We start from the raw sequence: 111,259 nt of genomic DNA, 5'->3' as shown, positions 1-111,259 counted from the left end.
AGGCTGACGTCGCCCCAGTCCAGGTCCAGGTAGGGCACGGGGCGGGTTTCGTAGCGGCTGCCCGTCGGGTCATGGGGCTGGTAGCTGAGGCCGGCGCCCACGTCGCCGCTGATGCCTTGCGCGCAGGCGGCACTGGAGAGGCCACACAGCCCGAGAAACCCTGCGCATACGACAGACGTGAAGGTGGACATGGCACGCTTTCCTGATGAGTTCATGCGCGCATGAACGCGCAGACCCTGCCTCGCGCGCAAGCACTCATCTTGTTTGTAGCAAGCTACAAAAATTGTAGCTTGCAGAACCCACATCCTCTGCAAACCCTGAGAAAACCCCAGCCCCGCTGGGCCCTGGCCTGTTGGCACGCTCCCTGCTCTACCGGTTATGCAAGCGCATACAGCGCGCCTCTTTCCAAAGGTAGACGCAATGATCCAATGGCATATCGTGTGTGACTTCGACGGGACCATCACCCCCACCGATGTCATCGACAACGTCCTCCAACGCTTCGCCGGCCCCGAGTGGGAAACCATCGAACAGCAATGGCTGGATGGACATATCGGTTCACGCGAATGCCTGAGCCGCCAGCTGGCGCTGATCAAGGCCACCCCCAGCGAACTGCTGGCGTATTTCGACAGCGTCGAGATTGACCCGGACTTCCCGGATTTCGTCGATCACGTCATGGGCCTGGGCGCGACCATCGAAGTGGTCAGCGACGGCATCGAGCAGGGCATCGCACGTATTCTGTCGCGCAACTACGTGACTCTGCTGCCGATCCTCGCCAACCGGCTGCGCCAGATCGACCAGAACAGCTGGCGCATCGACTTTCCGTACGCCAGCGATGCCTGCCGCGCCGCTTCCGGCAACTGCAAGTGCAAGTCCACGCCGGGCAACAAGCGCGTGCTGGTGATCGGCGACGGCAAATCCGACATGTGCGTGGCCTCCACCGCCGACTTCGTGTTCGCCAAGGGCAGCCTCGCCGAGTATTGCGTCGCCCACCAGATTCCTCATGCGCGTTTTGACACCTTTGCCGAGGTGCCTGCCCTGCTGGCGCAACTGCCGCAAGGCATCGCCGCCAACGCCGCGACTTTCAACACCTCTTCCGACACTCAGGACCTCTTCCATCATGTCTGATATCCGCATCGCCACCGCCGAAGACCAGATCCTTCTGGATAAAGAAGCCAAGTACTGTTCCTACGGCGACACCGTTCACTACATCGAGCCGCCGCGTATTTTCAGTCGCTGCGAAGGCTCCTACGTGTGGGACACCGAAGACCAGGCCTACCTCGACCTGCAGATGTGGTACTCGGCCGTCAACTTCGGTTATGCCAACCCGCGCCTGAACAATGCGTTGAAACAGCAGATCGACACGCTGCCGCAGATCGCCAGCCAGTACCTGCACAAAGGCAAGATCGAGCTGTCGGAAATGATCGCGGTCGACGCCAAGAAAAAATTCGGCCTCGACGGTCGCGTGCACTTCAACGTCGGCGGTTCGCAATCGATCGAAGACTCGTTGAAAGTGGTGCGCAACGCCAGCAACGGCAAGAGCCTGATGTTCGCCTTCGAAGGCGGCTACCACGGCCGTACGCTCGGTGCCTCGTCGATCACGTCGAGCTTCCGCTACCGTCGTCGCTACGGCCACTTTGGCGAGCGCGCCAACTTCATTCCGTTCCCGTATCACTTCCGCGGCCCCAAAGGCATGACCAAGGAAGAGTACGGCAGCCAGTGCGTGCAGCAATTCGCGCGTTTGTTCGAGACCGAATACAACGGCGTCTGGGACCCGAAAACCAACCAGTGCGAATACGCGGCGTTCTATGTGGAGCCGATCCAGGGCACCGGCGGCTACGTGATCCCGCCGATGAACTTCTATCGCGAACTCAAGCACGTCCTGGATCAGCACGGCATCCTGATGGTCTCGGATGAAATCCAGATGGGCTTCTACCGCACCGGCAAACTCTGGTCGATCGAGCACTTCGACGTGCAGCCTGACGTGATCGTGTTCGGCAAGGCGCTGACCAACGGCCTCAACCCGCTGGGCGGCATCTGGGCCCGAGAAGAGCTGATTAACCCGAAGATCTTCCCGCCAGGCTCGACCCACTCCACCTTCGCCTCCAACCCGTTGGGCACGGCGGTGGGCCTGGAAATGTTCAAGATGACCAGCGAAATCGACTACGGCGCAATGGTCATGGCCAAGGGCAAATACTTCCTCGAAGGCCTGCAGGACTTGCAGAAACGTTTTCCGATCATCGGTGACGTCGACGGCCTGGGCCTGGCGCTGCGCTGCGAAATCTGCGGGCCGGATGGCTTCGCCCCGGACAAGGCGACCCTGGACTACATGGTCGAGGAAGGCATGAAAGGCGACATGGTGGTCGATGGCCAGAAACTCGGCCTGATCCTCGACGTGGGCGGTTACTACAAGAACGTGATCACCCTGGCACCGTCCCTGGAAATCAGCTACCCGGAAATCGACCTGGGCCTGAAGCTGCTCGAGCAACTGCTGGTGCGAGCGACCAACCGGTGAGTACCGGCGAGATCGACCTCGGTGAAGGCGGTGCCGGCTTCGTTCTCGGTGAGGGTCCGGTCGGGATTCTGTTGATTCACGGCCTGACCGGCACTCCAACGGAATTGCGCCAGGTCGCCAGGGGGCTGGTCAAGGCGGGCAATTGCACGGTGTACGTGCCCACCCTGGCCGGGCACTGCGGCGATAACAGCGACCTGCAGGCCACCGGCTGGCGCGATTGGTACGAAGGGGTGCGCAAGACCTTCGTACAGGTCAAGCGGCGTCACGCGCAGGTGTTCGTCGGCGGCTTGTCCATGGGCGCGGTGATGTCGATGTACGTGGCGGCCGAGCACCCGGGGCAGGTCGCGGGGCTGCTGATGTATTCCACCACGTTGAAGTACGACGGCTGGAGCATCAACAAGCTGGCCTTTCTCACGCCGTTGCTGATGAAGATTCCATTCGGCGTGCACGTCTGCAGCTTCGAGGAGAAGCCGCCCTATGGCATCAAGAACGAACGCCTGCGGGCCGTCGTCGAGCGGCAGATGAAGGAGGGCGAGAGCAGCGAGGCGGGGTTGTTGACCATGGAAGGCGTCACCGTGCGCGAGTTGCATCGCCTCAACGCCGTGGTCAAGAAGCGCATGCCGGCGATCAAGGCACCGGCGCTGGTGTTGCACTCCATCGAGGACGACATCACCAGCCGTTGGAACGCCGATTACGTGGAGCGCCACCTCGGTGGCCCGGTGACCAAGATTCTGCTGGATAACTGCTATCACATGATTACCGTCGACCTGCAATACCGCCGTGTGATCGAGTTGAGCGCCGAGTTTGTCGAGCGGCATTCGATGCATCTCAATCTTGTGGCCTGATTCGCTGACCTGTAGGAGCGAGCTTGCTCGCGAAGGTCGTTCACGATAACGCGTAATGCCAGGCTGAACGCGGTCTCTGCGCGATTTTCGCGAGCACGCTCGCTCCTGCAGCAGGGGCGGTGTTGATAAGGAAAAACTGTGATAACCACCCAAGCCTACCCGTCTATCCGGGCTATCCAGCGCGATGCCTGGAATGACTGTTTCCCCGGTGCCCTGGAGGACTGGGACTATTACCTCGCCGTGGAAAACGCCGCGATCGATGACTTCCAGTGGCGTTACCTGGCCGTCTACGAAGATCAAACGCTGGTGGCCGTGGCGGTCGCGTTCATGACCCATTATCGCCTCGACACCACGGTGTCCGGGGTCGGCAAACGCTTGACCGAGCGCTTGCAACGCCTGTGGCCGGGGGCCTTGCAGTTGGCCCTGTACGCGATCGGCTCGCCGGTGGCCGAACGGTGTGACGCGGGTGTCGCCAGCCACGTGCCCGAGGGGCGCAGGCCCCTGTTGCTCGAGCAATTGCTCATCGCGGCGCGGCGCGATGCCGACGGGTTCGGCATCGGCCTGCTGGCGGTCAAGGACGCACCGACCCACGATGCGCACTGGGCCCAGAGTTGTCGCGCCGCAGGCTTTCAAAGCATGCCGAGCCTGCCCACCGGCGTGTTGCCGCTACCCTATGGTTCGGTGGATGCCTACCTGGGCTCGCTGGGCAAATCCACCCGCAAGGACCTGCGGCGCAAACTGCGCGCGCCGGGGCCACGGGTGGAGTGGCGGCACAACATCGATGACGTGCTGCCCGAGGTGATGCGCCTCTATGAAGCGACACTCACACGCGCGGACTTGCAGTTCGAACGCCTGCCCGCCGGTTACTTCACGGGGATTCTCGAGCAACTGCAAGAGCGTGCGGTGTGTGTTCTTTACTGGGTGGACGAGCACCTGGTGGCGTTCAACCTGATGCTGCTTGACGAGCATCGGCTGATCGACAAGTTTTTCGGGCATGACATCACGTTCAGCCGTGAGTACAACCTGTACTTTCGCAGCTGGCTGACCAATGTCGACTACTGTATTCAACACAATATTGCGCTGTACGAATGCGGCCAGGCCGGTTATGCCAGTAAACTGCGCCTGGGTTGCCAGTTCCAGGGCAACAGCCTGTTTTTCCGCCACCGCAATCGGCTGGTCAACGGCCTGCTCGCGCTTGTAAAACTGTTTATCCGACCGGACCGTTCCGACCCTGCCATGGCTGCTGCGATAAGCGAAACCTGATGATTACCAAGACCCGCCAGAAAGCCCGCCCCTTTGCCATTTCACGCTGGAGCGTGCAGCGCAAGCTGGTGCTGGCCTTCTGGCTGGTCAGCGTGATCCCGACCATGATCGCGGCGGAACTGGCCGCCACCACGCTGTCGCAGATTTTCGACAGTAACGTGCGCATCTGGCTGCAGGAGTCGACCAAGATCGTCAAGGACGAGATCGGCGATATCCTTCACGATAACGCGCGCATGGCCAAGCTGTTCCTGCGCTACGCCAGCCCACCTTCATCCAGGCAGGCTGAACGGCATGACCAGCTCACCGCCGACATCGCCAGCGCCACCGACATCGATGTGGTGGCACTGATTCGTACCAGCGACCGCAAGGTGCTGTTCAGCACCGCCGCCGACGATATCGTCAAGCAGATCAGCCTGACCAGCAATGCGGTGTTGCAGACCATACAGGTGGCCGGTGTGAGCACAGGCCTGGTGGTGTCGACCTTCGAGACCACCCGCGATGGGGTCGATTATGTGCTGCTGGTGGCGACTTACCTGGACAGCAGTTTCCTTACCAGCGTGGCCGACGTGCATTCCCTCGACCTGCGCTTGTACCTGGCCAACCCGTCGGGGTTTTCCGAGATATTCTCGACTCAGCGTTTCGAAAATCACCCGTCGCGCATTCCCAAAGACGTCGAAGCCGAGCTGCGCAGCACCCGGCAGCCGAGCGAGCAGTTCACCACTCAGTACAGCGGCTTGTACTGGCCGATCTTCAACGACGACGGCGAGCTGCAAGGTGTGATCTTCAGCGGCCTGCTGCGCCACACGAGCCTGGTGGGGCTGGTGAACCAGAGCAATTTGTTCCTGCTGATTTTCCTGGTCAGCTCGGCGCTGTCGCTGGCCGCAGGCATGTGGGTGTCACGACGCCTGACCCAGCCGCTGCGCGACTTGTCCCAGGGCGTGAACGCGGTGATCTCCGGCAACTACACGCACCGCGTCGTGGTCAGCGGCGGCGACGAACTGGCGCAACTGAGCAGCACGTTCAACCACATGACTGCACGGCTGGGCGAATTGCATCATCTGGAAGCCCAGCTACGCCGGCGTGACCGTCTGCATGCCCTGGGTGAAGTCGCCATGGGCCTGGCCCATGAAATCCGCAACCCGCTGGGCATCATCAAGACCGCCACCCAACTGCTGCATCGTCGCGCCGACCTGCCGGACACCGACAAGCGCCACCTGGAGTACGTCATCAGCGAGGTCAGCCGGATCAACGAACTGATCACCGAATTCCTCGATTTCGCCAAGCCCAATCCGCCGATGCGCGTCCTGCAACCGGCACGCTCGCTGGTGGAGGAAATCCTCGGTTTCTGCGCCCCGGAATTGAGTACCCACAACATCGACGCCCAGATTGACGACCAGGCGCCCGACGCCACGATCTACGCGGACGCCAAGCAGCTCAAGCAGGCCTGTCTCAACCTGATTCTCAACGCCATCGACGCGATGCCCGAAGGCGGGCGCCTCACCCTGGGTATCCGCAGCGCAGGCGACAATACCGTGATCAGCATCGCCGATACCGGCGAGGGCATCCCGGCGGATATGGTCGAGCGCATCTTCACGCCCTTTGTCACCACCAAGGCCTCGGGCACAGGCCTGGGCCTGGCCAAGGTCTATTCGATCATGGAAAGTCACGACGGCAGCATCGAGTGCGTCACCGAGAAAGATGCCGGCGCCACCTTCAACCTGTACATTCCGGCTAACGGTGAAGACAACGGCGAGGATGAGGACGGGCATGACGCATAACGTATTGGTGGTCGATGACGAGCCCAAGCTCTGTGAACTGCTGTCGTCCGCACTGAGCCAGAACGGCATCCAGGTGTTTACCGCCGGCAATGGCCTGCACGCGCTCAAAGTGCTGGAGCAGGAGGACATCGACCTGGTCATCAGCGACTGGCGCATGCCGGGCATGGACGGGCCGGCATTGCTGGCCGAGATCAAGCAGCGCTATCCAAACGTGCCGGTGATCGTGATGACGGCCTACAGCACGGTGAAAAATGCCGTGCAATCGATGCGCAATGGCGCCTACGACTACATTGCCAAGCCGTTCGATATCGACGAGCTCGATATCACCGTGGCCAAGGCCCTGCAATTTCGCGACATCATGCGCGATAACGCACGGCTGCGCGCCGAGCTGGATGAGCACGCCCAGTTCGACAGCCTGGTGGGCGACAGCCCGGCGTTTCGCAAAGTGCTGCAAGCGGTGGACTCGGTGCGCGACAGCAGCGCAACCATCCTGCTGACCGGCGAAAGCGGCACCGGCAAGGAAATGGTCGCCCGCGCCATTCACAAGCACGGCAGCCGTGCCGACCAGCCGTTCGTGGCGGTCAATTGCGCGGCGATTCCTGAAGGTTTGCTGGAAAGCGAGATGTTCGGTCATCGCAAAGGCGCGTTCACCGGCGCGGTGGCTGATCGGGTAGGGCGCTTCATGCAGGCCGACAAGGGCACGCTGTTCCTCGATGAGGTCGGTGATATGCCGTTGGCCTTGCAGGCCAAGATCCTGCGCGCCTTGCAGGAACGGGTTATCGAACCGGTGGGCGACCCCCGCGAGCGCAAGGTGGACGTGCGGGTGATCGCCGCCACCAACAAGAACCTGCTGGACGCCGTGGCCAACAAGGAGTTTCGCGAAGACCTGTATTACCGCCTGAATGTCTTCCCGATTCCGCTGCCGGCCCTGCGCGAGCGTGTGGAAGATATCACGCCCCTGGCCCGGCACTTCGCCCGCACCCTCAGCGCGACCACCGGCAAACGCATCAGCGGGTTCAGCCCCGAAGCCTTGCAGGCCATGGCGGCGTACCACTGGCCGGGCAATATCCGCGAGCTGCAAAACTGCGTGGAGCGGGCGACCATCGTGGCGGCGTCGCCGGTGATCGAAGATATCGATTTGCCGGGTTACCTGTTCGCCTCCAGGCCCGCCGAGGCCGGCGCGGCGACAATCCTGGCTGATGGGCCGGGTGTACCGCATGACCTGGATGCGGCGCTGGCGGAGGTGGAGAAGTCGTACATCCTGGCGGCCTTGCAGGAGAGCAACGGGGTACAGGCCGCCGCGGCGCAGCGCATCGGGATTTCAGAGCGCAGTTTCTGGTACCGCCTGAAGAAGCTTGGCATCCAGGTCGACAAAATAGTCCGCTGACCGAATGTGATTGAAACTGTGGGAGGGGGCTTGCCCCCGATTGCGGTGTGTCAGTCACCTTATCTTCAACTGACCCACCGCTATCGGGGGCAAGCCCCCTCCCACAGTTGGACTGTGGTGTGTCAGGTGTGGACGCGTACCCAGATGCTGACCAGTATCGTCGCGGCCATCAACCAAGCGACTGCGGCGACTGCCAGCGACGCCTCCAGCCGCATCCGATCCACCACCACATACAACGTGGCCAGGTACACAAAGTACGGAATGATCGACCACATCCCGAACAGTATCGTGGTCTTCAGGTCCTCCACGGAGCGGCCCTTGCCGACGATGTAGTGGGCGATCAGCGCAAAGGTGGGAAACAGCGGCACCAAGCCTGCGATGTAATAATTTTTGGTCTTGGCCAGTGCCGCCAATATCAGCACTACCGCAGCGCCAAGCGCGGCTTTCAGAAATAGATCCATCAGTGACTCAACCCGTATTTCTTGACCTTGTCGAACAGCGTGGTCTTGGCCATCCCCAGTTCCTGGCTGGCCTGGGTCAGGTTGCCGCCGCTGCGTTGCAGGGCATCGTTGAGCAAGTTGCGCTCGAAGGCTTCCACCGCCTCGGTAAAGGCCAGGCCCTGGGTGCTGCCGCCCGAGCCGCTTTTCTTGAACGCGGGCAGGCCCAGGGCGAAGCGTTCGGCGACGTTGCGCAGTTCGCGTACGTTGCCCGGCCAATCGTGGCTCATCAGGCTCGACAGCGTCTGGTTGTCCAGTTCCGGCGCGGTGCGATCAAAGCGCAGCGAGGATTGCTGCAGGAAGTGTTCGAACAACTGCAGGATGTCTTCACGGCGCTCGCGCAGGGGCGGCAGTTCCAGGGTGACCACATTGAGCCGGTAGTACAGGTCGCTGCGGAATTGGCTGGCGCGGCTCAGTTCGTCGAGGTCGGACTTGGTGGCGGCGATCACCCGGCAGTCCACGGCCACGCTCTGGTTCGAACCCAGGCGTTCGAGGGTGCGTTCCTGCAGCACCCGCAACAGTTTGATCTGCAGGTTGATCGGCATGCTTTCCACTTCATCGAGAAACAGCGTGCCCTCATGGGCGTGCTCGATCTTGCCGATGCGGCGCTTGCCGGCGCCTGTGAAGGCGTTGGCTTCGTGGCCGAATATCTCGCTTTCGAACAGATTCTCCGGCAGCCCACCGCAGTTCAGTGCGACGAACGGGTGGGAATGGCGCCGGCTGAAGTCATGCAGGCAACGCGCGACCAGCTCCTTGCCGGTGCCGGTTTCGCCTTCGATCAGCACGTTGGCCGAGGTGTCGGCGACGTTGGCGATCAGTTCGCGCAGGGCCTGCATGGCCGGCGAGTGCCCGATGATGCGACCCTCCAGTGAGTCGCGTTCGGCCAGCTGGCGGCGCAGCGACCAGACTTCCCGCGCCAGCCCGCGCTGCTCCAGGGCGCGCCGGGCAACGTCCACCAGGCGCTCGGGGGAGAAGGGCTTTTCCATGAAATCGTAGGCGCCGTTGCGCATGGCACCGACCGCCATGGAGATGTCGCCATGCCCGGTGATCAGCACCACCGGCAGGCTTTTATCCAGCGCCTTGAGGCGGGTCAGCAACTCCAGCCCATCGATGCCCGGCAGGCGGATATCGCTGATGACAATCCCGGCGAAGTTCTCGCCGATGTGCGTCAAGGCTTCTTCAGCGCTGCCCACGCCAACGCTGGGAATGTCTTCCAGCGCCAGGGCTTGCTGGCAACCGAGCAGCACATGGGGGTCATCTTCGACGATCAGAACAGTGAGGGCTTGGGCTTGCATATTCATGTCGACTCAACTTTTTCGGCGCCCGCCAACGGCAGGTTCAGGACAAACGCGGTACCACCACTGGCCGGATGTTCCACCGCCAGGCTGCCGCCGGTGGCCGCCGCGAGGCTTGCAGACAAGGTCAGGCCCAGGCCCAGGCCTTGCTCGCCGGGTTTGGTGGTAAAGAACGGCTCGAACAGATGCTTGCGCGCCTCGGGGTCAATGCCGTGGCCATTATCGCGCACCCGCAGGCGATACTTGCCCTCGGCACTGTGGCCTTCGAGCCACAACTGCGGCGCCGGTTGCGCCTGCATCGCGTCGAGGGCGTTGCCGATCAGGTTGACCAGGATCTGCTCCAGGCGCGTCTGGTCGATCTGCAACTGGACATTGGCGAACTCACGGTGCACGGCCAGCGGCACGCTGTCCAGGCGCGCGCCGAGCACCTGGAACGCGGCGTCCACGGCCTTGGCCAGGCTCGCCTCGCCCTGGTCGTCACCGCGCCGGGCAAACGAGCGCAGGCTGGCGGTGATGCGGCCCATGCGGTCGATCAGTTCGTTGATGGTCTTGAGGTTGGCGCTCGCGGTGTCCAGGGCCCCGCGTTCGAGGAAACGCACGGTGTTGCCGGACAGGGTGCGCAGCGCGGCCAGGGGTTGGTTCAATTCGTGGGCGATGCTGGTGGACATCTGGCCGATTGCCGCAAGTTTGCCGGCCTGCACCAGCTCGTCCTGGGCGTGGCGCAAAGTCTCTTCGGCCTGGCGCCGTTCGCGGATCTGGCCCTTGAGGCGATCGTTGCTGGCGCGCAGGTCGGCGGTGCGTTCGGCAATCCGTCGCTCCAACTGGCTGTTGGCTTCCTGCAGGGCTTCGCGCGCGGCGAGGCGGGTGGCGATGACCTTGCGCCGCTCGTTCCAGGCAATCAGCAAAAACGCGACCAGGCCGAACGCGACGGCGACCAGGATGCCCTGGTTGATCGCGGCGCGGCGCAGGTCATTGAGCGGGGTAAGCAGGGTGAAATTCCACGGCGTGTCATTCAGCGGGCGGGTTTGCGCCAGGTAGCTGACTTCGTGCTTGTCGCTGACCACTTCGCTGTTGGCCGGGAAGGTCAGCTTTTCGCTGCCTTCGTTCAAGCGCTCGCGGGCCAGGGGCTCCAGCGCACTCAGGGTCGCCCAGTAATATTGCAGGCTGTGCGCCAGTCGGTCCCTGGTGTCATCGCTCAGGGGGCGCACCGCCTTGAGACGGCGGGCCGGGTCACTGGACAGGATAATGATGCCGTTTTCGTCACTGACGAAGGCTTCGAGGCGCGCGCGCTGCCAGCGTTCCTCAAGCGCTTCCAGGCGCACCTTGACCACGGCGACGCCGATGATCTTGCCGTGCTCTTCCAGGCCGTGGGCCAGGTAATAGCCGGGTTCGCCATTGGTGCTGCCAATGCCGTAGAAACGACCGGGCTGGCCGCGTACGGCGTTCTGGAAATAGGCGCGAAAGGACAGGTCTTCACCCTGATAACTGTCGGCGTCGCGCCAGTTACTGGTGGCCAGTACCCGACCGGTGGTGTCCATGACGTAGATGGCCCGGCTGCGGCTGCGGCGGTTCAGGCCTTCGAGGTAATCGTTGACGGTCTTGCGGGTTTCCTGGTTGGGATCGGCCAGGAGCAGCGAAACGCTGGATTCGAGCTCGAGCAGGCTGGGCAGGTAGGTGTATTTGCTCAGTTCGCTTTCGACGGTGCGGGCATGTAGCTCCAGCTGGCGTCCGCTATTGTCGCTGAGGGTGCGGATGCCGTAGTACTCACTGACCCAGAAGCCGATAAAACCCAGGCCGATCATCAGGGCGATGATCAACGGTGGCAGGAACAGTTGGCGTATCAGACGAGGCTTCACGGCAAGTGATGGCGGCGCGGCGCGATATTGAGTGGGGTCGCATTTCATCACAGATGCCTTGGGTCAGCTACTTCTCGCCTGCCAACTGTAGGAGCGAGCTTGCTCGCGAAAAACTCAAAGGCACCGCGTTAATTCTGGATACACGCGTTAACGTTGTCGTCTTTCGCGAGCAAGCTCGCTCCTACAGGGGAGAAGCGAGTTGCTTTTAGTGCTGCAGGATTTTCTCAAGGAAGTGCTGCGCACGTTCGGAGCGGGCGCTGATGTCGCCGAAGAATTCTTCTTTCGGGCAGTCTTCGATGATCTTGCCGGCGTCCATGAAGATCACGCGGTCGGCCACTTTGCGCGCAAAGCCCATTTCGTGGGTCACGCACATCATGGTCATGCCTTCGTGGGCCAGTTGCACCATCACGTCGAGCACTTCGTTGACCATTTCCGGGTCCAGCGCCGAGGTCGGTTCGTCGAACAGCATGACGATCGGGTCCATGGCCAGGGCGCGGGCAATCGCGACACGTTGCTGCTGGCCACCGGACAGTTGCCCCGGGTGCTTGTGGGCATGGGCCGACAGGCCTACGCGCTCAAGCAGTTGCAGGCCCTTCTGGGTGGCTTCTTCCTTGCTGCGACCAAGCACCTTGATCTGCGCGATGGTCAGGTTTTCGGTGATGGTCAGGTGCGGGAACAACTCGAAGTGCTGGAACACCATGCCCACGCGCGAGCGCAGTTTCGGCAGGTTGGTCTTCGGGTCGGCAATCGAGGTGCCGTCCACGACGACGTCGCCCTTCTGGAACGGTTCCAGCGCGTTGACGCACTTGATCAGCGTGGATTTGCCCGAGCCGGACGGCCCGCACACCACGATCACTTCGCCTTTTTTAACCTCGGTGCTGCAGTCGGTCAGCACCTGGAAGTCGCCATACCACTTGTTGATGTTCTTGATAGAGATCATACGGCAAACCTTTTTTGCAGACGCTTGACCAGCAGCGAGGCGGAAAAGCTGATGATGAAGTAGACGACACCGGCGAAGATCAGGAACTCATTGGAGCGGCCGATGATGTCGCCGTTGGAGCGGGCGGAGTTGAGGAAGTCCACCAGGCCCACGGTGTAGACCAGCGAGGTGTCCTGGAACAGGATGATCGACTGCTGCAGCAGCAACGGCGTCATCTTGCGGAACGCCTGGGGCAGGATGATCAGGCGCATGGTCTGGCCGTACGTCATGCCCATCGCCTGAGCGGCAGCCATCTGTCCCTTGGGGATCGACTGCACGCCGGCCCGCACGATTTCACAGAAGTACGCCGCTTCGAACATCATGAACGCCACGACGCACGAAGTGAACGCGCCGATCGGCGTATCTTCGCCGGTGATCCAGCGCAGCACGAAGGGCACCGCCAGGTAGAACCAGGTGATGACCAGCAGCAGCGGGATCGAACGGAAGTAGTTCACATAGGCGCCGGCCACGCGGGACAGCAGCTTGCTGGACGACAGGCGCATCAGCGCCAGGATCGTGCCCAGGATGATGCCGCCGACCACGCCCATGACCATCAGTTGCAGGGTCATGACCATGCCGTTCCACAGGCCCGGGATCGCGGGGATGATCCCGCTGAAATCGAAGTCCATTATTTACCCCCCACGGAGATCAGGCCGGGCACTGCGACTTTCTTCTCGACCACGCGCATCAGCAGCATCAGGCTCATGTTCAGGGTGAAGTAGATCAGCGTGGCCAGGGTGAAGGCTTCAAACAGGTTGGCCGAAAACTCGGCGGTCTGCTTGGTTTGTGCCAGCAGTTCCATCAAGCCGATCAGGGACGCCACGGAGGAGTTCTTGAACACGTTGAGGAATTCGGAGGTAAGCGGCGGAATGATGATGCGGTAGGCTTGGGGCAGCAGCACGTTCCAGTAGATCTGCGGCAGCTTGAAACCCATGGCGCGAGCTGCGGCTTCCTGGCCACGGGGCAGCGCCTGGATGCCGGTGCGCACTTGCTCACACACACGGGCGGCGGTGAACAGGCCCAGGCACACGACGACGCTCAGGTAGGCCGAGGTGGTCGGGTTGAGGTCTTGCTTGTACCAGTCCTGCAGGTTCTGCGGCAGCAGGTCGGGTACCAGGAAGTACCAGATAAACAGCTGAACCAGCAGCGGCACGTTTCGAAACAGTTCCACGTAGCAGGTCGCGATGCCCGCGACGAGGCGGTTTGGCACGGTGCGCATGACTCCCAGAATGGAGCCCAGCAGCAAGGCGACAATCCATGCCACGACAGCGATGGCGATGGTCCAGCCCAGGCCGGCGATGTACCAGTCGAGATAAGTCTCGCTGCCAACGCCAGTGGACTTGAAGAACACGCTCCAGTCCCAGTTGTAATTCATTAGGGTCTCCCCCGAAATCGATCGATGTACAAGCACCCGCTTGGGGAATGCCATTTCCCACCTGACGTTGAACGCCAGGCACACACGATCGGCTCGAAAACCGCCAGGTCGAGTGTTCCAAGTTAAAGCCAGCAGGTAGTAACAGACGCCTGAGGGAGGGGTGGCTCCCTCAGGGGATTAGCTTAGTCAGGTATCAGATTTTTACTTCTGGCGCTGGTTTGTCGCTTGGGTTGGCAATCAGCTCCTTGACCTTGTCGCTCATCGGGAAGTTGAGGTTCAGGCCTTTCGGTGGGATCGGGCTTTCGAACCATTTGGCGTAGATCTTGTTGATTTCGCCGGACTTGTACAGGCTGACAATGGCGTCATCCACGGCCTTCTTGAAGTCCGGGTCGCCTTTGCGAACCATGCAGGCATAGGCTTCGAAGGACTGCGGAGTACCGGTGATGACCCAGTCGTCCGGCTTCTTGGCCTTGGCTTCTTCACCGGCCAGCAGGGCGTCGTCCATCATGAACGCTACGGCGCGGCCGCTTTCGAGCATCTGGAAGGATTCGCCATGGTCTTTGGCGGAGATGACGTTCATGCCCATCTGCTTGTCGGCGTTCATCGCCTTGATGATGCGCTCGGACGTGGTGCCGGCGGTGGTCACGACGTTCTTGCCTTTCAGGTCGGCAAAGTCGGCGTAGGACGGCTTACCTTCCTTGTCTTTCTTGACCAGCAGGCGGGTGCCGATTTCGAAGATGTTGGTGGTGAAGTCAACTTGCTGGGCGCGTTCGGCGTTGTTGGTGGTCGAGCCGCACTCAAGGTCCGCAGTGCCGTTCTGGATCAGCGGGATGCGCGTTTGCGAGGTCACCAGGTTGTACTTGACCTTCAGGTCTGGCTTGTTCAGGTCCTTCTTCAGGGCTTCAACGACGGCCAGCTGAATGTCGTGGGAGTAGCCGACAGGCTTGCCCGAACCATCGGCAATGTAGGAAAACGGGATGGAGCTGTCGCGGTGAGCGAGAGTAATAGTGCCGGAGTCGTTGATTTTCTTCAGCGTGCCGGTGAGTTCGGCGGCGAAAACTGGAGTGCTGATCAGAGCAGCAGCGATAGCTGCGCCCAGGATATGGGGAACGATGCGCATCAATACTTCCTCGACATTTGTTTTTTTTATGAAGCCAGCTAAACGGCTCTCTTGTACAGCGAATGCCTTGACGGCTCCTGAGGCGTCTCGGGCAATCGTCAGGAAGTGTAGAGCATGAGTCGTGCCATACCGAAAACAAAAGCTTAACGTATTGAATTACATGGAAATTAACTTTGTGTGACAGTCGCTGTCTGCATCGCAGGTACGGCTAACCGAATAGAGAGGAGGTATAACGTTCGGAAAACCGAATGTCACATCCGCTGACGGTAGGCGCGAGCTTGCTCGCGAAAAACGCAAAAGCGCCGCGGTTATTCTGCATAAACGCGGCGCTCTCGGGTTTTTCGCGAGCAAGCTCGCTCCTACAGTGTTGGGAGGGGGTCAGGCCGCTTCGATCTTGCTGCGGTTCTGTTCAACCCGGGACAGGTAGCGTTGCAGGTTGTCCTGTTCCGCCGCCGTGGTGAACAGGCCCAGCTTGGTACGGCGCCACAGCACGTCCTGAGGCTGCGTCACCCATTCTTCAGCACACAGGTAATCGACTTCGCGGGTGTAGAGCCCGCCTCCCAGGTGCTCACCCAGGTCGGCCTGGGTCTGCACACCTTCCAGCAGGCGCCAGGTGCGGCTGCCGTAGGTGGTCGACCAGCGACGGGCGATTTCGCCTGGCAGCCAGTCGAACTTGCTGCGAATGGCCTCGGCCAGGGCTTCTGGCGTGGTCATGTCTTCGCCGCCGGGCAGGCTGGCCTTGGCGGTCCAGCTTGGGCGCATTTGCGTGAAGTACGGCGCCAGTTGCGCCATGGCCGATTCAGCCAGCTTGCGATACGTGGTCAGCTTGCCGCCGAACACCGACAGGATCGGTGCCTCGCCGGCAGCGCCGGACAGCGACAGGGTGTAGTCGCGGGTAATGGCCGACGGGTTATCCGATTCGTCGTTGCACAACGGACGTACGCCCGAATAGGTGTGCACGATGTCGTCACGGCTCAGCTGTTTCTTGAAGTGTGCGTTGACCACCTTGAGCATGTAGTCGGTTTCACCTTCGGTGATAGCCACTTTCGCCGGATCGCCGGTGTATTCACGGTCGGTGGTGCCGATGATGGTCAGGTGATTCAGGTACGGAATCGTGAAGACGATGCGCTGGTCCTCGTTCTGCAGGATGTGCGCATGCGCCCCTTCGTAGAGTTTCGGCACGATCAGGTGGCTGCCCTGGATCAGGCGGATACCGTAAGGCGAATCCAGCTTCAGATCCTCCTTGATGAACTTGGCGACCCACGGGCCTGCGGCGTTTACCAGTGCACGGGCGCGGATCGAGAACAGGCTGCCATCGGCGCGCTCCATGTTCATTTCCCACAGGCCGTTGCTGCGGTGTGCACTGATGCAGCGAGTCTGGGTGTGGATATGGGCGCCTTTCTCGCGTGCGGCCATGGCATTGAGCACCACCAGGCGGGCGTCGTCGACCCAGCAGTCGGAGTATTCGAAGCCTTTGGTGATTTCGCTTTTCAGCGGGCTGTCGGCGCCGAACTTGAGGCTTTTGGAACCGGCCAGTTTCTCGCGCTTGCCCAAGTGGTCATACAGGAACAGGCCGGCACGAATCATCCAGGCCGGGCGCAGGTGCGGACGGTGCGGCAGCACGAAGCGCATCTGCTTGACGATGTGCGGCGCCTTCGCCAGCAGTACTTCGCGCTCGGCCAGGGCCTCGCGTACCAGACGGAACTCGTAGTGTTCCAGGTAGCGCAAGCCACCGTGGATCAGTTTGCTGCTGGCTGACGAGGTGTGGCTGGCCAGGTCGTCCTTTTCGCAAAGGAATACCGACAAACCGCGACCGGCTGCGTCTGCTGCAATGCCGACGCCATTGATCCCGCCGCCGATAACGGCGACATCATAGACTTCGGCAAGCGGTGGGGCAGGCAAGGTAGAAGGGTTCATCGGCTTGGCCTCGCGATCTTTTCGTATTGGAATTCGAACATTAATGTTCATTTGCGAAAATGGTAGCTGATAAATGCGGGCACAGCCAGCCGACTTCGATTGAAAAAACTCATCGAAGGGCGGGGAAAGGAAAATTTGTGAACCGATAGTTCCCACGCTCCGCGTGGGAATTCAGCCTATGACGCTCTGCGTCACAGCGGACGCAGAGCGTGGGAACGAGAAGTCAGACGACTTCCAGACGAACCTTATGCTCATTCAACACCTGCACCAGCGCCGGCACCGGCTGCAGGTCGGTCACCAGGCAGTCCACCAGGCTGATCGGTCCCAAGCGAATCATGGCGTTGCGCCCGAATTTGCTGGAGTCCGCCGCCAGGATCACTTGCCGCGCATTGGCGATAATCGCCTGGGAGACCCGCACTTCCTGATAGTCGAAGTCGAGCAGGCTGCCGTCTTCATCGATGCCGCTGATACCCACCAGCGCAAAGTCGACCTTGAACTGGTTGATGAAATCGACGCTGGCCTGGCCAACCACACCGCCGTCACGCCGCACATTGCCGCCGGTCAGCAACACGTCGAAGTCGTCCTTAGCACTGAGCATGGTGGCGACGTTGAGGTTGTTGGTGATGATTTTCAGGTGATGGTGATTGAGCAACGCGCGGGCGATGGATTCGGTGGTGGTACCGATATTGATGAACAACGAGGCGTGATCGGGAATCTGCGCCGCGATGGCTTCGCCGATACGCTGCTTTTCATCGCGCATCTGGTCGGCACGCATGGCGTACGCGGTGTTCTCGACGCTGGAGTCATAGGCCGCGCCGCCGTGGTAGCGGCGCAGCAGATTGGCGTCCGCCAGCTGGTTAATATCGCGGCGGATGGTTTGCGGGGTGACAACGAACAACTGCGCCATTTCCTCGATACTGACGTAGCCGCGTTCGCGGACCAGTTCGAGGATTTGTTGTTGGCGGGGAGGCAGATTCATGGGGCGTCCTTTGGGCTGCCATACAAAAGTGGCCCATGATGACGCAGGAATCCGCTCCCTGCCAGTTACAACCTGCGGTTGGCTTATTCAGCGCCTTCGTGCGGCTCCCAGTCACGGGTGCGGCTGACCGCTTTTTGCCAGCCGGCGTAGAGCTTTTCCTTGGCGCCCTCGTCCAGTTGCGGTTCGAACTCGCGCTCGATGACCGCCTTGCCGCGCAACTCATCCAGGCTGCTCCAGAAGCCGCACGCCAGGCCGGCCAGGTAGGCCGCGCCGAGTGCGGTGGTCTCGCGCATCTGCGGGCGCTCGACCTGGGTGCCGAGGATGTCGGCCTGGAACTGCATGAGGAAGTTGTTGGCCACCGCACCGCCGTCCACGCGCAGGGCCTTGAGGCGTTCGCCGGAGTCCTGCTGCATGGCGTCGAGCACGTCGCGGGTCTGGTAGGCAATCGACTCCAGGGCAGCACGAATGATGTGATCCACGCGTACGCCACGGGTCAGGCCGAACAGTGCGCCACGGGCGTACGGGTCCCAGTACGGCGCGCCCAGGCCGGTGAACGCGGGCACCAGGTACACGCCGTTGCTGTCCTTGACCTTGCCGGCGAAGTATTCGGTGTCGGTGGCATCGGCGATGATCTTCAGCTCGTCACGCAACCACTGTACGGTGGAGCCGCCGTTGAATACCGCGCCTTCCAGGGCATAAGCCACTTCGCCACGGGGGCCGCAGGCGATGGTGGTGAGCATGCCGTGCTTGGATTTCACCGCTTTGTCGCCGGTGTTCATCAGCAGGAAGCAACCGGTGCCGTAGGTGTTCTTGGCCTGGCCGGCTTCGACGCACATCTGGCCGAACAGGGCAGCCTGTTGGTCACCCGCGATGCCGCCGATGGCGATGCCGCTTTTGGTACGGCCGTAGATTTCCGACGACGACTTCACTTGCGGCAGCATTTCGCGCGGTACGTCGAGGATCTCCAGCATCTTCGCATCCCACTCCAGCGTGTGGATGTTGAAGAGCATGGTGCGCGAGGCGTTGGTGTAGTCGGTGACGTGGGTCTTGCCGCCGGTAAATTTCCAGATCAGCCAGCTGTCGATGGTGCCGAACAGCAGTTCGCCGTTACGCGCACGCTCGCGGCTGCCTTCGACGTTGTCGAGGATCCACTTGAGCTTGGTGCCGGAGAAATACGGGTCGGTGACCAGGCCGGTGGTGTCATTGATGTATTGCTCGTGGCCGTCACGTTTGAGCTGCTGGCAGATCTCGGTGCTACGGCGGCATTGCCAGACGATTGCGTTGTAGATCGGGCGGCCGGTGACTTTGTCCCACACGACGGTGGTTTCACGCTGGTTGGTGATGCCGATGGCGGCGACCTGGTCATGGTGCAGGCCGGCCTGCGCCAGCGCTTCGACCATCACCGCGCTCTGGGTCGCGAAAATTTCCATCGGGTCATGCTCGACCCAGCCCGCTTGCGGGTAATGCTGCGTGAATTCACGCTGGGCGGTGCAGACCACGTTGGCGTCGCGATCGAAGATGATCGCGCGGGAACTGGTGGTGCCCTGATCAAGGGCAATGATGTAGTTCTTATTCTGAAGGTCGGTCATGTCAATTGCCTTGGACGAAATAAGGAAGTCAGAAATCAGCCGGGGTCACGAAGGGCAGGGACCCTGGCTGGCGCTTTCAGGAAATACGGGTCTTGCCGTTGACAGCCGTGTCATTTGTTTCAGCTATAGCAGGTGCGGCGCTCGGCAGATGACGGGCAATCAGCCCGCGATACGCGGCAGCGCCGAGGCATGCGCCGACAATCGGCGCGAAAATCGGTACCAGGAAGTAGGGAATATCGCGGCCGCCAGTGAAGGCCATTTCACCCCAGCCGGCGAAAAAGGTCATCAGCTTGGGCCCGAAATCCCGCGCCGGGTTCATCGCAAAGCCGGTCAGCGGGCCCATGGCGCTGCCAATCACCGCGATCAGCAGGCCGATCAGCAGCGGAGCCAACGGGCCACGTGGCAGGCCATTGTTATCGTCCGTCAGGGCCATGATCACGCCCATCAGGATCGCGGTGATGACCATTTCCACCAGGAACGCCTGGGCCGTGCTCAGCAGCGCATGGGGATAAGTGGAGAACACCGAGGCCAATTCCAGGCTGGCCTGGGACCCACGCACCATGTGGTGAGTTTGTTCGTAATCGAAAAAAAGATTGCTGTAGAGCGTGTACACCAATGCGGCGGAACAGAAGGCCCCGGCGATCTGGGCGAGGATATAGAAGGGCAGTTTGCGCTTTTCGAAATCGGCGAAAATGCACAGGGCGATACTCACCGCCGGATTGAGGTGAGCCCCGGAAATACCGGCACTCAGGTAGATCGCCATGCTGACGCCGACGCCCCAGATAATGCTGATTTCCCACAAGCCAAAGCTGGCGCCCGCGACCTTGAGCGCAGCGACGCATCCGGTACCGAAGAAGATCAGCAGCGCAGTGCCGAGGAATTCGGCCATGCATTGGCTCGAAAGTGAGGGCTGTTGAAGAGCAGTTGTCATGGAAAACCTCAGTTGTTGTTCTTGTCTGGCGCACTGCCTCAACGGGCGGTTGCGCGATTTTCACCGTGGCAAGGATCCCCATCCTGGTCACGGCTTACTGCTCGAGTACTGGGGAGTTATTCCTACAGCATTCGGAAACGAAAAAATATAGACAAGAATGACCGCTGTCAAAGGTCGAAAGTGAACGGTTGGTCATTTCCTAACTATTGGTGTGGTGAATGATCATCGAAGGAGTCAGCTGTGTATGCGCTTGAGCGACTGTACTAGAGCGTTTTGCGCAGGCTTGGCCTAGAATTGACGGTCAGTTTGATCTTTCGGAGCCCACATGACGCCTGCCTTGGACCTGTTGAAAAAAGTTCGCGCCGAACATCGTACCCACAGTTATGAACATGATCCCAAGGCGGCGTCGTATGGCCTGGAGGCCGCGGAAAAATTGGGCCTCGACCCGGCGCAGGTGTTCAAGACGTTGCTGGCCAGCAGTGAGAAGGGTGAATTGCTGGTGGCGGTGGTGCCGGTCGTCGGAAGTCTTGATCTCAAAGCCCTGGCGAATGCGGCAGGCGTCAAGAAAGTCGAAATGGCTGACCCGGCGGCCGCGCAGCGTTCCACCGGGTATCTATTGGGCGGTATCAGCCCCTTGGGGCAAAAGAAGCGTTTGCGCACGTTCATCGATGTGAGCGCGCAGCCGTTTGCAACGATTTTTGTCAGTGCTGGCCGGCGCGGGCTGGAAGTTGAGCTGCCGGCCGAGGTGTTGGCTGAACATACCCAAGCCAGGTTCGCGCCGATTGGCCGGGCCTGATGGGCTCGCCCTAATGCCAGTAGGAGCGAGCTTGCTCGCGAAAAACGTCAACGATAACGCGTACTTCCTGAATGAACGCGGTGCCTGTGAGTTTTTCGCGAGCAAGCTCGCTCCTACAGGTTTAAACCAGTTTTTTCAGGTAGCTGCTTACGCCTGGAACAGCACCAGATGCTCGGCAGCCACTCGAATGCCCACATCCGCCCCGACCTGCTGATCGACATGGCTGGGAAAAATCGACTCCAACTGCGCGCCCGTCGCAAGTTGCAGGCGGTATAGCGTTGACGCGCCGAGGAAGGTCTTGCCGACAATCCGCGCTTTCAGCGCACTGTCCGGCGCGTAGACGATGTCATCCGGTCGCAGCAATACATCCACCGCGCCACCGGTCGGCCAGGTATAGGCACGGTTGCCACGCAGCTCGCCCAGCTCGGTGCTGACGGACTCGGGCGAGCTCAATTGCCCGCGAATGAAATAGCCCTGGCCGATAAAGCTCGCCACATACGGCGTCTGCGGCTCGTGATAGAGGTTGTAGGGCGTATCCCATTGCTCAAGACGACCCTCCTTGAAAACGCCCACATGGTCGCTGACGGCGAAGGCTTCCTCTTGATCATGGGTGACCAGGATCGCACTGGTGCCGCGCGCCTTGAGAATGTCGCGCACTTCATGGCTGAGCTTGCGCCGCAGTTCGCCATCCAGGTTGGAAAACGGCTCGTCCAGCAGCAGCAATTGCGGTTCCGGCGCCAGGGCGCGGGCGAGGGCGACGCGTTGTTGCTGGCCACCGGAAAGCTCGTGGGGGAAGCGTTTGCCCAAGTCTTTGAGGTTGACCAGTTCCAGCAACTCGGCGACCACACGCTCTTTGTGCGGGTGCTTGCGGATGCCGAAGGCGATGTTGTCGGCCACGCTCAGATGAGGAAACAACGCGTAATCCTGGAACACCATGCCGATACGACGTTTCTCCGGCGCCAGCGTGAAACCGGCACTGGAGATCACTTCGCCCGCCAGGCTGATTTCGCCTTCGTGCACCGGCTCGAACCCGGCAATGGCGCGCAGGGTGGTGGTCTTGCCGCAGCCCGAGGAGCCGAGCAGGCAGCCGATGTCGCCCGCGTTGAGGTGCAGGTTGAGGTTCTGCACCACCCGTTGATCTTGATAGCCGCATGCCAGGTTGCGCAGGCTCAGCAGTAATGGCTGGCTCATGCGTGGTGATACGACGGCGGCACGAGGAATTCGAGCAGGGCCTTTTGCGCATGCAGGCGGTTTTCGGCCTGGTCCCAGGCGACCGAGCGCGGGTCGTCGAGCAGGTCCAGGCTGATTTCCTCGCCACGGTGGGCGGGCAGGCAGTGCATGAACAACACGTCCGGCGCGGCCAGGTCGAGCAGGGCGCGGGTCACCTGGAATGGCGCGAACAGGGCCAGGCGCCTGGCGGTTTCGTCTTCCTGGCCCATGGAGGTCCAAACGTCGGTGCTGACCAGATGGGCGCCGACCACCGCGTCTTTCGGATCGCGCAGCAGTTGCACACGGCCATCGGCCTTGGCCATGAACTCGGCGCTGGGTTCGTAACCCTCGGGGCAGGCGATGCGCAGGTGGAAGTCGAACTGGATGGCCGCTTCTATATAGCTGTTGCACATATTGTTGCCGTCGCCGACCCAGGCCACGGTCTTGCCCTGGATCGAGCCGCGGTGTTCGAGGAAGGTTTGCATGTCGGCCAGCAACTGGCACGGGTGCAGGTCATCGGACAGGCCGTTGATCACCGGCACGCGCGAGTTGGCGGCAAATTCGGTCAGGGTGCTGTGGGCGAAGGTACGGATCATCACGGCGTCGAGCATGCGCGACATCACGATGGCGCAATCGCTGATCGGCTCGCCACGGCCCAATTGGGTATCGCGTGGCGACAGGAAGATAGCCTGGCCACCCAGCTGAATCATGCCGGCTTCGAAAGACAGGCGGGTGCGGGTCGAGGACTTCTCGAAAATCATCCCGAGCACGCGATTTTTCAAAGGCTCAAACAGTACGCCGCGGTTACGCAGGTCTTTAAGCTCAATGCCTCGACGGATCACGCTGACCAGCTCTTCGGGCGTGCAATCCATCAGGGAGAGAAAGTGCCTTGCGCTCATCATTAACTACCTTTTTGCAACAGACCGCAGATACTCAAAGCCTTGTTTATTGTGACAACGGGCGAGACCTGCGGCGAAAGCCGCACGGGGCGACGAAATAGGGGGAGGCGCGATATTGACATTAAATGTCGCGTCTTACCAATAGGGCTACGATTTTTAGAGGTGTTCAAGCAGGGCGCCGAAGCGCGTTTGAAGACGGTTTCCTGACAGCAGCGGCCCATTTGTACACTGGCCCCGAGACCTTTGGCAATGCGCAGGGGCGCCTGTGGCGCGTGTTGCGTCGGTTTACGGCGCTTGCAGGAGGTTTCTGAAACATTTGCTCACGTTTAGCCATGCCCTGGCCTATAGCCGCCGATTCACCGCGCGAACGTTGCTGGCGCACCGCGTAGGTGCGGCCCATAGTTGAACAAAGCCCTTATAAAAGAGACTGGCCATGACCAAGACTCTCCATCACCGTGCCTGCCACCTGTGCGAAGCCATCTGCGGCCTGACCCTGGAAACCACCCGAGACGACGACGGCGGCCTGTCGATCACCTCAATCAAGGGTGACCCGCTGGACACGTTCAGTCGCGGGCACATCTGTCCCAAAGCCGTGGCATTGCAGGATATCCAGAATGATCCGGACCGCCTGCACCAGCCCATGTTGCGCGTGGGCAGCGAGTGGCAACCGATCCCGTGGGAAGACGCGTTTGCGCTGGTCGCCGAACGCCTTGCGGGCATCCAGGCCAGGCATGGGCAGAATGCGGTGGCGGTGTATCAAGGCAACCCCAGCGTGCACAACTACGGGTTGATGACCCACAGCAACTACTTTCTTGGCCTGCTGAAGACCCGTAACCGCTACTCCGCAACCTCGGTGGACCAACTGCCCCATCACCTCTCCAGTCACCTGATGTACGGCCATGGCCTGTTGCTGCCCATTCCGGACATCGACCACACCGACTTCATGTTGATCCTGGGTGGTAACCCGCTCGCCTCCAATGGCAGCATCATGACCGTGCCCGATGTTGAGAAGCGCCTCAAGGCGATTCAGGCCCGGGGTGGAAAAGTGGTGGTCGTCGACCCGCGCCGCAGTGAAACGGCGGCGATTGCCGATCAGCATCTGTTCGTGCGCCCCGGCGGCGATGCGGCCTTGTTGTTCGGGCTGCTCAACACGCTGTTTGCAGAAGGGTTGACCCGCGACAGCCATTTGCCGGTTGAGGGGCTGCAAAGTGTGCGCCAGGCGATCGCCGGGTTCACCGCCGAGGCCATGAGCCGTCAGTGCGCGGTGCCTGCCGAACAGATCCGCCAGTTGGCGCGTGACTTCGCCGCAGCGGACAAGGCGGTGTGTTACGGGCGCATGGGCGTCTCGACCCAGGCATTCGGCACGCTGTGTCATTGGCTGGTGCAGTTGATCAATCTGGTCACCGGCAATCTGGACCGCGTGGGCGGCGCCTTGTGTACCACGCCGGCGGTGGACCTGGTGGCGTCGACCGGAGGCGGGCATTTCAACCGCTGGCAAAGCCGCGTATCCGGGCGGCCTGAATACGGCGGCGAGCTGCCGGTGTCTGCCTTGGCCGAGGAAATGCTCACCGAAGGTGAGGGGCAAATCCGCGCCCTGGTGACGGTGGCCGGCAACCCGGTACTGTCGACGCCCAACGGCCGTCAGCTGGAGCAGGCGCTGGAGGGGTTGGAGTTCATGGTCAGTGTCGACCTCTACATCAACGAGACCACGCGCTATGCCGACCTGATCCTGCCGTCCACATCGGCATTGGAGAATGATCACTACGACACCACCTTCAATATGTTCGCGGTGCGCAATGTCACGCGCTTCAACCGCGCGATCCTGCCCAAGCCTGACGGTGCGCTGCACGACTGGGAAATTTTCGTCGGCCTGGCCAAGGCGTTTGCGGCGCATACCGGCGTGGTGCTCAAACCGACGATGCCGCCCGCGCAGATGATCGACTTTGGACTGCGCGCCGGGACTTACGGCGATGCCTCTGCGCACAAGCTGTCAGTGGCGATGCTGGCCGATCATCCCCATGGTGTTGACCTGGGGCCGCTCAAGCCCAACCTGGCCGAGCGGCTGAAAACCGTCGACGGCAAGGTGCAGGCGGCGCCGGCGGTGATCCTGGCTGACCTGGCGCGCTTTGCCGCGCAACCGCAACCGGCGGCTGACGAACTGCTGCTGATTGGCCGTCGCCATGTGCGCAGTAATAATTCCTGGATGCATAACTATCACCGACTGGTGAAGGGCAAGCCGCGCCACCAACTGCTGATGCACCCCGACGACCTTGCCAGTCGGCAATTGAGCGACGGTCAGCGGGTGCGGGTCAGTTCGCGCATCGGCATGGTCGAAATCGAGGTGGTGGCCAGCACCGACATGATGCCAGGCGTGGTCAGCCTGCCCCACGGCTGGGGGCACGGGCGCCCGGGTGTGCAGATGAGCATCGCCAGCGGCCAGCCAGGGGCGAGTGCCAACGACTTGACCGACGAGCGGCAATTGGACGAGCTGTCGGGCAATGCGGCGCTCAACGGCGTACCGGTGAACGTTTCGGCAGCTTGAGGTTGGCTGTCGGCGCGCCCGAGCATCCAGCAGGTTTTTTGCGTTACAATGCGGCACCGTGCCGACCCGTGAGTCGCAAAGTTCCTGCAGAGGTGTTCCATGGATATCATCGAAACGATCAAAGAGCAGATTGCCAACAACACCATTCTGCTTTACATGAAAGGCGCGCCAAACGCTCCCCAGTGCGGTTTTTCCGCGAAGGCTTCCCAGGCTGTGATGCAGTGTGGCGAGAAGTTCGCTTACGTGGATATTCTGCAAAACCCTGAAATCCGCGCGAACCTGCCAAAGTACGCCAACTGGCCGACGTTCCCGCAGCTGTGGGTAGCCGGTGAACTGGTCGGCGGTAGCGACATCATCACTGAAATGGCAGCTGATGGCTCGTTGCAGGCGCTGATCAAAGACGCAGCAGCAAACGCGGCGGCCAAGACCGACGCTTGATTGGCCTGCAATAAAAAGCCCCGCTTCTCATCAGAGAGCGGGGCTTTTTTGTACCTGAACGCTTGGGGTTATTCGCCCATCTGCGATTGCAGGTAGTTTTCCAGGCTGACTTTGTCGATCAGGCCCAGTTGGGTTTCCAGCCAGTCGATGTGTTCTTCCTGATCTTCAAGGATATCTTCCAGCAATTCGCGGCTGCCATAGTCGCCCGTGGCTTCGCAGTGAGCGATGGCGGCCTTGAGGTCGCTGTGGCTCTTGCGTTCAAAGCCCAGGTCGCTGCTGATCATTTCCTGGGTGTGCTCGCCGATATTCAGCTTGCCCAGGTCCTGCACATTCGGCAGGCCTTCCAGGAACAGGATGCGTTTGATCAGCGCATCGGCGTCTTTCATGGCCTTGATCGATTCTTTGTATTCGCGCTTGCCCAGCTTTTCCAGGCCCCAATCGTCGTACATGCGTGCATGCAGAAAGTACTGATTGATCGCGACCAGTTCATTGGCAAGGATTTTGTTGAGTTGCTGGATGACTGAGATGTCGCCTTTCATGACTGGGGTCCTGCCCTGTAATAGCTGTGTATGGGCGGAGTTTGAGCGGCGACAATCCCGGTGTCAAACCTAAGTTATTGAATAATAAATGAAAATTAATCGGAATAAGAATGTTTGTGTTCCGCGTCTTGACGCTAACTAATTGAATTTCAGGCATAAAAAAACCGGACACAGGGTCCGGTTCTTTAAAACACGCCTATTTAAGCGTGTGTAAATTCTACTGAATACGGTGCCGCAGCCTGGGCTGTCTGCAACTGCGTAAGGGTTTCCCGTACCACTTGCTTGGCGAGGCATGCACATTTTCCACACTGGCTGGCAACGCCGGTGGTTTCACGCACTTCCTTGTAGCTGCAGCAACCTTCATAGATTGCTTCGCGGATTTGTCCGTCGGTGACGCCAGTACAGAGGCACACATACATAATGAGAACCGTCGCGGGTTTAGGGCTTAAGTGCGATGGATCTTAATGTTAACGAGAATGATTGTCAAAATAGTTTCGTCGACTGTCCCTTGGGTATTGCCTGCGCGCTGACGAACGGTTTTTTCGGTGTATGATGGTCGGTCTTCACGAAGCGTGACCGCGTCACAGGTCTGTCGCCACTACACGGCAGACTCGACGCTGGTCCTGTTACTTCAATCGTCACCCCTTCATCAGGAGATATCCAATGAGCGTACTCGTCGGCAAACAAGCCCCGGATTTCGACGTACCTGCCGTCCTCGGCAATGGCGAAATCGTAGACAGCTTCAAACTGTCTGAAGCCATCAAAGGCAAATACGGCCTGGTGTTCTTCTACCCGCTGGACTTCACCTTTGTCTGCCCATCCGAGCTGATCGCTCTGGATCACCGCATGGACGATTTCAAGGCACGCAACGTTGAAGTGGTCGCCGTTTCCATCGACTCCCACTTCACCCACAATGCCTGGCGCAACACAGCCATCAACGATGGCGGCATCGGTAAAGTCAAATACACCATGGCTGCCGATATGAAGCACGATATCGCCAAGGCCTACGACGTAGAGTCCGAAGGCGGTGTGGCTTTCCGTGGCGCGTTCCTGATCGACGACAAGGGCGTTGTGCGCTCGCAGATCATCAACGACCTGCCGCTGGGCCGTAACATGGAAGAGCTGATTCGTCTGGTCGACGCGCTGCAATTCCACGAAGAGCACGGCGAAGTCTGCCCTGCCAACTGGAAAAAAGGCGACAAAGGCATGACCGCTTCCACCGAAGGTGTGGCGGCTTACCTGACCGAGAACGCCGGCAAGCTGTAAGCCGGATTCAAGGTAGAAAAAAACCGGCCTGTGAGGGCCGGTTTTTTTATGGGCGGTGCGGTGCGACGATTCGACTTGCGCGTGATTGCGCAGTATCAGCCCATAAATACGTCACTGACACGCCGCAAGCCCCAATGCCATGTAGGAGCGAGCTTGCTCGCGAAAAACTCACAGGCACCGCGTTCATTCAGCAAGCACGCGTTATCGTTGACGTTTTTCGCGAGCAAGCTCGCTCCTACAGACCTGGCGGGACGAGTCTCAGTCGCTGAAGTCTTCCCAGCCACCCATCTGTTTCCAGCGATTGACGATGCCGCAGAACAGCTCGGCGGTCTTTTCGGTGTCGTAGCGCGCCGAATGAGCTTCGCGGCCGTCAAAGTCGATACCGGCGGCCTGGCAGGCTTTCGCCAGCACGGTCTGGCCATAGGCCAGGCCGGCGAGCGTGGCGGTGTCGAAACTGGAGAACGGATGAAACGGGTTGCGTTTCATGTCCAGCCGCGCCACGGCGGCGTTCAGGAAGCCCAGGTCGAAACTGCTGTTGTGCCCCACCAGGATCGCGCGCTTGCAGCCGTTGGCCTTCAGCGCCTTGCGCACGCCACGGAAGATGTCGGTCAGCGCCGCTTCTTCACTCACCGCCATGCGCAGCGGGTGATCGAGCTTGATGCCGGTGAACTCCAGGGCCGCTGCTTCGATGTTGGCCCCTTCAAACGGCTCGACGCGGAAGAAGTGGGTGTGATCCGGGTACACGAAGCCCTGCTCGTCCATGCCGATGGTGGTCGCGGCAATTTCCAGCAACGCGTCGGTGGCGCAATTGAAACCGCCGGTTTCTACATCGATGACGACAGGCAGGTAGCCGCGGAAACGCTCGGCCATCGGGTGGCGCGAACCGCCGCCACCGCCATGTTCCTGGTCTTCATCGTAATGGTCTTCACTCACTTGCTTTCCTCCAGCAGGCGCCAGCGCAGTGTTTCACCGGCGCGCAGCGGGATAACGGTCAGCTCGCCAAACGGCAGGCTGGCGGGGGCGGTCCAGTCTTCACGAACCAGGGTGATGCGGTCGGTATTGGCCGGCAGGCCATAGAAGCGGGGGCCGTTGAGGCTGGCGAAACCTTCAAGCTTGTCCAGGGCGTTGCGTTGTTCGAACGCTTCAGCGTACAGCTCGATGGCGGCAAACGCGGTGTAGCATCCCGCGCAACCGCAGGCGGCTTCCTTGGCGTGCTGGGCGTGGGGCGCGGAATCGGTGCCGAGGAAGAACTTCGGGTTGCCGCTGGTCGCGGCATCCAGCAACGCCACCTGGTGGGTGTTGCGCTTGAGGATCGGCAGGCAATAGAAGTGCGGCCGAATACCGCCCACCAACATGTGATTGCGGTTGTACAACAGGTGGTGTGCGGTGATGGTCGCGCCGACGTTGGCCGAAGCCTCGGTGACGAACTGCACGGCGTCTGCGGTGGTGATGTGTTCGAACACCACCTTGAGGGTCGGGAACAGCTCGACCACGCGGCGCATATGTTCGTCGATGAAGATCTTTTCGCGATCGAACACGTCGACATCGCCACGGGTGACTTCACCGTGGATCAACAGCGGCATGCCCACGTCGGCCATGGCTTCGATGGCCGGCAGTATCTTGTCGATGCTGGTCACGCCGGAGTCGGAGTTGGTGGTCGCGCCGGCCGGGTACAGCTTGGCGGCGTGCACGAAACCGCTGGCCTTGGCCTCGCGAATCTCCGAAGGCTGGGTGCGGTCGGTGAGGTAGAGCACCATCAGCGGTTCGAAGCGGCTGCCGGCCGGTCGTGCAGCGAGGATACGCTGGCGATAGGCATCGGCTTGCTCGGCGTTACGCACCGGAGGTACCAGGTTAGGCATGATGATGGCGCGTCCAAAGGTGCGCGCGACATCGGCCACGGTGTGGGGTAACACAGCACCATCACGAAGATGTATATGCCAGTCGTCGGGACGCAGCAGGGTCAGGCGGTCGGACATTGGGGATTCCAGGCGGGTCAATCTGGTGGGAATGCTACCGGAAAAGACTCGTGCAGGCACTCGCTATCAAGTTTTGCAGGATGCAACCGATAGCACTGGGTATGCCTTAACGATGTATGACGCCTTGAAGTGTTGTAGAAACCAGTGGAGCCTCCCGTGCGCCAGCATTATCTAGCCCTGCTCAGTGTGTTCGCCAGCCTGCCCGCGATGGCCCTCACGTTCCAGACACGCCTGGAGAATATTGAGTGGAAAGTGGAGGGCGATCAGTTCGAGTGCCGCCTGACCCAGCCGATCACTGATTTCGGCTCGGGTGAGTTTGTGCGCCGGGCGGGCGAGCAGGCGACCTTTCGCCTGAAAGCCTACAGTGGTTCGCTCGGTGCCGGCTCCGCCACGTTGCTGGCCGCCGCCGCGCCCTGGCAACCGGGTCGCGGTGACATCAACCTCGGTGCGGTACGCGTCGGCAGTGGTGATGTACTGTTCAACAGCTCCCAGGCCCAGGCCGGGCGTCTGTTCACCGGTTTGCTCGAAGGCCGCAGCCCGACCGTGCGGCACTACGGACGCGAAGGCGGTTATTCGGAAATTCGCCTGCTGCCGGTGAAATTCTCCAAGGCCTACAACGACTATCAGTTGTGTACTACCAAGCTGTTGCCGATGAACTACGATCAGGTTAAACAGACGGAAGTCGGTTTCCCCGGTGGTGGCATCGAACTGGATGCAGCGGCCCGGAAGAAACTGTCGGTCATTGTCGCGTTCATGAAAGCCGACCCTACGGTCAACCACATCGAGCTGAACGGCCATTCGGATAACAGCGGCAACCGCCTGACCAACCGTGATGTTTCACGACGCCGTGCCTTGGCGGTAGTGGACTACTTCAAGGCCAACGGCATCCCGGAATCCCAGATCACGATGCGTTTCCATGGTGAAAGCTACCCCTTGGCGCCCAACACCAACGCCGCCAATCGAGCGCGCAACCGTCGGGTCAACGTGCAGCTCGAACGCGTGGCGGCGCCCGAGAAACCGGCACCCCAGGCCGCAACTCCGAGCAACCCTGCTGCGACCTCGTAAGGCGCGGTCATCGGTCGCTCGTTCGACACAATCTGTCGCTTTATCTTCATTTGCTGTCGCGCCCCTGTAAATTCGCGGTTTTGATCGGTAGAATCGTTGCCTTTCCGTACAACCCCGTGGAGTGATGGCATGGCCGACGTAAACAAGGTCGTTCTCGCGTATTCCGGCGGCCTGGACACTTCGGTGATCCTCAAGTGGCTGCAGGATACTTATAACTGTGAAGTGGTGACATTCACCGCTGACCTGGGTCAGGGCGAAGAGGTCGAACCTGCACGTGCCAAGGCGCAAGCCATGGGCGTGAAAGAGATCTACATTGACGACCTGCGCGAAGAGTTCGTCCGCGATTTCGTTTATCCGATGTTTCGCGCCAACACCGTCTATGAAGGCGAGTACCTGCTCGGCACCTCCATTGCACGTCCGCTGATCGCCAAGCGCCTGATCGAAATCGCCAACGAAACCGGCGCCGATGCCATTTCCCATGGCGCCACCGGCAAGGGCAACGACCAGGTGCGTTTCGAACTGGGCGCCTACGCCCTCAAGCCCGGCGTGAAAGTGATTGCGCCTTGGCGTGAATGGGACCTGCTGTCCCGTGAAAAGCTGATGGATTACGCTGAAAAGCACGCGATCCCGATCGAGCGTCACGGCAAGAAGAAGTCTCCGTACTCGATGGATGCCAACTTGCTGCACATTTCCTATGAAGGCGGCGTGCTGGAAGACACCTGGACCGAACACGAAGAAGACATGTGGAAATGGACCGTCTCCCCGGAGAATGCTCCAGACAAGCCGCAGTATCTGGAACTGACCTACCGCAACGGTGACATCGTCGCGCTGGATGGTGTCGAGATGACACCCGCCACCGTGCTGGCGACCCTGAACCGTATCGGGGGCGAACACGGCATCGGTCGTCTCGACATCGTCGAGAACCGTTACGTCGGCATGAAGTCCCGTGGCTGCTACGAAACACCGGGCGGCACCATCATGTTGCGTGCTCACCGCGCCATCGAGTCCATTACCCTGGACCGTGAAGTGGCCCACCTCAAAGATGAGCTGATGCCCAAGTATGCCAGCCTGATTTATACCGGCTATTGGTGGAGCCCTGAGCGCCTGATGCTGCAGCAGATGATCGACGCCTCCCAGGCCCACGTGAACGGCGTGGTGCGCCTGAAGCTGTACAAGGGCAATGTGATCGTGACCGGTCGCAAGTCCGATGAGTCACTGTTTGACGCCAACATCGCGACCTTCGAGGAAGATGGCGGTGCCTACAACCAGGCGGACGCGGCCGGCTTCATCAAGTTGAACGCCTTGCGCATGCGCATCGCGGCCAACAAGGGACGCAAGTTGTTCTGAGTGTTTGCTTGTTGTGAAAAAGGCCCCTTATGCAAGGGGCTTTTTTTTGCTCTGAATATACCCATACAAACATTAATCAGGTGTGAGCAACGTTTAAAAATGTTTGGTATGTGTTTAAGCGTTTTATTCAAGTCTTTCGAGATTTTTTCAGTTTCAGAAATCTACTCTCCTACGGAAAGGTTTTTTACATCTAGACAGGAACCATGTCTTACAGAAAATTCACTCATATAGGCGCAAAGGATCTGTAATTTGTGGAATTTTCTGTAGGAAAATTGGATGTATATAAATATGTTAAATGGAACTGAAGCTGACGGGGTTTTTTCAGCCCTTTGTATAAGCCGCAACGGTAAGCAAGGGGTATTTCCTGAGAGCGCTGTGCGCAACGTTTACGGCATAGGCCTCGGGATGAGGATATTTCACTCAAAATATGTACGAGCAGGGAAAGGTCTGAAGGGTTCCATAAAGCCCAATACACTAAAGTTGGCGAATTTTTGTAGGCTAATTCCTTTCTTGTTGTGGGTTGGGTCTCTGCCTGCTGTTGCTCGGGGGGGCACGCTATGCCAACTAGCAGGCGACTAGGCTATTGTGCTTTCTCTAAATAATTCGAACAGCGAAATTGGACTTTCTCATGAATAAAGTGCTGATCGTGGATGATCATCCCGTCATTCGGCTAGCTGTGCGCATGCTAATGGAGCGTCATGGTTATGAGGTTGTTGCCGAGACTGATAACGGTGTCGATGCGCTGCAACTTGCGCGGGAACATATGCCGGATATTGTCATATTGGATATTGGAATCCCCAAACTCGATGGCCTTGAAGTTATTTGCCGGCTGGCCTCGACCAAGCAAGCCGTGTCGTTCAAGGTGCTGGTGCTGACGTCCCAGGCACCTGGTCATTTTTCCATGCGTTGCATGCAGGCCGGTGCCGCCGGCTACGTGTGCAAGCAACAGGACCTGACCGAGTTGTTGAGCGCCATCAAGGCGGTGCTTTCCGGCTACAGCTACTTCCCGAACCAGGCGCTCAACTCGGTGCGGTCCACCATGGGCAACGCCAGTGAGGCTGACATGGTCGAACGTTTATCGGGGCGGGAGATGATGGTGCTGCAACAGCTGGCCCGTGGCAAAACCAACAAGGAGATTGCCGACGGTATGTTCCTGAGCAACAAGACCGTCAGCACCTATAAGACGCGCCTGCTGCTGAAGCTCAATGCCCGGTCACTGGTCGACCTGATAGAGCTGGCCCAGCGCAATGGCTTGGTGTGAGGAGGAGGGGGCGTTCACCCTTCTGACACCGCTGTAAAATCCGGCACAAAAAAGCCTCCGTCAGGGAGGCTTCCGGCTGGCTGCCGGATGGTCAGAGGTCGAAGTCGTAATCGGCCAATTGTTTTTGCAAGCGTCGCTCTTCCAGAAGGTTGTCGATAATCAGGCGTTTGCTCAAATTGGTCTTGGCCACCTCCGGGACAGGCGCTGGCGCCTCATCGTCTTCCAGCTCCACCGGTTCGTCATCTACTTCCAGTTGTTCTTTGCCAGTGCTCATAAGGTTCACTCCAGGCTAAGACTGCCATTGGCGCTCCTTATAGCGATAAACCACGGACGCGTAAAAAAGATTTTTTCAATCGATTCATAGGCAAAACCCGACAACCCTCAATCGTCGGAGGTCTTGTCCTTGTATTCACATAGATCTTCGATCCGACAACTGCCGCACCGAGGCTTGCGCGCCTGGCAAACATAGCGCCCGTGAAGAATCAGCCAGTGATGGGAATCGAGCAGATAGGGCTTGGGCACGAACTTCATCAGCTGTTTCTCGACCTCCACCACATTTTTTCCGCGAGCGATGCCGGTGCGGTTGCTGACGCGAAAAATATGCGTATCCACCGCCATGGTGAGCTGCCGGAACGCCGTATTGAGTACAACATTGGCGGTCTTGCGGCCCACGCCGGGTAATGCTTCGAGGGCTTCGCGGGTTTGCGGTACTTCGCTGGCGTGCAGTTCCATGAGCAGGCGGCACGTCTCGATCACGTTCTTGGCCTTGCTGTTGTACAAGCCGATAGTCTTGATGTACGCCGATAACCCTTCCACACCCAGGGCATAAATCGTCTCCGGCGTATTGGCCACCGGAAACAGCTTGGCTGTGGCCTTATTGACGCCGACATCTGTGGATTGGGCCGACAGGATCACTGCGATCAGCAGCTCGAACGGCGAGGAGTAGGCCAGTTCGGTCTTGGGTTCCGGATTGTCTTCGTGAAACCTGCGGAAAATTTCCAGGCGTTTTGCAGCGTTCATAGGGAGGGACGTTTCCTTGCAGGCTGTCGACGTAATTGTAGCAATACACAACGCAGCGTCGGTTGTGGGTCAGGCGTTACCGTTGGCGCTGGCGTCGCAAGTGGCCTGGGCGTCATGCAGCGTCTGCTCGGCGGCGTCCAGCGCGGCACTCAAGTGTGCCAGTTGCTGTTCGTCAGCCTGTTGATCCTGGGCCTTTTTCAATGCTGCCCGGCGCATTGCCAGTTGGATCTTCGCGCGCTTGAGTTCAGCGCTTTTGCTTGTAGGCAGCGGTGGCGGGACGTTGACCTCCAGCGCGGCAAGCGCCTGCTCCGAGGCTTCGAACTGCCTTTGCAGGGCAATCAATTGCGACTGTTGCTCAAAGGTCGGGGGGTGACCAAACGCCTTCAGGGATTTGTGCAACTGCGCACGGCTCATGGCGACACTGATTTTGGCTTGCTTGATTGCTGCATCCTGAGCGGCCTGATGGCTATCGGCTGATGCCGCTGCCACGGGCGCAATGCGCTTGGCCCGGGCCACGCGTTCGGCGTGTTTGCAGGCTTGCTCACGTTGCAGGCGTGCGTTGCGCTGTTCGAAACGCCGACGTGCCCGGTCGCGTTTAAGGCCACGTTCGCGCCGCTCGTCATCGCTGCGCGCCAGGTCGCCCGCAATCGGCAGGACTTCAGCAAGTGGGCGCATCTCGATGCAGTCGACAGGGCAGGGCGCGACGCACAGGTCGCAACCGGTGCACTCGTCGATGATGACCGTGTGCATCAACTTGGCGGCGCCAATGATGGCGTCCACCGGGCAAGCCTGGATGCATTTGGTGCAACCGATGCATTCAGCCTCACGGATGTAGGCGATCTGGGCCGGCGCGTCGCCGCGGCTCGTATCCAGGGCCAGCACCGGCACGCGCAGCAATTGCGCAAGCCCGGCGATGGTTTCCTGGCCTCCGGGCGGGCACTTGTTGATCGCCTCGCCGTCAGCGATGCCTTCGGCGTAAGGCTTGCAGCCCGGGTGCCCGCACTTGCCGCATTGAGTCTGCGGTAGCAGCGCGTCGATACGTTGAATCAGGTTCATGCTTTGATCATTGCGTTGACGCCCGGCCCGCCGATGCAGGCGGGCTGAAAAGCCCCAACGTCGAAACGCCGGGGCATCCTGCAGGGGTTACTTGATGCGTTGACCTGGCTTGGCGCCGCTGTCCGGGCTGAGCAGATAGATTTCTGCGCCGCCAGGACCGGCCGCCATCACCATGCCTTCAGAGATACCGAATTTCATTTTTCGTGGCTTGAGGTTGGCGATCATCATGGTCAGGCGACCATCGAGCTTGGACGGGTCCGGGTAAGCGCTCTTGATGCCGGAGAACACATTGCGTTGCTCGCCGCCCAGATCCAGGGTCAGGCGCAACAGCTTGTCGGCGCCTTCCACGGCTTCGGCCTTGACGATCAGTGCAACCCGCAGGTCCACGGCGGCGAAAGCGTCGAACTCGATTTCCTCGGAAATAGGGTCTTTGGCCAACTCGCTGTTATCGGCTGGCGCGGTCGAGCCGGTATCGGTCTGGCTGGCGACCAAGTCTTCTTTCGAGGCGTCGGTCATGGCCTGGACTTTCACCGGGTCGATGCGGGTCATCAATGGCTTGAACGCGTTCAACTGATGGTTGCCGAGCAGCGTGGCGTGGTCGTTCCAGGTCAGCGGCGCGACGTTGAGGAACGCCTCTGCATCGGCGGCCAGCAGCGGCAGCACCGGCTTGAGGAAGATCACCAATTGACGGAACAGATTGACGCCGGTGGCGCAGATCGCCTGGACCTCAGCTTCCTTGCCTTCCTGCTTGTTCAGCGACCATGGCGCCTTGTCGGCAATCCAGGCGTTGGCGCGGTCGGCCAGGCCCATGATTTCGCGCATGGCGCGGGCAAAGTCGCGGGCTTCATAGGCGTCGGCGATACTCGGCGCGGCGGCCAGGAAGGCATCGGTCAGTTCCGGCGCGGCGTTTTCAGCGACCAGCACACCCGCATTGCCCTTGTGGATAAAACCGGCACAACGGCTGGCGATATTGACCACTTTGCCGACCAGGTCCGAGTTGACCTTCTGAATGAAGTCTTCCAGGTTCAGGTCGAGGTCGTCGACGCCACGGCCCAGCTTGGACGCATAGTAGTAACGCAAATATTCCGGCGACAGATGGTCCAGGTAGGTGCGCGCCTTGATGAAGGTGCCGCGGGACTTGGACATCTTCTGCCCGTTCACCGTCAGGTAGCCGTGCACGGCAATGCCGGTCGGCTTGCGGTAGCCCGAACCTTCGAGCATCGCCGGCCAGAACAGCGCGTGGAAGTTGACGATGTCCTTGCCGATGAAGTGGTACAGCTCGGCAGTGGAATCCTTGCCCCAGAACGCATCGAAGTCCAGCGCCGGTGTGCGGTCGCAAAGGTTCTTGAAGCTGGCCATGTAGCCGATCGGCGCGTCCAGCCAGACATAGAAGTACTTGCCCGGCTCGCCCGGAATTTCAAAGCCGAAGTACGGCGCATCGCGGGAAATATCCCACTGTTGCAGGCCGGCATCCAGCCATTCGGCGATCTTGTTGGCCACGGCATCCTGCAAGGTGCCGCTGCGGGTCCAGGTCTGCAGCATCTGCTGGAAATCCGGGAGTTTGAAGAAGAAGTGCTGGGAATCCTTGAGTACCGGGGTAGCGCCGGAGATGGCCGACTTCGGATTCTTCAGGTCGGTGGGTGCATAGGTGGCACCGCATTTCTCACAGTTGTCGCCGTACTGGTCGTCGGTGCCGCATTTCGGGCAGGTGCCCTTGATGAAGCGATCGGCCAGGAACATTTTCTTTTCCGGGTCGAAATACTGGGTGATCGAACGCGTGGCAATGTGCCCGGCGTCTTTCAACCGCAGGTAGATCTGGCTCGAAAGCTCACGATTTTCATCGGAGTGGGTCGAATGGAAGTTGTCGAACTCCACCAGGAACTCGGCAAAGTCGGCGCTGTGTTCAGCCTGCACATTGGCGATCAGTTGTTCCGGGGTGATGCCTTCCTTTTCGGCGCGCAACATGATGGCCGAACCGTGGGCGTCGTCCGCGCAGACATAGATGCATTGATTGCCGCGATGCTTCTGGAAGCGCACCCACATATCGGTCTGGATGTACTCAAGCATATGGCCAAGATGGATGGAACCATTGGCATAGGGCAGGGCGCTGGTGACGAGGATCTTGCGTGGCTCGGACATGGGGCTCGGCTACTTGATGAAACGGAGGTCGGCCACTATAAAGCGCCGGGAAATTTATTTCACCCCGTGGTGCTGTTTCAGCATCTTCCGATCCTGCGAAAGCATGCCGCTGGTGGCCTGGAACGGTTAGGATAGCCGCCTGTTTCAGTCAGTCTTTTTCGGGAGTTGCCCATGAGCGCCGTCAATCGCGCAGCGGTGGAAGCCGTCCTTCGCCAGTACACCGACCCCTATTTGAACCAGGACCCGGTCAGTGCCGGCTGTGTGCGGGCCATCGAGGTACAGGCTGACCAGGTATCGGTCCAGCTGGAGCTGGGCTACGCCGCCGGCCTGTTCAAAAACGGCTGGGCGCAGATGCTGCAAATGGCCATCGAAGGCCTCGACGGCGTGCGCTCGGCCAAGGTCGACATCCGATGTGTGATCGCCTCGCACAAGGCCCAGGCACAGATCCCTGGCCTGGCCAACGTCAAGAACGTGATCGCCGTGGCATCGGGCAAGGGCGGGGTGGGTAAATCCACCACCGCCGCCAACCTGGCCCTGGCCCTGGCCCGTGAAGGTGCCCGCGTGGGCATCCTCGACGCCGATATCTATGGCCCGAGCCAGGGTGTGATGTTCGGCATTGCCGAAGGCACACGACCCAAGGTCAAGGACCAGAAGTGGTTTGTGCCGATCGAGTCCCTGGGCGTGGAAGTGATGTCCATGGCGTTCCTGACCGATGACAACACGCCCATGGTCTGGCGCGGGCCGATGGTTTCCGGGGCGCTGCTGCAATTGGTTACCCAGACGGCCTGGGGCGACCTGGACTACCTGGTGATCGACATGCCACCCGGTACCGGCGATATCCAGTTGACCCTGGCGCAGAAAGTCCCGGTGGCCGGCTCGGTGATCGTCACCACGCCCCAGGACCTGGCATTGCTGGACGCGAAGAAAGGCGTGGAGATGTTCCGTAAGGTCAACATTCCGGTGCTGGGCGTGGTGGAAAACATGGCGGTGCACATCTGCTCAAACTGTGGTCATGCCGAACATCTCTTCGGCGAGGGCGGTGGCGAGAAGCTGGCGACTCAATACGGCGTCGAACTGCTGGCCTCGTTGCCGCTGTCGATGTCCATCCGCGAACAGGCCGATGGCGGCAAGCCCACCGTGGCTGCCGAGCCCGATGGCCAGATTGCCATGGTGTATCAGGAACTGGCCCGCCATGTGGGCGCGCGGATAGTCCTGCAGGAGGCGAGCAGTCCCGCGATGCCGACGATCACCGTCAGCGACGACTGAATCGCGATGTAGGAACAGTACCGCACAGGCTTGTGACGCTCTTTTCCCAATAAGTCGTGTAAGCATTCGCTTACCGTCATGTAGGTATTCGGTTTTTTTACCGGGAATGAGCGTCTCGAATCTGCGAGCGATATTTCTAACTGTTTGAAATAAAACAATTATTTAATGTCACTCGAGCATCGCCGATTGGTCTCCATCCGTTTGGATCCCGTTGAACTTATCTTGGGAGGCTCTAACATCAGCCCTGTGTCCACGGATTGGCACAGCCATCAAGGAACGGTGGTTTGAAGGAATGTCGCAGGATGCGATTCATCAGGACGATGAAAAGGATTAAAGGGACTAGGGAAAAAATGTGGGCGGGTCATACCGCCCCTTTTTTCGCCTGTAGAAAAGTGAAAGCGGCTACACGAAAACGCAAAAAAGGCCCGCAAGGGGCCTTTTTTTTGGCAACGACGCTGCTATCAGCGTTCGAGGTCTGCAATCTTGCCGGGTTTGCCATCCCATTCTCCCGCATCGGGCAGAGCATCCTTTCTTTCCGTGATGTTCGGCCAGATATCCGCCAGCTCGGCATTCAACTCAATGAAGTTTTCCATACCCGCAGGTACTTCATCCTCAGAGAAGATGGCGTTAGCCGGGCATTCTGGTTCACACAGGGCGCAGTCAATGCACTCGTCCGGGTGGATGACCAGGAAGTTCGGGCCTTCGTAGAAGCAGTCCACCGGACACACTTCTACGCAGTCGGTGTACTTGCACTTGATGCAGTTGTCGGTGACGACGAAGGTCATTTCTAATTTTCTCCTCAGGCGGCGGCAGCGAAACCCTGTGTGGCAGGGCTCGCGAGGTTCGGGAGCGATAGTCTGCGGGCCAGGCTAAAAGCCCGCAGCATCCCAAACCGCGCGAGAGTCTACCAGCTTGCACGCGTGTGCGTTATATCCGAGTCTTCAGTGCATATAACATTTCGAGCGCTTTACGCGGCGTCACGTCGTCCAGGTCAAGCTTGGCCAGCTCATCGAGTACCGGATGGGGTAGGCTGGCGAACAGGTCGCTCTGGTGCGGCGCGGCGGGTTTCCTGCTGGCCTTGGCAGGGCTGGCGACCACGGTTTCATGGGGCAGGGCCGTGGTTTCCAGGCGGCTCAGGTGCTCGCGGGCGCGAGTGATGACATCATTGGGCACGCCGGCCAACTGCGCGACCGCCAAGCCATAACTCTGGCTGGCCGGGCCCGGCAGCACGTGGTGCAGGAACACGATGCGCTCGTTGTGCTCGGTGGCATTGAGGTGCACGTTGGCTACCAGCGGCTCGCTTTCCGGTAACACCGTCAGTTCGAAGTAGTGGGTGGCAAACAACGTATAGGCGCGCAAATGTGCCAGACGCTCGGCCGCCGCCCATGCCAGCGACAGGCCGTCAAACGTACTGGTGCCGCGACCCACTTCGTCCATCAACACCAGGCTGCGGTCGGTGGCGTTATGCAGGATGTTCGCGGTTTCGCTCATTTCCACCATAAACGTCGAGCGCCCACCGGCAAGGTCGTCGCTGGAACCGATCCGGGTGAAAATCCGGTCCACCAGGGACAGCTCGCAACTGGCCGCCGGCACGAAGCTGCCAATGTGTGCCAGCAGCACGATCAGCGCGGTCTGGCGCATATAGGTGGATTTACCACCCATGTTCGGGCCGGTAATCACCAGCATGCGAGTGTCTTCGTCCAGCGACAGGTCGTTGGCGACGAACGGTGTGGTCAACACCTGCTCCACCACCGGGTGGCGCCCTTGCACGATGCGCATGCACGGCTCGCTGACAAAGCGCGGGCAGTTGAGGTCCAGGTTCAGCGCACGTTCGGCCAGGTTGCTCAGCACGTCCAGTTCCGCCAGGGCGGCGGCGGTGTCCTGCAGCGGCGCCAGGCGGCTGATCAAGTCCTCGAGCAAGGCTTCGTAGAGCATTTTTTCCCGCGCCAGGGCGCGGCTTTTGGCCGACAATGCCTTGTCTTCGAACGCTTTGAGCTCCGGGGTGATAAAGCGCTCGGCGCCCTTGAGCGTCTGGCGACGTTGATAGTCGATAGGCGCCGACTCCGCCTGCTTGCTCGGCAGCTCAATAAAATAGCCATGCACGCGGTTGTAGCCGACCTTCAGGTTGGCCAGCCCGGTGCGGGCTTTTTCGCGGGCCTCCAGGTCGATCAGGAACTGGCCGGCGTTTTCGCTCAGCGATTGCAGCTCATCCAGCTCGCTGTCATAGCCGGTTTTCAACACACCGCCATCACGGATGATCGCTGGCGGGTTGTCGATGATGGCCTTTTCCAGCAGCGCCGCGAGGTCCGGGTAAGTGCCGGCGGTGACTGCAAGCTGTTGCAGGTGCGGCGTGTCCAGTTCGGTCATCGCCACTTGCAGTTGCGGCAGGGCGCTCAACGCGTCCCGCAGGCGCGCCAAGTCACGGGGCCGCGCATTACGCAGGCCGATCCGCGCGAGGATGCGCTCGATATCGCCGATTTCCTTCAGTTGCGGCTGCAGCTTTTCAAAGCGATAGCCGTCGAGCAGACAGGTAATGGAAGTCTGACGTGCTCGAAGGACGGTCAAATCCCGCAGCGGACGATTCAGCCAACGAGTCAACAAGCGGCTGCCCATGGCCGTCTGGCAGCGGTCGACCACCGATTGCAGCGTGTTGTCACGCCCGCCCGCCAGGTTGGTATCCAGTTCCAGGTTGCGACGGCTGGCGCCATCCAGTACCACGGTATCGTCCAGCCGCTCATGCCGCAGGCTGCGCAAGTGCGGCAGGGCCGTGCGCTGGGTTTCCTTGGCGTAGCTGAGCAGGCAGCCGGCAGCGCCGATGGCCAGGGTCAGGGTTTCGCAACCGAAGCCTTTAAGGTCCTGCACCGAGAACTGCTGGCACAGACTTTTCAGCGCCGAATCACGCTCAAAATCCCACGGCGCACGACGTTTAGTCCCACGGCGCTTCTCTGCCGGCAAGTCCTTGGGCCAATCATCCGGAATCAACAACTCCACCGGATTGATACGCTCCAGCTCCGCCAGCAGGTTCTCCCAGCCCTTGATCTCCAGCACGCTGAAATTGCCGCTGGTGATATCCAGCACCGACAGGCCGAACAGACGCTCATCGCCCAACACCGCAGCGATCAGGTTATCGCGCCGCTCATCCAGCAGCGCCTCATCACTCACCGTGCCCGGCGTAATAATGCGCACCACCTGCCGTTCCACCGGCCCCTTACTGGTGGCCGGGTCGCCGATCTGCTCACAGATCACCACCGACTCGCCCAGCTTCACCAACTTGACCAGATAACCTTCCAATGAATGGTAAGGAATCCCACACATCGGAATCGACTGCCCCGCCGACTGCCCGCGCGCGGTCAGGGTGATGTCCAGCAGCTTGGCGGCCTTCTTCGCGTCTTCGTAGAAGATCTCGTAGAAGTCGCCCATGCGGTAGAACATCAACTGATCAGGGTGCTGGTTTTTCAGGCGCCAATACTGCTGCATCATTGGCGTGTGGGAGGACAGATCGGAGGTGTTTTTACTCATTGGGTAGTAGGCAAATTCGTTGAAAGTGATGGGGCAAAGGGGGCGCTTGGCCCAGCATTTGTTGCAATGGGCGCAAGGTTAACACGCGAGGTCGGGGGTTCGCAGGTTGCAAACGGCCAGGTAGAAATAGAAGAAGGGCGCAGCGCGTCCATTCAAATACACCGCCCCCTTCTTTTTATCGGCCCTTACTGAATGTTGTTGGGGGAATCCAACACCTTCACCACATCATCAATCACCGCCTTGACCATCTCCTGCAAGTAATGCGACGCCCATGCGTAACGGTCCGTCTCCTTGGTCATCGCCGCATCTTCTGCGAGCAGCTTGGCGACATGGAGAAGATCGGAGGCGTGATGCAAGGCTTCCTGCAGGGAAACACCGCTGTTGACGCGGAATAGAGGCTGGTCGGAGTGAAAGGAGAAGGGGGTGACGCCGAGGGTGGTTAACGCAGGCGGATTTGTAGCAGTCATCGGTAAAACTCCCATATCAAGTGAGAGCTACCACGTTCGTTCTCAGGCGAATGGGTGGCAGCTGTGCGCAGGCTGAGAAACCGGAGATACAGGAACCCGGCAGACCCGAAGGTCTCCCACGCACAGCCGCCATTGCACGAAATGATGGGCGAAAAAAAACGCCTGCAGATCGGGTTTGGGGGCGCTTTGCGCCTGCATCTTGCCGGGTTCTCAGGCCCGATCGCTGAATTGGCAGCGACGAATGGAAGGGTAGCGTGGTGATAGGGAGGGTGCAACTGGGAAAATTGTGTCCTGGAAATAGATGCGTCCACTTTTCTCCAGTAGGCACCATTGGCAAATCACGCCTCCTAGAACGATGTGGCAGGTAATGTCATGATTCGACTAGTTTGAATTTCGCAACCCGGAAACTTATGACGAGTACCCTGAAGTATCAGATTCTTGCTGGGCTACCAGGCGAAGGACCTCTTCCTTTACAGTTCAGCGCTACCGGCCAAGGGCACCATAGTGAAGGAGTCGTCATCAGGTTCTCGCCGGAGGCGATGCCTTCTTGGGTGGGGAATTTTCAACCGGGTTTTTGCCGCTTCAGTTGCGTTCTGGAGCTGGGTTCAACTTTCCATGTGATGATAGTTGCCGGTGGTCAGGGTTATATCGTGGACATTCGTAGCGGCGTTCTCTTGAAGCATTTCGGTGGGGATATCGAGTATTTGGTCAGCATTCCAGAATTAGACAGTGTTCTTGTTTCAAATGGGTTGTGGCTCAGGCTTGTTAAAGGCGAGGCTGAGGTCTGGTGCTCTGAGCGCCTGTCTTTGGACGGGATTAGAAATATCCAAGTCTCGCTCGCGGATGGGATTATTACAGGGGAGGGATGGTATGTAGACGATTGCTGGTATCCGTTCAAAGTCTGCATCTCCTCGGGTGAGGCTACGGGAGGAGTTTTCGAGTCGCTTGACTTCAGCTAAGTCTATTTCTGCGTTTCTGAATGATTAGCTACCGGGCGCCCTGAAAGCAGTACGCGCCAAATCACCAAGCAGTAACACCGCCATAAACTCAGCGATTTATCGCTCTGATCACTCATTCTCTCCAGCGCCATTTTTACAACCCGTCACGGTGGGATAAGGCAGGCAGACCAGAATCATTTTATTCTTCGGTTCAAAACCATGATCAATCATGCAGCGTTGTGCCTTGGCTGTGCGCCCGATGCTGGCGACGGCCAGGTTCGACCCCAGCGGTTTTGGGTATCCGCAGGCGTACATGACCGGTAGCGCTTCTTTATCGTTGACCAGTTGCACGGAGTGGTGCGTCGATGCGCCTACTTTACGCCAGGTGACCTGCATGTCTTCAAACCGGCCAGAATCGGGTTTTATCGGGTAGAAACCGTCATCATCTTTAAACGGCAAAGCCTCAAGCTCGGACACGCTTAGTGGACGACCTTTTTTTGCTTCAACGCAGGCCGGAGTGTCTTTCATGACATCACAGAACTCAAAACCGTCTTTACGCTTAAAACCCAGAAGTTGCATGCATTGAAACTGGAGTACCTGTTCATTTATGGGTAATTGAGTCAATGAGCCGCCTACAGGGTCACCACATTCCGCCATCGCAGCCTTAACATCATCGACGTTCGTGGAGGTACGCCGCCACTGTGTGAATTCAGCAGGTGGCGGACAGCCTGTGAGTAAAAGTACCGATGCGATCAATGCCGGGAGAGTGATGATCTGGCTTTTTCGCAGCATATTAATCCTTCAAAGTTGGAATTACCGCGCGGTTCAACAGGCTATCTGGATCTACGCCCACTTGCCGGAAACAACCCTCTGATCACCCCAAGAAACGCCGCAAACAAATTGATTGAAGTCGCCGTGGTGATGGCAATCAGCACGTTATCCGAGAACGGCGCCTTACCCGAGTAATACGTCGACCACCCATTCCACACCAGCAGCACCGCCCAGAAGATCACTCCGCAGGCAGCAAACCAGAACGCACGCCCCGCATATTTCTTGCGCAGTTGCCGTTCGGCCTTCTGGTCTTTGAGGTTCTGGTTTCTTTCATCATCGGTGCCTATGGCTTGCTCGCCACCGGCTTGTGAGTCCTGGTCAGGTCCTGCCTCGGGGGGTAGGGTGAGTTCCAGACTGTCGAGTTCTTCACTCACGGATGCGACTCTTGGGATGAATGAGTGCTGCCATGTCTTGCCAGTCGATGGCGGAACCGTCGGCGCCCTTGAGCGCCCAGGCTGTGCCGTTCTCGTGGGAAAGGTTGGACAGTTGGGTGCCTGACCATTTGCCGTATTTGCTGATGATCCGATCAATCAGGCGGTGGGCATAGGTGTCACTGTCGGGAATCCTCGGTGTTACGAAGATGATGTCTTCGTCGTCCGGCTTCAAATTGCTGAGCAGCGAGGTGACCGGACGGCTGCCGTAGGATTTCAACTCATGGTACAGCGACGGGATGACCGGGCCATATTGCCAGCGGGCGAAGTGGTCATCCATGAGCGGCTGATCCCGTTCACGCAGATGCCAGGACTGCGTGTAGAACAGCAGTTTTTGCAGCTTCATGGGCGTCAGGCCCGAAAGCTTGCCTTCCTTCGCGCGTTCAATGAAGGCGTTAGCGACAGCTAGCGCTGAATAAGCCATGAGCACCTCCGTCGTTGCTGGCCATGTTGTTCCAGAGTCTTATACATAGGCCCTGAATTGTCGATAAGCAAGGGCGTCTGTCCATCAGTTCGGTGTGGCATCAGGCTACCCTGCGGCGATATCAAGCGGTTCTGAATGATAGAAAGCAATTAACTGTTTGCATATACAGTATTTTGTTTCAATCTAAACAAAATTGTGTGTTTAATGCATAAATATGCAAATTAGCATTTGCCAACCTTCAAGACTCCCGTCAATATCCGCGTTATGCAAAAACGCAACGTTTCTATCGTCTTGAAAGAGCTGCTGGATCGCGATCGGATCTCCCCCACGGAGCTTCACCGACGCACCGGTGTGCCTCAATCCACACTGTCCCGGATCCTCAGCGGCAAGATCGTTGACCCGTCGGACAAACACATCTCTCGCATCGCCGAGTATTTCCGCGTCAGCACCGATCACCTGCGTGGGCGCGCCGGTGCCGGTATGGGTGCTTTGCGAGATGATGGGCGCGACCCGATGCATTCGGAGCTCAAGGACATAAGCCTGTGGGACGACGACACGCCCGTTAATGATGACGAGGTGTCGATCCCCTTTCTGCGCGAGGTTGAATTGGCTGCTGGATCAGGAAGATTCGTCATCGAGGAAAGTGAGAAAGCCAGCCTGCGCTTTGGAAAGCGCAGCCTTCGGCATAACGGCGTGCAGTTCGATCAGGCCAAATGCGTGACGGTGCGCGGCAACAGTATGTTGCCGGTGCTGCGCGATGGCGCGACGGTGGGGGTCAATGCCGGCAAGAGCGGGATTGGCGACATCGTCGATGGTGACCTGTATGCCATCAATCATAATGGCCAGCTCCGGGTGAAACAGCTCTACCGTCTGCCTTCCGGGATTCGCCTGCGCAGCTTCAACCGAGATGAGCATCCGGACGAAGACTATAGCTTCCAGGATATTCAGGATGAGCAGATCAGCATCCTCGGTCATGTTTTCTGGTGGGGGATGTACGCCCGCTAACCTCATCGCGTAAGACGAAACCCGCCCATGAGCGGGTTTTTTTTCGCCTGCAGAACACCTCCAAACCCCGAGCACATAGGGCTTTGAATGCGCCAATGCATATTCGCAGGAAAAATAAATGCATTGATGCATTGACTGTATATGCATACATGCATATTATTCATCTCAAGCCAGCCAACAAGGCTTGGTGGAGGCGGCAAGGATGCCGCCAAGGAAGACAAGGAAGGCACGCAACATCGGCAAGGACGCCATCGAAGCGGTGGCAGGGATGCCAGGCAACACCGGCAAGGATGCCGACGCTCTTTAGTTTCACCCAGCTTCAAAAACAGGCAGCGATGAACCGGCCTTAACGGTTCAGAGGGTTGGCAACTGACCCGGGTGTGCAGCGTAAAGCACCAGAAGCAGTTATCCGGCAGACAGGGATCGTGGTCGGAAAAACATTCAGGAAAGGACCGTACCGCGCCAGTAGCGCTGAAAGTCCGAGGACATCATTACTGAAAAGCCCGGGCTACCGGGCTTTTTGGAATGCCTACCTATCAAAGTGTGTGTAATTGAAAAACGGACTATTCAGTGCTCAGCCAGGAGGCGTGACATGACAAACGAACAACAAGCGTTAGCGGAAATGCCTATCTGGCTGGTGATCATATTGGCCTTGGTCGGCGGCGTTTCCGGAGAGATGTGGCGCGCCGACAAGGAGGGCGCCCGCGGCTGGTCGTTGATCCGCCGTCTGGCGCTCAGGTCCGGCGCGTGCATGGTCTGCGGGGTTTCGGCCCTGATGCTGTGTTATGCCGCCGGTATGTCTATCTGGACTGCCGGCGCCATTGGCTGCCTGACCGCCATGGCCGGCGCCGACGTGGCCATCGGCCTGTATGAGCGCTGGGCGGCCAAGCGCATCGGGATCAATGAAGGGTCTCGTCAGGACCCGCAGTAACCGCAAGGATGCTACCCAAATGACCCTAATCGAAAAGCCATCCCAACTACCCCAGGCTATCGGCGCGGCGCTGCATGCGGCCTACCCGGACCTCAAGGTCGGCAGCCACCGGGACTTCCAGAGTGACCTGGAGAATACCGGCGTCATGATCACGGTTGAAGGCAACGGTCCGGGCATTCGCTCTCGCGAAGGGCGCAAAGCCCATGTCCTGGCCATTTCGCTCAGAGCCATGGTTGCCCCCGGCGCCTTGCCGTTCGATGCCTGTGACCTGGCCAGCCAACTGATGGACCTGGTGCTGGACAACCGTTGGAACTTGCCTCAGTCCCAGTGCGATTTGCCGACGAATATGGTCGCCGCTCCTTCTAGGGTTTCCACCGTAGCGACGGACTACGACACCTGGACTGTTTCCTTCACTCAAACCCTCTATCTCGGGCCCGAGTTACTCAACGATCCTACGGGCCAACCGCTATTTGCCTGCACCTGGGACGTCTTGAACATCGATGACCCCGATCAATACAGACCACTGGCGGAGTAGCCCATGTTCGACGCGCTGTTACGCATGCAACTGGGGCCAATCGTCGAGCGGCTGGCGGAGATGGAGGCTCAGATGGAGGACTTGTACCGCCGCGCTGAAAGCTTCTGCCGGATTGGCGTTTGCCAGCAGGTCGACGCCGCCAGCAATACCTGCCGGGTCAGCCACGGTGAGTTGCTCACGCCGGCCATCCGCTTTTTCAACCCCAGCGCCGGTGCGCAAACCGAAACCCGTATTCCGTCCGTGGGCGAGCAATGTCTGTTGCTCAACTACGGCGGTGGGGAAGGGGGCGCGCAGTCCGTGGCTCTGTTCGGCCTCAACAGTAGTCTCTTTCCGCCAGTCTCGACGGTTCCCTCGGTGACCCGACGGCGCCATCAAGACGGTACCCAAAGCGATTACGACGACGCCAGCCACACCTTCAACTGGGCCAACGGTCCGACGATGGTCACCGGTTCTCGCGAACAGGTCGACCTCAAGGTCGGCGCCGCCAGCCTGACCCTCAACCCGCAGGGCATCACCCTGCAAATCGGCGGCACCGCACTGTTGCTGGATGCCGGCGGTGCTCACTTCAGCGGCCCGGTGATAGACCACCAAGGTCGGGTCATCAGCCCCTGACAAGGACACTCCATGATTGGCATCGATCGCAACACCGGGGCGGCCGTCGATGACTGGCTGCAATTCGTCCAGCGCGCCACCCGAGCGCTGACCACGCCCATTGGCACACGGCAGAAGCGTCCGCTGTATGGCTCGCTGATCCCGCAGTTGCTCGGACAGAACCTGGGCGACGACCTGCTGCTGCTCGCCCAGAGCCATGCCGCCCAGGCGTTCTACAACGCCCAGAACGGCATCGGCGACTTTCAGCCCCAGGTCATCGTCGCCACCCGCCAGGGCGCCGGCCTGCTGCTGCGCTTTGCCGGCACCTGGAAAAACCGCCAACAAACCTTTGAGGTCGTGACATGAGCATGCTGATCCCTGGCCAGAACCAACTGGCCGAGCCGGCGATTATCGCGGTTGACGAGTTCGAACCCTTGTTGGCCGAGTTCAAGGCCTTCGTGGTCGACTACGTTGCAGCGAGTGCGCCGCAGAGCGCGGCCAAACTCAAGGTCAGCCTCGACAACGAAAGCGAGCTGCTGACCCTGGCGCTGGAAGCTTTCTGCGTGCGCCTGCAAACCCATGAGCGCAAATACAATGCACGCATCAAGCAGATGCTGGCGTGGTGGGCCACCGGCAGTAACCTGGATGCACGGCTGGCGGATATGGGCCTGGAACGCCAGGTACTCGACCCCGGTGACCCTGCGGCTTTCCCGCCAGTGCCGCCGATCCTTGAAAGCGACGACGATGCCCGCCTGCGCTACTACCTGGCACCCCACGCCCCGGCGGCAGGTTCGCGGATGCAGTACCGCCGCGAAGTGTTCACCCTCGGCGAGCGGCCGGTGGTCAAGGTGCAGAGCGCATCGCCGGGCGTGGTGACCGTTAACTACACCTTCGATCCGGACGGCTATGCGGCCCAGGTCAAGGACGGTAACGGCCGACGCATCGCGCCCGGCGAAGTGATGGTCACCGTGCTGTCGCGTGACGGCGACGGTACCCCATCCGCCGATTTGCTTGACGGTGTGCGTCGACATTTCGCACGGCCTGATGTACGCCCGGAAACCGATCTCGTCACCGTCCAGGGCGCACAGATTCAACCCTACAAGATTCGCGTCATCGCCAGGATCAACGCCGGGCCAGACTCGGGTTTGACCCAAATGGCGGCGCAGCAACTGCTGCAGACTTACGCTGATTCCTGCCATCGCCTGGAAGGGCGCGTCGACCCGAGTTGGATCGACTACGCCATTCACAGTGCAGGGGCGGCGCAGCTGCAAATCCTGGAACCGTTGGCGCCGATTGTCAGCAGCGCGTTCCAGGCCCCGTATTGCACGGGCGTCGAGGTGGAGGTGCGTACGCTATGAGTGAACCCAAAGCGAGTTTATTGCCGGCCAACAGTTCACCGCTGGAAAAGGCGCTGGATGCAGGGTTCGGCAAGCTGCTTGACCGGGTCGCACCGCCGTTTCCAGCGTTGATGAACCCGCTGCAAACCCCCAGCGAATTTCTGCCTTACCTGGCCGCCGACCGAGGTGTCAGCGAATGGGATGCCCAAGCCAGCGAATCGGAAAAGCGCCTGACCGTGGCCTTGTCCTGGCAGATCCAGCGCCAGGCCGGCACACCCAAGGCCTTGAGCCATGCGGTGGAGTCACTGGGGTTTACTCCCAACATCAGCGCCTGGTATCAGCAGCGGCCAACCGGTATGCCTTACACCTTTGACGTGCAGGCGATCATTGGGCGCAGTTGGTCCAGTGGCGACCACAACCGGCTGATCCGCCGTGTCAACGCGGCCAAGAGCGAGCGGGATCAGGCCACGATTACCATCGTGCATGAAACCTCCCAGGGTGTGCGACTGGCTGGCGCGGCTGATCCTGGTTTGAGCATCGGCGAAGACAGCCCGCCCGGCGCCTTGCCCGAAATGAAAGTACACGGTGCGTTCTCCCTCAGCAGCGCCACTCACGCCCCGTTCAACGATGGCGAGTTGCTGCTTGAAGGCGTGCTGCCGGAACTCGGGCTTGGCGCCCGGCTGAACAGTGCCGGGGTTGCCCGGCACTACACCATTAACGACTACGACCTCAGGGCGCAGCCATGACAGATGAAATCACGCGCCTGGTGCGCTTCACTTCCAAGGGTTTGGATGAAGTGCTGCAGGCCAGGAACCAGGGCCTCAAAGGCGAAATCACCCACATCGGCGCCGGTACCGGCCGCTACAACCCCGATGGCACGGAAGTGGCCTTGCGCGATGAGCGCCAACGGGTCGCCATTGTGGATTACGAAGACCTGGGCGAGCGCCAACTCAGGATGGCCGCGCTGTTTGACGGCGACGATGAGTATGAAATTGGCGAGTTCGGCTTTTACCTCGCCAGTGGGACCTTGCTGGCGGTGTATTCCGTAGCGGGGAAGTTGCTGACGTATAAAGCAGCGGCGGCTCGGGTACTGCAGAAGTTCACGCTGGATATTTCGCCGTTGCCGGCGGATAGCGTGACGATTGTGGTAGGAAGTGACAATCTGAATATTTTGCTGGGAAACGATATTGCCGTACTCGCTACTGCGAATATCGACAATATGGCACGGCACACCGAGTTGTTGTTTCGTGTAATAACGCTGGAAGCGGGCCGTTAAGGTATCGACAAATTAAGGAGTTACAACGTGAGTCTAGAAACGACTATCACGTCGCTGGTGACAGCGGCGAATAATTTGACTGCTGCGGTCAATGGTAAAATTGGGAGTATCAATGCGACGATGGCCGGTGCGCTATCTCAGTTCAATGAATGGCGCAGTCTAAAGGATGTCGAAGGTGATCCAAATTATCCAGGCACCATACGTAGTAGCATTCTCCAAGGCCATGTCTACGGCACTGGCGGCGTTTATGAGTCTATGGCTATAGGTGATTTCAAGGCGACCGACTTGGGGGCAAGTCTCAATGTTTATATTCACTTCCAAATCCCTCTGAATATTAATGTCAACTCCGAGATGTTCTGGTTCAACATCAAGGGTTACAGTTATGGCACGGCAAAAATCATCGATGAAACGGTCGTTGGTTATTGCTACCAGCCGAACCGTACTCTCCACAATGTGTCAACATTCGGAAATATGACGCCGGCTGTCTACGTAGATGCAAACGGCAATATTGTCATGCGGATTTTGATTCCAAATATTTATTATACAACTATCCGTATCGACACCATGCGTGTCGGCAATGGGCGTCTGTTTAATCTCGGCGATCTCAAAACCAAAGTGTCCTTGGCTGACACCGTAATTTTTAGTTAAGGAAACGGTAAATGTCTAATGTCGAAAATCCAACATTGAAGGTTGCTACGCCGACACCTGAAATTGAATGGGCTGCCATTCGCGCGCGTCGGGATCAGTTACTAAGGGCAACTGACTTCACTCAACTGCCCGATTATCCCGCCTCTGATGCGCAGCGAGCTGAAGTTGCATCTTATCGTAAAGCGTTGCGCGATATTCCAGAGCAGGCAGCTGAACCATCGGCACTGCGGTGGCCCGTACTGCCTACCTTCCTGAAATAACCCACCGCGAAAGCGGTTTTTTTTCGCCTCCCCAAAGCCCCTCCCGCAGGGGCTTTGGCATTTCTCACCCGGAGAATCCTACCCATGCCCACGCGCCAAACCTACACCGTCCTCATCCCTTTCCCCATCGGTAACGGCCATTGGTCCACCGCTGGCGAGGAGCTTGAATTGCTGGACGTCGAAGCATCCGCCCTGCGCACCGCCGGCCGCCTGGAACTCACCAGCGTCCTCAATTCCACCCCCAAGAAGGCTGAATAATCATGGCTGAGGTTTTGAACTTCGAGCACAACGGCATTACCGTCAATGCCACCGAATCGCCCGAGGCCATGGGTGGCCTGGGCGATAACGTCATCGGCCTGGTGGGCACTGCCCCCAACGCCCATGCATCGATCCCGAAAAACGCGCCGTTTCGTATCAACAGCTTCACCACCCAGGCGCTGCTCGACCCGACCGGTACCGAGTCGGGCACCTTGTTCCAGGCGGTGTACCAGATCCTCAAAGTGGTCAAGGTGCCGGTCTACGTGGTGATTGTCGAAGAAGGCGCCACCCCGGCCGACACGCTCAACAATGTGATCGGCGGCAACGACCCGGTCACCGGTCGCAAACTCGGCCTGGCTGCCCTGAGCAGCGTGCCTGAAGACCTGACCATCATCGGTGCCCCGGGCTTCACCGGCACCAAGGCCGTGGCCGGCGAGTTCGCCTCCTTCGGCAAGCGCATCAAGGCCCGTGTGGTACTCGATGGCAAGGACGCTTCGGTCGCCGACCAAGTGACCTACAGCGGCGAACTGGGCGGTGCAGACCTGGGCTTCGACCGTTGCCTGCTGGTGCACAACATGCCGTCGGTGTATTCCAAGGCTGCAAAGAAGAACGTGTTCCTCTCGCCATCCTCGCTGGCCATCGCTGCGCTGGCCAAGGTCAAGCAATGGGAAAGCCCGGGCAACCAGGTGACCTTCGCCGAAGACGTTTCCCGCGTCGTCGAGTACAACATCCTCGACACCTCCACCGAAGGCGACCTGCTCAACCGTTATGGCGTGAGCTACTACGCCCGCACGGTGCTCGGCGGTTTCTCGCTGCTGGGCAACCGTTCCATCACCGGCAAGTTCATCAGCTATGTCGGCCTGGAAGACGCCATCAGCCGCAAGCTGGTCAAGGCCGGTCAGAAGGCCATGGCCAAGAACCTCACCAAATCCTTCATGGACCAGGAGGTCAAGCGCATCAACGACTGGCTGCAAACCCTGGTGGCCGACGAAACCATCCCTGGCGGCAGCGTCTACCTGCACCCGGAGTTGAACAGCGTCGAGAAGTACAAGAACGGCACCTGGTTCATCGTCATCGACTACGGCCGCTACGCGCCGAACGAACACATGGTTTATCAACTCAACGCCCGCGATGAAATCATCGAGCAGTTCCTGGAGGACGTTCTCTAATGTTTACCAACCGAGTCAGACAGGCCATTGCGGCCACCCTCCAAGGCCTGCCGTTGTCGGCCACGGTCGATTCCTTTACGCCGCCGAAGATCGAGTTCGAAATGGACCCGATGACCGGCGGGCGCTTCATCGCCGAGGAGGTGGCCAAAAGCGCCAAGGTGATGGGCGCAACCCTGGTACTGCAAGGGGTGGGTGCAGAAGTGTTGCTGGCGCTTGGCGTCACGCGAGGCGATGACATCCTGTTGAACGTGCGCGAAGCCGGGCAGGATCAGGATGGCAAGACCTACTTCACCTACCACACCGTGGGCGGCAAGTTGAAGTCGCTGACCGAAACCGCGCTGACGATGAATGCCAAGCCTGTCACCACCCTGGAACTGTCCTGCCGTACCTATAACCGTCTGGAAAACGGCATTTCGGTGATCGATATCGACGTGCGCACCCAGAAGTTCGTGCTCAACGGCGTCGACATTCTCGGCGACGCCCGTCGCGCCGTGCTGATGCCGTAACCCCCCGGGGGCGGGTTCGCTCGCCCCCATACCTGATCAAGGAATCACCCCATGGCCTGGATGCCTGCGCTACACGTCCTGCTGTCCCCGATCACCGCTGACACCGGTGCCGTGATCGAGCAGATTCAACTCAAACCCTTGTTCTACGCGCCACAGAAAGAAGCCCTGGCGCGCGCTGGCGACGATGAGGATGAGCAGTTTTTCGAACTGGCCAAGCTCGCCACCGGCCTGTCGGAAAAAGAACTCGACCAACTCAAGCGCCCGGACTACGTCAGCATTGCGCAATACGTACACGAGATGTCGACCCAGCCTGCATCGTTTTTTCTCGATCAGGCCGATGTGCCGCGCCAATCGCTGACCAGCGAGCAGGTCGCGCTGCTGCTTCCCCTTCAGGCAAGCGGTCGCACGCTCACCCACGTCACCCTGGAAATGCCCGCCCTGCGCGCCACCAAAGTGATGAAAAAACTGCCCACCAACAAAGAACGTGCCGAGTTCATCACCGCTCATTGCGCCGGGCTGATGATTCCCGATCTCGCCGGCTTGACCGTGCCCGACTGGACCGAACTGCAGGGGCGCATCGACGATTTTTTAAACAAACCGGCGGACTTCTTTCGGAACGCGACATCGAAGTGATCCTCGATGTAGTACCGCTGGTTTACTCAGTAACCGAAGCGGAAATCCTCGACTGGGACGCCGGCAAGGCATTGCGCCGCTACGACATCGCGATCAATCGCCTTGGCGTTAAACAGGAGTAGAGCGGGATGGCAGACAGTAATAAAAGCGCTGAGTCAGCCATCGCCAGGGACGGCGTGATGATTCAGCGCTCACCCGAAATGGCCGGCGCACAGGCCAGCCTCAACCCCATCGCGCAAACCCTGGCGAGTCCGGCTGAGGCGGTGCCGGGAGGTGCCGCGAACCTGGTGTTGGCATTGGCCGATGCCAGCCTGCAGATCAACCATTTGGCCGAAGGCCAGGCGCGGCTTGTGGACACGCTTGAGCTGTTCAACGCCTCATTGCTCAAGATGATGGACGCCCGGCAAGCCGACGCCATCGAGGCGGCGGGCACGGGCGATACGAGCACCCGCACGGCGGCCCCCGCGGGTACGCCATCGCAGGCACTGGATGCCGCGATGACCGACCTGGACCAACTGCTGCACTTCGTCGGGCGTGAGCGCAAGTCAATGCGCGAAGCCAACCTCGCCATGGCGACCGAGCCCATGGTGGCGGCCAGCGGCGCGAGCGCGGTGGACCTGGCGAAGGTCGAGTACGTTGCGGCCAAGTCGGGTATCGGCAGCGAGCGAGTTGACGCGTCAGGCAATATCGACCAAGCCGGGCGCCAGGCAGACTTGCAGCAATTCGCCCGCGACGCCGCGATCATGGCGACGGCGTTCAAAATCGATGTGAAGCATGCCAGCGAACTCATCGGCGGATGGCGTGAGTCTATGCACCTTGACCGCGCCCAAGCCCTGGATTTGGCTGACGCGACAAATGTGCTGGGCAACGATGTCTCGCTCAAGGCCGAGTCAGCGGACATTGCAGCGATCGTGCAACGTCGCGGCGCCGCCGCAACGACTGCGGGCATGCTTCCCGAGCAGGCGGCAGCGCTTTCGGCGGTGTTGTTGAGTGCCGGTAACAGCAAAGGTGCTGCGGAGCTCGGGCTGGAAAAAATCAGTCTCGCCCTGGCCAAAGGCGACAGCGCTTCTCCCGCGCAGCGCAGTGCCTGGGCAGCGCTCAAGCTTGATCCCAAAGAGCTGGCCGGTGGCATGAAACAGGATGCCCCGCAGACCCTGGTTACCGTGCTGGAGGCCCTCAAGTCACAACCGGCTGAAAAGCAGGCGGCGCTGGCGGCGCAACTGTTCGACGGTAACCAGTCGATTCTGAGCCTGGTGCCGATTATTGACAGCGTTAAACACGCCTTTTCGCAGGTGGCCGAAACGTCCACCTACGCCACCTCGGCGTTAGGCGATCAAGGCTCTGTTCAGCGCGTTGCAGCGATTCGCGCCGATTCCTCCCAGGCTCGACGGCAGGCCTATGAGGCCAGTACCACGCGCTTGCAAACTGCCTCCGATGTGGCCCTGGCGCCCGCCGTGGATACCTCGCTGACAGCGATGACCGGTTTGGTCAACGGCGTGAGTGGCTTGGCTGAAGCGCTGCCTCACACCACCGCCGCCGTCACGGTGGCAGGGGCTGCACTGGGGGCTGTGCTTTCCGGCGTGTTCGATGCCGTGAAGGACAAGGTGTTTGAAAAGGTCGCGGGGAAAATTCTCCGCGAAGGGCCTGCCGCTGACCCTTCCGCCCGCCCGCAGCACACTCGCAGTGACGACACCCCTACAGATAAACCCACGCCGGGTTCGGCGTCCGGTCCTGACCGGCCAAGCAAAACGGAGAAGGCCGGCAAAGTCGCCAGACAGGCTTCGTTGGGGTTGGTGCTGGCACAGGCCGGAGTTGATGTCACACAGGGCGCGCTGACGGGGAATCCGGGTCAAGCGCTGGGCTCCAGCGTGGGTTCGGTAGGCGGCGCCGTCGCCGGTGGCGTTGCCGGTGAGTTCGCCGGCATGGCGATTGGCCGAGCGGTCGGCACGCTTGCCGGAGCGGTGATCGGTTCGGTGGTGCCGGGTGCCGGTACGGTGCTGGGCGGGGTCATGGGCGGCGTTGCCGGTGGCGCGATCGGCAACGTGGTGGGCGGCGCCGTCGGTACGTTTGTCGGCAGTGACGTGGGGGCATGGCTTGCCGAGAAAGTAATGGGTTCCGGGGATCGCTTGCCGTCTCCCACGGATGTCAGCCACAACCTCAACAACCCCCAAGCCGATAACCGTCAAATCAATTTTGCCCCGCAAATCACTATCAACGCGCCGGAACAAGCCAGCTATCAGCAATTGGCGACACTCGTGGTGCAACAGATCGAAGCGCAATTTACGCCGCTGTCGATGGACAACCTGCTGGCGACGCGACGTGGCGCAGCACTGACCGATGGAGCTGTGTGATGCGACAACAGATGGTGTTGGGCACGTTTATTTTCGGGCTGTCCCGCGGGTTCGCCTACGACAGCCTCGATCGTGGGAGCAGTGGTGGGTGGGTCAGCCTGGACATCATCGCCGGCAAACCCAAATCCAGCCAGGTGGGGCAGGGTCTCGAAACATTGGCAGTGGGCGGCAAGGCCGCGCGGGCCAATGGCATGCAACGCCTGGATGAACTGCGGGCCCTGCAGGACCTGCGCGTGCCGTTGCCTCTGGTGGACGGCCTGGGGCGCAACTGGGGGTTGTGGACCATCAAGTCGATCAGCGAAAAACAAACCAGCGTCATCGACGACGGCACCGCCATGGCGATTACCTGGTTGCTGGTATTGGAGGAGTTCGTCAATGCGTAGAGTGCGAAGTATTGCGGGCGATTCGGTAAACCTGCTGCTCTACCGAGAGCTCGGCCGCTGTGATGATGCTGCGGAGGAGGCGCTGTGGCGCTTGAATCCGGAGCTGGCGGAGAAGGGCGCAATATTGCCGGCCGGCGTCAGTGTGCTGGTGCCCGAACTGGATGCAAAACCTGTCGCGAGTCGGCCGGTTTCAGCCTGGGATTAAGGAGCGATCATGGCACTTGGATTCACACCGGTGGTGGAGCTTTACGGCGCCAATGCCGCCTTGTTCAACGAGCGGCTATTGGAGTGGGAGCATATTGACACGGCGGGATTTGTGTCCGACCAACTCAAGTTGACTCTCGACATCGAGGGCCTTGAAGGCCTGCCCGATCTGGGCGGGAAAGTCGGCTTGCGCGTCGGTTATCTGGAGTCCGGCCTGCTGGATAAGGGCATGTTCAAGATCACTCAGCGTAAGCCGTCGCTGTTCCCGATGCGCCTGGTGCTGGTGGCCACGGCGGCGCCGTTCGATGAGCATGGGTTCAAACAGCGCCGCACCGTCAGCCATGGGCCGACAACCCTGGGTGCACTGTTTCGTCAATTGACCAGTCGCTACGGGTTTTCCCCGCGTGTGGCGCCTGAGCTTGATGGCGAGCGGATCGCGCATATCGACCAGACCCACGAAAGTGACATGGCATTTCTGACCCGGCTGGCCAAACGCTTCGATGCAGTGGCCAAGCCTGTGGACGCGCTCTATGTGCTCGGGCGCAAAGGTCAGATCAAGTCCTTGTCGGGTAAGGCGCTGCCGGATGTGCGCTTGTCCGTCACCCGTGACAATCACCCGGGCGACCACGCCTTCATCAGCGCCACCCTTACCGAAACCAGTCGCGCCAAATATAAAGGCGTGCAGACGTCCTGGTGGGATGCGGCGGGCGGCAAAAAGCAGGTGGTAGAGCTGGGGATCGCACCGTTCAAGGTGGTGGCGCAGCGTTATCCAAGCGAGGACGAAGCGCGCTCGGCGGCGCAGGGCGAGATGCGCCGTGTGGGCCGAGAAGTACTGCAGATCGATGTGGTGTGCCCCGGTAACCCGTCGCTGGCCGCTGAGGGCTTGCTGCTGCTGGACGAGTCGTGGCCGGGCTTCATGCAGGGACGCTGGTCGATCAAGACGGTGACGGCCAGCGGTAAACGCACCGGCGGCTACCGAAGCACGATCCAGGCCAGTGGTTTGTCGGTGTAGACATTTTTTCAGAGTAGATCCCATGCAGATTACCCTTACCCAGCTTCTTGATGTGATGCCGGGAGCCCGCCTTCGAGCGGGCATTTTTTTGTCCCCGTTAAATGCAGCCTTCGTGCGGTACGAGCTCAACAGTGCCAGGCGCATTGCCGCCTTCCTCGCCCAAATCGGTCACGAATCCGCCGAACTGCGCTACGTACGCGAACTGGGCAGCGATCAATACCTCAGCAAGTACGACACCGGCACCCTGGCCACCCGCCTGGGCAATACCCCCGAGGCGGATGGCGATGGCCAGAAATACCGGGGCAGGGGGCTGATTCAGGTCACGGGGCGGCGCAACTACCTGGCATGCAGCCAGGCACTGTTTGGCGATGAGCGCCTGTTGCAACAACCGCAATTGCTGGAACAACCGCAGTGGGCGTGTGAGTCCGCCGCCTGGTTCTGGCACAGCAACGACCTCAACGAGTTGGCGGATAAAGATCAATTCACCACCATTACCCGGCGTATCAACGGCGGCCTTAATGGCCTGCAGGCGCGCGTGCAATTGTGGGAGAGGGCGAAGGCGGTGCTATGCGTTGGCTAGGCACGTTGCGTTGGGTCGGCGTTTGCCTGCTGCTTGCATTGGTGTGGCAAGTACAGGCCTGGCGCTATGGCGCGCAGCTGGAGCGTCAGGCGGCCGGGCAGGCGCTGGCGCTCAGCCAGCAACAGCAGGCCGCGTTCGAACAGCAACAGGCAGAACAGCAAAAGCGCCTGGCCCTGGAGCGCCAACTCGCTGCCAGCGACCAACAACACACTCAGGAGTTGAGCGATGCCCAACGTCACCAAGCTGCTCTGCGCGACCGCCTGGCCACTGCTGATGTGCGGCTGTCAGTCCTTCTCGACGCCACCGATACCGCCGGCTGCACGCCAGTGCCAGCCGCCACCACCCCCGGCGGCGTGGTTCATGCAGCCCTACGCGCCCGACTTGACCCGGCGCATGCTCAACGAATTATCCGCATCACCGACGACGGCGATAACGCCCTGATCGCCTTGGGTGCCTGTCAGGCCTATGTGCGAGCCGTCGCGCGTTAGTCTTTTGATGCACTCTGCAACTTGCATGGCCGATGGGCTGCTGTAGGGTAGGCGAACCCCCGCCCAATCCTGGAGACGACCGTGAAGGAAATCACTCAACTGGCTGCTGAACTGGGGCGCCGTTTGCAGGTGCTCAATGCCCATGTCACCACCGCCGAGTCCTGCACCGGCGGCGGTATTGCCGAAGCCATTACGCGGATTCCGGGCAGTTCGGCATGGTTCGAGGCGGGCTATGTCACCTATTCCAACCGACAGAAGACCCGGCAGCTGAATGTGCCGGAAAAGCTGTTTGCCAAAGTCGGCGCCGTCAGCCAGGAAGTGGTGGAAGCCATGGCGCGAGGGGCGCAGGAAAAAAGCCTGGCGCGCTTTGCCGTGGCGGTCAGCGGCGTGGCGGGCCCGGACGGCGGTTCGCCGGACAAGCCGGTGGGCACGGTATGGCTGGCGTTTGGCGTGGGCGATGAGGTCACGGCCGAACGTGCGCACTTTCCCGGCAACCGCGACGAGGTCCGTCGACAAACGGTAAAGGCCGCGCTCGAAGGCTTGTTGCGACGAGCTGCAGCAGAAATAGACAATCAGGGGTAGGCGATCTTCGATCTTTGTGGAACAATACTGTCTACTTATACAGGTGTTGGCCGTCAGGCCTTATTGATTACGTGAGGACTTTAATGGACGACAACAAGAAGAAAGCCTTGGCTGCGGCCCTGGGTCAGATCGAACGTCAATTCGGCAAGGGTGCCGTAATGCGTATGGGCGATCACGACCGTCAGGCGATCCCGGCTATTTCCACTGGCTCTCTGGGTCTGGATATCGCGCTCGGCATTGGCGGCCTGCCAAAAGGCCGTATCGTTGAGATCTACGGTCCTGAATCTTCCGGTAAAACCACCCTGACCCTGTCGGTGATTGCCCAGGCTCAGAAAATGGGCGCCACGTGCGCGTTCGTCGACGCCGAGCACGCCCTGGATCCTGAATACGCCGGCAAACTGGGCGTCAACGTTGACGACCTGCTGGTTTCGCAGCCGGACACCGGTGAGCAAGCCCTGGAAATCACCGACATGCTGGTGCGTTCCAACGCCATCGACGTGATCGTGGTCGACTCCGTGGCTGCCCTGGTACCGAAGGCAGAAATCGAAGGCGAAATGGGCGACATGCACGTCGGCCTGCAAGCCCGTCTGATGTCCCAGGCGCTGCGTAAAATCACCGGCAACATCAAGAACGCCAACTGCCTGGTGATCTTCATCAACCAGATCCGTATGAAAATCGGTGTGATGTTCGGCAGCCCGGAAACCACCACTGGTGGTAACGCGCTGAAGTTCTACGCTTCGGTCCGTCTGGATATCCGTCGTACCGGCGCGGTGAAGGAAGGTGACGAGGTTGTCGGTAGCGAAACCCGCGTTAAAGTCGTGAAGAACAAGGTGGCCCCGCCTTTCCGTCAGGCAGAGTTCCAGATTCTTTATGGCAAAGGCATCTACCTGAATGGCGAGATGATCGACCTGGGCGTGCTGCACGGTTTTGTCGAGAAGTCCGGTGCCTGGTATGCCTACAACGGCAGCAAGATCGGTCAGGGTAAGGCCAACTCGGCCAAGTTCCTGGCAGACAACCCGGATATCGCTGCCACGCTTGAGAAGCAGATTCGCGACAAGCTGCTGACCCCAGCACCGGACGTCAAGGCCGCCGCCAACCGCGAGCCGGTTGACGAGATGGAAGAAGCCGACACTGACATCTGAAGCAAACGATGACTGTTGTACTGGATACACTCGTCGCCGTTCGGCGCACTGCAATGGACCTGCTTGCTCGCCGCGAGCATGGTCGAGTCGAGCTGACGCGTAAATTGCGTCAGCGCGGCGCAGAGTCTGAAATGATCGAAACAGCCCTTGACCGGTTGACGGAAGAGGGGCTGTTGTCGGAGTCCCGATACCTCGAAAGCTTTGTGTCCTACCGCGCGCGGTCCGGTTATGGCCCGGTGCGGATTCGCGAAGAGTTGAGCCAGCGCGGCCTCCAACGTGCCGATATCGACCTTGCACTGCGTGAGTGCGGTATCAGTTGGCAGTCACAGTTGGAAGAGACTTGGCGGCGCAAGTTTGCTGGGCATCTGCCGATTGATGCCAGGGAGCGTGCGAAACAGGGGCGCTTCCTGAGTTATCGCGGGTTTTCGATGGACATGATCAGTCGCTTGCTAAGCGGCCGTGATATGGACGACTGAACGCAAAACAAAAGCCTGACTGATCGTTCCCACGCTCCGCGTGGAAATGCATCCCGTGACGCTCCGCGTCACCATTGCGCAGGTGCCTGATTTTTTCGCTGAAAGCAGGACGCAGAGCGTCCCGAATGGCATTCCCACGCAGAGCGTGGGAACGATCAAACAAAAGGCCCACTATGAAAATAGTGGGCCTTTTTTTTCGCCTGCAAAAAATCACGCAGGCTGTGGCATCCCTCGCTGTTGCACCTCACCCTGAGGCTGCACCCAATTTTCCGGCAAGTTGATGTAGTCCACCAACTCGCGCAAACGCCCCTGGTCTCGGCCATTGAAGTTGAAGACCAGCCGCGTCAAATGACTGAACCTGGGGTCGTCGTGCTCTTGGCCTGTGTAGGCAAGCTGCTGGAATTCTCCGCTCAGTCGAAGGCTGGCAAACTCATCCTGCAAATGGGCCAGGGCTTGATCACTGAGCGGATGGTTCATACGCACCACGAATTCACGCTTGAGCCAGCGGGTTGAATGGAAGTTGGCATAAAACCGGTTGATCTCGTCCACGGCTTCTTCTGCGCTGTAGACCAGGCGTATGAGCTTGAGGTCGGTCGGCAGGATGTAGCGGTTAGCCTCCAACTGGCTGCGGATAAAGTCCAGGGCGCCTTGCCAGAACCCGCCGCCTGGAGCGTCCAGCAGCACCACGGGTACCAGCGGGCTTTTACCGGTCTGGATCAGGGTCAGCACTTCCAGGGCTTCGTCCAGGGTGCCAAAACCACCCGGGCACAGAATCAGTGCGTCGGCTTCCTTGACGAAGAACAGTTTGCGGGTAAAGAAAAAGTGGAAGGACAGCAGGTTGTCGGTGCCGTCGATGGTCGGGTTGGCATGCTGTTCAAACGGCAGGGTGATGTTGAACCCCAGGCTGTGCTCCAGGCCCGCGCCTTCATGCGCCGCAGCCATGATGCCGCCACCGCCGCCGGTGATGACCATCAGGTCGGAACGTGCCAATGCCGCGCCGACCTCTCGAGCCAATGCATACAGGGGACTTTCTATCGGCGTGCGTGCGGAACCGAACACCGTCACCTTGCGTCGTCCCTTGAATTGTTCGAGCACGCGGAAAGCATGGTCCAGCTCACGGATCGCACGCAGGGTGATCTTGGCATTCCAGCGGTCACGGTCGTCCTGCGCCATGCGCAGGACCGTGAGAATCATATCGCGATAAAGGGGAATGTTCGGGCTGTTTGGCGCGACCAGCTGGAGCTGCGCGTCAACCTGCTGCGTGAGGTCGGTACCGTTGTGTTCAAAAAGATCGAGCAGGGAGGCATTCGATTCATAAGGCATTCAACTTTCTCCTTCTTCACAGGGCCTGGCCAGCCGACGCGTGTCGTCAGGGGGGCACGACACTGCATGTGTCGTTGCTTGCCGCAGGAGGGCAGGCCTCTTTTGCCCTGAAAGTATTACAGAACAGCAGGGAAGACTGCTCTGGCGGGCGCATGGGATGAGCTGATCATGGGCTGGAAAACCCTTGGCTGGCAACCGCTTATTGGTGATTGATCACGGCGTTCAGCTGCAGGCGGGCGCTGGAGCGGGGGAGTGGCGCGTCACCGGGCAGCAACGCGCAAGATGCAAGGCAGGGTTACTTTTTCTTCTTGGACGGAGCCGGGCAGTCGGCTTCGGCGAACTTGACCGATGCGACAGGACGGTTGGTCTTGTTCTCGGTGATTTCGTAGCGCATGACCGCGCCCTTCGCCATCAGCTCGCGGTAGCCTGGGTTGGTGCAGACACTGCGGCCCAATTGGAAATACACGGCCTTGGGGTTGGCGCGCATCTGCTCGGCGCGGTCAGGCTGCACGCTGAGATGATCGATCAGTTGCATACCTTCAACGGTGTAGGCCACTTCCAGGGTTTTCTCATCGATTTCCCGGGGCAGGTCCTTGTTGCTTTCGGTCGCGACGCTTTGCAGCTTACGGTTCATTTGAGCCTCCAGCAGCGAGGCCGCGTGGGCGCCCATGGGCAAGGCCAGCGCAATAGCGACGGATGGGGCAACGAGGCGCAGCATGGAACGCAGCATCAAATTCTCCTGATTCGGTTACTGGTGCATAGACCAGCCACTGCGCTGTGCGTTCAGTGGCGCGCAATTATAGGTGAGCGCCGGCCACTACAGCCAGGCGTATCGCTGGTAAACTGCGCCCACTCCAATTGCTTTCGAGTTATCCCGTGTCGATTGACCCGTTTCTGTGGCGTATCCAATGAGCCACGCTGTCTCCCGCTTGCGCACCCAGCGCCTGGCCCGGGCCGTCAGGCCGTTCCTGAATCGGGGATCGCGCGCCGAGCGGTGCACCGGCTGCCGAGTGATTCCCGAATACTGCCTGTGCGCGTGGCGACCAACGGTTCAGGCCAAATCGGCGATGTGCCTGTTGATGCACGACGTCGAACCGATGAAACCCAGCAACACCGGCTGGCTGATCGCCGATGTCATTGACGACACCAGCGCGTTTGCCTGGTCGCGGACCGAGGTCGACCCGGCTCTGCTCACCCTGCTCGCCGACCCGCAATGGCAACCGTACATCGTGTTTCCCGGGGAATTCGTGGCGCCTGAACGGGTGGTCAGCGTGGTGGATGCAGAGGAGGGCAAGCGCCCGCTGTTCATCTTGCTGGACGGCACGTGGAGCGAAGCGCGCAAGATGTTTCGCAAGAGCCCGTACCTGGAACATCTGCCGGTGCTGAGCCTGGCGCCGGAGCAGTTGTCACGTTACAAGTTGCGCCGTTCCAAGCGTGATGATCATTTCTGCACCGCCGAGGTGGCCGCGTTGTGCCTGGAGTTAGCCGGTGATCAGGCCGCCAGCGAAGTGCTGGACGCCTACCTCGATGTTTTCAGCACGCACTACCTGGCCGCCAAGTTTCAGTTGCCTGTGGATGAGACGGACATTGTCCACACACGTTTGGCGCCCTATATCCCGGCGGTATGACCCATCGACGTCTGCATGATGGCACCTTAATCACGCAACCCGCTAAAATCCCCATGGGCGTAGTGCTTGACCCCCCAGGCTGCGCTGGGCATGCTGGGCGCCGATTGGGGCGCTACCTTGGTTTTTCGACGTTGTTTTGCGTGTTTTTGACGTTGAGCGTGCCCCGTGGCGATGGCTGCCTGGCCGTTGCCTTGTGTACTGGTGAACCCTGAACCCATCAGGGCTCCCGTAAAAACAGGATCATTTAATCAATGGCCACATACGACATCCTGATAGCCGATGACCACCCGCTGTTTCGCAGTGCGTTGCATCAGGCCGTAACCCTGGGCCTTGGCCCGGATGTGCGACTGGTCGAAGTCGCCAGCATTGCCGAGTTGGAAGCCCGCTTGACCGAAAAATCCGACTGGGACCTGGTGCTGCTCGACCTGAACATGCCCGGTGCCTACGGTTTTTCGGGGCTGGTGCTGCTGCGCGGGCAATATCCGCAGATACCCGTGGTGATGGTCTCGGCGCAGGAAGAGGCTGACGTGGTGGTGCGTTCCAAGGAGTTCGGCGCCAGCGGCTTCATTCCCAAGTCCAGTGCGATGGAAGATATCCAGAAGGCTGTGCGCACGGTATTGGACGGTGATGTGTCCTGGCCACCGCAAGCATTTGAAGAAATCAACGTGTCCGAGGAAGCCAAGGCGGCCCGTGATGGCCTGGCCAGCTTGACGCCTCAGCAGTTTCGCGTGTTGACCATGGTCTGCGAAGGCCTGTTGAACAAGCAGATTGCCTACGAGCTGAGCGTGTCGGAAGCGACGATCAAGGCCCATGTCACCGCTATTTTCCGCAAGTTGGGCGTACGCACGCGCACCCAGGCGGCGTTACTCCTGCAACAACTTGAGTCAATTTCGCAGCATTAAGCTGTCACCGATTCACGCTTTTTTGACTTTGCGTGCTCTAGTTTCCCCACTCCTTTGGTTCAGTTGCCTACATCTATGTCGCCTTTCAAGGGTCAAACCGGTATCAAACGTATCTTCAACGCAGGGGGCTACTCCCTGGATGGCCTGCGCGCAGCTTTCACCGGCGAGGCGGCGTTCCGTCAGTTGGTGCTGCTGAACGTCATCCTGATTCCGTTGAGTTTTTTCCTGCAGGTCAGCCGCGTCGAACGCGCATTGCTGATTGCCGTGTGCCTGTTGGCCCTGATCGTCGAATTGCTCAATTCAGCAGTGGAGGCGGCCATCGACCGCATTTCCCTGGACCGCCACCCACTGTCGAAAAACGCCAAGGACATGGGCAGCGCCGCGCAATTTGTGGCCTTGACCATGATCACGCTGGTGTGGGCGGTGATTCTGATCTGACGATCAGGCGATGCTCGGCAGTACGATTTCGTCGCTGCGCTGAACCCCGGCGGTAAACGCGCGGCACAGCTCCAGGAACTCGCGCATCGCCGAGGTCTGGTATTTCTGCTTATGCCAGATGAAGTAGAACTGCCGGGCCAGGTCCAAGTCCGGGGTTTCTACCGGCACCAGGCTGCCACGCCGGAACGCATCGCGCAGTGCCAGCCGCGAAATGCAGCCAATCCCCAGACCTGACTCCACTGCCCGTTTGATCGCCTCGGTGTGTTCCAGCTCCAGGCGGATATTCAATGCGCTGCGATGATGGCGCATGGCCTGATCAAACGTCAGGCGCGTGCCCGAGCCTTGTTCGCGCAGGATCCACGCTTCATGGGTCAGCTCATCCATGCTGGCCACGCCACGTTTGGCCAAATGATGCTGGGGTGCGCAAAACACCACCAGCTCATCCTCCACCCAGGTTTGCACCTCGATGTCCGGGTGGCTGCAGTCGCCTTCGATTAGACCCAGGTCAATTTCGTAATGCGCCACCTGATGCACGATATGGGCAGTGTTTTGCACATGCAGCTTCACCTGGCTCTCGGGATGCTGCTGCATGAAGCTGCCGATCAACAGGGTCGCCAGGTAATTGCCGATGGTCAGGGTGGCGCCCACCGCCAGTGAGCCGAAGCCGGACTTGCCATTGAGCAGGTCTTCGATCTCCTTGGCCTGGTCCAGCAGCGCCACCGCCTGGGGCAACAGTTGATGACCGAGGGCGTTGAGGCTCAGGCGTTTGCCGGCGCGGTCGAATAATTGGCAGCTGGATTGACGCTCCAGCTCGGTGATCGAGGTGCTGGCGGCGGATTGAGATAAGGCCAGCAGGCCAGCAGCGCGGGACACGCTTTCCTGCTGGGCGACGGCGACGAAGACTTGCAGTTGACGGAGAGTAAATCGCATATCGATATAACCGATAACCCTTATCTTAATAATCCAGTTAACAGATATTGTCGCCGCCATTAGAATGCTGTGCAATTGCGCACTTCACATTTGGCGCAGACCCATTTCCAGGAGTCCCCCGTACATGAGCAACATGAACCACGAGCGTGTCCTCAGTGTTCATCACTGGAACGACACTCTGTTCAGCTTCAAGTGCACCCGCGATCCGGGTTTGCGCTTCGAGAACGGTCAGTTCGTGATGATCGGCCTGCAACAGCCCAATGGCCGCCCGCTCATGCGCGCTTACTCCATTGCCAGCCCGAACTGGGAAGAGCATCTGGAGTTCTTCAGCATCAAGGTGCCGGATGGCCCGCTGACTTCCCAGTTGCAGCACTTGAAGGAAGGCGACGAGATCATCATCAGCAAAAAACCGACAGGCACCCTGGTGCTTGACGATTTGAAACCGGGCAAGCACCTGTACCTGCTCAGCACCGGTACGGGGCTGGCGCCGTTCATGAGCGTGATCCAGGACCCGGAGACCTACGAGCGCTTCGAAAAAGTGATCCTGTGCCACGGCGTGCGTTACGTCAACGAAGTCGCCTACCGCGAGTTCATCACCGAGCACCTGCCGCAGAACGAATTCTTCGGCGAGGCGTTGCGTGACAAGTTGATCTACTACCCGACCGTGACCCGCGAGCCGTTCGAAAACGAAGGTCGCCTGACCGACCTGATGCGCAGCGGCAAGCTGTTCAGCGACATCGGCCTGCCACCGATCAATCCCGAGGACGACCGCGCCATGCTGTGCGGCAGCCCGAGCATGTTGGACGAAACCAGCGAAGTGCTGAACAGCTTCGGCCTGAAGGTTTCACCACGTATGCGTGAGCCGGGTGATTACCTGATTGAGCGTGCGTTCGTCGAAAAATAAACGCGATCAAAAAAATGTGGGAGGGGGCTTGCCCCCGATTGCGGTGGATCAGTCACAGATGAGTTGACTGACACACTGCTATCGGGGGCAAGCCCCCTCCCACATTTGGGTTCCGGTTTATCCAGCAGGCACCACTTCCAATACGCAAATCATCCCTGCCTCGGGATAGTGCCAACGTACATCCACATCCCAGAACTGCACACCGTATTCGCGCTCCGGCCCGGGTGTCTGGTACGCCGGCCGTGGATCTTGCGCCAGGCACTGGTCAATCAACTCCACCAACGGCTCACCCAGACGCTGGGCATGGCCCTGCGCCTGTTGCAGCGCGGTCTTGAGCCACTGCACGCCAATCAGCGGCGGCGCACCGCTGGCGATGCTGTTGGTGGCCGTGTCGACGATATCGGCGTACGGCACATACGGCTTGATATCCAGCACCGGCGTGCCATCGAGCAAATCGATCCCGGAAATCCACAGCCGGCCCGCTTCCACCTTGTCCAGCTTGACCACTGACTGGCCAATCCCGTTGGGGCGATGAGTCGCGCGGGTCGCAAACACGCCCATGGACGTATTGCCGCCCAGGCGCGGCGGTCGCACTTTAAGGCGTGGCGTGTCTTCGAGCGCCTGGTGAAACAGAAACAGCAGCCACACATGGCTGACCTGCTCCAGTCCCTGCACCGCCTCGCCGCCATCGAACGGCGCCACCAGCTCCAGCACACCGCGGGCGGCCGGGGCCAGTTGCGGTTGACGCGGGATGGCGAACTTCTCCTTGAAGCAGGAGCGTACGAAGCCGATGGGCGAGACCTGATAACTCATGGCTTACGCACGGACCCGCAGCGTCAGACCCTTGAGGAAGTTGCGCAACAACTGATCGCCACAGGTGCGGTAGTTGGTGTGGCCGAACTTGCGGAACAGCGCGCTCAGCTCGGGCTTGGACACCGGGAACTCGGCAGCCTTGAGGATGGCGTGCATGTCGTCTTCCTTCAATTCGAAGGCCACGCGCAGTTTTTTCAGGATGATATTGTTGGTCACCGGGGTTTCGATCGGCTGCGGCGGACGGCTTTCATCCTTGCCGCGCTTGAAAATCACCAAGCCGTCGAGGAAATGCGCCATCACCTCATCCGGGCAGAACACAAAGCCTTCTTCCTCATCTTTCTTGAGGTAGGTGAGCAGGTCTTCCTTGGTCACGTCCATGCCGCCGAGCTTGATGATTTCGACCATCTTGTTATCGCTGATGTCGAGCATGTAGCGCACGCTGCGCAGTACGTCGTTGTGAATCATGGTGGGCAATCCTGGTTTTCAGCGGGTAGACACCGCCCAATCAGGCGGTGTCGGGAAAAGGGTAACGGCCTAAAACTTCTCTTTGCCGGACAGGTAACGCCATTGGCCCACCGGCACCTTGCCAATGGACACGCCGCCAATACGGATGCGGCGGATGGCGACGACTTTCAGGCCAACGGCTTCGCAGAACAGCGCGATAACGCCTGGCTGCGGATTTTTCAGCGCAAAGCGCAGGCGGTTTTCATTCTGCCAGCTGGCTTTCACGGCCGGCAGCTCCTTGCCTTTGTAGGTCAGGCCGTGGTTCAGGCGGTTGAGGCCGTGGGCGACCATGTCGCCTTCGACTTCCACCACGTATTCCTGCTCGATCTTGGCCGCATCGGCGGTCAACTTGCGCAGGATTTTCCAGTCCTGGGTGAACACCAGCAGGCCGCTGGCCTTGGCTTGCAGGTCGGCGCTGGCGGTCAGGCGCAGGAAGTGGCCTTTTAGCGGGCGCTTGCTGAAGCGGTGTTCTTCCGACAAGGTTTCGGCGTTGATCGACGCCATGGCCGTCTCGGCATCCATCCCCGCCGGGGCGTGCAGCAGGATGGTCACCGGTTCCGGCACGGAGGCCTTGGCGTCGGGGTCCAGCTCGACCTTCTGGGTGGTGACCTTGAACTGCGGTTCGTCGATCACTTCACCGTCCACCGAGACCCAGCCGCCTTCGATAAACAGCTCAGCCTCCCGACGGGAGCAACCGACCAGTTCGATAAGGCGTTTGGAGAGGCGTATGGGGTCAGTCATGACAAGGGCCGTAACAAAAGGGGGCGGCTATTGTACCTGCCTGGCGCCGGTTAATCCCGGCCCCATTTCAGCCACTGCGTATTTGCTGCTGGCGCAGGCGCAGATGCAGCAACGGATAGGGCTGGCCCAGACCATCGTGCTCCGTGCGTCCGATCACCTCAAAGCCTTGCTTGAGGTAAAAACCCAGCGCCTGCGGATTCTGCTCATTCACATCCAGCTCATCGGCATTCATGCAGTTGATCGCGTAGCGCAGCAATTGCTGCCCCAGGCCCTGGCCACGGTGCAGCGGATCGATAAACAGCATTTCCACCTTGCCCGCCGCTACGCCGGCAAACCCAGTGATGCGCTCGCTCGAATCCTTGGTACACACGAGCATCACTGAATCCAGATAGCGCGTCAGCACCAGCTCTTTGAGCAACACAATGTAACTTTCCGGCAAAAAGTCATGAGTGGCGCGCACCGAGGCCTCCCAGATCCTCGCCAGCTCGGGGTAATCGCTATTGTTGGGGGTGTGGATAACCGAATGCTCACGCATGCCTGCGGTCTCTTTTTTAATCAGGTAACAATGGGCAAAACGATAGACCTAAAAAAGCCCCGCATCTTGTCCAGAAGCAGGGCTTTTTCAATTTTTTACAGCTTTAGTCGCGCTTTTGCGCCCACAGGTCGTATTCGTCGGCATCGGTCACGGTGCACCAGACCTTGTCGCCCGGCTTCAAACCGCTGGCATCGTCGATAAACACGTTACCGTCGATTTCCGGCGCATCGAAGAAGCAACGGCCGACCGCGCCTTGCTCGTCGACTTCGTCGATCAGCACTTCGATTTCCTTGCCGATGCGCAGTTGCAGGCGCGCCGAGCTGATCGCTTGCTGGTGCGCCATAAAACGCTCCCAACGGTCCTGCTTGACGTCGTCCGGCACCACGGCCAGGTCCAGCAGGTTGGCCGGCGCGCCTTCGACCGGCGAGTACTGGAAGCAGCCGACGCGGTCCAGCTGGGCTTCGGTCAGCCAGTCCAGCAGGTACTGGAAGTCTTCTTCGGTTTCACCGGGGAAGCCGACGATAAAGGTCGAACGGATGATCAGTTCCGGGCAGATCTCGCGCCAGTTCTTGATCCGCGCCAGGGTCTTGTCTTCGAAGGCCGGGCGTTTCATGGCCTTGAGCACTTTGGGGCTGGCGTGCTGGAACGGGATGTCCAGGTACGGCAGGATCTTGCCGGCGGCCATCAAGGGAATCAGCTCGTCCACGTGCGGGTACGGGTAAACGTAGTGCAGGCGCACCCACACGCCCAGGCTGCTGAGCGCTTCGCAGAGTTCGGTCATGCGGGTTTTCACCGGCGCGCCATTCCAGAAACCGGTGCGGTACTTCACGTCGACGCCGTAGGCGCTGGTGTCCTGGGAGATCACCAGCAGCTCTTTCACGCCGGATTTGACCAGGCGCTGGGCCTCGTCCAGCACATCGCCCACCGGGCGGCTGACCAGCTTGCCGCGCATCGACGGGATGATGCAGAAGCTGCAGCTGTGATTGCAGCCTTCGGAAATCTTCAGGTAGGCGTAGTGACGCGGCGTCAGCTTGATGCCTTGCGGCGGCACCAGGTCGATCAACGGGTTGTGGTCCTGGCGCGGTGGCACCACGGCGTGCACGGCGTTGACCACCTGTTCGTACTGCTGCGGGCCGGTCACGGCGAGCACGCTTGGGTGGACGTTGCGGATATTGCCTTCTTCCACGCCCATGCAGCCGGTCACGATGACCTTGCCGTTTTCCTTGATGGCTTCGCCGATCACTTCCAGGGACTCCGCCTTGGCCGAGTCGATGAAACCACAGGTATTGACCACCACCACGTCCGCGTCCTGGTAAGTGGAGACGACGTCATAACCTTCCATGCGCAGTTGCGTGAGAATGCGCTCGGAGTCGACCAGAGCCTTCGGGCAACCCAGGGAAACAAAGCCAACCTTGGGGTTGGCTTTTGCGATGGTGGTGGACATGTCTAACCTCGGTATCGAATGACGCCGCCACCGTGAAGGGCAGGCAGCGGACGGGCGCTTGGTGCGCCTCTGATCAAAAAGTGCGCAATTCTAGCGGCGGGCAGCGCACTTGACCAGCTTTATACGGGGAAATGCGACGAGCGCTAGATCGGCAATTATCCGTACATGCGTCGGATATTAGAGCTGCGCCCTAACTCGCCGGATATCGCCGAGTCTACGCGCATGTCTCCTGCTATGGGCGGGTAACGACGCCTTTCTTGAGGTGTAAGCGGCACGCCCTTGCACCGCATCTGTGTGACCAGCATATGCACATAAAGCTCTCGCTTAAACGTTGCCTGACTCCTTCAAGACGCTTTATTCACCGCATAAGTCAAAGCACTGCTGGCGAGCTCTTTTGCGCAAAGGCGCTCTAAGTCAAAGCTTGGTAGATGGCTTGGGAGAAGGAAGACCACGGTTTACGTGGTCTATCGCCAAATGTTCCAGGTTCACCGGTTTGCACAAATGTGCACATTGCTGGCCTGTGGATGACCAGGTACGAGCTATGCCTGCGGCAAGTTACTTTCTAACGTCTGGATGAAGGTTGCGGTAGAAAGTACCAAGCGAAGGGGGTTATTCGTGGATGGCACAAACCCTAACTTACGCTGGTAGTAATCCGCAGCATCTTGGTCTTTTGCATCGACGATCACAAACGCTACACCAGACTGCTTGGAAACCGTGTACACGCGACGGAAGAAGTCAGACATCAATCTCTGGCCGAGTCCCTTGCTTTGAGTGCCCTTGTCGATCGCCAGACGACTCAAAAGCACTGCCGGCATAGGATACCGAGGCATTTTCTTTTTTTGGTCATCGCTTAACTCTTGCAGGGCTACAGAGGCATTCGCTAGGGTGTAATAGCCCAGCAGTGCCCCATCTTCGACGTACATGAATGTGCGGGAGACGTTTCGCTTTTGGTCTTGCCCTGCGTGCTGGGCAATGTACGTGTTCAAGGCTGGGTGCGGCCCGCAATCAAATGCAGAGCGGTCAATCGACCTGTCGAAGTCGACGGTGATGAAATCCATTGAAAGCCCTTAGCGCAAGGCCAGCAGGTTGCGGAGTGTGTCAGTGGGCTCAGGGGGATTATCTAACAGTTGGTACGCTGTGTTGGCGTCAAGCACGGTTATGCCCTCGACATCAAAATCAGCGGCCTTCTCTTCATGCGCGACAGAGCGCACGGCCAGTGCTGCAACAACCTTCTTCAACTCTTCCAGATCGCGTTCAAGGCCCGACAGGTGGGGCGCACGCATTGGACGATGCGTTGAGTCTTTTTGATTCAACACGCTGCTCGAGAGGCTTTTCGTGACATGCCGTTCAACCACATCGTCCGCGCTTGAAAGGAGAGCCTTGAAGCTTCCGTTCCGGCCACGAATGGTCACTGACACCATTTTGCCGTGCGTAATTCGGGTATGTTTTTTTTGCTGAGCTGCTTTGTTCACTCTGTATTCCTCCGTCAGCCTTCATTCTATCCCATTTTTGCTAACCGCCTATGGCCTTGCCTTTAAGGGGGTGTTACTAAAGATCAAGAAAATGAAAGTGTAGAGTAAAGATCTTAGGGGCAACCCAGGAAAACAAAGCCAACCTTGGGGTTGGCTTTTTCGATGGTGGTGGACATGTCTAACCTCGGTATCGAATGACGCCGCCACCGTGAAGGGCGGGCAGCGCGCTTGACCAGCTTTATGCGGGGAAATGCGACGAGCGCTGTGCTCTTCAATACCCCAATGCCTAAGCAAATAATTCAGCGTGGCTCCCCAAGTCTACAAAGGTGATCAGGTCAGCCCGTGAATGTTCGTAAATCAGCAGGAAATCACCACCAATATGGCATTCTCTGAACCCGTCCCAGTTTCCGGTGAGCGCATGGTCTCGATACTCGGCGGGTAGTTGTTCGCCCAAAAAAAGCGAAACCATCACTACCCTGACCTCACTCATGTCTCGACGCCCGGCGCGTTTATAGCGCTCCCAGGATTTTTTAAACTCAGGTGTCTGTGCGCATTGCTTGGGTATGTCAGCGCGTTTTTGCTTCTTCTCCTGCTTCGCCATCGGCGTCCCTTAGCATGTCATCGATCGAGTCGAACTGGCGACGGATAGCATGCGCTTGCTTCATGGCGCGAGCGGTTTTCTCCGAAGGGATGCGTACCTCGAAAGGCAGCCCTTGCGTCGTCACTACCTGACGGAGGAAAAGACGCATGGCGTCACTGAGGCTAAGCCCACAGGCATTGAGCACAGCAGTGGCACGCTCCTTCAAATCCTCGTCTATGCGACAACGCACATCAGTGGTTTTCAGTAATGCAGACATATCGTGACTCCCTATCAAAAATGTAGCTACGTTGTGGCTACGTCTTGAGTATGGATCAACCCGTCAAAACCGAGCAAACGCTTTTTGCTCCAAGCGTGACGCCCGGCCCCCCATACGTCGGAATCACGGTGCCTTTAACACGCGAAAACGTAGCGTTGGTACTCAGTGACGTCAATGCAGGCAAAAAGACGCCTGTTTTAATGCAGAGAAATGCGACCAGCGCTGCGCTATGCTTCGCGCCGTTGCGCGTAGGTAAAATCCGAAGGTCAACAAAACGTCTGTTACGAGAAGTAAAACAGCGCATGCTACGGTCAGTTTGAGCACGTTGTTTATAAGCGACCTCAGGTCAAAGGGCAGGAGTGGTTGATGGGTCAGGCAAGTAGTCAGGCAGCGGGTGCCGAGCATTCGAACGCCAAGCCGATTGGCATGCTGGTAGCAGCGGTCGGGGTGGTGTATGGCGATATCGGGACCAGCCCGCTCTACACCCTTAAAGAGGTGTTCAATGGCGGTTATGGGGTGCAGGTCAACCATGACGGGGTGTTGGGGATCCTGGCGCTGATCTTCTGGTCGCTGATCTGGGTCGTGTCGATCAAATACATGCTGTTCGTGCTGCGCGCCGACAACCAGGGCGAAGGCGGCATCATGGCGCTGACCGCCCTGGCACGTCGTGCGGCGGGGGAGCGCAGGAAATTGCGCAGTTTCCTGGTGGTGTGCGGCTTGTGCGGCGCGGCGCTGTTCTACGGCGACAGCATGATCACCCCGGCGATTTCGGTGTTGTCGGCCGTGGAGGGCCTTGAGCTGGCGTTCGACGGCCTGGAACGATGGGTCGTGCCCATCGCGCTGGTGGTTCTGGTGGCGCTGTTCCTTATCCAGAAACACGGCACTGACCGCATCGGCAAACTGTTCGGGCCGGTGATGGTGACCTGGTTCCTGGTGCTGGGCGGCCTTGGCGTGTATGGCATCACCCTGCACCCTGAGGTGCTCAGCGCCATGAACCCGATGTGGGCCGTGCGCTTCTTCGAGGCTCATCCCGGCATCGGCGTGGCCATCCTCGGCGCGGTGGTGCTGGCACTGACCGGCGCCGAAGCGTTGTATGCCGACATGGGCCACTTCGGCCGCAAACCCATCGCCCGTGCCTGGTTCATTTTGGTGCTGCCGGCGCTGGTGCTCAACTATTTCGGCCAGGGCGCCATGTTGCTGGGCGATCCGGAAGCGGCCCGCAACCCGTTCTACCTGCTGGCACCGAGCTGGGCGCTGATCCCGCTGGTGGTGCTGTCGACCCTGGCTACCGTGATTGCCTCCCAGGCGGTGATTTCCGGTGCGTTCTCGCTGACGCGCCAGGCCATCCAGCTGGGTTATATCCCGCGCATGCATATTCAACATACCTCCAGCGCCGAACAGGGCCAGATCTATATTGGCGCGGTGAACTGGTCGCTGATGGTGGGCGTGATCCTGCTGGTGCTGGGTTTTGAATCCTCCGGTGCGTTGGCGTCCGCCTATGGCGTGGCGGTGACCGGCACCATGCTGATGACCACGATTCTGGTGTCTGCGGTGATGCTGCTGCTGTGGAAATGGCCGCCGGTGCTGGCGGTGCCGGTGTTGCTCTGCTGTCTGTTGGTGGACGGGCTGTACTTTGCCGCCAACGTGCCGAAGATCATCCAGGGCGGCGCCTTTCCGGTGTTGGCGGGGATCGTGCTGTTCGTGCTGATGACCACCTGGAAGCGCGGCAAACAATTGCTCGTCGAGCGCCTCGACGAGGGCGGCCTGCCGCTGCCGATATTTATCGGCAGTATCCGCGTGCAGCCGCCCCATCGCGTGCAGGGCACAGCGGTATTTCTTACGGCGCGCCCCGACGCCGTACCCCATGCGCTGCTGCACAACCTGTTGCATAACCAGGTGTTGCACGAGCAGGTGGTGCTGCTGACCGTGGTCTACGAAGACATCCCGCGTGTGCCCGCGACGCGGCGTTTCGAAGTGGACGCCTATGGCGAGGGGTTCTTCCGGGTGATCCTGCACTTTGGTTTTACCGATGAGCCGGACGTGCCCGAGGCGCTGAAACTGTGCCATCTGGACGAACTGGATTTCAGCCCGATGCGCACCACCTACTTCCTCAGCCGCGAAACCGTGATCGCCTCGCGCATCAAAGGCATGGCGCGCTGGCGCGAAGCGTTGTTCGCGTTCATGTTGAAGAATGCCAACGGCAACCTGCGCTTCTTCAAACTCCCGGTCAATCGGGTGATCGAGCTGGGCACTCAGGTCGAGATGTAAGGCGCTGCAGCACGGGGGCCGGCAATCGGCTCCCGGTTTACCTCTGGAGCCCTTTACCTCTGGAACCCTGTGCGATCGGTCGTTGTCGACTAGGCTCTAAGCACCATGAAGAGAGCCTTGGAGCTTGCCCACAGAACCCGAAGAGGTGCGCCATGAGTCAGCTGCTCGAACCCTATACCCTGCGTCAACTCACCCTGCTGAACCGCATCGCGGTATCACCGATGTGCCAATACTCAAGCGATGATGGCCTGGCCAACGACTGGCACCTGGTGCATCTGGGCAGCCGTGCCGTGGGCGGCGCCGGGCTGATCTTCACCGAAGCCACCGCCGTGACCGCCGATGGCCGCATCACCGCCCAGGACCTGGGGTTGTGGAAAGACGAACAGATCGAACCGTTGCAACGCATTACACGCTTTATTGCGGCGCAAGGCGCGGTGGCCGGTATTCAACTGGCGCACGCCGGGCGCAAGGCCAGCACTTATCGGCCGTGGATCGGCAAGCATGGCAGCGTCAAGCCAGAGGACGGTGGCTGGGTTCCGGTAGGCCCGTCGCCTATCGCATTCGACCCTCAGCACACGCAACCCAAGCCGCTGGATGAAGCACAGATCCGCCAAGTGATCGCCGATTTTGTCGCCGCCGCCAAGCGTGCCCTGGCCGCCGGTTTCGAAGTGGTGGAGATCCATGCCGCCCACGGTTACCTACTGCATCAGTTTCTGTCGCCCATCAGTAACCAGCGCCAGGACCAATACGGCGGCTCCTTCGAAAACCGCATTCGCCTGGTGCTGGAGGTGACCCGCGCGGTGCGCGAAGTCTGGCCCCAGAACCTACCGCTGTTTGTGCGCGTGTCAGCCACCGACTGGGTGGAAGACGGCTGGAACCCCGATGAAACCGTGGAACTGGCGCGCCGCCTGAAAGACCTGGGCGTGGACTTGATCGACGTGTCCTCCGGCGGCACCGCCGCCAACGCCGAAATCCCCACCGGCCCCGGTTACCAGACGCGCTTTGCCGAGCGGGTACGCAAGGAGTCGGGCATCGCCACCGGCACGGTCGGCATGATCACCGAACCGGCCCAGGCCGAACATATCCTGCGCACCTGCCAGGCCGACATCATCTTCCTGGCCCGCGAATTGTTGCGCGACCCGTACTGGCCGCTGCATGCCGACGATGACCTGGGCGGGCGCAAGGCGATCTGGCCGGCGCAATATCAACGGGCGACGCACCGCGACCAGCCGATTCATGAATCGGATCTCAGGGATTGACCCTTAGCGTATACCCACACAACCCACCCTGACACGGTGGGTTTTTTTTGCTCGTGGTTATGATGCGGATTGATCTGAGTGGTCGGTGAAGGCGTGAGAAAGGGTTGTAGGTATTTATTACCGAAGCAATTATTTAAGTGAATACTCTAAAAAAATCCCACACGTAACCAGATTGTTTCTACGCTTAAGGTAAGCCTGATTTTCGGCCCAGGAAGTCAGTCCGCTTCACGTCACGGGGATAATGGGCAGCAGGAGTATTGGATCGATATCAGGAGAAGCAGTCCATGGCCAAGTCCTATGGTGTAGCGGGTGTGATGGCGTCTTTTCTGATCCGCAGGATGTCCTTGCGTGGCCGCAGGTTGAGTTCGGATGAAGTCGAACTGCTGGCGCATTATCGCACCCTGACCGAGAGCGATCAGGTTGCGATGCGGTATTTGATTGGGGCGATGAAAACCGTGTCGCGGTTTTGAAGGGTGGGCGGACACCGTGTGGGAGCGCATTGCTCCCACAGCGTGGGCCGCCGTCTCAGGTGTATTTACGCTTCGCCGGCTCAGGCGGGAAATACTGATACAGCCAAGTCTCACTCAGAGTACGGTCCTGGGTGCGGATAAACAGACGCAGCTCTACCGGCTCCACGCTGTCACTGGTGGGGTACCAGTCGAACAGAATGCGATAGCCCTTGATATTGTCGAGCACTAGCACGCTGAAGTCTTTCACCTCGCCGTGCGAGCAGGTGACCACCGGCTCGATGCCCGTGCCGGCTGGCAAACGGTCCAGACCACCGCCCTTGAAGTCCACCGCAAAGCGGCGTGCCCACACCTCAGGGTAATGCTCGCCTGGGGCCCAGCCTTCGGTAAATCCGCCCATGCCCGAACGGGTCGCGTCGACCTGGGCCAGCGGCGTGCTCACCGGCGGCAGGGCGCTCCAGTAGAGCTTGTAGCCGTAGTTGAGCGAATCACCGGCCATCACCGGTTTTTTCGGGGTCCAGAAGGCCACGATATTATCCAGGGTCTCCCCGGTGGTCGGGATTTCCAGCAGGTCAATCGAGCCTTCGCCCCAGGCGGTGGTGGGTTCTACCCAGAGGCTGGGGCGCTTGCTGTACCAGTCCACAGTGTCTTGATAGCTGGCGAACTCGTGGTCGGTCTGCACCAGGCCGAAGCCTTTCGGGTTGGTGTCGGCGAAGGCGTTGAACTGCAGCTTGGCCGGGTTGTTCAGCGGACGGCAAATCCACTCACCGTTGCCGCGCCACATGGCCAGGCGGTCCGAGTCGTGGATTTGCGGGTGGATGGTGTCGCACATCCGGCGTTCGTGGGTTCCGCAACTGAACATGCTGGTCATGGCCGCAATGCCCAATTGTTCGATGGCGGTGCGCGCATTGATATGGGCATCGATCGCCATCACCACTTGATTGGCCTGGCAGTCGATATCGAAGCGATAGGCGCCGGTGGCGCTGGGGGAATCGAGCAGGGCGTAGACCACGAAGCGGGTGGCGTCCTTGTCCGGGGTTTCGAACCAGAACTGGGTGAAGTCGGGGAATTCCTCGCGTTTTTTCGCGTAGGTGTCGATCGCCAGGCCGCGCGCCGACAGGCCGTACTGGCCGGTGGAGTCGACGGCGCGAAAGTAGCTGGCACCCAGGAACGACAGCACATCATGGCGGTCAAGCTCCGGCGCCTTGAACAGTTTGAACCCGGAGAAGCCCAGGTCGCCGGTCAGCTGTTTGGTGTCAACCGTGGTTTTTTCATAGTTGAACAGCGAAGGGCGAAAATGCACTTCGCGGGCCTCGCGGGTCTTGGGGTCGACACTGTGCATGCGCACCGGCGTCTTGAAGCCCATGCCGACGTGAAAAAACTGCACGTCCAGTTGCCCGTTCAGTTCCTTCCACAGCGAATGGTTGCCGTCGTAGCCAATGGCGTTGAAGTTCTGCGGGGTCATGGTTGCCAGCGTGGGCGGCAGCACTTGCCGGGTGTCTTTGTAGGCGGCGCCGGCGAGCTGTTTGGCCTGGGCCTTGAGCGTGTCGAAATCGAATGCCACGGCCTTGCCGTCGGCGGCACGGTTCCCGGCCCAGGCCTGCGCGGCCAGCAGGCCACTGGCCGACAAACCGGTGTAGGCCGCAATGGCCATGGACGCTTTGAGCAAATTCCTGCGGTGCATAGAGACAACCTGTCGTGAGCGAATCCCGCGCCGTTCCTGGCACGTAACGGATCAGAAATAACGGTTCGGACATGCCTTCGGCCAAACGCAACGGACAATAAACAGACGCCGGATAGCTTAAGCGGTTCGATGGTGAAGGAAAAATCATTGATGGCAGCATGATGGCGCCGCTGTGCAACAAGACATTTCCGACGCCAGGGCAGGGCGTTACATCTGGAAGCACTCTAGATAGAGCGTTTTTGGCACTTAGTTTTACGCTGAGGGCCTATTGGTCCTACGAACCCAAGTGTCTGGAGGCTACGAATGAATACCCGTGGATTGCTCGATCAGTTGCTCAAGTCTGGCCAGGATATGTTGCAGAACAAGGCCGGCGGCCAGCGTCAATCAACTGACAAAGGCGCCCTTGGCGGGCTGCTTGGCAGTGGCGGGCTCGGCAGTCTGCTCGGTGGCGCAGGCGGCGGTGCCTTGGCGGCCGGAGCCATGGGCTTGCTGATGGGCAATAAGAAGGCGCGCAAGTTCGGCGGCAAGGCCCTGACCTACGGAGGCCTGGCCGCGTTGGGAGTCATTGCCTACAAAGCCTACGGCAACTGGCAGGCACAACAGGCCAGCGCGCCCCAGGGCGAGCCGCAAACCATTGATCGTCTGCCGCCGGCCCAGGTCGAGCAACACAGCCAGGGCATTCTCAAGGCGCTGGTCGCTGCCGCCAAGGCCGACGGGCATGTGGATGAGCGTGAGCGGGCGTTGATCGAAGGCGAGTTCACCAAGCTCGACAATGACCGCGAACTGCAAGCCTGGCTGCACGCCGAGTTGAACAAACCCCTCGACCCGGCCGATGTCGCCCGCGCCGCCGGTACTCCGGAAATGGCCGCCGAGATGTACATCGCCAGTGTGATGCTGGTGGACGAGGAAAACTTCATGGAGAAGGCCTACCTGGACGAACTGGCGCGCCAGCTGAAGCTGGAGCCGGGCCTGAAGGCGGAGCTGGAGAAACAGGTGCGCCTTAACCTCGAATAAAACCGCCTACCTGTCCACAGGTGGGAGCGGGCCTGCTCCCACCTTCAAACCCGGCTTGGTTCAAAGCGCCAGGGCGCCTGCAGTGTCCCCGCAAACCATTGGTTAATACACGCCATCGCTCAGCTATACTCCCCTCCATTTGAATGGATCTGCGAGGAATTACTGTGAAGAACTGGACCCTGCGCCAACGGATTTTGGCGAGCTTTGCGGTAATTATCGCGATCATGCTGCTGATGGTCGTGCTCTCGTATTCGCGCCTGTTGAAAATCGAAACCAGTGAGAGCTCCGTGCGCGATGACGCTGTGCCTGGCGTGTTTTTCAGCTCGATGATTCGCAGCGCCTGGGTCGACAGCTACCTGCAAACCCAGGAATTGGTGGGCATCCACAAAAACCAGGGCATTTCCGAGGAGGACAAGCAGGACTACAAGTCCTTCGAGGCTCGCCTTGAGAAATACATGGCCGACTACGCCCAGACGATCAATTTCACCCAGGACCGCAGCGAGTTCGATGCCTTCGAAAAAATGCATCAGAACTACAACCAGATCCTCGCCCAAGTGCTCCAGGCTCAGCAGAGCAACAACGCCGCCGAGGCGGTCAGGTTGTTCAGCGAGCAACTGACGCCCGTCTGGGTCGCAGGCCGCATGAAGCTCAATGACATCATCCAACAGAACAAGCAGGTCGCCGACGAGGCCACCGCCGCCATCGATGACGCGGTCGAGGCCGCGAAGATCAGCATGGGCGTCTCGCTGCTGCTGGCGGTGCTTGCCGCCGCGCTCTGTGGCCTGCTGTTGATGCGCGCAATCATGGCGCCGATGAAGCGCATCGTCGATATCCTCGAAGTCATGCGCACGGGCGACCTGAGCAAGCGCCTGAACCTGGAGCGCAATGACGAATTCAATATGGTCGAAACCGGCTTCAACGACATGATGACCGAGCTGACCGCGCTGGTCTCCCAGGCGCAGCGTTCGTCGGTGCAGGTCACCACCTCGGTGACCGAGATTGCCGCCACCTCCAAGCAGCAACAGGCCACGGCCACCGAAACCGCCGCCACCACCACTGAAATCGGCGCCACATCGCGTGAAATCGCCGCGACCTCCAAGGACCTGGTGCGCACCATGACCGAAGTGTCGACTGCCGCCGACCAGGCTTCGGTCGCCGCCGGTTCCGGTCAACAGGGCCTGGCACGCATGGAAGAAACCATGCATTCGGTCATGGGCGCCGCCGACCTCGTCAACGCCAAGCTGGCGATCCTCAATGAAAAGGCCGGCAACATCAATCAGGTGGTAGTGACCATCGTCAAAGTGGCTGACCAGACCAACCTGCTGTCCCTCAACGCTGCCATTGAAGCCGAGAAAGCCGGTGAGTACGGGCGCGGTTTTGCCGTGGTCGCTACCGAAGTACGCCGCCTGGCCGACCAGACCGCCGTCGCGACGTACGACATCGAGCAGATGGTGCGCGAGATCCAGTCGGCGGTGTCGGCGGGCGTGATGGGCATGGACAAGTTCTCCGAGGAAGTGCGCCGCGGCATGTTCGAGGTGCAGCAAGTGGGCGAGCAACTGTCGCAAATCATCCACCAGGTGCAGGCCCTCGCGCCGCGGGTGTTGATGGTCAATGAAGGCATGCAGGCCCAGGCCACCGGCGCCGAGCAGATCAACCACGCGCTGGTGCAGTTGGGGGATGCCAGCAGCCAGACCGTCGAGTCCCTGCGCCAGGCCAGCTTTGCCATCGATGAACTGAGCCAGGTCGCGGTGGGTCTGCGCAGCGGCGTGTCGCGTTTCAAAGTCTGATGAGCGACTTCGCGGCTAAACGCGGCGCCGTTACGGCAGCGAAAAAGGCGTTGTTCCTGGTGTTCCACATCGGCACTGAGCGCTTTGCCCTCAAGGCCACGGAAGTGGTCGAGGTACTGCCGCGCCTGCCGCTCAAACCCATCGCCCAGGCACCTGTGTGGGTGGCGGGCATCTTTGCCCATCGCGGCGCGCTGGTGCCGGTGATCGACCTGAGCGCGCTGACCTTCGGTACCGTGGCCCAGGCCCGTACGAGTACGCGGCTGGTGCTGGTCAATTATCAGCCACAAGCCGGGAGCCAGGCGCGGTGGCTGGGCCTGATCCTGGAGCAGGCCACCGACACCCTGCGGTGCGACCCCGCCGAGTTCCAGCCCTATGGCCTGGATAACCGCCAGGCGCCCTACCTGGGGCCGGTGCGCGAAGATGCGCTGGGCTTGATGCAATGGATCGGCGTGGCCGAGTTGTTGAGCGATGACGTGCGTGCGTTGCTGTTTTCCAGCGAGTTGAGCCTATGAGCAGTGATCCGCGCTTCTCGGCCTTCCTGAAGGAACGTATCGGCCTGGACGTCGCGTCGGTGGGCGAGGCGATCATTGAGCGTGCGGTGCGCCAGCGTTGCCAGCTGTCCCAGGCGCCCACAGCGGACGCGTACTGGCAGCTCCTGCAAAGCTCCCACGATGAGCAGCAGGCGCTGATCGAAGCGGTGATCGTTCCCGAGACCTGGTTTTTCCGCTACCCCGAGTCCTTTGCGACCCTGGCCCGCCTGGCCCATGCACGCCTGGCCGAGATCAAGCAGATGCGCGCCTTGCGCATTCTCAGCCTGCCGTGTTCCACCGGCGAAGAGCCCTATTCGATTGCCATGGCCCTGCTCGACGCCGGCCTGGCGCCGCACCAGTTCAAAGTGCAAGGGATGGACGTCAGCCCGTTGTCCGTGGAGCGTGCCCGCCGCGGTGTGTACGGCAAGAACTCCTTTCGCGGTGCCGACCTTGAATTTCGCGACCGTCATTTCACTGAAGACGGCGGCGCCTACCGCATCGCCGACCGGGTGCGCGAGCAAGTACGCCTGCAAGTCGGCAACCTGCTCGACCCGGCGCTGTTGGCCAATGAGTCCAGTTATGATTTTGTGTTCTGTCGCAACCTGCTGATCTATTTCGATCAGCCCACCCAGAAGCAAGTCTTCGATGTGCTCAAGGAACTGACCCACGTGGACGGCGTGTTGTTTATCGGCCCGGCCGAAGGCAGCCTGCTGGGACGCCATGGCATGCGTTCGATTGGTGTGCCGCAATCCTTTGCGTTCAGCCGGCACGCGGAGTCGGTCGCGCCAGCCCCGGTGTTTGCACCGATACCGGCACCCACGCCGCCGCGCAGTGCGGCGCCTGTTACGCTCAAGCCGCGCCCGTTCAGTACGGTTGGCGCCCAGGCGGCGCCGGTCAAGGCAGCGCATACGGAGGCCGGCGAGCTGCTCAACCAGATCGCCACCTTGGCCAATGAGGGCAAGAGTGCCGAGGCCCGCGCTGCGTGCGAACGCTATCTGGGCAGCCATCCGCCGGTGGCCCAGGTGTTCTACTGGCTGGGCTTGCTCAGCGATGTAGCCGGCAACGCCCCGCAAGCCCAAGGGTATTACCGTAAAGCCTTATACCTGGAACCGCAGCATCCGCAGGCCTTGATGCACCTGGCCGCGTTGCTCGAGTCCCAGGGCGACAGTGCGGGGGCGCGTCGTTTGCAGGCGCGCGCCGCGCGTAGCGAGCGAGCTGACAGTGAGTCCAAACGATGAGTAGCCCTGACGCGCTGGATACCGCTGGCCTGGACCTGACCCTGGCCGACACCCAAGCCATCGACGACTGCTGGAACCGCATCGGCATCCATGGCGACAAATCCTGCCCCTTGCTGGTGGAGCACATCCATTGCCGTAACTGCTCGGTGTATTCGGCCGCGGCCACGCGCCTGCTCGACCGCTATGCGCTGGCGCAGGACGAGCGTCCCGCACAAGCCGCCGGCGAGCTCGACAGCCAGGTGGTCACCCGCTCCTTGCTGATGTTCCGCCTCGGCGAGGAGTGGCTGGGCATCGCGACCCGTTGCCTGGTGGAAGTCGCGCCCCTGCAACCGATCCACTCCTTGCCGCACCAGCGCTCCCGGGCTTTGCTGGGCGTGGCCAACGTACGCGGCGCATTGGTGGCCTGCCTGTCGCTGGTGGAACTGCTCGGCCTGGACAGCGCCAGTACCGGCGCCACCGGCGGGCGCATCATGCCGCGCATGCTGATCATTGCGGCGCAGGATGGCCCGGTGGTCGTGCCGGTGGACGAAGTGGATGGCATCCATGCCATCGATGAGCGCACCTTGAGCGCCGCGTCGGCCTCCGGTACCCAGGCCAGCGCGCGTTTCACCCAGGGTGTATTGCAGTGGAAAGGCCGCAGCCTGCGTTGGCTGGACGAGGCTCAATTGTTGTCCGCCGTGACCCGGAGCCTCGCATGACCCCCGACCAGATGCGCGATGCCTCGCTGTTGGAACTGTTCAGTCTGGAAGCCGATGCGCAGACCCAGGTGCTCAGTGCAGGCCTGCTGGCCCTGGAACGCAACCCGACCCAGGCCGACCAGCTTGAGGCCTGCATGCGCGCCGCGCACTCGCTCAAGGGCGCGGCGCGGATTGTCGGGGTGGATGCCGGCGTCAGCGTGGCCCATGTCATGGAAGACTGCCTGGTCAGCGCCCAGGAAGCGCGCTTGTACCTGCAGCCCGAGCATATCGACGCGTTGCTGCAGGGCACGGATTTGCTGATGCGCATCGCCACCCCGGGCAATAACGTAGGGGCGGCGGATATCCAGGCCTATGTGGCGCTGATGGAGCGCTTGCTGGACCCGTCGCAACCCAGCGCCATGGTCGCGCCGAAACCCGAACCGGCTCCCATGCCGGTGATCGAAGCGCCGGCGCCCGAACCTGAGCCGGCGCCCGCCGTCATCAGCGAGCCGCCGCGCCACGGCAAACGCATGACCGAAGGCGGTGAGCGCGTGCTGCGGGTCACGGCCGAACGCTTGAACAGCCTGTTGGACCTGTCCAGCAAGTCATTGGTGGAAACCCAGCGACTCAAGCCCTACCTGGCCAGCCTGCAGCGCCTCAAGCGCCTGCAAAGCAACAGCCTGCGCGCCTTGGATACCCTGGACGGCCACCTCAAGGTCATCGACCTGAATCTTGAAGCCCAGGAAGCCCTGGCCGATACCCGCCGCTTGTTGAGTGAGGCCCAGGCGCTGCTGGCGCAGAAGAACGCCGAGCTGGACGAGTACGGCTGGCAGGCCGGCCAGCGCGCCCAGGTGCTTTACGACACCGCGTTGGCCTGTCGCATGCGCCCGTTTGCCGACGTGCTGGCCGGGCAGGTGCGCATGGTGCGTGACCTTGGCCGCAGCCTGGGCAAGCAAGTGCGCCTGGAGATCGAGGGCGAAAAGACCCAGGTCGACCGCGATGTGCTGGAAAAGCTCGAGGCGCCACTCACGCATTTATTACGCAATGCCGTCGATCACGGCATCGAAATGCCCGAGCAGCGGCTGCTGGCGGGCAAGCCAGCGGAAGGCTTGATTCGCCTGCGCGCATCCCATCAAGCCGGCTTGCTGGTGCTGGAGTTGAGCGATGACGGTAACGGCGTCGACCTTGAGCGCCTGCGCGGCACCATTGTCGACCGGCACCTGTCCCCCGTGGAGACCGCGTTGCGCCTGAGCGAGGAAGAACTGCTCACGTTCCTGTTCCTGCCGGGGTTCAGCCTGCGCGACAAGGTGACCGAAGTGTCCGGTCGCGGCGTCGGCCTGGATGCGGTGCAGCATATGGTGCGTCAACTGCGCGGCGCCGTGGTGCTGGAGCAGACGGCGGGGCAGGGCAGTCGCTTTCATCTTGAGGTGCCGTTGACCTTGTCGGTGGTGCGCAGCCTGGTGGTGGAGGTCGGTGAAGAGGCCTACGCCTTCCCGCTGGCACACATCGAACGCATGTGCGACCTGGCGCCCGAGGACATTGTGCAACTGGAAGGTCGCCAGCATTTCTGGCACGAGGGCCGGCATGTCGGCCTGGTCGCCGCCAGTCAGCTGTTGCAGCGTCCACCGGGGCAAACCCCTGGCGATACCTTGAAAGTGGTGGTGATACGCGAGCGCGATGCCGTGTATGGGATCGCCGTCGAGCGCTTTATCGGTGAGCGCACCCTGGTGGTATTGCCGCTGGATGATCGCCTGGGCAAGGTCCAGGATATTTCCGCCGGCGCCTTGCTCGACGATGGCTCGGTGGTCCTGATCGTCGACGTGGAGGACATGCTGCGTTCGGTGGACAAGTTGCTCAACACCGGCCGCCTGGAACGTATCTCCCGGCGCACCCAGCAGGCCACCGAGGCACCGCGCAAGCGGGTGCTGGTGGTGGACGACTCGCTGACCGTGCGTGAGCTGCAACGCAAGTTATTACTCAATCGCGGTTATGAAGTGGCCGTTGCGGTCGATGGCATGGATGGCTGGAACGCATTGCGTTCCGAGGATTTCGACCTGCTTATCACTGATATTGATATGCCTCGCATGGACGGTATTGAATTGGTCACACTCTTGCGCCGTGACAGTCGCCTGCAATCGTTGCCGGTGATGGTGGTTTCCTACAAGGATCGGGAAGAAGACCGACGCCGAGGCCTCGACGCCGGCGCCGACTATTACCTGGCCAAAGCCAGCTTCCACGACGATGCCTTGCTCGACGCCGTGGTTGAGCTGATCGGGGGCGCCCGGGCATGAGGATTGCGATCGTCAATGACATGCCCCTGGCCGTCGAGGCGTTGCGGCGCGCCTTGAACCTGGAACCCGCGCACGAGGTGGTATGGGTGGCCAGTAATGGCCTGGAAGCGGTACAGCGCTGTGCCGAACGGCTGCCGGACCTGATCCTGATGGACTTGATCATGCCGGTAATGGACGGCGTGGAGGCCACGCGGCAGATCATGGCCGAGACGCCCTGCGCGATTCTGCTGGTGACCGTCGACCGCCAGGCCAATATGAGCCGGGTGTTCGAAGCCATGGGCCACGGCGCCCTGGATGTGGTGGACACCCCGGCACTCGGCGTGGGCAACCCCAGGGATGCGGCAGCCCCGTTGTTGCGCAAGATCCTCAATATCGGCTGGCTGATCGGCCAGCGCGGTAGCCGTGTGCGCGCCGAAACCGCGCCCGAGCGCAGCACCGGCAAACGCCAGAGCCTGGTGGCGATCGGTTCTTCGGCGGGCGGCCCGGCTGCTCTGGAAGTCCTGCTCAAGGGATTGCCCCGCAACTTTCCCGCCGCCATCGTGCTGGTCCAGCATGTGGACCAGGTGTTCGCCGCGGGCATGGCCGAGTGGTTGAGCAGTGCGTCCGGCCTGCCGGTGCGCCTGGCGCGAGAGGGTGAGCCACCGCAGAGCGGCGTGGTCTTGCTGGCCGGTACCAACCACCATATTCGCTTGTTGAAAAATGGCACGCTAGCCTATACCGCAGAGCCGGTGAACGAGATTTACCGGCCGTCCATCGACGTGTTTTTCGAAAGTGTCGCCAGCTATTGGATCGGTGACGCCGTCGGCGTACTGCTGACCGGCATGGGGCGCGACGGCGCCCAGGGCCTCAAGTTGATGCGCGAACAAGGATATTTGACCATCGCCCAAGACCAGTCGAGTTCGGCGGTGTATGGGATGCCCAAAGCAGCGGCGGCGATTGACGCCGCTGTTGAAATTCGCCCACTGGAAAGAATTGCGCCGCGATTGCAGGAGGTCTTTGCAACATGATCGACAATCTCCCGCCGTGCTGGTTTGCAGGCGTAATTCAGGTGACCGCACATGAATGATCTACAACTTGACGACTTCAAGACCGACGAAAACGCCGCCATGGTGCTGCTGGTCGACGACCAGGCCATGATCGGCGAAGCTGTGCGGCGCGGCCTGGCCCATGAAGAAAACATCGATTTCCACTTTTGCGCCGACCCGCACCAGGCGATCGCGCAGGCAATTCGCATCAAGCCGACCGTGATCCTGCAGGACCTGGTCATGCCCGGCCTCGACGGCTTGACCCTGGTGCGCGAGTACCGCAATCACCCGGCCACGGCGAATATCCCGATCATCGTGCTTTCCACCAAGGAAGACCCGCTGATCAAGAGCGCAGCGTTTGCGGCCGGGGCCAACGATTACTTGGTCAAGCTGCCGGACAATATCGAACTGGTGGCGCGCATTCGCTATCACTCGCGCTCCTACATGACCCTGTTGCAGCGCGACGCGGCTTACCGTGCGCTGCGGGTCAGCCAGCAACAGTTGCTGGACACCAACCTGGTGCTGCAACGGCTGATGAACTCCGATGGCCTGACCGGGCTGTCCAATCGGCGCCACTTCGACGAATACCTGGAACTGGAATGGCGCCGAGCCATGCGCGACCAGACCCAGCTCTCCTTGCTGATGATCGATGTGGACTTCTTCAAGACCTACAACGACAGTTTTGGCCACGTCGAGGGTGACGAGGCCTTGCGCAAAGTCGCCAATACCATCCGCGAAGCCAGCAGCCGTCCCTCGGACCTGCCGGCACGCTATGGCGGCGAAGAGTTCGCGCTGGTGCTGCCCAACACCTCGCCGGGCGGTGCGCGGCTGGTGGCGGAAAAACTGCGCATGGCGGTGGCCGCCCTGAAAATCCCGCATATCGCGCCGGCGGAAGGTTCGAGCCTGACCATCAGCATTGGCCTGTCGACGTTGACACCCGTACAGGGCACCGATTGCCGGCAGTTGATCATGGCGGCGGACAAGGGACTGTATATGGCCAAGCATAATGGGCGTAATCAAGTCGGCATCGAGTGAGTTCAGACTGTAACCCATTAAATGTGGGAGGGGCTTCCCTCCCACATTGTGAGCTTGGTATTCATCCAAATTAAGTGCACATGAACGTGGTTGGACGAAGAAGCCCGCCATCTATGTAGAGTCGATGGCAGGAGGTAGCAGAGAGATTATTCTATTTTAAATCCAGGCTTGCCATTAGCCACACGCCACTGTTTAACTTCTTCTACAATGCCCGCCGGGCTGTCTTCTCTGTCAGCTCTTGGATAGTAGACGAGATCTGATCCGTCAGGATGTTCTGTAAGGCGCGTGAACTCTAATAGCATTTCGTCATCTTCTTCCTCAGTACGAGCACTCGCGTCACAAAGGGAAATTACGAATTCTAAAAATTCGGTTTCTGTGTACTCGGAAATTGAAGTTTTCATCCTAATCACCTTTGCCATGAATTTGTTTGTGGAGTTTTGGAGTGACTATGTAGATGTTGTCTATGTCGAAAATTTCTCCGCCTTTGGAGATGAATATCTTATGGTGGAGCTCGAATTTACCAGATTTTCCTGCATGCTCAAGTTTGCTCGTATATGGGGCTTTGCCGTTAAGTATTCTTAGTAGGTTTTGACGGTTGAACTGATTCGCCAGTTCCGAGTCGTTCGCAATCGATTTCCAGAAGGCTTCGCGAAACGCTCTGAAATTTTTAAATTCCTGGCCTCTTAAGTTATCGGCAATTTGCGATGGTATAGGGGCACCTTCACCTTGTGAGGCCGCTCCTAGCCAAGAACCCGTTACAGCTTGCCCGCCACCTGTCACAATTCCGGGATCTTCCCGCCGATCCCTGAACATTATGTAGAGCGGAGGTAGTCCTGAATCTATAGGGAAGACTGTTATGAAGTCATCAAAGCTCGCCTCACTGACTCCTGGAAACGAATCAATTCTGCCTTCAACCGGAGTGACCGTAGCACCAATATAAATGGACGGCTCAGACTGATTAGCGGGCAGTGTTGTTGAGCTATTCCCAGGGACGACGACAGGTGTCCAGATCAAGAATTTTGGTGGAGCGTCACCCGTAGTAACGGTGTACACCTTCTGCGCTGGATCATAGGTCGCAGCAACCACCTTGACCTTGGAAGGCACGCTTGTACCGTCGGCGTTGACCACGAATACTTGTGAGCGCCCATCCGCAGCCGTCTTCGAGCTCATGCGAACCGGAAGGTCAATTGTGCCGTTGACTGCCGAGGTTATCGTTGACTCGTTAAGGTCTGCTACGAAGGTTGAGACCGGTGTGCCAAGCGCATAACGCTCTGGAAGCTCTCCATTCGCGAGTTTTGGGGAATAGATCAGAGCTGAAACACCTACCATTAAGCCACTGGAGGTACTGGCAACCAACTCCGTCAATGCGGCCACGGCTGCACGAATGGCGGCTTGCAGCGTGACAGTAATCCCTTCCGCTGTAGCGATAGTCCCAACTGAGGTCATGACTACCGCTTGAGTCGCAGAAGCGGGGCCCGACAGGCGATAGGTATTGGCTACTCGTACCGCTTCAATACGCGCCTGCGCCGTTGCTACCTGCTGCGCACGTTCTGCGAGGTCACTGATTGCATTGGAGGCATTGGCCAGATACCTCGCGGACTCTGACTTGAGCACAAAATCATGATGACTGAGCCATTTCACGCCAAGCGTGGTGTTCTGCTGCAGATAAATAAGTTGTTTCAGCCCTTCAAGCTCAGGTTTGCTCAATGGCGGTGTAACCAGTGGGTTGGCTGCGGCGTAGTAAATGATCAACCCGTTCTGGTTTATGGCTAACGGTGGATCAATAGGTTTGATCGCAGCCATCGTTTCTTCGATCATTTTGTCCAGCGTGGTTTTGTAAAGCATGAGGGTTTGGTCGGGTGTCAATCCAACGACCGAACCGGCAAGAGAAGCGAGTTCCACCTGCAGGTATTCCGGCAGCAACTGCACGTGAATGTCCAATTCATCTGCAATGGTCTTCAGATACTCAATGTGTAAATTCGTCCAGGCGGGATCATGTTCGGCTAAGTGGGTCTCCAGCGCTTGCCTGGTCTTTGCCAGCCCTGAAAGTTTTTTAGTCAGAATATCTATGGAGAGCGAGAGAGCCTTGAGTTCCTGTGCGGCCCTCCATACGTTGTCGTAAAGTGCGTACGCGCCGCCCAGATTTGTTATCGGGTCAGAAGAGGCAAGTGTTTCACGTAGCTTTGTATAGGTTAGGTTTTCCATCAGGTAAAAAGGGCTTTGATCATAGAGCCCATAAATGAGTGGTGCAGTACGTGTGTATTTGGTTTTTTTTGCGTCGATTATTTCAAATGTGATTTTTTGATCGATAATGGCTGAGGCACTTTCTGTGAGTGGCTGTGAAAGTTTCGCTGCTTGCTGTTTTTCTGTGAGTTCGCGTTCAGTTTCAGCGGCGAGCGTCGCAAACCGTGCACTGTACTCTGCGTCAATCAAGGATTGGTTGTACTTTTGCTCTCCAATGAAATCGGCGGTGGTGCTAGGGAAGTCAAAATGCTTGAAGCGGCTACGGTCTCCTTCGCCTCGACGTGGCCCCTCTTGAAGGCCCCACCCATCTCCACTTCCTACGTAGCCTCCACCTTCACCACCCCAATAAGTATTTCGTCTCCCGGCGGTAATTATTGTCGGTTTGAGTTGTAACGGTTGTCCTGGCTGCCACCCTTGTTGTGCCATGGGGTCTCTCCGTCCGTATGTAAGCGTGATCGGGTTCGAAAGTTTGTTCGTCCTGAAGAAAAATCTCAGTTGCTTTGATCAAACTTATTTGAGAGGGGCGGAATTAAAAACTGATGGCGTTTTGGTTTGACTTGATGTCTGTAGGAGGCTTTGTAAGACGGTTCTGAAACTGGTGTGTTTGTATTCCTGTATGTTTGCAGTTCAAGTCTTAGGATAATTTTGAAAGAAACCTAATTGTTTGTTTTTGTTGAAGTGGGCTGGTTTGTGGTCTTCCAAGCAGTCCCTAATTTTGATTTTCAGAATATTTGTATAAACAGATGAACGGTCAGTTTTGGCTAGTAGTTTTGGCTAGTAGTAGTGCTGGTTTTCTAACGCGGGGTATCGCCAACCCGTGGGAGGGGGCTCTTCATCGGTCTTGGGATTGTGTACAAACCTTGGCCTTTTCGGCCGGGTGGACTGCCGTTTCCAGGCGTTTGCCGTTATACTCGCCGGCTTTCAAAAGTTCGCCAACGAGTGCTGCCCGCCATGGAAATCAACCCGATCCTTAACACCATCAAGGACCTGTCCGAGCGCTCCGAAACTATTCGGGGGTATCTTTGACTACGATCAAAAGCATGAGCGTCTGACCGAAGTCAATCGCGAGCTTGAAGATCCGAGTGTCTGGAACAAACCTGAGTACGCCCAGGAACTGGGGCGCGAGCGCGCTGCGCTGGCGCAGATCGTCGACACGCTCGACGAACTGAACACCGGCCTGGCCGACTGCCGTGACCTGCTGGACATGGCCGTCGAGGAAGATGACGAAAGCGCCGTGGGCGATGTTGTCGCCGAGCTGGCCCGTCTCGAGGAAAACCTCGCCAAGCTTGAATTTCGTCGCATGTTCAGCCACGAAATGGACCCGAACAACGCCTACCTGGATATCCAGGCCGGTTCCGGCGGCACCGAGGCCCAGGACTGGGCCAACATCCTGCTGCGCATGTACCTGCGCTGGGCCGACAAGCGCGGTTTCGACGCGACCATCATGGAGCTGTCCGCCGGCGAAGTGGCCGGTATCAAGGGCGCGACCGTGCACATCAAGGGTGAATACGCCTTTGGCTGGTTGCGTACCGAGATCGGCGTGCACCGCCTGGTGCGCAAGAGCCCGTTCGACTCCGGCAACCGTCGCCATACGTCCTTCTCGGCGGTGTTCGTCTCCCCGGAGATCGACGACAAGGTGGAAATCGAGATCAACCCGGCCGACCTGCGCATCGACACCTACCGTTCCTCCGGTGCCGGTGGCCAGCACGTAAACACCACCGACTCGGCCGTGCGTATCACCCACGTACCGACCAACACCGTGGTCAGCTGCCAGAACGAGCGCTCCCAGCACGCCAACAAGGACACCGCCATGAAAATGCTGCGGGCCAAGTTGTACGAGCAGGAAATGCAGAAGCGCAACGCCGCGTCCCAGGCGCTGGAAGACACCAAGTCGGACATCGGCTGGGGGCACCAGATCCGTTCCTACGTGCTCGATGCGTCGCGGATCAAGGATTTGCGCACCAACATCGAACGCAGTGACTGCGACAAGGTGCTCGACGGCGATATCGACGAATACCTGGAAGCCAGCCTGAAATCGGGGCTGTAAAGATTGTAGGCGATCCCCGGCCACTGGCCGGGGACAACGAACCTGATGGAAAACTTAAGACATGAGCGACCAACAACTCGACCCGCAAGCCCTGCAACAGGAAGAAAACTCCCTGATCGCCCTGCGCAAGGAAAAGCTTGCTGCCGAGCGCGCCAAGGGTAACGCCTTCCCCAACGACTTCCGCCGCGACAACTACTGCGATGCCCTGCAGAAAGAGTACGCGGACAAGACCAAGGAAGAGCTGGCAGAAGCGGCGATCCCGGTCAAGGTGGCGGGTCGCATCATGCTCAACCGTGGCTCGTTCATGGTGATCCAGGACATGACCGGGCGCATCCAGGTCTACGTCAACCGCAAGACCCTTTCCGAAGAAACCCTGGCCTCGGTGAAAACCTGGGACATGGGCGACATCATCGCAGCCGAGGGCACTCTGGCCCGTTCCGGCAAGGGCGACCTGTATGTCGAGATGACCAGCGTGCGCCTGCTGACCAAGTCCCTGCGCCCGCTGCCGGACAAGCACCACGGCCTGACCGACACCGAGCAGCGCTACCGCCAGCGCTACGTTGACCTGATCGTCAACGAAGACGTGCGCCAGACCTTCCGCGTGCGTTCGCAGGTCATCGCCCACATCCGCAGCTTCCTGGCCCAGCGTGACTTCCTGGAAGTGGAAACGCCGATGCTGCAGACCATCCCCGGTGGCGCCGCGGCCAAGCCGTTCGAAACCCACCACAATGCGCTGGACCTGCCAATGTTCCTGCGGATCGCGCCGGAGCTGTACCTCAAGCGCCTGGTGGTCGGCGGCTTCGAGAAGGTGTTCGAGATCAACCGCAACTTCCGTAACGAAGGCGTCTCGACTCGGCACAACCCTGAATTCACCATGTTGGAGTTCTACCAGGCCTACGCCGACTACGAAGACAACATGGACCTGACCGAAGAGCTGTTCCGCGAACTGGCGCAGCTGGTGCTGGGCAGCACCGACGTGCCGTACGGCGACAAGGTGTTCCACTTCGGTGAACCGTTCGTGCGTCTGTCGGTGTTCGACTCGATCCTCAAGTACAACCCTGAGCTGACCGCCGACTACCTGAACGACATCGACAAGGCTCGCGCCATCGCCAAGAAGGCCGGCGCCAAAGTGCTGGGCTTCGAAGGCCTGGGCAAATTGCAGGTGATGATTTTTGAAGAGCTGGTGGAGCACAAGCTGGAACAGCCGCACTTCATTACCCAGTACCCGTTCGAAGTGTCGCCGCTGGCGCGTCGCAACGATGACAACCCGAACGTCACCGACCGTTTCGAACTGTTCATCGGTGGCCGCGAAATTGCCAACGCCTACTCCGAGCTCAACGACGCGGAAGACCAGGCCGAGCGCTTCATGGCCCAGGTGGCCGACAAGGACGCCGGTGATGACGAAGCCATGCACTACGATGCCGACTTCGTACGGGCCCTGGAATACGGCATGCCGCCCACCGCCGGTGAAGGTATCGGCATCGACCGGCTGGTGATGCTGTTGACCAACTCGCCGTCGATCCGCGATGTGATCTTGTTCCCGCATATGCGGCCACAAGCTTAACCGTAGCGAAATCCGAAGCCGCCTTTTATAAGGCGGCTTTTTTATGTGGCGTAAATTCGCGTCAAACAAATAGCGCCAGGTTTTGTTGATCGGTTGCTCGTTCCCACGCTCTGCGTGGGAATGCATCCTGTGACGCTGCGCGTCACACTTAGAAGAGGGAAATGTGGTGAACCGCGTAATGGCTCAAGAAGGCGCCGCCGGCGTTGCCGCTGCCGTGGCCGATAGCGTCCAGTACCAAGGCCGCAAGGCCAGCCGCCGGGGCAGTGAACAGCGCCGGCAGGACATTCTCGATGCGGCCATGCGCATCGTGGTTCGTGACGGCGTACGTGCCGTGCGGCACCGGGCCGTGGCGGCGGAGGCCGGCGTGCCGTTGTCGGCCACCACCTACTACTTCAAGGATATCGATGACCTGCTCACCGATACCTTCGCCCAATACGTCGAACGCAGCGCCGCATTCATGGGCAAGCTGTGGGGGCGCAACGAAGGCCTGCTGCGCGAGATGGTCGCTTACGGCGACGGCAGTCCGGCGTCGCGCTCGCAGCTGGCCGATGACATTGCGCGGCTGACCGCCGACTATGTGCAGCGCCAACTGATCAACCGTCGCGAATACCTGATGGCCGAGCAGGCCTTCCGCCAGGAAGCCTTGCTCAATCCGCGCCTTGCCGAACTGGTACGCTCTCACCAACAGATTCTGCTGCAAGGCACCGGGCAGTTTTTCCAGGTCTTGGGCTCCCGCGAGCCGCAGCAGGATGCCAAGGTGTTGACGGCGATTATCAGTCGGATGGAATATCAGGGCCTGTTGGGCGGCGCAGAGCCGCTGACCGGTGAAGAAATGCTGGAGATACTCAAGCGTTACATGCACCTGGTATTGGCTTCAGTCTGATACCAGAAAGGCCACGTTCAAAGAGGAAGCACCGGGTGGACGATTACCAGCAGACGATACGCAGCTTGTCCGATCGCATTGTGCTGGCGCAAACACCGATCCGCGTCCTCGACGCGGTGAAGTGGGACGAGAACATTCGCCAGGGCTTTCTCAAGGCCAAGGGCAAGGCCATGCCCGCCGTGGATCGCGATTACTACCTGAATCGGCCGCTGTCGTTCGATTCCAGCGCGGTCAAGCTGGAGTTCCAGAACATCGAGCGCGACATTACCCGCCGCCTCGGCCAGTTCAGCCCGGTGGGGCAGATCATGCGCCGCATGTGCCGGGAGTACCGCATGGTCGTGCGGATGCTCGAAGCCCGTGGCACCGAGGACTTCGGCCTGATTTCCCAGGAACTCTATGGCGCCGCTTCCGACGCCTTCCACGCCGGCGACCCGACGCTGGCGGACCTGGGGTTGATGCTTTCGGACTACCTGAACAACATCGATGGCCGGGGCGACCTCAAGGACGAAGCCAAGACCCTGACCGCCAAGGATGCGGTGAGCCTGCTGCAGACCCGCTTGAACAAGGTGTTCGGCGAGGCCGAGGAGACCATCCGCGTATTCGAGTCCGATGGCATCGTCGCCGACGCAGCCGCGGGCGCCGACTACATCAAGATCCGCGCCGACGCGATGTTCAACGACCGTGACGTGCGCGCCCTGGAAGTGCACGAAGGCCTGGTGCATGTGGGCACCACCCTCAATGGCCAGAACCAGCCGATCTGCACGTTCCTGTCCAAGGGGCCGCCCTCGTCCACCGTGACCCAGGAAGGCCTGGCGATCCTGATGGAGATCATCACGTTTGCCTCCTACCCCAGCCGGCTGCGCAAACTGACCAACCGCACCCGCGCCATCCATATGGTGGAGGAGGGCGCGGACTTCCTGCAGGTGTTCGAGTTCTTCCGCGAGCAGGGCTTTGAAATGGCGGAAAGCTACGGCAACGCCAGTCGGGTGTTCCGTGGCTCGGTGCCGAACGGCCTGCCGTTCACCAAGGATTTGTCCTACCTCAAGGGCTTTATCATGGTCTACAACTACATCCAGCTGGCCGTGCGCAAGGGCAAGCTGGAACAGGTGCCGTTGCTGTTCTGCGGCAAGACCACCCTCGAAGATATGCGCACCTTGCGTCAACTGGTCGACGAAGGCCTGGTCGTGCCGCCCAAGTACCTGCCCGAACAGTTTCGCGACATGAACGCACTGGCGGCATGGATGTGCTTTTCCAACTTCCTCAACCATTTGAGCCTGGACCGGATCGAGGCGGACTATTCCAATATCCTTTGACCGGACGGCGACTCACCTGGGATCTCCCACGTCCGCCCATTTCATCTCACTCACGAGGCTCAACGGATGAGAATCCTCGGCATTCTGTGCCTGCTACTCACATTGAACGGCTGCAGCTCCCTGCTGTTCTACCCCGAGCCCGGCCTGCCGTTCACGCCGGAAAAAGCCCACCTGGCGTATCGCGACGTCACCCTCACCACTGCCGACGGCGTGAAACTGCACGCCTGGTGGCTGCCGGCCAAGCCTGGCGTGCCCCTCAAAGGCACGGTGCTGCACCTGCACGGCAACGGCGGCAACCTGGCGTGGCATCTGGGCGGCAGTTGGTGGTTGCCGGAGCAGGGCTACCAGGTGCTGTTGCTCGACTATCGCGGTTATGGGCTTTCGCAAGGCAAGCCGTCACTGCCGGCTATCTACCAGGACGTGGACGCAGCCTTCAACTGGCTGGATCAGGCCCCCGAAGCCCAGGGGCAGCCGTTGGTCGTGCTTGGCCAGAGCCTGGGCGGCGCATTGGCGGTGCATTATCTGGCGGCTCACCCTGAGCGCCAGTCCCGGCTCAAGGCCCTGGTATTGGACGGTGTGCCCGCCAGTTATCGTGACGTGGGACAATTTGCCCTGAGCACATCCTGGTTAACATGGCCGTTTCAGGTCCCTCTGTCCTGGCTGGTACCTGACGCCGACAGCGCGATCAACGCCATGCCCCAGCTCAAGGGCGTTCCCAAACTGCTGTTTCACAGCCTGGATGATCCGATCGTGCCCGTGTCCAACGGCATACGCCTGTACCAAGCGGCGCCGCCGCCCAGGGTGCTGCAGCTGACGCGGGGCGGGCATGTGCAGACGTTTGCCGACAAGACCTGGCAAACCGTCATGTTGCGTTACCTGGATGACCCGCAGCATTTCAACGGCCTGCGGCGTCTGGGCGAAATACCGAATTACCCCCTTTCCAAGGTTGACCCATCAGAGAGCCCGCAATGAGTGAAGAGCGCAACATGATCCCGCTGATTCTCACAGGGATCGGCACCATCATCGGTACGGTCGGCTGTTTGTGGTACTACGGCTACCTGCACTTCGCCAAGCCGGAAGATGCGCTGCTGCTCAGTGAATTCACGATGCTCAAGACCGTGCCGGGGGAGGATTACAAAGTCTCACTGACCCCCGCCGCTCAAGTGGCGCAGTGTGTGGACGGTGTGCTGGTGATGTTCGATACCGACCAGAAAGGCTTGAGCGGCGTACTGGTGAACAACAAGAAACAGGCAGTGCGTTGCATCGGGCAAGAAACTCCGCAACTGCAACAGTGAATTCTGCCTCCCAGCCGTGGGAAACCACCCTAGTCTTTACAGACTATTGATTTCACGCATGTCAGCCACTCGACAGGCCGGAACCATCCTGACTCACCCACCACTGATTATTCACTGATTGGCAAGGCTGATCGGTCCCTTAATTCATAGGTTGGAGTTAGCATTTATGGCAGGAATCAACGGTATCTCGGGCGGCGCGAACATGGGTGGCATGGGCGGCATGGGGGGTGTGGGCGGCGCTGGCAATGGCCAGGGAGGCTCGCAAGGCCTCGACCAGCAGATTAAAGATGTACAAAAGCAGATCCAGGATATTAAAGCCAAAGGTTCTCAAGGCAGCCAGGGAAATAGTGGTGCCGGTGGTGAAGATCCCCTCAAGGAATTGGAGGAGCTGCTGAAGAAGTTGCTCGCGCAGAAGGCGGGCGGTGCGCAGGGCGCTGGTGCCCAGGGCGGTCAAGGCGCCGAAGATGGCCAAAGCGGTGGGCAGAGTGCGGGCCAGGGCCAGGGGCAGATCCAGCAGCCGGACTATCAAGGTTCAGGCCAAATCGGCAACTGATCAAGCCTCCTGGAAAAACCGCCTGCAGGGGCTAATGCTGTTCAGTTAAGCGTACATCGCCCTCTGTAGGAGCGAGCTTGCTCGCGAAAAACGTCAACGATAACGCGTGTTTCCTGGTTGAACGCGGCGCCTGTGGTTTTTCGCGAGCAAGCTCGCTCCTACAAAAAGCCTTAACTGAACGGCATTAGCCTGCAGGGGCGGTTTTTTTTCGTGCATCGGATGGCCAGTCGTCGGTCTGGGCAGGAATGCCTGGAACCTTATTTCGTCAGATACCACACAAAGCGTTGTCACTCACACGGTTTGAGGCGAGGATGGAATTCAAGATTCCAGTGCTGGAAAATATGCTGATCATGGCAAGGCAGCATGTGGCGATTGAACAGGAAGCTGCTCGCCGCAACAGGCTTGAGAGCCAGGCAGACAAGCAGGCGGGCCCGCAGATTCAAATGCCGGCTGAAGATACCGGTCGAACCGTACAGTTCGACGAGCCGAAAAAAAACCCACCATAAGGTGGGTTTTTTTATGCCGCTTCAATCAATCAGTTAGCAACGGACGAGCGTGGCTTGACTGGCTGGTTGTCGTTGGAAATGGTCACTTCGACGCGACGGTTCATCGCACGGCCGGAGACGCTGCCGTTGTCGGCAACCGGGTATTCCTTGCCGTAACCCTGGGTCACGATGCGCGAAATGTCCACGCCTTGCTGGGCCAGTGCGCGCTGTACGGAAGCGGCGCGGCGCTCGGACAGGCTCTGGTTGTACGAGTCGGAACCGGTGCTGTCGGTGTAGCCTTCGACGATCACTTTACGGTCCGGGTTGTCGCGCAGGAACTGAGCCAGCTTGGTGATGTTGACCAGGCCGCTGGATTTCAGGTCGGACTTGTTGGTGGCAAACAGCACGTCACCGAAAGTCACCAGGGTGCCGCGATCGGTTTGCTTGGCGTTCAAGCTGTTTTGCAGTTGCTTGATCTGCGCGTCACGGGCGTCCAGCAGGGCGCGGGCACGTTCGTCGCCAGCGTTTTTCAGCTTGGCTTCGGACTCACGCAGGGAAATGGTGTCTTTCGCCACTTCTACACGCTGGCTGGTCAGGTAAGCCAGTTGGTCGACTTTCTTCTCGTCTTCCTTGTCGCGGTAGGCCTTGTCTGCCTTGTCCAGCCACTCGCTGGCGTCTTTGGTTTCAAGGGCTGCGAGCTTGGTCGCCTGCGGGTTGGTTTGCAGGGCCGTGAAGTTGGTCCGTGCGTTTTCCAGGTTCGCGTTCGGCGGAGTGGAGCAGGCTGCCAGGGCAACGCTCATCGCCAACAGGGCAGGGATCATCAATTGTTTACGCATAGTCGTGTCGTCCTTTCAATTCGATATCAGGTGCGATGCAATCAAGGGGCAGCGGCTTACTTCTGCTGGATAGCAGCCGGGCGCATGCCTTCCTTACGCAACTCATCAACTGCTTTCTGGGAATCCTTCACCGCTTGCTCGGCCTTGGCAGCCTGGGCCTTACGCTCAGCGACACGAGCATCCCACTCGGCTTGTTCAGCCAACATACGGGCTTTGTCGTAGTTCTTGTCGTGCATGGCGATTTCAGCTTCTTTGAGCTTGTCCTGGGCCGACTTCATTTCCACGGCTGCGAACTCGGTGCCGCCGGCGCTGACCGCGCTGTTGACCGCAGACTGTGTCACTGCGTACTGCTCGGTCGGCGGGTTACCGGCGCAACCTGCCAGAACGAAGCTGGTGCCGATTGCCAGCGCGGCCAATTTAAGCCCGCGCAGGTGGTTAAACGAGGATTTGGCAGTGCTGGTCTTCATCGTCTTCAACTCCATTGGGTAGCTCCTGAAAAACATCAAAATCCATCTTGGTGTTCGTTTGCGGGCCCGGCGGTAAAGCACATGACGCCAGTTCAAACGAGCGTTCCAAGTGATGGCTTACTGGCTGTGACCGGAGGCTTTTTTCAAAAGTTCAGCGAAGATGGCGATTTGCCTAAAAAAATATCTGACTGATTGGTCAGCTCTAGAAAATTGGAACTTTCACCACGCACAACGGTACTCCGGGCCGCTGAAAGGCCCGGAATACAGGGGTTAAATTGGGGTGGGTAAAACAGTGATCAGTGCTGCTGTTCGTCATTACCGGCTGACAAATCATGCAGATAGCGGCGTGACAGGGTCAGAAATCGCGGTGTGGGCCCAACGTCTTCATACAGCGGATCGCCTTCCTCATCGGTGGCAATCACCTGCTGCCCCTGGACGTAGGGAAAGCTGGCTTCCAATTCTTCAAGGGCGGCGCCGATCAGCTCGCCGAGCAGTTCTTCGGCGTGACGCTTGGGGTACATCTCGGCCAGGGCGGCCAGTCTCGCGGCGGCCTCCACATCCAGATGAATGGCGTATTCGGTTTTGGTCAGTTGACCCTTGGCGGTCTCTTCCCAATGCTGGGGCAGGTCTCGAATTTTCATGGCAACCTCAATAATGAGTGTCCAGCCGCCGGTGTGCATAACGCGGCGACCTGATGTTGAGACTAGCGGGAAGCGGCAAGGTTTAAAGTGTCTTGTCAGAAACCTGCGCCGACGGCACTCTGGACCCCCTGCGCGTCCCGGATTTCTGGCTGGAGAGTGGCTGATGAGTGATATCGATGCACGCTTGCGTGAGGATGTTCACCTGCTGGGTGAACTGTTGGGCAACACCATTGCAGAGCAATACGGCGGTGATTTTCTCGACAAGATCGAGCAGATCCGTAAAGGCGCCAAGGCTGACCGGCGCGGCGCGGGCGATGAACTCAGCACGAGCCTCAATCAACTGCAGGAAGACGAACTGCTGCCCGTAGCCCGGGCCTTCAACCAGTTCCTCAACCTGGCCAACATTGCCGAGCAGTACCAGTTGATTCACCGGCGCGATGAGTCGCAACCTGCGCCCTTCGAGTCCCGCGTGTTGCCGGAACTGTTGGCCCGTCTGCAGCGTGAAGGGCACAGCGATGAATCCCTGGCGCGCCAATTGGCGCGGCTGGAAATCGAACTGGTGCTCACCGCCCACCCCACCGAAGTCGCACGTCGCACCCTGATCCAGAAGTACGACGCGATCGCCGCGCAACTGGCGCTGCAGGATCACCGTGACCTTACCCGCGCCGAACGCGAGCACATCCGTGAACGTTTGCAACGCTTGATCGCCGAGGCCTGGCACACCGAGGAAATCCGTCGCGTGCGGCCTACGCCGGTGGATGAGGCCAAATGGGGCTTTGCCGTCATCGAGCATTCCTTGTGGCAGGCCATCCCGAATTATTTGCGCAAGGCCGACCAGGCCTTGCATGCCGCAACCGGTTTGCGCCTGCCGCTTGAGGCTGCGCCAATTCGATTTGCCTCGTGGATGGGCGGCGACCGTGACGGCAACCCGAACGTCACTGCGCCGGTCACCCGTGAAGTGCTGTTGCTGGCGCGCTGGATGGCGGCGGATTTGTATCTTCGCGATATCGATCAACTCGCCTCCGAGTTGTCCATGCAACAGGCCAGCGCGGCGTTGCAGGCCCAGGCGGGAGACAGCGTCGAACCCTACCGTGCGGTGCTCAAGCAGTTGCGCGAACGTCTGCGCGCCACGCGCCAGTGGGCCCATGCCTCGTTGAATGGCACCGCAGCGGCACCGGAGCAGGTGTTGCAGGACAATCGCGACCTGCTCGGTCCGTTGCAACTGTGCTATCAGTCGCTGCATGAGTGCGGCATGGGCGTGATCGCCGATGGCCCGTTGCTCGATTGCCTGCGCCGCGCCGTGACCTTTGGCCTGTTCCTGGTACGCCTGGATGTGCGCCAGGACTCCACTCGCCATGCGTCGGCCATGACTGAAATCACCGACTACCTTGGCCTCGGACGTTATGAGGACTGGGACGAAGAAGCGCGCATCGACTTCCTGAGCAAGGAACTGGACAATCGTCGACCGCTGCTGCCGGGTTATTTCAAGCCGTCGGCAGACACGGCGGAAGTCTTGAACACCTGTCGGGAAATCGCCGCTGCACCGGCCGCATCGCTGGGCTCCTATGTGATTTCCATGGCCGGTGCCGCCTCGGATGTGCTGGCGGTGCAACTGCTGCTCAAAGAGTCCGGCGTGCAACGGCCAATGCGTGTGGTGCCGCTGTTCGAGACCCTGGCTGACCTGGATAACGCCGGGCCGGTGATGGAGCGGTTGTTGCAGCTGCCGGGCTATCGCGCGCGGTTGCAAGGCCCGCAGGAAGTGATGATCGGCTATTCGGACTCGGCCAAGGACGCCGGCACCACCGCCGCCGCCTGGGCGCAGTACCGGGCGCAGGAGCGTTTGGTGGACATCTGCCGTGAGCAGCAAGTGGAGTTGCTGTTGTTCCACGGTCGCGGTGGCACCGTCGGCCGTGGCGGTGGCCCGGCGCATGCGGCGATTCTGTCGCAGCCGCCGGGCTCGGTGGCGGGGCGGTTCCGCACCACCGAACAAGGCGAGATGATCCGCTTCAAGTTCGGCCTGCCGGACATTGCCGAGCAGAACCTCAACCTCTACCTGGCCGCAGTGCTCGAAGCCACGCTGTTGCCACCACCGCCCCCGGAACCGGCCTGGCGTCACTTGATGGACGAATTGGCGGCCGACGGCGTCAGCGCCTACCGCGCGGTGGTGCGGGAAAATCCGCAATTCGTCGAGTATTTCCGCCAGTCCACACCGGAACAGGAGCTGGGCCGTTTGCCGTTGGGCAGCCGCCCGGCCAAGCGGCGTGCCGGCGGTATTGAAAGCCTGCGCGCGATTCCATGGATCTTCGGCTGGACCCAGACCCGCTTGATGCTGCCCGCCTGGCTCGGCTGGGAAGCGGCATTGAGCAAGGCCCTGGAGCGCGGCGAGGGTGAGTTGCTTGGGCAGATGCGCGAACAGTGGCCGTTCTTCCGCACCCGCATCGATATGCTGGAAATGGTGCTGGCCAAGGCCGACGCCGATATCGCCCGGCTCTATGATGAGCGCCTGGTGCAGCCTGACTTGCTGCCATTGGGCGCGCATTTACGCGACCTATTGTCGCAGGCCTGCGAGGTGGTGCTTGGCCTGACCGGCCAGTCGCAACTGTTGGCCCACAGCCCGGACACCCTGGAGTTCATCCGCCTGCGCAACACCTACCTGGACCCCCTGCATCTGTTGCAGGCTGAATTGCTCGCCCGCTCACGCCAACGCGAAGCGGCGCAGGACAGCCCTCTGGAACAGGCGCTGCTGGTGTCCGTAGCCGGTATTGCCGCAGGTTTGCGCAACACCGGTTGAGGTTTTTCGCGTGTTCTCAACGGCTTGCGAATGAACTGCGACGACCGCCCGGAAAAGGGCGGTCGTTGTTTGAGGGGCGGGGTTGCGCTCAGGCAAACCCGTTGGCCGACGCACGCCTGGCGCGGGTTTCTCCTACTTTGGGCGGCTTGTGTGGCAAGGGCCCGCTGTGTATCTTGATCAGCCTTTGGCCGTTTGATCGGCCTGGAACCACATTTTTACGAGATTGGCCCCACGCGGCGAATCCGAGCGTCATCTCTATAAAAAATTGAGGAGCACATCGATGCGCGTCATTCTGCTGGGAGCTCCCGGGGCCGGTAAAGGTACTCAGGCAAAGTTCATCACTGAAAAATTCGGCATTCCACAAATCTCCACCGGCGACATGCTGCGCGCGGCCGTCAAGGCCGGCACCGAGCTGGGCCTGATCGCCAAGAGCGTGATGGACAGCGGTGGCCTGGTCTCCGATGACCTGATCATCAACCTGGTCAAGGAACGCATCAGCCAGGAAGACTGCAAGAACGGTTTCCTGTTTGACGGCTTCCCGCGCACCATTCCCCAGGCTGAAGCCCTGGTCAAGGCCGGTGTCGAGTTGGACGCCGTGGTTGAAATCGCCGTCGAGGACGAAGAAATCGTCCAGCGCATTGCCGGTCGTCGCGTGCACGAAGGCTCGGGCCGCGTGTACCACGTCGTCTACAACCCACCGAAGGTTGAAGGCAAGGACGATGTCACCGGTGAAGACCTGGTGCAGCGCAAGGACGATACCGAAGAAACCGTACGTCATCGCCTGTCGGTCTACCATTCCCAGACCAAGCCGCTGGTGGACTTCTACCAGAAGCTCTCCGCTGCCCAGGGCAAGCCTAAGTACAGCCATATCCCTGGCGTCGGTTCCGTGGAGGCGATTACAGCCAAGGTGCTGCAAGCACTGAGCTGATGCGTTGATCGGCTGCATTGACAACGGCCCGCTTGCGGGCCGTTGTTGTTTATACTGGTGCACTTTTTTCGACTTGGACACCCCCACCCATGAGCACCCTGCTGGCCCTGGACACCGCGACTGAAGCTTGCTCGGTTGCCTTGCTGCACGATGGCAAAGTAACCAGCCACTACGAGGTGATCCCGCGCCTGCACGCGCAGAAGCTGTTGCCGATGATCAAGCAACTGCTGGAAGACGCCGGCACCAGCCTGGCCGCCGTGGATGCCATCGCTTTCGGCCGTGGCCCCGGCGCGTTTACCGGCGTGCGCATTGCCATTGGCGTGGTGCAGGGCCTGGCGTTTGCGCTGGAGCGTCCGGTGTTGCCGGTGTCCAACCTCGCGGTGCTGGCCCAACGTGCGCTGCGTGAACACGGTACTTCCCAGGTGGCGGCGGCGATCGATGCGCGGATGGATGAAGTGTATTGGGGCTGCTATCGCGAGAGCGCCGGTGAAATGCGCCTGGTGGGCGTTGAGGCCGTGCAGGCACCGGAGTCATCGGTGTTGCCGCAAGATGCCAGCGGTGAGTGGTTCGGCGCCGGTACCGGCTGGGGGTATGGCGAGCGGATCGGCGTTCAGCTGGTCGGCCAGGACCCTGCGATGCTGCCCCATGCAGAGGATTTGCTGACCTTGGCGCGCTTTGCATTCGAGCGTGGCGAGGCCATTGCCGCTGATCAGGCGGCGCCGGTGTACTTGCGCGATAAGGTTGCGCAAACCAAGGCGGAACGCGGGATTATTTGACGTCAAAAATGATGGCATTTTGAGGCAAATTTCGCCAATCGTCAGAATTTGCAGCGGTTTTTAAACCTTTTACCAATTATGTGTTCTAGTTATCACCAGAGCATTTGCGCGTTACGGATTGCGCCACTAAAATGCCACTATTGATAGCGAGTTCGTGTCCATGCGTATTGATGGCTTTTCCTCACAGTCGTACCCGATCAAGCGTAAGCCGCGCAAGGCTAACGCGACGGTGGACGATTCCGTCGAGGACTCGCCGGACTTCATCGAAGTCCAGTCCGACGCGCAGGCCGGCACTCAAGCACGCATTAGCGGTCTTCCCGCCCGTCAGCAAGACATGGTCTTCCCCCGCTCCATGAGCAAAAGCGTCGCGACGGCCCTGGCCAGCTACCTGACCACCGCCGGTTTTGTCGAATGGGATATGGAAGTGCTGGGTCTCGATATCCACATCTGATGCGCCTGCCTTACTACATCGGCTGCCCGTCCTGGAGTGAAAACGCCTGGCGCGAGTACCTGTACCCCGCCGATGCACGCGCCAACGATTACCTCGGCCTCTATTCCCAGGTTTTCAACGCCGTTGAAGGCAACACCACTTTTTATGCTCGACCCTCGGCCGCAACCGTGCAGCGCTGGGCCGACATCATGCCCGATGACTTTCGCTTCACCGCCAAATTCCCGGGTGATATCAGCCATGCCGGTGACTTGCGCGAACAACTGCCGGCGGCGGAAAGTTTTATCGGCTTGATGAGCCCCCTCGGCGAGCGTGTGTCGCCGTTGTGGCTGCAACTGTCGAAAGGCTTTACACCGCAGCGTCTCGGAGAGCTGGCCGGATTCCTCGATGGCATTGACCGTCCACTGGCGGTTGAAGTGCGTCACGATGAGTTCTTCGCCAAAGGCGAGGCCGAGCGCATGCTCAACCGCCTGTTGCGTGACCGCGGCGTCGAGCGCGTGTGCCTCGATTCGCGCGCGCTGTTCAGTTGCACCTCCACCTCGGCGGCCGTCCTGCATGCCCAATCGAAAAAGCCCAGGGTGCCACCGCGCCCGGCGGCGTTGACTCAATGTCCCCAAGTGCGTTTTATCGGGCACCCCGAGCTTGAAGCCAACGATCCGTTCCTGATGCCCTGGGTCGAAAAGATCGCCAGTTGGATCGAAGAGGGGCGCACCCCCTACATGTTCCTGCACACCTCGGACAACCGTCTCGCCGCCCAATTGGCCTTGCGTTTCCATGACCAGTTGATGGCACGTCTGCCGGGGCTTGCACCGCTGCCGACCTTGCATCGAGAACCCGTGGCGGAGCAACTGGGGTTACTCTAGGGCTCTTTTCCCCGCCAGGAGCCCGTCATGGATGCCCAAACCCTTCGCGCCGAAACCTTCCAAGCCCTGCACACACGTGATCGTGCCTTTGTGATGCCCAATCCGTGGGACGCAGGTTCCGCCATCATGCTTGCCAGCCTTGGCTTCGAAGCGTTGGCCACCACCAGCGCTGGCTTTGCGTTCAGCCTGGGGCGGCCGGATGCCGAAGGCGCGCTGTCGCTGGAGGACACCCTGGGCAATGCCGGCAGCATCGTCCGGGCGACTGCGCTGCCGGTCGCCGCCGACTTGGAAAACGGTTTCAGCGACACTCCAGAAGGCTGTGCCCAGACCATTCTGCGAGCCGCCGCCACCGGTATCGTCGGTGGCTCCATCGAAGACGCCACGGGCGTTGCCGCCGACCCTATCTACCCCTTCGACCTGGCCGTCGAGCGCATCGAGGCTGCCGTTGCCGCTGCCCGCAGCCTGGCCTTTCCCTTCACGCTGACAGCTCGCGCAGAAAACCTCCTGCATGGCCGCCTGGATTTGCCCGACACCATTCGCCGCCTGCAAGCCTACGCCGAGGCGGGCGCCGATGTGCTGTATGCGCCGGGCCTGCGCAGTGCCGAAGAGGTGTTGGCGGTGGTCAAGGCCGTCGCGCCCAAGCCGGTGAACGTGTTGATGTCCGGTGGCTTGAACCTCAGCGTCGCGCAGTTGAGTGAGTTGGGCGTGCGGCGCATCAGCGTGGGCTCGGCCCTGGCCCTGGCGGCCTATGGCGAGTTTTATCGGGCGGCGCAGGAGGTCTATGGATCGGGCACCTTCACCTTTACCGAACGCAAGATGCCGTTCGACCAGGCCAATCAATTCTTCAAGGGCTAAGCCGTGCGGTCGATCGGGTGGATGGGCGCGTTGTTGGTGCTCGGCGGCGCTGTTGCGGTGGGCGCATGGCGGGGCTGGGTGCCGGTGCCGGAGGAGTGGAACCCCTGGGCGCCGCTGGATGTACGCGCCAGTCCGAACCTCTTGACGCGCTACAAGCTGGGGCGGTTGCAGGATGATCCGTTGCTGTGCGACCAAGTGCTGAAAACCTCGGGGTTGCGGGTGACCCGCCAGGCGGACTCAGCCCCCGACGCCGCCTGCCCGTTGCGCAACACATTGCGGGTACAGGGCGGGGAGGTGGGCTTGAGCAGCAGTTTTCTGGCCAGTTGCCCGTTGGCCGTAGCCTTTGCGTTGTTCGAGCGGCACAGCCTGCAGCCGGCGGCTCAGGCGATCTATGGCGAGGCGGTGACGCGGGTCGATCACCTGGGCAGTTTTGCCTGTCGCAATATCTACAACCGCGCCGAAGGCCGCCTCAGTCAGCACGCCTCGGCCAATGCCCTGGATATCGCCGGGTTTCGCCTGGCCGATGGACGCCGTATCAGTGTGCTCAAGGATTGGCCGGGCGACGACGCTGACGCACGGTTTCTGCGTCAGGTGCGTGACAGCGCGTGTAACGCGTTCAACGGGGTGTTGAGCCCCGACTACAACGCTGCACACCGTAACCATTTTCATCTGGACATGGGACGCTGGTGGGTGTGTCGCTAAGCGTCAGGCGGCCAGGCGCAGGTTGTTGACGATCAACGGACGGGCCCAGTGGTAGTCGAAATCCAGGGCCTTCTGTTGTTCGACCAGGTCCTGTTCGGTGAACGGGGTCGCGGGCGGTGGCAACAAGTCCAGCTCGAACTCGGCAATCGGCAGATGCAGCGGGCGGGGCTGCGGCGCCGGGCCGGGTTCAGCGACGGGTTGGCCCGCATTCAGGACAATCGGCCGTACCCAGCCGCTTTCGAAATGCTGCTGGCGTTGCTGGGCGATGATGTCTTCGTCAGGGAACGGCGCAGGCGCGGGTGGCAGCAGCTCGGTCTCGAATTCGGCAATCGGCAGGAACAGCGGCTCCGGTGGGGCGACTTCGGTGTCTTTCACGTCACACCCACGCTGGGTGAGGATCTGCGCCAGCAGGTCGGCGCCTTCGCCGGGTTCCACCGCCGGGTCCTGCGGTGCAGGCGCCGTGGCGGCCAGCGCGCCCGGCGTAGCGCCGAGCTGTTCGGCCAGGGCTCGGGCGAAGAAGTCCTGCCACACATGACTCACCCCGGCCAGCGCTTGAGTATTGCGCAGGCCGTAGTGGTTGTGGGTCGGCAGTACACCGATGGTTAGGGGAAGAATGTCTGACATTTTTTTCGGTCGACGCTCAGCTCTGGCAAAATACCTGACTGTTGTTTTTATCGGCCGGTATTGGCCGATCCTTAATATTTTCGAGCGTAGCGATTGATGAGTGAACAACCAGCGGCCAGCCGCATTCGGGTCGAGGCCTTGGCCGAAGAATTCCAGGCCCGCGCCGCGCAGTGGGCTGCGCTGTTGGGCTTGCCTGTGCAACGCGATGAGGCGGATTTTTCCCTGCAGGTCGGCGAACAAGGCCTGCAATTGCAACAGCTCGGACCGGACGCACCGGGCCCGGTGCGGGTCGACTTTGTCGAAGGCGGCGCGGCGCACCGGCGTCTATATGGCGGTGGCAGCGGGCAGATGATCGCCAAGGCCGTGGGCGTCGCCCAAGGTGTGCGTCCCCGTGTACTGGACGCCACGGCCGGGCTGGGCAAGGATGCGTTCGTGCTGGCAAGCCTGGGCTGTGAGATGAGCCTGATCGAGCGCCAGCCGTTGATTGGTGCCTTGCTGGAAGACGGCCTGGCACGCGCTGCGCAGGATTTTGACGTGGCGCCGATCGTGGCGCGCATGACGCTGCTCAAGGGCAACGCCATTGAAGTGATGCTCAATTGGGCAGGCGAGCCGCCGCAAGTGATCTACCTGGACCCAATGTTCCCGCACCGCGAGAAAACCGCCCTTGTGAAGAAGGAAATGCGCCTGTTCCGGCCACTGGTCGGTGATGACCTGGATGCACCGGCATTGCTCGCGGCGGCCCTCGCCCTGGCCAGCCATCGCGTAGTGGTCAAACGCCCGCGCAAGGCGCCGTGCATTGACGGGCCCAAGCCGAGCCATGCGCTGGAGGGCAAGTCCAGTCGTTATGATATTTATCCCAAGAAGGCGCTTAAGGTTTAGGCTGCGAGCTGCAAGCTGCAAGCAAAGGCGCCTTTCACTTGCAGTTTGCAGGTACCTACACAACTCAGCAGCGCCCAACCGTAACCACGATGCGAAGCGAGTCGCTCTTGATCTTGATCTGCTTTTGATCTCAGGCGCCCCGTTAAACCACGCTGGCCGAACGCAGGCTTGAATCCGTGG

The 111,259-nt window shown here is 60.0% G+C and carries 117 protein-coding genes and 1 pseudogene (1 of these 118 cut by a window edge); 70 read left to right on the top strand and 48 right to left on the bottom strand.

The features are described 5' to 3' along the window. Positions 1–191, bottom strand: the 5' end (the start) of a protein-coding gene (locus J1G34_RS15615; RefSeq protein WP_065937224.1) for a MipA/OmpV family protein. The gene continues 580 nt to the left of window position 1, outside the view; only the first 191 of its 771 coding nucleotides appear in the window; its start codon is at positions 189–191; its stop codon lies off the left edge, out of view. A 229-nt stretch (positions 192–420) separates the two neighbouring features. Here J1G34_RS15615 and J1G34_RS15610 point away from each other — a divergent pair, with 229 nt between their 5' ends. From J1G34_RS15610 to J1G34_RS15585, 6 genes are all read left to right on the top strand, one after another. Next, positions 421–1,125: an HAD-IB family phosphatase gene (locus J1G34_RS15610; protein WP_065885978.1), complete on the top strand. Its 705-nt coding sequence runs from the start codon at positions 421–423 to the stop codon at positions 1,123–1,125. Next, positions 1,118–2,512, top strand: a complete 1,395-nt coding sequence (locus tag J1G34_RS15605; protein WP_065885979.1) for an aspartate aminotransferase family protein — start codon at positions 1,118–1,120, stop codon at positions 2,510–2,512. The genes J1G34_RS15610 and J1G34_RS15605 overlap by 8 nt, the downstream gene beginning before the upstream one ends. Next, positions 2,509–3,357: an alpha/beta hydrolase gene (locus J1G34_RS15600; protein ID WP_222994308.1), complete on the top strand. Its 849-nt coding sequence runs from the start codon at positions 2,509–2,511 to the stop codon at positions 3,355–3,357. The genes J1G34_RS15605 and J1G34_RS15600 overlap by 4 nt, the downstream gene beginning before the upstream one ends. 138 nt (positions 3,358–3,495) lie before the next feature. After that, the gene (locus J1G34_RS15595) at positions 3,496–4,620 is read left to right on the top strand and encodes a GNAT family N-acetyltransferase (RefSeq protein WP_065891895.1); all 1,125 of its coding nucleotides are present in this window, start codon (positions 3,496–3,498) and stop codon (positions 4,618–4,620) included. Further along, positions 4,620–6,398, top strand: a complete 1,779-nt coding sequence (locus tag J1G34_RS15590; protein WP_222994307.1) for a sensor histidine kinase — start codon at positions 4,620–4,622, stop codon at positions 6,396–6,398. The genes J1G34_RS15595 and J1G34_RS15590 overlap by 1 nt, the downstream gene beginning before the upstream one ends. Next, positions 6,388–7,785 (top strand): sigma-54-dependent transcriptional regulator, encoded by a 1,398-nt coding sequence (locus tag J1G34_RS15585; protein ID WP_222994306.1) that lies wholly within the window; start codon positions 6,388–6,390, stop codon positions 7,783–7,785. Before J1G34_RS15590 ends, J1G34_RS15585 begins: the two co-directional genes overlap by 11 nt. A 122-nt stretch (positions 7,786–7,907) precedes the next feature. Here J1G34_RS15585 and J1G34_RS15580 read toward each other — a convergent pair whose 3' ends face one another. The 11 genes from J1G34_RS15580 to J1G34_RS15530 form a co-directional block, all read right to left on the bottom strand. Continuing rightward, the gene (locus J1G34_RS15580; RefSeq protein ID WP_065891898.1) at positions 7,908–8,246 is read right to left on the bottom strand and encodes a GlpM family protein; all 339 of its coding nucleotides are present in this window, start codon (positions 8,244–8,246) and stop codon (positions 7,908–7,910) included. After that, positions 8,246–9,577, bottom strand: coding sequence for a two-component response regulator AauR (aauR, locus tag J1G34_RS15575; RefSeq protein WP_459077113.1), 1,332 nt, complete (start codon positions 9,575–9,577; stop codon positions 8,246–8,248). Before aauR ends, J1G34_RS15580 begins: the two co-directional genes overlap by 1 nt. Before the next feature lie 2 nt (positions 9,578–9,579). Then, complete coding sequence (aauS, locus tag J1G34_RS15570) at positions 9,580–11,481, bottom strand: two-component sensor histidine kinase AauS (RefSeq protein WP_065937227.1); 1,902 nt, start codon at positions 11,479–11,481, stop codon at positions 9,580–9,582. Between the two features lie 157 nt (positions 11,482–11,638). After that, entirely contained in the window at positions 11,639–12,373 is a 735-nt protein-coding gene (locus J1G34_RS15565; RefSeq protein WP_065885987.1) for an amino acid ABC transporter ATP-binding protein, read from the bottom strand. Further along, positions 12,370–13,041: an amino acid ABC transporter permease gene (locus J1G34_RS15560; RefSeq protein WP_046071144.1), complete on the bottom strand. Its 672-nt coding sequence runs from the start codon at positions 13,039–13,041 to the stop codon at positions 12,370–12,372. The genes J1G34_RS15565 and J1G34_RS15560 overlap by 4 nt, the downstream gene beginning before the upstream one ends. After that, on the bottom strand, positions 13,041–13,787 hold the full coding sequence (locus J1G34_RS15555) for an amino acid ABC transporter permease (protein WP_065885988.1): 747 nt from the start codon (positions 13,785–13,787) through the stop codon (positions 13,041–13,043). Before J1G34_RS15555 ends, J1G34_RS15560 begins: the two co-directional genes overlap by 1 nt. Positions 13,788–13,980: 193 nt before the next feature. Next, entirely contained in the window at positions 13,981–14,907 is a 927-nt protein-coding gene (locus tag J1G34_RS15550) for a glutamate/aspartate ABC transporter substrate-binding protein (protein ID WP_065885989.1), read from the bottom strand. A gap of 378 nt (positions 14,908–15,285) precedes the next feature. After that, positions 15,286–16,824, bottom strand: a complete 1,539-nt coding sequence (glpD, locus tag J1G34_RS15545) for a glycerol-3-phosphate dehydrogenase (protein ID WP_222994304.1) — start codon at positions 16,822–16,824, stop codon at positions 15,286–15,288. Between the two features lie 223 nt (positions 16,825–17,047). Then, a complete protein-coding gene (locus tag J1G34_RS15540) occupies positions 17,048–17,803 on the bottom strand; it encodes a DeoR/GlpR family transcriptional regulator (RefSeq protein WP_222994303.1) in 756 nt (251 codons plus the stop codon). An 83-nt stretch (positions 17,804–17,886) separates the two neighbouring features. Further along, the gene (gene glpK, locus J1G34_RS15535; RefSeq protein WP_065891902.1) at positions 17,887–19,392 is read right to left on the bottom strand and encodes a glycerol kinase GlpK; all 1,506 of its coding nucleotides are present in this window, start codon (positions 19,390–19,392) and stop codon (positions 17,887–17,889) included. Positions 19,393–19,468: 76 nt separating this feature from the next. Then, positions 19,469–20,323 carry an MIP/aquaporin family protein gene (locus J1G34_RS15530; RefSeq protein WP_222994302.1) on the bottom strand — a complete coding sequence of 285 codons (855 nt, stop codon included), beginning with the start codon at positions 20,321–20,323 and terminating at the stop codon, positions 19,469–19,471. A 325-nt stretch (positions 20,324–20,648) separates the two neighbouring features. Between J1G34_RS15530 and ybaK the strand changes: the two genes are divergently transcribed. Continuing rightward, positions 20,649–21,119, top strand: a complete 471-nt coding sequence (ybaK, locus tag J1G34_RS15525) for a Cys-tRNA(Pro) deacylase (protein WP_222994301.1) — start codon at positions 20,649–20,651, stop codon at positions 21,117–21,119. Positions 21,120–21,266: 147 nt separating this feature from the next. Here ybaK and J1G34_RS15520 read toward each other — a convergent pair whose 3' ends face one another. Then, entirely contained in the window at positions 21,267–22,310 is a 1,044-nt protein-coding gene (locus tag J1G34_RS15520; RefSeq protein WP_065891905.1) for an ABC transporter ATP-binding protein, read from the bottom strand. Next, complete coding sequence (gene argF / locus J1G34_RS15515; RefSeq protein ID WP_065885995.1) at positions 22,307–23,227, bottom strand: ornithine carbamoyltransferase; 921 nt, start codon at positions 23,225–23,227, stop codon at positions 22,307–22,309. The genes J1G34_RS15520 and argF overlap by 4 nt, the downstream gene beginning before the upstream one ends. A 433-nt stretch (positions 23,228–23,660) precedes the next feature. On the opposite strand from argF, the gene J1G34_RS15510 reads away from it, so the two are divergent. Beyond that, positions 23,661–25,769 (top strand): molybdopterin oxidoreductase family protein, encoded by a 2,109-nt coding sequence (locus tag J1G34_RS15510; RefSeq protein ID WP_065891907.1) that lies wholly within the window; start codon positions 23,661–23,663, stop codon positions 25,767–25,769. 99 nt (positions 25,770–25,868) lie between these two features. Beyond that, positions 25,869–26,207, top strand: a complete 339-nt coding sequence (gene grxD / locus J1G34_RS15505) for a Grx4 family monothiol glutaredoxin (protein ID WP_027604591.1) — start codon at positions 25,869–25,871, stop codon at positions 26,205–26,207. Between the two features lie 68 nt (positions 26,208–26,275). Here grxD and bfr read toward each other — a convergent pair whose 3' ends face one another. Both bfr and J1G34_RS15495 read right to left on the bottom strand, forming a co-directional pair. Then, a complete protein-coding gene (gene bfr / locus J1G34_RS15500; protein WP_065891908.1) occupies positions 26,276–26,746 on the bottom strand; it encodes a bacterioferritin in 471 nt (156 codons plus the stop codon). Between the two features lie 200 nt (positions 26,747–26,946). Beyond that, the gene (locus tag J1G34_RS15495) at positions 26,947–27,165 is read right to left on the bottom strand and encodes a bacterioferritin-associated ferredoxin (protein WP_083203330.1); all 219 of its coding nucleotides are present in this window, start codon (positions 27,163–27,165) and stop codon (positions 26,947–26,949) included. Between the two features lie 244 nt (positions 27,166–27,409). Here J1G34_RS15495 and J1G34_RS15490 point away from each other — a divergent pair, with 244 nt between their 5' ends. Continuing rightward, positions 27,410–28,012 carry a peroxiredoxin gene (locus J1G34_RS15490; RefSeq protein ID WP_057724790.1) on the top strand — a complete coding sequence of 201 codons (603 nt, stop codon included), beginning with the start codon at positions 27,410–27,412 and terminating at the stop codon, positions 28,010–28,012. A gap of 258 nt (positions 28,013–28,270) precedes the next feature. Here the strand turns inward: J1G34_RS15490 and rnt are convergent, their stop codons facing one another. After that, positions 28,271–28,945, bottom strand: coding sequence for a ribonuclease T (rnt, locus tag J1G34_RS15485; RefSeq protein ID WP_065885999.1), 675 nt, complete (start codon positions 28,943–28,945; stop codon positions 28,271–28,273). Next, positions 28,942–29,988, bottom strand: coding sequence for a dihydroorotase (pyrC, locus tag J1G34_RS15480; RefSeq protein ID WP_065886000.1), 1,047 nt, complete (start codon positions 29,986–29,988; stop codon positions 28,942–28,944). Before pyrC ends, rnt begins: the two co-directional genes overlap by 4 nt. Before the next feature lie 156 nt (positions 29,989–30,144). On the opposite strand from pyrC, the gene J1G34_RS15475 reads away from it, so the two are divergent. The 3 genes from J1G34_RS15475 (at position 30,145) to J1G34_RS15465 (ending at position 33,661) form a co-directional block, all read left to right on the top strand. After that, positions 30,145–31,053 (top strand): flagellar protein MotY, encoded by a 909-nt coding sequence (locus tag J1G34_RS15475; protein ID WP_065886001.1) that lies wholly within the window; start codon positions 30,145–30,147, stop codon positions 31,051–31,053. A 129-nt stretch (positions 31,054–31,182) separates the two neighbouring features. After that, positions 31,183–32,400, top strand: a complete 1,218-nt coding sequence (locus J1G34_RS15470; RefSeq protein WP_065886002.1) for an argininosuccinate synthase — start codon at positions 31,183–31,185, stop codon at positions 32,398–32,400. Between the two features lie 628 nt (positions 32,401–33,028). Then, entirely contained in the window at positions 33,029–33,661 is a 633-nt protein-coding gene (locus J1G34_RS15465) for a response regulator transcription factor (RefSeq protein ID WP_003188986.1), read from the top strand. Between the two features lie 91 nt (positions 33,662–33,752). Here J1G34_RS15465 and J1G34_RS15460 read toward each other — a convergent pair whose 3' ends face one another. From J1G34_RS15460 to metG, 4 genes are all read right to left on the bottom strand, one after another. Beyond that, positions 33,753–33,935, bottom strand: a complete 183-nt coding sequence (locus tag J1G34_RS15460) for a PA3496 family putative envelope integrity protein (RefSeq protein ID WP_065898208.1) — start codon at positions 33,933–33,935, stop codon at positions 33,753–33,755. Between the two features lie 107 nt (positions 33,936–34,042). Continuing rightward, the gene (gene nth, locus J1G34_RS15455; protein ID WP_065891910.1) at positions 34,043–34,681 is read right to left on the bottom strand and encodes an endonuclease III; all 639 of its coding nucleotides are present in this window, start codon (positions 34,679–34,681) and stop codon (positions 34,043–34,045) included. A gap of 69 nt (positions 34,682–34,750) precedes the next feature. Further along, a complete protein-coding gene (gene rsxB / locus J1G34_RS15450) occupies positions 34,751–35,737 on the bottom strand; it encodes an electron transport complex subunit RsxB (protein WP_122560694.1) in 987 nt (328 codons plus the stop codon). Between the two features lie 87 nt (positions 35,738–35,824). After that, positions 35,825–37,876: a methionine--tRNA ligase gene (gene metG / locus J1G34_RS15445; RefSeq protein WP_222994300.1), complete on the bottom strand. Its 2,052-nt coding sequence runs from the start codon at positions 37,874–37,876 to the stop codon at positions 35,825–35,827. 171 nt (positions 37,877–38,047) lie between these two features. Between metG and apbC the strand changes: the two genes are divergently transcribed. Next, positions 38,048–39,142 (top strand): iron-sulfur cluster carrier protein ApbC, encoded by a 1,095-nt coding sequence (gene apbC, locus J1G34_RS15440; RefSeq protein WP_065898205.1) that lies wholly within the window; start codon positions 38,048–38,050, stop codon positions 39,140–39,142. 461 nt (positions 39,143–39,603) lie between these two features. Here the strand turns inward: apbC and fdxA are convergent, their stop codons facing one another. The 3 genes from fdxA to J1G34_RS15425 all read right to left on the bottom strand — a co-directional run bounded on the left by fdxA (position 39,604) and on the right by J1G34_RS15425 (position 43,128). Next, the gene (gene fdxA / locus J1G34_RS15435; RefSeq protein WP_222994299.1) at positions 39,604–39,927 is read right to left on the bottom strand and encodes a ferredoxin FdxA; all 324 of its coding nucleotides are present in this window, start codon (positions 39,925–39,927) and stop codon (positions 39,604–39,606) included. Between the two features lie 142 nt (positions 39,928–40,069). Beyond that, on the bottom strand, positions 40,070–42,661 hold the full coding sequence (gene mutS, locus J1G34_RS15430; RefSeq protein ID WP_222994298.1) for a DNA mismatch repair protein MutS: 2,592 nt from the start codon (positions 42,659–42,661) through the stop codon (positions 40,070–40,072). 185 nt (positions 42,662–42,846) lie between these two features. After that, positions 42,847–43,128 carry a DUF3077 domain-containing protein gene (locus tag J1G34_RS15425; RefSeq protein WP_222994297.1) on the bottom strand — a complete coding sequence of 94 codons (282 nt, stop codon included), beginning with the start codon at positions 43,126–43,128 and terminating at the stop codon, positions 42,847–42,849. A 410-nt stretch (positions 43,129–43,538) separates the two neighbouring features. Here J1G34_RS15425 and J1G34_RS15420 point away from each other — a divergent pair, with 410 nt between their 5' ends. After that, positions 43,539–44,087 (top strand): hypothetical protein, encoded by a 549-nt coding sequence (locus J1G34_RS15420; protein WP_065891915.1) that lies wholly within the window; start codon positions 43,539–43,541, stop codon positions 44,085–44,087. A gap of 108 nt (positions 44,088–44,195) precedes the next feature. Here the strand turns inward: J1G34_RS15420 and J1G34_RS15415 are convergent, their stop codons facing one another. From J1G34_RS15415 to J1G34_RS15405, 3 genes are read right to left on the bottom strand one after another with little or no spacing between them, the layout of a single operon-like run. Next, complete coding sequence (locus J1G34_RS15415; protein ID WP_065891916.1) at positions 44,196–44,858, bottom strand: hypothetical protein; 663 nt, start codon at positions 44,856–44,858, stop codon at positions 44,196–44,198. Positions 44,859–44,899: 41 nt separating this feature from the next. Next, the gene (locus J1G34_RS15410) at positions 44,900–45,271 is read right to left on the bottom strand and encodes a hypothetical protein (protein WP_065886010.1); all 372 of its coding nucleotides are present in this window, start codon (positions 45,269–45,271) and stop codon (positions 44,900–44,902) included. Beyond that, the gene (locus tag J1G34_RS15405) at positions 45,264–45,752 is read right to left on the bottom strand and encodes a Panacea domain-containing protein (protein WP_065886011.1); all 489 of its coding nucleotides are present in this window, start codon (positions 45,750–45,752) and stop codon (positions 45,264–45,266) included. Before J1G34_RS15405 ends, J1G34_RS15410 begins: the two co-directional genes overlap by 8 nt. A 255-nt stretch (positions 45,753–46,007) precedes the next feature. Here J1G34_RS15405 and J1G34_RS15400 point away from each other — a divergent pair, with 255 nt between their 5' ends. The 24 genes from J1G34_RS15400 to recX all read left to right on the top strand — a co-directional run bounded on the left by J1G34_RS15400 (position 46,008) and on the right by recX (position 62,119). Further along, a complete protein-coding gene (locus tag J1G34_RS15400; protein WP_170876040.1) occupies positions 46,008–46,757 on the top strand; it encodes a LexA family transcriptional regulator in 750 nt (249 codons plus the stop codon). Between the two features lie 592 nt (positions 46,758–47,349). Further along, complete coding sequence (locus J1G34_RS15395) at positions 47,350–47,688, top strand: phage holin family protein (RefSeq protein WP_065886012.1); 339 nt, start codon at positions 47,350–47,352, stop codon at positions 47,686–47,688. 19 nt (positions 47,689–47,707) lie between these two features. Further along, complete coding sequence (locus J1G34_RS15390) at positions 47,708–48,223, top strand: hypothetical protein (protein ID WP_065898201.1); 516 nt, start codon at positions 47,708–47,710, stop codon at positions 48,221–48,223. A 3-nt stretch (positions 48,224–48,226) separates the two neighbouring features. Continuing rightward, a complete protein-coding gene (locus J1G34_RS15385) occupies positions 48,227–48,835 on the top strand; it encodes a phage baseplate assembly protein V (protein ID WP_222994296.1) in 609 nt (202 codons plus the stop codon). A gap of 12 nt (positions 48,836–48,847) precedes the next feature. Next, a complete protein-coding gene (locus tag J1G34_RS15380; RefSeq protein ID WP_065886015.1) occupies positions 48,848–49,180 on the top strand; it encodes a phage baseplate protein in 333 nt (110 codons plus the stop codon). Beyond that, on the top strand, positions 49,177–50,172 hold the full coding sequence (locus J1G34_RS15375; RefSeq protein WP_222994295.1) for a baseplate J/gp47 family protein: 996 nt from the start codon (positions 49,177–49,179) through the stop codon (positions 50,170–50,172). Before J1G34_RS15380 ends, J1G34_RS15375 begins: the two co-directional genes overlap by 4 nt. Next, a complete protein-coding gene (locus J1G34_RS15370; RefSeq protein WP_222994294.1) occupies positions 50,169–50,897 on the top strand; it encodes a phage tail protein I in 729 nt (242 codons plus the stop codon). Before J1G34_RS15375 ends, J1G34_RS15370 begins: the two co-directional genes overlap by 4 nt. Next, positions 50,894–51,427: a phage tail protein gene (locus tag J1G34_RS15365; protein ID WP_065937235.1), complete on the top strand. Its 534-nt coding sequence runs from the start codon at positions 50,894–50,896 to the stop codon at positions 51,425–51,427. Before J1G34_RS15370 ends, J1G34_RS15365 begins: the two co-directional genes overlap by 4 nt. A gap of 27 nt (positions 51,428–51,454) precedes the next feature. After that, positions 51,455–52,075 (top strand): hypothetical protein, encoded by a 621-nt coding sequence (locus J1G34_RS15360; RefSeq protein ID WP_122685500.1) that lies wholly within the window; start codon positions 51,455–51,457, stop codon positions 52,073–52,075. 11 nt (positions 52,076–52,086) lie between these two features. After that, positions 52,087–52,335, top strand: a complete 249-nt coding sequence (locus J1G34_RS15355; RefSeq protein WP_083216688.1) for a tail fiber assembly protein — start codon at positions 52,087–52,089, stop codon at positions 52,333–52,335. Positions 52,336–52,419: 84 nt separating this feature from the next. Continuing rightward, positions 52,420–52,593, top strand: coding sequence for a hypothetical protein (locus J1G34_RS15350; RefSeq protein WP_003189022.1), 174 nt, complete (start codon positions 52,420–52,422; stop codon positions 52,591–52,593). 2 nt (positions 52,594–52,595) lie between these two features. Continuing rightward, the gene (locus J1G34_RS15345) at positions 52,596–53,762 is read left to right on the top strand and encodes a phage tail sheath protein (RefSeq protein WP_065886020.1); all 1,167 of its coding nucleotides are present in this window, start codon (positions 52,596–52,598) and stop codon (positions 53,760–53,762) included. Next, positions 53,762–54,268 (top strand): phage major tail tube protein, encoded by a 507-nt coding sequence (locus J1G34_RS15340; protein WP_065886021.1) that lies wholly within the window; start codon positions 53,762–53,764, stop codon positions 54,266–54,268. Before J1G34_RS15345 ends, J1G34_RS15340 begins: the two co-directional genes overlap by 1 nt. A gap of 51 nt (positions 54,269–54,319) precedes the next feature. Beyond that, the gene (locus J1G34_RS15335) at positions 54,320–54,901 is read left to right on the top strand and encodes a phage tail assembly protein (RefSeq protein WP_065891923.1); all 582 of its coding nucleotides are present in this window, start codon (positions 54,320–54,322) and stop codon (positions 54,899–54,901) included. Next, positions 54,898–55,023, top strand: coding sequence for a hypothetical protein (locus tag J1G34_RS27220; RefSeq protein ID WP_256095160.1), 126 nt, complete (start codon positions 54,898–54,900; stop codon positions 55,021–55,023). Before J1G34_RS15335 ends, J1G34_RS27220 begins: the two co-directional genes overlap by 4 nt. A gap of 6 nt (positions 55,024–55,029) precedes the next feature. Next, the gene (locus tag J1G34_RS15330) at positions 55,030–57,252 is read left to right on the top strand and encodes a phage tail tape measure protein (protein ID WP_222994293.1); all 2,223 of its coding nucleotides are present in this window, start codon (positions 55,030–55,032) and stop codon (positions 57,250–57,252) included. Next, complete coding sequence (locus J1G34_RS15325; protein WP_065891925.1) at positions 57,252–57,635, top strand: phage tail protein; 384 nt, start codon at positions 57,252–57,254, stop codon at positions 57,633–57,635. The genes J1G34_RS15330 and J1G34_RS15325 overlap by 1 nt, the downstream gene beginning before the upstream one ends. After that, positions 57,628–57,840, top strand: coding sequence for a tail protein X (locus J1G34_RS15320; protein ID WP_065886025.1), 213 nt, complete (start codon positions 57,628–57,630; stop codon positions 57,838–57,840). Before J1G34_RS15325 ends, J1G34_RS15320 begins: the two co-directional genes overlap by 8 nt. Before the next feature lie 9 nt (positions 57,841–57,849). Beyond that, positions 57,850–58,851 carry a contractile injection system protein, VgrG/Pvc8 family gene (locus J1G34_RS15315; RefSeq protein ID WP_065898195.1) on the top strand — a complete coding sequence of 334 codons (1,002 nt, stop codon included), beginning with the start codon at positions 57,850–57,852 and terminating at the stop codon, positions 58,849–58,851. 22 nt (positions 58,852–58,873) lie between these two features. After that, a complete protein-coding gene (locus J1G34_RS15310; RefSeq protein WP_065898194.1) occupies positions 58,874–59,431 on the top strand; it encodes a glycoside hydrolase family 19 protein in 558 nt (185 codons plus the stop codon). Then, positions 59,419–59,919, top strand: coding sequence for a lysis system i-spanin subunit Rz (locus J1G34_RS15305; protein ID WP_222994292.1), 501 nt, complete (start codon positions 59,419–59,421; stop codon positions 59,917–59,919). Before J1G34_RS15310 ends, J1G34_RS15305 begins: the two co-directional genes overlap by 13 nt. A gap of 81 nt (positions 59,920–60,000) precedes the next feature. After that, the gene (locus J1G34_RS15300; RefSeq protein ID WP_065886029.1) at positions 60,001–60,501 is read left to right on the top strand and encodes a CinA family protein; all 501 of its coding nucleotides are present in this window, start codon (positions 60,001–60,003) and stop codon (positions 60,499–60,501) included. A gap of 83 nt (positions 60,502–60,584) precedes the next feature. Next, positions 60,585–61,643 carry a recombinase RecA gene (recA, locus tag J1G34_RS15295; RefSeq protein ID WP_005785454.1) on the top strand — a complete coding sequence of 353 codons (1,059 nt, stop codon included), beginning with the start codon at positions 60,585–60,587 and terminating at the stop codon, positions 61,641–61,643. Between the two features lie 8 nt (positions 61,644–61,651). Then, the gene (gene recX / locus J1G34_RS15290) at positions 61,652–62,119 is read left to right on the top strand and encodes a recombination regulator RecX (protein WP_122462804.1); all 468 of its coding nucleotides are present in this window, start codon (positions 61,652–61,654) and stop codon (positions 62,117–62,119) included. A gap of 210 nt (positions 62,120–62,329) precedes the next feature. On the opposite strand, the gene J1G34_RS15285 is transcribed toward recX, so the two are convergent. Beyond that, complete coding sequence (locus J1G34_RS15285; protein WP_122462805.1) at positions 62,330–63,442, bottom strand: LOG family protein; 1,113 nt, start codon at positions 63,440–63,442, stop codon at positions 62,330–62,332. A 295-nt stretch (positions 63,443–63,737) separates the two neighbouring features. Next, on the bottom strand, positions 63,738–64,172 hold the full coding sequence (locus J1G34_RS15280; RefSeq protein WP_065886032.1) for a PA3611 family quorum-sensing-regulated virulence factor: 435 nt from the start codon (positions 64,170–64,172) through the stop codon (positions 63,738–63,740). Positions 64,173–64,350: 178 nt separating this feature from the next. Here J1G34_RS15280 and J1G34_RS15275 point away from each other — a divergent pair, with 178 nt between their 5' ends. From J1G34_RS15275 to J1G34_RS15265, 3 genes are all read left to right on the top strand, one after another. Then, positions 64,351–65,070 carry a tRNA-uridine aminocarboxypropyltransferase gene (locus J1G34_RS15275; RefSeq protein ID WP_065891930.1) on the top strand — a complete coding sequence of 240 codons (720 nt, stop codon included), beginning with the start codon at positions 64,351–64,353 and terminating at the stop codon, positions 65,068–65,070. 251 nt (positions 65,071–65,321) lie between these two features. Next, positions 65,322–65,972, top strand: coding sequence for a response regulator transcription factor ErdR (erdR, locus tag J1G34_RS15270; protein WP_065891931.1), 651 nt, complete (start codon positions 65,322–65,324; stop codon positions 65,970–65,972). Positions 65,973–66,047: 75 nt separating this feature from the next. Beyond that, positions 66,048–66,410, top strand: a complete 363-nt coding sequence (locus J1G34_RS15265) for a diacylglycerol kinase (protein ID WP_003189051.1) — start codon at positions 66,048–66,050, stop codon at positions 66,408–66,410. 3 nt (positions 66,411–66,413) lie between these two features. On the opposite strand, the gene J1G34_RS15260 is transcribed toward J1G34_RS15265, so the two are convergent. After that, positions 66,414–67,340, bottom strand: coding sequence for a LysR family transcriptional regulator (locus tag J1G34_RS15260; protein WP_010212678.1), 927 nt, complete (start codon positions 67,338–67,340; stop codon positions 66,414–66,416). Between the two features lie 124 nt (positions 67,341–67,464). On the opposite strand from J1G34_RS15260, the gene fpr reads away from it, so the two are divergent. Further along, on the top strand, positions 67,465–68,244 hold the full coding sequence (fpr, locus tag J1G34_RS15255) for a ferredoxin-NADP reductase (protein ID WP_003189055.1): 780 nt from the start codon (positions 67,465–67,467) through the stop codon (positions 68,242–68,244). 117 nt (positions 68,245–68,361) lie between these two features. On the opposite strand, the gene tsaA is transcribed toward fpr, so the two are convergent. The 9 genes from tsaA to J1G34_RS15210 form a co-directional block, all read right to left on the bottom strand. Beyond that, on the bottom strand, positions 68,362–69,057 hold the full coding sequence (gene tsaA / locus J1G34_RS15250) for a tRNA (N6-threonylcarbamoyladenosine(37)-N6)-methyltransferase TrmO (protein ID WP_065886035.1): 696 nt from the start codon (positions 69,055–69,057) through the stop codon (positions 68,362–68,364). A gap of 3 nt (positions 69,058–69,060) precedes the next feature. Next, a complete protein-coding gene (locus J1G34_RS15245) occupies positions 69,061–69,522 on the bottom strand; it encodes a YehS family protein (protein ID WP_005785469.1) in 462 nt (153 codons plus the stop codon). Between the two features lie 69 nt (positions 69,523–69,591). Continuing rightward, positions 69,592–70,302 (bottom strand): rRNA pseudouridine synthase, encoded by a 711-nt coding sequence (locus J1G34_RS15240; protein WP_222994291.1) that lies wholly within the window; start codon positions 70,300–70,302, stop codon positions 69,592–69,594. A 67-nt stretch (positions 70,303–70,369) separates the two neighbouring features. Continuing rightward, positions 70,370–70,837, bottom strand: coding sequence for a GNAT family N-acetyltransferase (locus tag J1G34_RS15235; RefSeq protein WP_222994290.1), 468 nt, complete (start codon positions 70,835–70,837; stop codon positions 70,370–70,372). 103 nt (positions 70,838–70,940) lie between these two features. After that, positions 70,941–72,281 (bottom strand): 30S ribosomal protein S12 methylthiotransferase RimO, encoded by a 1,341-nt coding sequence (gene rimO / locus J1G34_RS15230; protein WP_065886038.1) that lies wholly within the window; start codon positions 72,279–72,281, stop codon positions 70,941–70,943. 539 nt (positions 72,282–72,820) lie between these two features. Continuing rightward, positions 72,821–73,339, bottom strand: coding sequence for a GNAT family N-acetyltransferase (locus J1G34_RS15225; protein WP_065898190.1), 519 nt, complete (start codon positions 73,337–73,339; stop codon positions 72,821–72,823). A 9-nt stretch (positions 73,340–73,348) separates the two neighbouring features. Then, on the bottom strand, positions 73,349–73,753 hold the full coding sequence (locus J1G34_RS15220) for a hypothetical protein (protein ID WP_065937242.1): 405 nt from the start codon (positions 73,751–73,753) through the stop codon (positions 73,349–73,351). A 286-nt stretch (positions 73,754–74,039) separates the two neighbouring features. After that, on the bottom strand, positions 74,040–74,354 hold the full coding sequence (locus J1G34_RS15215; RefSeq protein ID WP_065898188.1) for a type II toxin-antitoxin system YafQ family toxin: 315 nt from the start codon (positions 74,352–74,354) through the stop codon (positions 74,040–74,042). Continuing rightward, a complete protein-coding gene (locus tag J1G34_RS15210; RefSeq protein WP_057723256.1) occupies positions 74,320–74,610 on the bottom strand; it encodes a type II toxin-antitoxin system RelB/DinJ family antitoxin in 291 nt (96 codons plus the stop codon). Before J1G34_RS15210 ends, J1G34_RS15215 begins: the two co-directional genes overlap by 35 nt. A gap of 366 nt (positions 74,611–74,976) precedes the next feature. Here J1G34_RS15210 and J1G34_RS15205 point away from each other — a divergent pair, with 366 nt between their 5' ends. The 3 genes from J1G34_RS15205 (at position 74,977) to J1G34_RS15195 (ending at position 78,607) form a co-directional block, all read left to right on the top strand. Then, positions 74,977–76,878, top strand: a complete 1,902-nt coding sequence (locus J1G34_RS15205; protein WP_065898186.1) for a potassium transporter Kup — start codon at positions 74,977–74,979, stop codon at positions 76,876–76,878. 152 nt (positions 76,879–77,030) lie between these two features. Then, positions 77,031–78,137: an NADH:flavin oxidoreductase/NADH oxidase gene (locus J1G34_RS15200; RefSeq protein WP_065898185.1), complete on the top strand. Its 1,107-nt coding sequence runs from the start codon at positions 77,031–77,033 to the stop codon at positions 78,135–78,137. A gap of 284 nt (positions 78,138–78,421) precedes the next feature. Then, positions 78,422–78,607 carry a hypothetical protein gene (locus J1G34_RS15195; RefSeq protein WP_065886041.1) on the top strand — a complete coding sequence of 62 codons (186 nt, stop codon included), beginning with the start codon at positions 78,422–78,424 and terminating at the stop codon, positions 78,605–78,607. 55 nt (positions 78,608–78,662) lie between these two features. Here the strand turns inward: J1G34_RS15195 and J1G34_RS15190 are convergent, their stop codons facing one another. After that, positions 78,663–80,288, bottom strand: a complete 1,626-nt coding sequence (locus J1G34_RS15190; protein WP_065891939.1) for a glucan biosynthesis protein D — start codon at positions 80,286–80,288, stop codon at positions 78,663–78,665. 303 nt (positions 80,289–80,591) lie between these two features. On the opposite strand from J1G34_RS15190, the gene J1G34_RS15185 reads away from it, so the two are divergent. From J1G34_RS15185 to J1G34_RS15150, 8 genes are all read left to right on the top strand, one after another. Beyond that, positions 80,592–81,302 (top strand): tellurite resistance TerB family protein, encoded by a 711-nt coding sequence (locus J1G34_RS15185; RefSeq protein ID WP_065891940.1) that lies wholly within the window; start codon positions 80,592–80,594, stop codon positions 81,300–81,302. 164 nt (positions 81,303–81,466) lie between these two features. Continuing rightward, a complete protein-coding gene (locus J1G34_RS15180; RefSeq protein WP_065891941.1) occupies positions 81,467–83,089 on the top strand; it encodes a methyl-accepting chemotaxis protein in 1,623 nt (540 codons plus the stop codon). Beyond that, complete coding sequence (locus tag J1G34_RS15175) at positions 83,089–83,601, top strand: chemotaxis protein CheW (protein ID WP_065886045.1); 513 nt, start codon at positions 83,089–83,091, stop codon at positions 83,599–83,601. The genes J1G34_RS15180 and J1G34_RS15175 overlap by 1 nt, the downstream gene beginning before the upstream one ends. Continuing rightward, positions 83,598–84,857, top strand: a complete 1,260-nt coding sequence (locus J1G34_RS15170) for a CheR family methyltransferase (RefSeq protein WP_065937243.1) — start codon at positions 83,598–83,600, stop codon at positions 84,855–84,857. Before J1G34_RS15175 ends, J1G34_RS15170 begins: the two co-directional genes overlap by 4 nt. Beyond that, a complete protein-coding gene (locus tag J1G34_RS15165) occupies positions 84,854–85,555 on the top strand; it encodes a chemotaxis protein CheW (RefSeq protein WP_222994289.1) in 702 nt (233 codons plus the stop codon). Before J1G34_RS15170 ends, J1G34_RS15165 begins: the two co-directional genes overlap by 4 nt. After that, entirely contained in the window at positions 85,552–87,825 is a 2,274-nt protein-coding gene (locus tag J1G34_RS15160) for a hybrid sensor histidine kinase/response regulator (protein WP_222994288.1), read from the top strand. Before J1G34_RS15165 ends, J1G34_RS15160 begins: the two co-directional genes overlap by 4 nt. Continuing rightward, complete coding sequence (gene cheB / locus J1G34_RS15155) at positions 87,822–88,832, top strand: chemotaxis response regulator protein-glutamate methylesterase (RefSeq protein WP_065886049.1); 1,011 nt, start codon at positions 87,822–87,824, stop codon at positions 88,830–88,832. Before J1G34_RS15160 ends, cheB begins: the two co-directional genes overlap by 4 nt. Before the next feature lie 51 nt (positions 88,833–88,883). Further along, a complete protein-coding gene (locus J1G34_RS15150) occupies positions 88,884–89,885 on the top strand; it encodes a response regulator (protein WP_065891946.1) in 1,002 nt (333 codons plus the stop codon). A 146-nt stretch (positions 89,886–90,031) separates the two neighbouring features. Here J1G34_RS15150 and J1G34_RS15145 read toward each other — a convergent pair whose 3' ends face one another. Both J1G34_RS15145 and J1G34_RS15140 read right to left on the bottom strand, forming a co-directional pair. Further along, entirely contained in the window at positions 90,032–90,286 is a 255-nt protein-coding gene (locus J1G34_RS15145; RefSeq protein WP_065891947.1) for a bacteriocin immunity protein, read from the bottom strand. A 1-nt stretch (position 90,287) separates the two neighbouring features. Continuing rightward, positions 90,288–92,555 (bottom strand): S-type pyocin domain-containing protein, encoded by a 2,268-nt coding sequence (locus J1G34_RS15140; protein ID WP_222994287.1) that lies wholly within the window; start codon positions 92,553–92,555, stop codon positions 90,288–90,290. Between the two features lie 525 nt (positions 92,556–93,080). Between J1G34_RS15140 and prfB the strand changes: the two genes are divergently transcribed. The 8 genes from prfB to J1G34_RS15100 all read left to right on the top strand — a co-directional run bounded on the left by prfB (position 93,081) and on the right by J1G34_RS15100 (position 100,290). Then, positions 93,081–94,176, top strand: a protein-coding gene (gene prfB / locus J1G34_RS15135; RefSeq protein WP_104501908.1) for a peptide chain release factor 2 whose coding sequence is annotated in 2 segments (ribosomal slippage) — positions 93,081–93,152 and positions 93,154–94,176 — 1,095 coding nt in all. Because the reading frame shifts where the segments join, the coding sequence is not laid out codon by codon here. Between the two features lie 61 nt (positions 94,177–94,237). Then, positions 94,238–95,740 carry a lysine--tRNA ligase gene (gene lysS, locus J1G34_RS15130; RefSeq protein WP_222994286.1) on the top strand — a complete coding sequence of 501 codons (1,503 nt, stop codon included), beginning with the start codon at positions 94,238–94,240 and terminating at the stop codon, positions 95,738–95,740. A 166-nt stretch (positions 95,741–95,906) separates the two neighbouring features. Next, positions 95,907–96,623: a TetR/AcrR family transcriptional regulator gene (locus J1G34_RS15125; protein WP_222994285.1), complete on the top strand. Its 717-nt coding sequence runs from the start codon at positions 95,907–95,909 to the stop codon at positions 96,621–96,623. A gap of 35 nt (positions 96,624–96,658) precedes the next feature. Further along, positions 96,659–97,936: a flavohemoglobin expression-modulating QEGLA motif protein gene (locus J1G34_RS15120; protein ID WP_222994284.1), complete on the top strand. Its 1,278-nt coding sequence runs from the start codon at positions 96,659–96,661 to the stop codon at positions 97,934–97,936. 66 nt (positions 97,937–98,002) lie between these two features. Beyond that, complete coding sequence (locus J1G34_RS15115; protein ID WP_222994283.1) at positions 98,003–98,908, top strand: alpha/beta hydrolase; 906 nt, start codon at positions 98,003–98,005, stop codon at positions 98,906–98,908. Beyond that, positions 98,905–99,231: a hypothetical protein gene (locus tag J1G34_RS15110; protein WP_065886054.1), complete on the top strand. Its 327-nt coding sequence runs from the start codon at positions 98,905–98,907 to the stop codon at positions 99,229–99,231. The genes J1G34_RS15115 and J1G34_RS15110 overlap by 4 nt, the downstream gene beginning before the upstream one ends. Before the next feature lie 166 nt (positions 99,232–99,397). Beyond that, on the top strand, positions 99,398–99,784 hold the full coding sequence (locus tag J1G34_RS15105; RefSeq protein ID WP_222994282.1) for a hypothetical protein: 387 nt from the start codon (positions 99,398–99,400) through the stop codon (positions 99,782–99,784). Between the two features lie 311 nt (positions 99,785–100,095). After that, entirely contained in the window at positions 100,096–100,290 is a 195-nt protein-coding gene (locus J1G34_RS15100; protein WP_065886055.1) for a hypothetical protein, read from the top strand. A 29-nt stretch (positions 100,291–100,319) separates the two neighbouring features. On the opposite strand, the gene J1G34_RS15095 is transcribed toward J1G34_RS15100, so the two are convergent. The 3 genes from J1G34_RS15095 to J1G34_RS15085 form a co-directional block, all read right to left on the bottom strand. Then, a complete protein-coding gene (locus tag J1G34_RS15095) occupies positions 100,320–101,105 on the bottom strand; it encodes an OmpA family protein (RefSeq protein WP_222994281.1) in 786 nt (261 codons plus the stop codon). A gap of 56 nt (positions 101,106–101,161) precedes the next feature. After that, positions 101,162–101,587 carry a DUF4398 domain-containing protein gene (locus J1G34_RS15090; RefSeq protein WP_065886057.1) on the bottom strand — a complete coding sequence of 142 codons (426 nt, stop codon included), beginning with the start codon at positions 101,585–101,587 and terminating at the stop codon, positions 101,162–101,164. A 281-nt stretch (positions 101,588–101,868) separates the two neighbouring features. Continuing rightward, positions 101,869–102,213 (bottom strand): pilin assembly protein, encoded by a 345-nt coding sequence (locus tag J1G34_RS15085; RefSeq protein WP_065891951.1) that lies wholly within the window; start codon positions 102,211–102,213, stop codon positions 101,869–101,871. Between the two features lie 163 nt (positions 102,214–102,376). Here J1G34_RS15085 and ppc point away from each other — a divergent pair, with 163 nt between their 5' ends. The 7 genes from ppc (at position 102,377) to J1G34_RS15050 (ending at position 109,576) form a co-directional block, all read left to right on the top strand. Next, positions 102,377–105,004 carry a phosphoenolpyruvate carboxylase gene (gene ppc / locus J1G34_RS15080; RefSeq protein ID WP_065886059.1) on the top strand — a complete coding sequence of 876 codons (2,628 nt, stop codon included), beginning with the start codon at positions 102,377–102,379 and terminating at the stop codon, positions 105,002–105,004. 280 nt (positions 105,005–105,284) lie between these two features. After that, a complete protein-coding gene (gene adk / locus J1G34_RS15075; RefSeq protein WP_003172225.1) occupies positions 105,285–105,932 on the top strand; it encodes an adenylate kinase in 648 nt (215 codons plus the stop codon). A gap of 89 nt (positions 105,933–106,021) precedes the next feature. Beyond that, entirely contained in the window at positions 106,022–106,708 is a 687-nt protein-coding gene (gene tsaB / locus J1G34_RS15070; RefSeq protein ID WP_065886060.1) for a tRNA (adenosine(37)-N6)-threonylcarbamoyltransferase complex dimerization subunit type 1 TsaB, read from the top strand. Between the two features lie 160 nt (positions 106,709–106,868). Further along, entirely contained in the window at positions 106,869–107,159 is a 291-nt protein-coding gene (locus J1G34_RS15065) for a hypothetical protein (protein ID WP_065891953.1), read from the top strand. Beyond that, complete coding sequence (locus tag J1G34_RS15060; protein ID WP_122561480.1) at positions 107,159–108,019, top strand: DUF72 domain-containing protein; 861 nt, start codon at positions 107,159–107,161, stop codon at positions 108,017–108,019. The genes J1G34_RS15065 and J1G34_RS15060 overlap by 1 nt, the downstream gene beginning before the upstream one ends. Before the next feature lie 27 nt (positions 108,020–108,046). Next, complete coding sequence (locus J1G34_RS15055) at positions 108,047–108,874, top strand: isocitrate lyase/PEP mutase family protein (RefSeq protein WP_222994280.1); 828 nt, start codon at positions 108,047–108,049, stop codon at positions 108,872–108,874. Between the two features lie 21 nt (positions 108,875–108,895). Next, positions 108,896–109,576 (top strand): extensin-like domain-containing protein, encoded by a 681-nt coding sequence (locus J1G34_RS15050; protein WP_122561482.1) that lies wholly within the window; start codon positions 108,896–108,898, stop codon positions 109,574–109,576. A 3-nt stretch (positions 109,577–109,579) separates the two neighbouring features. Here J1G34_RS15050 and J1G34_RS15045 read toward each other — a convergent pair whose 3' ends face one another. Further along, positions 109,580–110,200 carry an energy transducer TonB gene (locus J1G34_RS15045; protein WP_122461866.1) on the bottom strand — a complete coding sequence of 207 codons (621 nt, stop codon included), beginning with the start codon at positions 110,198–110,200 and terminating at the stop codon, positions 109,580–109,582. Between the two features lie 96 nt (positions 110,201–110,296). Between J1G34_RS15045 and J1G34_RS15040 the strand changes: the two genes are divergently transcribed. Next, positions 110,297–111,079 carry a class I SAM-dependent methyltransferase gene (locus J1G34_RS15040; RefSeq protein WP_065935616.1) on the top strand — a complete coding sequence of 261 codons (783 nt, stop codon included), beginning with the start codon at positions 110,297–110,299 and terminating at the stop codon, positions 111,077–111,079. Here the strand turns inward: J1G34_RS15040 and J1G34_RS15035 are convergent. Further along, positions 111,076–111,259: pseudogene (locus tag J1G34_RS15035) on the bottom strand (hypothetical protein); the annotation flags it as partial. The gene J1G34_RS15040 and the pseudogene J1G34_RS15035 overlap by 4 nt on opposite strands.

Origin of the sequence: Pseudomonas sp. Wu6 (assembly GCF_019891515.1) — a bacterium.
Taxonomy (GTDB): domain Bacteria; phylum Pseudomonadota; class Gammaproteobacteria; order Pseudomonadales; family Pseudomonadaceae; genus Aquipseudomonas; species Aquipseudomonas orientalis_A.
The sequence above is the reverse complement of the archived record's forward strand: the minus strand, read 5'-3'. Positions and strand labels throughout refer to the sequence as shown.

What these genes read in the sequence shown, in the direction of transcription:
- J1G34_RS15610 (WP_065885978.1), top strand. Translation starts at nt 421, where the DNA reads ATGATCCAATGGCATATCGTGTGTGACTTCGACGGGACCATCACCCCC.
- J1G34_RS15605 (WP_065885979.1), top strand. Translation starts at nt 1,118, where the DNA reads ATGTCTGATATCCGCATCGCCACCGCCGAAGACCAGATCCTTCTGGAT.
- J1G34_RS15590 (WP_222994307.1), top strand. Translation starts at nt 4,620, where the DNA reads ATGATTACCAAGACCCGCCAGAAAGCCCGCCCCTTTGCCATTTCACGC.
- J1G34_RS15585 (WP_222994306.1), top strand. Translation starts at nt 6,388, where the DNA reads ATGACGCATAACGTATTGGTGGTCGATGACGAGCCCAAGCTCTGTGAA.
- J1G34_RS15580 (WP_065891898.1), bottom strand. Translation starts at nt 8,246, where the DNA reads ATGGATCTATTTCTGAAAGCCGCGCTTGGCGCTGCGGTAGTGCTGATA.
- aauR (WP_459077113.1), bottom strand. Translation starts at nt 9,577, where the DNA reads ATGCAAGCCCAAGCCCTCACTGTTCTGATCGTCGAAGATGACCCCCAT.
- aauS (WP_065937227.1), bottom strand. Translation starts at nt 11,481, where the DNA reads ATGAAATGCGACCCCACTCAATATCGCGCCGCGCCGCCATCACTTGCC.
- J1G34_RS15565 (WP_065885987.1), bottom strand. Translation starts at nt 12,373, where the DNA reads ATGATCTCTATCAAGAACATCAACAAGTGGTATGGCGACTTCCAGGTG.
- J1G34_RS15560 (WP_046071144.1), bottom strand. Translation starts at nt 13,041, where the DNA reads ATGGACTTCGATTTCAGCGGGATCATCCCCGCGATCCCGGGCCTGTGG.
- J1G34_RS15555 (WP_065885988.1), bottom strand. Translation starts at nt 13,787, where the DNA reads ATGAATTACAACTGGGACTGGAGCGTGTTCTTCAAGTCCACTGGCGTT.
- J1G34_RS15550 (WP_065885989.1), bottom strand. Translation starts at nt 14,907, where the DNA reads ATGCGCATCGTTCCCCATATCCTGGGCGCAGCTATCGCTGCTGCTCTG.
- glpD (WP_222994304.1), bottom strand. Translation starts at nt 16,824, where the DNA reads ATGAACCCTTCTACCTTGCCTGCCCCACCGCTTGCCGAAGTCTATGAT.
- J1G34_RS15540 (WP_222994303.1), bottom strand. Translation starts at nt 17,803, where the DNA reads ATGAATCTGCCTCCCCGCCAACAACAAATCCTCGAACTGGTCCGCGAA.
- glpK (WP_065891902.1), bottom strand. Translation starts at nt 19,392, where the DNA reads ATGACCGACCTTCAGAATAAGAACTACATCATTGCCCTTGATCAGGGC.
- J1G34_RS15530 (WP_222994302.1), bottom strand. Translation starts at nt 20,323, where the DNA reads ATGACAACTGCTCTTCAACAGCCCTCACTTTCGAGCCAATGCATGGCC.
- ybaK (WP_222994301.1), top strand. Translation starts at nt 20,649, where the DNA reads ATGACGCCTGCCTTGGACCTGTTGAAAAAAGTTCGCGCCGAACATCGT.
- J1G34_RS15520 (WP_065891905.1), bottom strand. Translation starts at nt 22,310, where the DNA reads ATGAGCCAGCCATTACTGCTGAGCCTGCGCAACCTGGCATGCGGCTAT.
- argF (WP_065885995.1), bottom strand. Translation starts at nt 23,227, where the DNA reads ATGAGCGCAAGGCACTTTCTCTCCCTGATGGATTGCACGCCCGAAGAG.
- J1G34_RS15510 (WP_065891907.1), top strand. Translation starts at nt 23,661, where the DNA reads ATGACCAAGACTCTCCATCACCGTGCCTGCCACCTGTGCGAAGCCATC.
- grxD (WP_027604591.1), top strand. Translation starts at nt 25,869, where the DNA reads ATGGATATCATCGAAACGATCAAAGAGCAGATTGCCAACAACACCATT.
- bfr (WP_065891908.1), bottom strand. Translation starts at nt 26,746, where the DNA reads ATGAAAGGCGACATCTCAGTCATCCAGCAACTCAACAAAATCCTTGCC.
- J1G34_RS15495 (WP_083203330.1), bottom strand. Translation starts at nt 27,165, where the DNA reads ATGTATGTGTGCCTCTGTACTGGCGTCACCGACGGACAAATCCGCGAA.
- J1G34_RS15490 (WP_057724790.1), top strand. Translation starts at nt 27,410, where the DNA reads ATGAGCGTACTCGTCGGCAAACAAGCCCCGGATTTCGACGTACCTGCC.
- pyrC (WP_065886000.1), bottom strand. Translation starts at nt 29,988, where the DNA reads ATGTCCGACCGCCTGACCCTGCTGCGTCCCGACGACTGGCATATACAT.
- J1G34_RS15470 (WP_065886002.1), top strand. Translation starts at nt 31,183, where the DNA reads ATGGCCGACGTAAACAAGGTCGTTCTCGCGTATTCCGGCGGCCTGGAC.
- J1G34_RS15465 (WP_003188986.1), top strand. Translation starts at nt 33,029, where the DNA reads ATGAATAAAGTGCTGATCGTGGATGATCATCCCGTCATTCGGCTAGCT.
- J1G34_RS15460 (WP_065898208.1), bottom strand. Translation starts at nt 33,935, where the DNA reads ATGAGCACTGGCAAAGAACAACTGGAAGTAGATGACGAACCGGTGGAG.
- nth (WP_065891910.1), bottom strand. Translation starts at nt 34,681, where the DNA reads ATGAACGCTGCAAAACGCCTGGAAATTTTCCGCAGGTTTCACGAAGAC.
- rsxB (WP_122560694.1), bottom strand. Translation starts at nt 35,737, where the DNA reads ATGAACCTGATTCAACGTATCGACGCGCTGCTACCGCAGACTCAATGC.
- metG (WP_222994300.1), bottom strand. Translation starts at nt 37,876, where the DNA reads ATGTCCGAGCCACGCAAGATCCTCGTCACCAGCGCCCTGCCCTATGCC.
- apbC (WP_065898205.1), top strand. Translation starts at nt 38,048, where the DNA reads ATGAGCGCCGTCAATCGCGCAGCGGTGGAAGCCGTCCTTCGCCAGTAC.
- fdxA (WP_222994299.1), bottom strand. Translation starts at nt 39,927, where the DNA reads ATGACCTTCGTCGTCACCGACAACTGCATCAAGTGCAAGTACACCGAC.
- mutS (WP_222994298.1), bottom strand. Translation starts at nt 42,661, where the DNA reads ATGAGTAAAAACACCTCCGATCTGTCCTCCCACACGCCAATGATGCAG.
- J1G34_RS15425 (WP_222994297.1), bottom strand. Translation starts at nt 43,128, where the DNA reads ATGACTGCTACAAATCCGCCTGCGTTAACCACCCTCGGCGTCACCCCC.
- J1G34_RS15420 (WP_065891915.1), top strand. Translation starts at nt 43,539, where the DNA reads ATGACGAGTACCCTGAAGTATCAGATTCTTGCTGGGCTACCAGGCGAA.
- J1G34_RS15415 (WP_065891916.1), bottom strand. Translation starts at nt 44,858, where the DNA reads ATGCTGCGAAAAAGCCAGATCATCACTCTCCCGGCATTGATCGCATCG.
- J1G34_RS15405 (WP_065886011.1), bottom strand. Translation starts at nt 45,752, where the DNA reads ATGGCTTATTCAGCGCTAGCTGTCGCTAACGCCTTCATTGAACGCGCG.
- J1G34_RS15395 (WP_065886012.1), top strand. Translation starts at nt 47,350, where the DNA reads ATGACAAACGAACAACAAGCGTTAGCGGAAATGCCTATCTGGCTGGTG.
- J1G34_RS15390 (WP_065898201.1), top strand. Translation starts at nt 47,708, where the DNA reads ATGACCCTAATCGAAAAGCCATCCCAACTACCCCAGGCTATCGGCGCG.
- J1G34_RS15385 (WP_222994296.1), top strand. Translation starts at nt 48,227, where the DNA reads ATGTTCGACGCGCTGTTACGCATGCAACTGGGGCCAATCGTCGAGCGG.
- J1G34_RS15380 (WP_065886015.1), top strand. Translation starts at nt 48,848, where the DNA reads ATGATTGGCATCGATCGCAACACCGGGGCGGCCGTCGATGACTGGCTG.
- J1G34_RS15375 (WP_222994295.1), top strand. Translation starts at nt 49,177, where the DNA reads ATGAGCATGCTGATCCCTGGCCAGAACCAACTGGCCGAGCCGGCGATT.
- J1G34_RS15370 (WP_222994294.1), top strand. Translation starts at nt 50,169, where the DNA reads ATGAGTGAACCCAAAGCGAGTTTATTGCCGGCCAACAGTTCACCGCTG.
- J1G34_RS15365 (WP_065937235.1), top strand. Translation starts at nt 50,894, where the DNA reads ATGACAGATGAAATCACGCGCCTGGTGCGCTTCACTTCCAAGGGTTTG.
- J1G34_RS15355 (WP_083216688.1), top strand. Translation starts at nt 52,087, where the DNA reads ATGTCTAATGTCGAAAATCCAACATTGAAGGTTGCTACGCCGACACCT.
- J1G34_RS15350 (WP_003189022.1), top strand. Translation starts at nt 52,420, where the DNA reads ATGCCCACGCGCCAAACCTACACCGTCCTCATCCCTTTCCCCATCGGT.
- J1G34_RS15345 (WP_065886020.1), top strand. Translation starts at nt 52,596, where the DNA reads ATGGCTGAGGTTTTGAACTTCGAGCACAACGGCATTACCGTCAATGCC.
- J1G34_RS15340 (WP_065886021.1), top strand. Translation starts at nt 53,762, where the DNA reads ATGTTTACCAACCGAGTCAGACAGGCCATTGCGGCCACCCTCCAAGGC.
- J1G34_RS15335 (WP_065891923.1), top strand. Translation starts at nt 54,320, where the DNA reads ATGGCCTGGATGCCTGCGCTACACGTCCTGCTGTCCCCGATCACCGCT.
- J1G34_RS15330 (WP_222994293.1), top strand. Translation starts at nt 55,030, where the DNA reads ATGGCAGACAGTAATAAAAGCGCTGAGTCAGCCATCGCCAGGGACGGC.
- J1G34_RS15325 (WP_065891925.1), top strand. Translation starts at nt 57,252, where the DNA reads ATGCGACAACAGATGGTGTTGGGCACGTTTATTTTCGGGCTGTCCCGC.
- J1G34_RS15320 (WP_065886025.1), top strand. Translation starts at nt 57,628, where the DNA reads ATGCGTAGAGTGCGAAGTATTGCGGGCGATTCGGTAAACCTGCTGCTC.
- J1G34_RS15315 (WP_065898195.1), top strand. Translation starts at nt 57,850, where the DNA reads ATGGCACTTGGATTCACACCGGTGGTGGAGCTTTACGGCGCCAATGCC.
- J1G34_RS15310 (WP_065898194.1), top strand. Translation starts at nt 58,874, where the DNA reads ATGCAGATTACCCTTACCCAGCTTCTTGATGTGATGCCGGGAGCCCGC.
- J1G34_RS15305 (WP_222994292.1), top strand. Translation starts at nt 59,419, where the DNA reads ATGCGTTGGCTAGGCACGTTGCGTTGGGTCGGCGTTTGCCTGCTGCTT.
- recA (WP_005785454.1), top strand. Translation starts at nt 60,585, where the DNA reads ATGGACGACAACAAGAAGAAAGCCTTGGCTGCGGCCCTGGGTCAGATC.
- recX (WP_122462804.1), top strand. Translation starts at nt 61,652, where the DNA reads ATGACTGTTGTACTGGATACACTCGTCGCCGTTCGGCGCACTGCAATG.
- J1G34_RS15285 (WP_122462805.1), bottom strand. Translation starts at nt 63,442, where the DNA reads ATGCCTTATGAATCGAATGCCTCCCTGCTCGATCTTTTTGAACACAAC.
- J1G34_RS15280 (WP_065886032.1), bottom strand. Translation starts at nt 64,172, where the DNA reads ATGCTGCGTTCCATGCTGCGCCTCGTTGCCCCATCCGTCGCTATTGCG.
- J1G34_RS15275 (WP_065891930.1), top strand. Translation starts at nt 64,351, where the DNA reads ATGAGCCACGCTGTCTCCCGCTTGCGCACCCAGCGCCTGGCCCGGGCC.
- erdR (WP_065891931.1), top strand. Translation starts at nt 65,322, where the DNA reads ATGGCCACATACGACATCCTGATAGCCGATGACCACCCGCTGTTTCGC.
- J1G34_RS15265 (WP_003189051.1), top strand. Translation starts at nt 66,048, where the DNA reads ATGTCGCCTTTCAAGGGTCAAACCGGTATCAAACGTATCTTCAACGCA.
- J1G34_RS15260 (WP_010212678.1), bottom strand. Translation starts at nt 67,340, where the DNA reads ATGCGATTTACTCTCCGTCAACTGCAAGTCTTCGTCGCCGTCGCCCAG.
- fpr (WP_003189055.1), top strand. Translation starts at nt 67,465, where the DNA reads ATGAGCAACATGAACCACGAGCGTGTCCTCAGTGTTCATCACTGGAAC.
- tsaA (WP_065886035.1), bottom strand. Translation starts at nt 69,057, where the DNA reads ATGAGTTATCAGGTCTCGCCCATCGGCTTCGTACGCTCCTGCTTCAAG.
- J1G34_RS15245 (WP_005785469.1), bottom strand. Translation starts at nt 69,522, where the DNA reads ATGATTCACAACGACGTACTGCGCAGCGTGCGCTACATGCTCGACATC.
- J1G34_RS15240 (WP_222994291.1), bottom strand. Translation starts at nt 70,302, where the DNA reads ATGACTGACCCCATACGCCTCTCCAAACGCCTTATCGAACTGGTCGGT.
- J1G34_RS15235 (WP_222994290.1), bottom strand. Translation starts at nt 70,837, where the DNA reads ATGCGTGAGCATTCGGTTATCCACACCCCCAACAATAGCGATTACCCC.
- rimO (WP_065886038.1), bottom strand. Translation starts at nt 72,281, where the DNA reads ATGTCCACCACCATCGCAAAAGCCAACCCCAAGGTTGGCTTTGTTTCC.
- J1G34_RS15225 (WP_065898190.1), bottom strand. Translation starts at nt 73,339, where the DNA reads ATGGATTTCATCACCGTCGACTTCGACAGGTCGATTGACCGCTCTGCA.
- J1G34_RS15215 (WP_065898188.1), bottom strand. Translation starts at nt 74,354, where the DNA reads ATGGCGAAGCAGGAGAAGAAGCAAAAACGCGCTGACATACCCAAGCAA.
- J1G34_RS15210 (WP_057723256.1), bottom strand. Translation starts at nt 74,610, where the DNA reads ATGTCTGCATTACTGAAAACCACTGATGTGCGTTGTCGCATAGACGAG.
- J1G34_RS15205 (WP_065898186.1), top strand. Translation starts at nt 74,977, where the DNA reads ATGGGTCAGGCAAGTAGTCAGGCAGCGGGTGCCGAGCATTCGAACGCC.
- J1G34_RS15200 (WP_065898185.1), top strand. Translation starts at nt 77,031, where the DNA reads ATGAGTCAGCTGCTCGAACCCTATACCCTGCGTCAACTCACCCTGCTG.
- J1G34_RS15195 (WP_065886041.1), top strand. Translation starts at nt 78,422, where the DNA reads ATGGCCAAGTCCTATGGTGTAGCGGGTGTGATGGCGTCTTTTCTGATC.
- J1G34_RS15190 (WP_065891939.1), bottom strand. Translation starts at nt 80,288, where the DNA reads ATGCACCGCAGGAATTTGCTCAAAGCGTCCATGGCCATTGCGGCCTAC.
- J1G34_RS15185 (WP_065891940.1), top strand. Translation starts at nt 80,592, where the DNA reads ATGAATACCCGTGGATTGCTCGATCAGTTGCTCAAGTCTGGCCAGGAT.
- J1G34_RS15175 (WP_065886045.1), top strand. Translation starts at nt 83,089, where the DNA reads ATGAGCGACTTCGCGGCTAAACGCGGCGCCGTTACGGCAGCGAAAAAG.
- J1G34_RS15170 (WP_065937243.1), top strand. Translation starts at nt 83,598, where the DNA reads ATGAGCAGTGATCCGCGCTTCTCGGCCTTCCTGAAGGAACGTATCGGC.
- J1G34_RS15165 (WP_222994289.1), top strand. Translation starts at nt 84,854, where the DNA reads ATGAGTAGCCCTGACGCGCTGGATACCGCTGGCCTGGACCTGACCCTG.
- J1G34_RS15160 (WP_222994288.1), top strand. Translation starts at nt 85,552, where the DNA reads ATGACCCCCGACCAGATGCGCGATGCCTCGCTGTTGGAACTGTTCAGT.
- cheB (WP_065886049.1), top strand. Translation starts at nt 87,822, where the DNA reads ATGAGGATTGCGATCGTCAATGACATGCCCCTGGCCGTCGAGGCGTTG.
- J1G34_RS15150 (WP_065891946.1), top strand. Translation starts at nt 88,884, where the DNA reads ATGAATGATCTACAACTTGACGACTTCAAGACCGACGAAAACGCCGCC.
- J1G34_RS15145 (WP_065891947.1), bottom strand. Translation starts at nt 90,286, where the DNA reads ATGAAAACTTCAATTTCCGAGTACACAGAAACCGAATTTTTAGAATTC.
- J1G34_RS15140 (WP_222994287.1), bottom strand. Translation starts at nt 92,555, where the DNA reads ATGGCACAACAAGGGTGGCAGCCAGGACAACCGTTACAACTCAAACCG.
- lysS (WP_222994286.1), top strand. Translation starts at nt 94,238, where the DNA reads ATGAGCGACCAACAACTCGACCCGCAAGCCCTGCAACAGGAAGAAAAC.
- J1G34_RS15115 (WP_222994283.1), top strand. Translation starts at nt 98,003, where the DNA reads ATGAGAATCCTCGGCATTCTGTGCCTGCTACTCACATTGAACGGCTGC.
- J1G34_RS15110 (WP_065886054.1), top strand. Translation starts at nt 98,905, where the DNA reads ATGAGTGAAGAGCGCAACATGATCCCGCTGATTCTCACAGGGATCGGC.
- J1G34_RS15105 (WP_222994282.1), top strand. Translation starts at nt 99,398, where the DNA reads ATGGCAGGAATCAACGGTATCTCGGGCGGCGCGAACATGGGTGGCATG.
- J1G34_RS15100 (WP_065886055.1), top strand. Translation starts at nt 100,096, where the DNA reads ATGGAATTCAAGATTCCAGTGCTGGAAAATATGCTGATCATGGCAAGG.
- J1G34_RS15095 (WP_222994281.1), bottom strand. Translation starts at nt 101,105, where the DNA reads ATGCGTAAACAATTGATGATCCCTGCCCTGTTGGCGATGAGCGTTGCC.
- J1G34_RS15090 (WP_065886057.1), bottom strand. Translation starts at nt 101,587, where the DNA reads ATGGAGTTGAAGACGATGAAGACCAGCACTGCCAAATCCTCGTTTAAC.
- J1G34_RS15085 (WP_065891951.1), bottom strand. Translation starts at nt 102,213, where the DNA reads ATGAAAATTCGAGACCTGCCCCAGCATTGGGAAGAGACCGCCAAGGGT.
- ppc (WP_065886059.1), top strand. Translation starts at nt 102,377, where the DNA reads ATGAGTGATATCGATGCACGCTTGCGTGAGGATGTTCACCTGCTGGGT.
- adk (WP_003172225.1), top strand. Translation starts at nt 105,285, where the DNA reads ATGCGCGTCATTCTGCTGGGAGCTCCCGGGGCCGGTAAAGGTACTCAG.
- tsaB (WP_065886060.1), top strand. Translation starts at nt 106,022, where the DNA reads ATGAGCACCCTGCTGGCCCTGGACACCGCGACTGAAGCTTGCTCGGTT.
- J1G34_RS15065 (WP_065891953.1), top strand. Translation starts at nt 106,869, where the DNA reads ATGCGTATTGATGGCTTTTCCTCACAGTCGTACCCGATCAAGCGTAAG.
- J1G34_RS15060 (WP_122561480.1), top strand. Translation starts at nt 107,159, where the DNA reads ATGCGCCTGCCTTACTACATCGGCTGCCCGTCCTGGAGTGAAAACGCC.
- J1G34_RS15055 (WP_222994280.1), top strand. Translation starts at nt 108,047, where the DNA reads ATGGATGCCCAAACCCTTCGCGCCGAAACCTTCCAAGCCCTGCACACA.
- J1G34_RS15050 (WP_122561482.1), top strand. Translation starts at nt 108,896, where the DNA reads ATGGGCGCGTTGTTGGTGCTCGGCGGCGCTGTTGCGGTGGGCGCATGG.
- J1G34_RS15045 (WP_122461866.1), bottom strand. Translation starts at nt 110,200, where the DNA reads ATGTCAGACATTCTTCCCCTAACCATCGGTGTACTGCCGACCCACAAC.
- J1G34_RS15040 (WP_065935616.1), top strand. Translation starts at nt 110,297, where the DNA reads ATGAGTGAACAACCAGCGGCCAGCCGCATTCGGGTCGAGGCCTTGGCC.